Here is a 112,442-nt window from a genome sequence, read left to right on the forward strand (position 1 = left end):
TACATCAGGTACTACAACGAAGACCGGATCAAGTTGAAATTGAACGGCCTGAGCCCGGTAAAGTACCGGCAACAGGCCGAGCTAGCTGTCTGATCGCCCAACTGTCCAGCTTTTGGGGGTCACTTCACCATGGGGGCTCGGTGGCGGCATCCATGCCGCCAACGGTCCCGCAAGCGGCGAGGGCACCGCACCAGACAGTTGGCTGGTGGTTTATTGAAGAAAAGGGGGCGCCGCGCCAGACCGCTACTGGGCGCATGTTGAAAACGTTGCGCGCCGACCCACGTGACTGGTCCTTGCCCGCTCACCGTCGCGGGACCTTGAGCGGCATGGATGCCGCGCCAGAGCCTCCAGGGACGGATTCACGGCGTGTCCTGCGATGGTGGGCGGGCAAGGGCCCTGCAGCCAAGTCGCAGCTCAGCAGCTCTGCAATAGAACAACGTGAAGTAGTTTGGTCAGCCGCTCTTACTCGGCAGCAGGCGCGGCGTCGGTCTTGGTGTCCAGGTAATACGCGGCCACCTCGCCCTTGATCTTCATTGTCATCGGGTTGCCGCGACGGTCGCGCGCCTTGCCGACCTGCACCTTGATCCAGCCTTCGCTGACCGAGTATTCCTCGACGTTGTCGCGTTCGACACCGTTGAAACGCACGCCAACGCCGCGGCTGAGGGCATCTGCATTGTGGAACGGGCTGCGCGCGTCGATGGCCAGGTGATCGGGAGGGGTATCGCTCATGGGAAAGGCGTCATGGCGGCCAGGATGGCCGTCTTCGGCCGCACAGGATACGGGCCTGCGCCGGGAAGACCAGCCCCGGCGATGCAGGCGCAGGCGCCGAGCGGTTTGCTTGCGCGGCCGCAGGCCTCACACTTTCGCCCTGCAATCCTTGAAGTGAGACCGTGATGCCCGACAACAGTGCCGACTACGAAGACGACGAAGGCCTGCAGCCCGAAAGCGACGAGGACGATGTCGACGACCACCCGGCGCGGGTGTGGAATCTGCTGGTGCTGATCAATCCCGGCGACGAAGACACCGCGCTGGCCCAGTTCGACGCATGGCGCGAAGCGCAGGCCGATGCCGACGACGACGAAGGCGACGACACCTGGTTGTGGACGCTGAAGGACGTCATCGACTGGCGCTCGGGTTTCTTCGTGGACTGGAAGGACACCGATTCGTTCATCGCCGCCATCGACGAACTCAGCGCGCGCTGGAACCTGCGCATCGATTGGGGCGGCGACCTGGACGACGAAGACTTCGCCCGCAACCTCGACGTGCCCGATCTGATGGCAGTGGCGTTCGACCGCCTGCGCGAACACGGCTACTCGCTGTGGAACTGGAACACCGGCGGCGATGCCTATGCCGGCTGGATTGCGCTCAGCCGCGACGATGACGCCCTGCTGGCGCTGACCTCGTTGCTGGGCGTGGAAGTCCGGCTGGGGAACGAGGCGTTCTGAGGGCGGGAAGTGGGGAATCGGGAATCGCAAGAGCCGGTTTCCGAGCCTTGGAGCCTCTGCCTGTCGTCATCGGTCTTTCTCGGGGCGGCGCATCGCAAGCAAGTTCGCTCCCGAACAGGCCGCAGCTCACGACAACCCCACTTTTCCGATTCCCGATTCCCCATTCACGGCGACTGACCCCGCGCTTGCGCGCGCGCATTGGCGATCAGCGCCTTGAGCAAGGCCCGATCGGTATGGCGGGAGATCGCGATGGCACCGAGCGCGATCGCCTCGATGCGCAGCGGTGCGGGCACGTCGTAGTGCGCGCCGCTGAGTTTGTTCTGGAAGGCGCGGCGGGGAATGCCCAGCCGCGCCGCCATTGCATGCAGCTCGTCCAGCGTATCGCCGAGCAGGTGCGCCCAGCGCTGATCGCGCCACAGATGCACCGCATCGTCGACGTAGACGGCCACCCGCAGGCCTCAGGCCTTCTTGGACTTCTTCGGCTTCTTGCCGGTGCTATCGCCGTCGGCGTCGTCCGCGACCGCGTCGGAGGCGTCGTCGCTGGCTTTTGCGGCACTGTCCTCGTCGCTGGCGGTGTCGTCCTCGGCAGCAGCGTCTTCAGCGGCAGCTTCGGTGCCGGCGTCTTCTGCTGCGTCTTCTGCGTCGGCGTCGCCGTCTTCATCCGCATCGGCGTTCTGGAACTCGGACACCAGCGTGGTCAGGTATTCCTCGGCGGTCTGGCCTTCGTCGGCGGCCAGGTCGTCGATCATCTGCTGCAGCTGGGTCGAATATTCCAGCGAGATGGTCTTGCCTTCGGCTTCCTGCAGGTTGGCCAGGTGCTTGAGCATGGCCAGCATCGGCACCGGGTTGTCGGCGCTGCCCATGGTCTGGCCGCCGATGGACAGCATCCACTCGCTGCCACCTTGCAGGCCGATCGCGGCCACGACGCGGCCGTCGGCATCCTGCAGTACGGCATGGTTGGTGACCTGGGGCGCCTGGCCCAGACGGACGATGGGGCGCTTGGGTTGCTGCTTCTTGCGCTTGTCGCGCTTGGCCTTGGAATTACGGGACACGGTCTTCTCGACGCTGGGAATGGCCGGCCATTCTAGAGCGTGCGCTGCACGATGCGATGAGCAGCGGGAATTGATGGGAGTTTCGGGCCAGGTAACACCAACACCGCAAGCGCGCGCACCTGGCGACTGCGGATCGCAACGCCCCGGCTGCCTAGCGAATCCCTAATCCCGAATCGCCAATCATTGCTCCTCCACCGCCACCCGCGGCACAGCCACCGCCGCTTCGGCTGCTTTGGCAAGTGCGGTGGCCGAAGCCACCTGTGCGCTGGACGACACCCGCGGTGCGGCCGGGCGTGCAGCAGCCGAGCCGGCCGGCGGCGGGGTCGCCCCCGCGGCGCCTGTCCCGGCCGCGGGCGGCATCGCAGCCGCTGCACGCCCAGCACCGGTCACCGGCGCGCCCACGCTGGCCGTGCCGGTGGCAGCGGCGCTCAGGTCCGGCACCTGGGTGTCGGCATCGCGCAGCGATTTGCCCAGCGCCACGCCCTGGCCGGCGCCGGCCAGCGCGGTCTGCTCGGCATCCTGGGTCATCACCACGATGCTGATGCGGCGGTTGATCGGGTTCTGTGGGTTGGTCTTGTCGAACAGTACCGACGAGGACAGCCCCACCACACGCGTCACCTTGGTATCGGCCATGCCGCCGCCGACCAGCGCACGGCGTGCGGCATTGGCACGGTCGGCGCTGAGTTCCCAGTTGGTGTAGCCGGTATCGTTGCTGTAGGCGGTGGTGTCGGTATGGCCGGTGATGCTGATGTGGTTGGGCACTTGCGTGATGAACGACGCCAGCTCGCGCAGGATATCCACGGTGTAGGGCTTGAGCTGGTCGCGGCCGATGTCGAACATCGGGCGGTTCTGCTTGTCCACGATCTGGATGCGCAGACCGTCGGGCGTCAGGTCCAGCAGCAACTGGTCCTTGAACGGCTCCAGCGCCTGGCTCTTGTCCATGGCTTCCTTGAGGTCCTGCATCAGCGCTTCCAGGCGCTTCTTGTCCTTGGCACGGCTGTCTTCGGTGGTATCTGCCGCGTTGTCGCGCTTGCGGCCCATTTCGTCCTTCTGCCCCTTGGCCATGTCGGCGGTGCCGCCGAGCTTGATCATCGAGGTACTGGCGCCGCCAGGGCCATTCATGCCCGGCGAGGGGGCAGGCGACTTGCCCGACAACGGGCTGGGATTGCGGAAATATTCGGAGATCGCCGCCCGCTGTTCCTTGGTGGTGGCGGCCATCAGCCACAGCACCAGGAAGAAGGCCATCATCGCGGTCACGAAGTCGGCAAACGCCACTTTCCAGGCGCCGCCATGATGGCCGCCGCCCTGCACCTTCTTGACCCGTCGGATGACGACGGTGGATTTGCCCTCGGCCATGACCGCGGCCCTACTTGATCGTCTTCAGGTGCGTTTCGAAATCGCCGAAGCTCGGACGCACGTTGGACGGCAGCGTCTTGCGCGCAAATTCCAGCGCAATCTTCGGGTTGTAGCCACGCAGGCATGCCAGCAGCGCGGTCTTGACCGCTTCGTACATGCGTCCGTCCTGATCGGCACGCGCTTCCATCGCCGCCGACAGCGGCGCCACGAAGCCATAGGCCAGCAAAATGCCCAGGAAGGTGCCCACCAGCGCGGCACCGACGTGATGGCCGATCTCTTCGATCGGCCCGCCGATCGAGCCCATGGTGATCACGATGCCGAGCACCGCCGCCACGATGCCGAAGCCGGGAAGCCCGTCGGACACCTTGCTCAAGGCATGCGAGGGCGCCATTGCCTCGTGGTGATGCTTTTCCAGCTCCAGTTCGAGCAGCGGTTCCAGTTCGTGCGGTTCGATATTGCTGCCGATCATCAGACGCAGGCAGTCGGTGATGAAGTCCAGCAGGTGATGGTCGGCCACCACCTTGGGGTAGGTGCCGAAGATGGTGCTGTCCTGCGGTTTTTCGACATGGTCTTCCAGTGCCATGAAGCCGTCGCGACGCGCCTTGTTCAGCAGCTCGTAGATCAGGCTCAAGGTGTCCTTGTAGTCGTCGGACTTGTACCGCGGACCCTTGAACACGCCCAGCACGTCGGCGATCGTCTCCTTGACGATCTTGGCCGGCGTACTGACCAGAAACGCGCCCAATGCGGCGCCACCGATGATCATCAGCTCATACGGCTGCCACAACGCGCCCAGCTTTCCGTGCGACAGCACATAGCCGCCGAGGACGCTGACGATGACGACGATGAAGCCAACGATGATGAGCATGGCGAAGCCGGAAGCAAGCTGGGAGTGCTAGTTGTTTCGGCTTGCGCGGCGGATTCTTGAAGCGGGCGGCGTGAAGATGTGCGCTGTAACTGAACGATCAGCCGATTGTCGTTGCGGCCTCATGCACGCATTTGACCGCATCGCCGCCTGCCAGCGACAACGTCGCCTCGCCGGCATGTTCCCGGAACTGGTTGCCGTGGGCGTCGGCCAAGCGCGTACCGGAGGCGGCCTGGGTACCGAGCAAGGTCAGCGTGCGGCCGTCGAGGGTCAGGTGCACGGCATCGGTGGCCGGGTCGAGGCGGGTGGTGACGACGCGTTCGCCGCAGTGCCAGGCCACGGCATCCGGGGGCATTGCAGGGGCGGCGTCTGGCGACGCCGGGTTGGGGGCACGGGGCAGCGGTCCGGTCACGCTGGCGTCCGTCGCGATGTGCGGGGGTCTATCGCGTCCGCTCGCGGTTGTGGCGGGCTGGGGACTTGTCGTGGGCGCTGGTGCGGCAGGCGGGCTGTCGCCTGCGTCACACCCGGCCAGGGTGGCGGCCAGCAGGCCGACGAGCATCAGGGTCGAGGACGTGTGCATCTGCGGACTCCTGCCTGGATCGGGCCGTCGCCGGCGCGGCGACGGTTGGGACATGGTGTGGCCGACGATGAAGGTCTGGCGCCGCACAGGGTGCCTTGCGGCGTCCGTCGGTGCCAGATCGGCGGCGCGCGTGAGCACCACCGCCGCCGGCCGGGATGCTGTCTGGCCTCAGGCCGGCTGCGCCTCGGCGCCATCGCGGTGCAACGGGTTGGGCAGTGCCTGGCCGTTTTCGGCAAAGCCCAGCGAGACCGAGTTGAGGCAGTGGCGCTCGCCGGTCGGCGGCGGGCCATCCGGGAACACATGGCCCAGGTGGCTGTCGCAGCGTGCGCAGACGATTTCGGTGCGGATCATGCCGTAGCTGATATCGCGGATCTCGCGCACGTGGGCAGGGTCGTACGGCGCGAAGAAGCTTGGCCAACCGGTGCCGGACTCGAACTTGGCGCTGGAACGGAACAGTGGCAGACCGCACAGCCGGCAGGTGTAGACCCCGTCCAGCTTGTTGTCCAGAAACACCCCGCAGAACGGCGCCTCGGTACCGTGGTGCAGCAGTACGCGCTGTTCCTCTTCGCTGAGCCCGGCGATCAGGGCATCGCGCTGGGCGGGGGAGGGAGGGGTCAGATCGAACTGGCTCATAGGGCTCTCGCATACGCGCGCTGGCGGCGTGCCGGCGTCTGCTCCAGTGATGTGGGCACTGCGCGGGTGGTTCAACCGGCTGACGTGTTCACGAAGTCACGCGTGCGCTGGGCAGCCCGAGGCTTCGCACGTACCCTCATCCGGCGCTGCGCGCCACCTTCTCCCCCATGAAGGAGGACAATGTCCCGGCGGGAGAAGGGAATCCAGCCTGCGGGGAGATTGGCGTCTTCGCACTGCAACGACGTAACGAAAGCGTTCATCCCCTGGCGGGTGGCACGCATTGCCGCAACGTATCTGCGCCCCCATCGACTAACCACTCCCGATCAATCACGGTGACTGTCATGGCGATCCATTCTTCAATGCGCGGCGTGCTGTTCTGCGGTCTGCTGGCGATGGCCGGCGCGGCGGTGGCGCAGTCGGCCACCACTACGCGCTCGTCCAATACGCTGCAGCCCATCACCACGCCGACACCGGTTCAGCCCACTGTGACGCCGCCGCGCGCGGTGCAGCCGGCTCCCGCCGCTGCGCCAGTGCCTTCGCAATTGGGTCAACGTCCGGTTGCCCCGACCATTCCTACCCGGGGGCCGGCACAGACACCGGTGGCGCCTGCCGGCAGCCAGGTGTCGCCGATCACGCCGATGGTCTACGACCGCAATGGCCGCTTGCTGCAGGGCATGCAACCGGCCGGCGCCAACCGGGTGCTGGATACCAAGACCGGCCGCTATTACGACGCGGTGCCGGCGGGCGATGGCATGCGCGTGGTGCGCTGACGATAGCGTGCGTGTTGTAGATCACCTGCACATATCGCCCATCACAACCGGCTTGCCACCCAGCTCCCGTGCTTTTGAAAATTGCCTGCCACGCAGCAGGCGATATTTTTGCAGCCCGCACACCCGCACACCCGCACACCCGCACACCCGCACACCCGCACATTCCCAATCCCCAATCCCCAATCCCCAATCCCCGATTCAATCGGCAATCGGCAACGCCAGCGTCTCCTTGACCTCTTCCATCACGATGTAGCTCTTGGATTCGCGCACATGCGGCATGGTCAGCAAGGTGCTGCCGAGCAGCTTGCGGTAGGAGGCCATCTCGCTGATGCGCGCCTTGAGCAGGTAGTCGAAATCGCCGGACACCAGATGGCACTCCAGCACGTTGGGCAGCTTCAGCGCGGCGCGGCGGAATTCTTCGAAGATGTCGCCGGATTTGTAGGCCAGGCTGATCTCCACGAACACCAGCAGGCTGGCCTTGAGGTAGTGCGGGTCCAGCCGCGCGTAGTAGCCGGTGATGGCGCCGTCGCGCTCCAGCCGGCGCACGCGCTCGGTGCACGGTGTGGTGGACAGGCCCACTCGCTCGCCCAGTTCAGTGAACGAAATCCGCCCCTCCTGCTGCAGGATGCGCAGGATCTTGCGGTCGATCTTGTCCAGCTCGCGGGCGCGGGTGGTCATGGGGTCTGTCTCGGCGAGGTTTGGCAGGAAGTTTCACTGCAAAGGCGTGCCGATTCCAGAAATGGCACTGCCTGGCTCGCAATATACTGCGGCTAACTATCCCCCTCAGCGTCTTGTTGTGGGGGAATGCCCTTTTCAGGAGAACGACATGCGGGTGCTCATTCTCGGTAGCGGCGTCATCGGCACGACCACTGCGTGGTATCTGGCGCAGGCCGGTTGCGACGTGACCGTGGTCGACCGCCAGCCGGCGGCGGCGCTGGAGACCAGCTACGCCAACGCCGGCCAGCTGTCGTTCGGCTACACCTCGCCGTGGGCCGCGCCCGGCGTACCAGGCAAGGCAATGAAGTGGCTGTTCGAGCAGCATGCGCCGCTGTCGATCCGCCCCACCCGCGACCTGCGCCAGCTGGCCTGGCTGAGCCAGATGCTGCGCAATTGCACCGCCGAGCGCTATGCGGTGAACAAGGCGCGCATGGTGCGCATGTCCGACTACAGCCGCGATTGCCTCAACGCATTGCGCGCCGAGACGGGGATCGAATACGAAGGCCGCCAGCTCGGCACCACGCAGCTGTTCCGCACCCAGCAGCAACTGGATGCCGCCGCCCAGGACATCGAAGTGCTGGCCCAGTATGGGGTGCCGTACGAGTTGCTGAGCCCGGCCCAGGTTGCGCAATTCGAACCCGGTCTGGCCGGTGGCGGGGCGCAGATGGCCGGCGCGTTGCATCTGCCCGAAGACCAGACCGGCGATTGCCGCCTGTTCACCCAGCGCCTGGCCGAACTGGCTGCGCAGGCGGGCGTGACGTTCCGCTACGGGCAGCAGATCGAGCACCTGGAGCATGCTGGCGGCCAGGTCACCGGCGTGCAGATCGACGGCCGCATCGAAACCGCCGACCGCTACGTGCTGGCGCTGGGCAGCTATTCGGCCGATCTGCTGCTCTCGCTCGGCCTGCATCTGCCGGTGTACCCGCTCAAGGGCTATTCGCTGACCATCCCGATCGTCGATGCGCAGCGCGCGCCGACCTCCACGGTGCTGGACGAAAGCTACAAGATCGCGCTCACCCGCTTCGACGACCGCATCCGCGTCGGCGGCATGGCCGAGGTGGCCGGCTTCGATCTGTCATTGAACCCGCGCCGTCGCGCCACGCTGGAAATGGTGGTCAACGACCTGTTCCCCGGCAGCGGCGATCTGGCCCAGGCCGAGTTCTGGACCGGCCTGCGCCCGGCCACCCCGGACGGCACCCCGGTGGTGGGTGCCACGCCGTACGCCAACCTGTTCCTCAACACCGGCCACGGCACCCTGGGCTGGACCATGGCCTGCGGCTCCGGGCGCTACCTGGCCGACCTGATGCAGGGCCGCACGCCGGAGATCGATACCGAAGGCCTGGACGTGTTCCGGTACCTGTCGCCGCGCAGCGCACGCCCGCAGCGGGAGGCCGCGTAGTGCGTCCTGCGCGAGCGTTGATCGATCTGGATGCACTGCGCCACAACTACCGCCTGGCCAAACAGCTGGGCGCCAGCAAGGCGCTGGCGGTGGTCAAGGCCGATGCCTACGGGCACGGCGCGGTACGTTGCGCGCAGGCGCTGGAACCGGAAGCGGACGGCTTTGCGGTGGCGTGCATCGAAGAAGCGCTGGAACTGCGCCAGGCCGGTATCCGCGCACCGATCCTGTTGCTGGAAGGCTTCTTCGAACACGACGAGTTGCGCCTGATCGCCGAGCACGACCTGTGGACGGTGGTGGCTACCCCGCAGCAGGTCGGCGCGCTGGCCGAGTTCCAGAGCCCGCGGCCGTTGCGGGTGTGGTTGAAGCTGGACAGCGGCATGCACCGGCTGGGCCTGTCGCCGGAGGATTTCCGCGCCGCGTGGCTGCGTTTGCGCGGGCTGCCGCAGATTGCCTCGCTGGTATTGATGACGCATCTGGCGCGCGCCGACGAACTGGACTGCAGCCGCACCGACGAACAGGCGGTGGCCTTCGCGCTCACCGCCGGCGGCATGCGCGCGGAAACCAGCCTGCGCAACTCGCCCGGCCTGCTCGGCTGGCCGGCGCTGCGCAACGACTGGTCGCGCCCGGGCCTGATGTTGTACGGCGCCAACCCGTTCGCGCAGGACACCGCCAGCACCGCGCAACTGCGCCCGGTGATGACGCTGCGCTCGCGCATCATTTCGGTGCGCGAGCTGCCCGCTGGCGAACCGGTAGGGTATGGCGCGCGCTTCGTCGCCGAACGGCCGACACGCGTGGGCGTGGTCGCGATGGGCTATGCCGACGGCTACCCGCAATTCGCGCCCAACGGCACCCCGGTGCTGGTCGACGGCCAGGTCTGCCCGTTGATCGGTCGCGTCTCGATGGACATGTTGACGGTGGACCTCACCGACCATCCGCAGGCCGGGATCGGCGCGCCGGTGCAGCTATGGGGCGATGCGCCGCAGGTGAGCCCGCTTGCCACCCAGTGCAATGTCAGCGCGTATCAGCTGCTGTGTGGACTCAAGCGCGTGCCAAGGACGTATGTGGGTGAGGCGGCAGTGGGTGATGAAGTGGCCCGGTAAGTTGCATCCCTTCTCCCATCGGGAGAAGGTGGCGCGCAGCGCCGGATGAGGGTGCGCCTCAGGCACCTGCAAGTGCCTGGAGTGGCAAACGCGTCGCCACGCGCCTTCAGAAGTGACACTCCGCTTGCCCATGGCTCACCCCAACCCCCGCTCCGCGCCCCGGCCTGCGCCAGCGGCGCAGGCGCACCAAGGCGCGCGCGCCAGTGGCGCGCAAGCCGTGCCTTCTCGCCGCAGCGGGAGAGGGGCTTGATCGGTAGCTCACAACCCAGCGGTACTGCGATCGCCGCGGAATTGCTTGCGCACCCAGTCGTCGATCATGGCTTTCTCGAAGCGCAGCGGGTCGCTGTCGGTCAGCCGCGGGCCGCTCATCAGGAAGGCCGAATCCACCAGCTTGCGTTCGCCCTGGTCGATCACCCGGCCATCGGCACCGGTCAACGTGTAGGTAAAGCTCAGGCGGGGCGGGTAGATGTCCTTGACCACGCGCACGTCCTGCATGCGCGGCCCGTGCCAGGGCTCGTACTGGCCGGCGCGGCGAATGTCGGTGATGGTCACGCTCAGGTGCTGGCCGTCGGGCAGTTGGCGCGCTGCGCTCTGCTGAAAGTGGGTTGCCAGCTGGGTCACCCAATCGCCGCGCTGCGCTTCCCAGCGGTTGCCGCTGAAGCGCACTTCCGAAAACTGCGCCGGGTCGGTCCAGCGCACGTCCACCTTGCCATCGTTGCTGAGCGCGCGCGGTGCTTCGGGATCGGTGACGTTGCGGACCCGGGCCTGCACACCGGTTGCCGCGAGCAGGCCGGCCAGCAACAGGCTGGCGCCGGAAAGACTGGAAAGTTTCATCGAAAGCCTCCAAGCGGAAGGGACGTTGCGTCCCGGGCGTTCCAGCGATGTGGGGGTGCGTCCAGACGCCCGCAACGCAGTGCGCGTCCGGGCTCGCAACCACGTTGCCGCGCGGTTAATCCGCCGCCCTTGGGCCATGACGGCGGGTTCACCACGCCTGCGCCCGCGCTTCACGGCACAGCCGGGAAGATCGCCAACATGGACACCCACTCTTTCCGCACAAAATCAGCGTCTTCGGCGCCGGCACACATGCCGTCGGACGTGCGCCTGCAGTTTATCGACTGGGCCAAGCAGCACGGTCACAACCCCGCAACCGGCGCGGCTGCCTTCGTCGCTCTGCAAGGCGAAGTGGATCTGGATCTGGCCACGCGCACGTTGCGCCTGGAGCCGGGCACCAACCCGCGCGACGCGTTGCGCGAGCATCTGGCTGCGCTGGCGCGCCAGGTGGATGTGGCGGTGCAGTTCCCGCCGGTCTACACCTACACCGCGGTCAATGGGCTGGACTACCGTTATTCGTTGATGCTGGTCATTGCCGAAGACTGCGTCGAATGGACCGGGCGGGTCTGGCAGGACCTGGATTACCAGGGAATGCTCACCGGCCGGGGCCAGGGTCCGCGCGCCAACTACACCCAACTGGCGCGCATGGCGCTGGAACACGAGCTTGATCAGGAGCGCCCCCGTTATGTCCAGGCATGAACTCGAATTGCAGTTGCCGCTGGGTGCACAGATCGCCAGTGGCGAAGACGGTTTCAGCCAGTGCTGCCGTGACGAATGCGTCGAACTCGGCTTGTCGCGGGTACGCCTGTTGCTGCTGGATGCCGATGACGCGCGTTCCACCGTCTGGCGCGAGGAAGCGCAGCGCTGGATGGACGAACAGCTGCGCTGCGAAGGTGAATGGGTGTTACGTGGCGTCATCGCCGGCATCGTCGTGCTGGCAGCCTGCATTGGCCTGGCTGCCGCCACCTTGTGGTGAGCCTGGTGGTTGGCAATGGAAGCGTGCACTCCGGCGGCCTGCCGTGCACCCGCTGACGACATCGGGCATGGTTTCATCTGCCCGTCATCCGCTCCGGCAGCATCCGTGGTCTCCGATTTGAGCACTCCCACTCCCAGCCCGTCATTGGCCGCCCCCCTGCTGGCCGCGATCGCCGAGCCGTTTCTCGATCCGGCGATGTATCACGAGATCTTCCACAACATCGATGCGGGCTTCTGCGTCATCGACATGGTGTTCGAGGGCGATCAGGCAGTCGACTATATGATCCGCGCCACCAATGGCGCGTTCGAGCGCTATACCGGTCTGTCCAACGCGCTGAACGTGTCCATCCGCAGCATGCTCCCCGAGCACGAGCAGGAATGGTTCGACCGCTATGGGCAGGTTGCCCGCACCGGCAATCGCATCCATTTCGAGATGCAGTCCAAAGCGCTCAAACGCTGGTATTCGGTGGATGCGTTTCGGGTCGGGCAGCCGGAGCAGGCGCGGGTCGCAGTGCTGTTCATGGACATCACCGAGCGCAAACGCGTCGAGCGCGAACTGGCAGAGAGCGAGGCGCGTTTCAGCGCGCTGGCCGACGGGCTACCGATGCCGGTGTGGGTGCTGGACGCGCAGGGCGTGGTGCGCTTCGTCAACAGCGCCTATGGCGAGTTCTTCGGCCTGGATATTTCCAGTGGCACGGTGTCGGCATGGAGCGAGCTGCTGCATCCGGACGACTTGTCGATCTTCCAGTTCGAACTGGCGGCATCGCTGGAAGAACAGCGCGGCCTGCACGCGCTGGTGCGTGCCCGCCGCCACGATGGGCAGTGGCGCTGGATCGAAATGACCGCCACACCGCGCTATTCGGCCGATGGCCGCTTCATCGGCCTGGCCGGCAGCAGCCCCGACGTGACCGAGCAGCGCGAGATCGAACTGGCGCGCGAACAGCTGCTTGAATCCGAGCGCAGCGCGCGCAACGAAGCCGAAAGCATGGCGCGGCTGAAGGACGAGTTCCTGGCCACGCTCTCGCACGAGCTGCGCACACCGCTGACCACCATCCTGGGCTGGAGCGAATTGCTGCTGCAGCGGGTGGAAGAAAGTCACCCCAATTACAAGGGCCTGTCGGTGATTGCCAGCAGCGCACGTGCGCAGAAGCGGCTGATTTCCGACATGCTCGATCTGAGCAGCATGTTGCTGGGCAAGGTGCAGCTGGAGGTCGAATCGCTGGATCTGGTCGAGCAGGTACGCGAAGCCCTGAACACCCAGGAACTGGCCGCCCAGGGCAAGGACCAGGTGCTGGAGCTGCACGTGCCGGCCACACCGTGCCTGGTGCTTGGCGATGCCACGCGCTTGCAGCAGGTGTTGTGGAATTTGCTGTCCAACGCGATCAAGTTCACCCCGGCGCATGGCCGCATCGACGTCACTGTCGAGCGCGACGACGGGCATCTGCTGGTGTCGGTCTGCGATTCCGGCGACGGCATCGCAGCCGAATTCCTGCCGCATCTGTTCGGCCGTTTCCGTCAGGCCGATGGCACCACCACGCGTCAGCATGGTGGCCTGGGGCTGGGCCTTGCCATCGTGCAGCAGCTGGTGGAAATGCATGGCGGCCAGGTTGGTGCGACCAGCGGCGGCCGCGGCAAGGGGGCGACCTTTACCGTACGCCTGCCGGAACATGTGCCCGACCAGGCCAAGCGCCCGCGCCGCGAATTGCGGCGGCGGCTGATGTCCGAGCAGATCGTCGAAGCGCGCGCGCTCAACGGTCTGCGTCTGCTTGCGGTCGAAGACCAACCGGACATGCTCGATTATCTGCGGCGCTTGCTCGAAGAACAGGGCGCCGAAGTGGTTACCGCCGGCAGCGCCACCGATGCATTGGCGTTGATCGATCATCGCGGTCACGCACGCTTCGACCTGATGCTGACCGATATCGGCATGCCGGGCATGGACGGCTACGGGTTGATCCGCACCGTGCGCGAAAACCTCGGGCTGGATGCAAGCGCGCTGCCGGCCGTGGCGGTGACCGCACTGGCGCGCGACGACGACCGCAAGCGCGCGTTGGACTCCGGGTTTCAGGAGCATCTGGCCAAGCCGTACAGCGTGGCGCAATTGGTCACCGCCGTGCGTGCCGCGCGCGAAGCGGTGGAGTGACACGCGCGCGGCGTCACCGCCGTGCGTAGATGGATTGGTCAATGGCGAGCGCAGTTGCCTACGCTGCGGTGGCGTGCAGAAGGTCGTCCAGATCGAGCGTGTTGAGGCGCCACAGCCACAGCCAACGTTGCGCTGAAAGAATCGGCCGTCCTGCGACGGCCGTTTTTAATGCTTTTTCGCTGCAACTGCCGGTTCAACGGATGTGCTGCGAGCAAGAACGCTTGCAGCCGCAAGCGCAATGCTGTGCAAGTACAGGTCACTGGAAAACGCCGTATTTTCTGCCTTTTTCACGCGTGCTGGCCTAGCGTGATGCGCTCTGCTCATGGAGATCGCGCAATGCCCAAATACGCCCCGCATGTGTATTCCGAACAGGTCCAGATCGCCACACTCGAACATTGGGTGTCCCTGCTCGATGGTCAGGAGCGCGTGCGGATCGAACTCGACGATGGCAGCATGCTCAGCGGCACGGTTGCCGTGCGCCCCAGTCTTCAGACCTATCTCGACGAACACGACAACGAAGGCGTGAACGGGCAGCTGCGGCTGGATCAGCTGGATGCCTCGCAAGAGCCGCAATGGATCTGGATGGACCGGATCGTGGCGGTCCACCCGCTGCCGCTGGGCGCCGACCCGCAAGTCCTGCCGTAATGGCCGCGTGTTGACGGTCTGTTTACTTCTCACTGTCGTGTTGACGGCATCATGACCGACTGTCGCAACCGTTCAGGATTCTTCCGCAATGAATGCACCCCTGTTGAAGTTCGCTCGCTGGCCGCTGTCGTTGATGGCGGTTGCCGTTCTCGCTGCGTGCGGTGACACCGCCACGCTGGCCATCGAACAGGGAACCGGGCCGAATCCACAATTGCCCGAGCCGGTGAAGCGTCTGATTCCCACCGTCAAGGTGGCGCCGGTCAAGCGTTGGGCAGCCAACGCCAAACCCGTGGCTGCCGACGACCTGCAGGTGGCTGCGTTTGCGCGCGATCTGGATCACCCGCGCTGGCTCTACGTACTGCCTAACGGCGATGTGCTGGTGGCCGAAACGGCCGAGCCGCCCAAGCCCGAAGACGCCGAAACCGGCGGTGGGCTGCGCAAGAAGGTGCAGGGCGCGATGATGAAGAAGGCCGGCGCCGCGGTGCCCAGCGCCAATCGCATCACGTTGCTGCGCGATGCCGATGGCGACGGCGTGGCGGAAGTGCGCACGCAGTTCGTCAGCGGCCTGTTTTCGCCCTTCGGCATGGCCCTGGTGGGCGACCGTTTCTATGTCGCCAATGCCGATGCGCTGGTGAGTTTTCCGTACAAACCAGGCGACACGCATATCACCGCCAAGCCGACCTTCGTCGCCAATCTGCCCGGCGGCATCAACCACCACTGGACCAAGTCGCTGCTGGCCAGCCCGGACGGCAGCAAGCTGTACGTGGGCGTCGGTTCCAACAGCAACGTGGCCGAAAACGGCATGGAGGCCGAGCTGAACCGTGCGGCGATCCTGGAGATCGACCCGGCTACCGGCAGCAGCCGCGTGTTCGCCAGCGGCCTGCGCAACCCGGTGGGCACGGCCTGGGAGCCGCAGAGCAAATCGCTGTGGGTGGTGGTCAACGAGCGCGATGAAATCGGCAGCGACCTGGTGCCGGATTACCTGACCTCGGTGCGCGACGGCGGCTTCTACGGTTGGCCGTACAGCTACTACGGCCAGCATGTGGACGAGCGGGTCAAACCGCAGAACGCCGAGCTGGTGGCCAAGGCCATCAAGCCCGATTACGCACTCGGGCCGCACACTGCCTCGCTCGGCCTGACCTTCGCCAGCGGCAACCTGCTGCCCGAGCGTTTCCGCCAGGGCGCCTTCATCGGCCAGCACGGCTCATGGAATCGCGACCCGCCCAGCGGCTACAAGGTGCTGTTCGTCCCATTCGCCGACGGCAAGCCCAGCGGCACGCCGATCACGGTGCTGGACGGGTTCCTGGACGCCGAAGGCAATGCGCAGGGCCGCCCGGTCGGTGTGGCGCCCGACAACAGCGGCGCGCTGCTGGTGGCCGACGATGTGGGCAATGTGATCTGGCGGGTGACGCCGAAGGCGCGGTAAGCGCGCCGGCGGCTTCGCGCGCGTAGTTTCAGGCGCGCCACTAAAGCTGCAGTGATACAACTCCTTCTCCCGTCGGGAGAAGGTGCCCGCAGGGGCGGATGAGGGTACGTGCGCAGTGGACAATTGATGGCAGGTAATACGCCACCCATTGCTTAACCTTGCGACGCACGCCCTATTTCGAACGACACCCCCCCGCCACCTCGAACGACGCATTCGATCGTCATTTCTGCGAATCGAGTCTGTGGAAATCGAGCAAGGCACTCTGTGTTCGCCCAAGACTTATCGCGCGATACAAGACTTCTCGCGCGATAAATGCAAACAGCCGAGCCAAGGCCCGGTTCGCGTCTGCGCAGCGTGCCGGCAATCGGCAGGACACGCTGCAGTGGAATTCGCTCGATGGATGTTGCCGCAACATGCTTTAACTGAAGACGGTCAACCGCCTCTCACCACGCAGTGACTTTATTTATCGCGGCGCTTCCGGCGACGCGCTGAAGCGTCGTGCATAACCGCGCTCTTCAGTGATGCGGCTGATGTCGTCGTCGGCCATTTCCGGGGCGCCGTATACCGCATAGGCCACCGTGCCATCGTCGCGCTCGCCTACCTGGTGAAGGCGGTAGCGGGGCCGGCCGGCGCCGGTATTTTCGGGGTAATGCATGGGTGGCGGGGTGTCATCCAGATCCATTTCGCTGTTGTCGACAACGCCTCCTACAAACAGGGCTCGCATCGCGTTTCTCCGGTGTGGGCTTGGATTCCAGCCTAGGCGGGCGGATGTTGCGTGCGCATCAATAGTCCGTATAGACATTGGAAGGCGCGCGGCGGGCAATCGGCACAGGTCCCTTACAATGGCGGCCTGTTCCCGACCCGATGATCCGATGGCTGGCCCGCACGATGCCCCGCTTCAAGCCCTGTTCCTGCCCTTCGCCCAAGGCGTGCTGCCGTGGCCGGAAGGGCCGGTGTTGTTCCTGCGCGCGCGCGATGGCTTCCCGCTGCGCGAGCAGGCGGCGGCCGAGACGCTGACCTGCGAGCAGAGCTTCCGCCCCTTCGCCGAAGCGCTGGAGCGCAACGGGTGGAAGGTGCGCGAAGAAGGCGAGATCGAGGCCGACAGCACGCGCTATGCGTTGGTGCTGGTGCTGCCGCCGCGGCAGCGCGACGAAGCGCGTGCGCTGTTCGCGCGTGCGGTGGCGTTGGCCGCGCCGGGTGGCCGCGTGGTTGCCTGTCAGTCCAACAACGAGGGCGCACGCTCGGGCGAAGCCGATTTGCGCCAGCTCACCGGGCTGGCCGGCAGCCTGACCAAGCATCACTGCCGCACCTACTGGAGCGCGCCGCTGCCGGCCGACACCGATGCCGCGCTGCAGGCGCGCTGGGCGGCGCTGGATGCGCCACGCAAGATTTTGGACGGCCGCTTCGTCAGCCGCCCCGGCGTGTTCGCCTGGGATCGCATCGACCCGGCGTCCGCGCTGCTGGTCGCGCATCTGCCCACCACGCTGGCCGGACATGGCGCCGATCTGGGTGCGGGCTTTGGCTATCTGTCGGCCGAAGTGCTGGCCCGTTGCCCCAAGGTCACCGCGCTGGACCTGTACGAAGCCGAAGCGCGCGCGCTCACCCTGGCGCAGCGCAATCTGCAGGACATCACGCATCCGGCGCAACTGCACTACCACTGGCGCGATGTCACCGCCGGGCTGGTGGCGCAATACGATTTCATCGTCAGCAACCCGCCGTTCCACACGCCCTCGCGCGCCGATCGCCCGGATATCGGGCAGCGCTTCATTGCGGTCGCTGCGCAGGCGCTGCGACCGGGCGGGCAACTGTTGCTGGTAGCCAACCGACATCTGCCTTACGAACAGGTGCTCAACGACAGTTTCGGGCAGGTGCACGTGGCTGCAGAGCGCGATGGCTTCAAGCTGATCTCGGCCATCCGCGGCCGTGGAGCGCGTGCATGAAGCTGGTCAAACACATCGCCAATCTCGGTTATGGCAGCCGCAAGCAGGTGACCCAGTTGTTCCGGCAGGGCGCGGTCACCGATGCGCAGGGCGAGGTGCTGTATGCCGACGACCAGGTGGAACACGACGCCATTCGCATCGATGGCGAGCCGCTCGATCCGCCCCCGGGTTTCAGCCTGTTGCTGCATAAACCCAGCGGTTACACCTGCTCGACCAAGGACACCGGCCGGCTGATCTACGAGCTGTTGCCGCCACGCTTCCGCTCGCGTGCGCCGGTGCTGGCGCCGGTGGGGCGGCTGGATCGCGAGACCAGTGGCCTGTTGCTGATGACCGACGACGGCGCGCTGCTGCACCGGATCATTTCGCCCAAATCCGCACTCGACAAGGTGTACGACATCACCCTGGCCGAGGACCTGCGAGGCGACGAAGCCGCCCTGTTTGCCAGTGGCACCTTGCTGCTGGAAGGCGAAACCAAGCCATTGCTGCCGGCCGAACTGGAGGTGTTTGGCCCACGCCAGGCGCGGCTGACCCTGCACGAAGGCCGCTATCACCAGGTGCGGCGCATGTTCGCTGCCGCCGGCAACCACGTGGTCGCCCTGCATCGCAGCCGCATCGGCGGCCTGTCGCTGGAGGCATTGCAGCCCGGGCAATGGCGCGCGCTGGAAGCGAGCGATCTCGAGGTGTTGTTCGGCCGCGGCGCTGCAGCATGACGCAGATCGCGGCGCTGCCGTTTCGCCCGCAGGCGGTGATCTTCGACATGGATGGCTTGATGCTCGACAGCGAGCGCGCCATCACCGCCTGCCTGGCGCAGGCCGCCGACGAACAGGGCCTGCACATCGAGCCGGCGTTCTGGCTGCGCATGGTGGGCACCGGCGATGCGGCCTGCCGCCGGTTGCTGGGCGAACGCATCGGCGACGCCGCTGCCGACAGCATGCTGGCGCATGCGCAACAGCTATACGCCGCTGCGGTCGAACGCGGCATCCCGCATCGGCCCGGCATCATCACGTTGCTGGACTACCTGGCCGCGCAAGGCATGCCGCGTGCGGTGGCCACCTCCACCCAGCGCCCGCTGGCGCTGCGCAAGCTGGAAGCGGCCGACCTGCTGTGGCGCTTCGGTGCGGTGTGCACGGCCAGCGATGTGGTCCACCCCAAGCCGGCGCCGGACATCTACCTGCTGGCCGCACGCACGCTGGCCGTGGACCCCGCGCACTGCCTGGTACTGGAAGACTCGCCCACCGGCGTGCGCGCGGCATTGGCGGCCGGCATGACCCCGATCCAGATTCCAGACCTGCTCGAACTCGATGCCGCCGTGCGTGCGCTCGGCCATCGCATCCTGCCCTCGCTAGGCGATGCGCAGCAGTTGCTGGAAGCCCGTTTGGCGCGTTGATGGGTTGGGGTGGCGCTGCGCATCGGGGCCACGCCGCATCGCCAGCCAGCCTCTGATCGCCAGGTGCGATAGCCAGGTTCGATGCATGCGATCAACCAGAGCCCGCTTGTCGCGTGACATCACTGAACGACGGTGTGCGCCAACGTGCGCGCGCGTTGAAGCATGTGCTTCTGAAAAACCTGCGTATTCCACTCGCACCTGCGCAAGGCAAAGCTCATGCTGACAGCGACGTGGATGGGTGGCATGCACGCGTTCGCAGCATCGTCCACTCGTGTCGTGCATCCGCACTCCAACCCGGACTTACAGGTATTGCATCTTGCGCGACATGCCACCGTCGACGATGAAATCCTGCCCGGTGACGAAGCCGGACAGCTGCGGCGCAAGCAGATACACCGCCAGCTGCGCGATGTCTTCCGGCGTGCCCACGCGTCCGGCCGGATGCTGCGCATGATCGCGACGCGCTAGTTTTGGCGCACGTCGACGCTGCGGCGCACGCCACGCATCGGTGCTGATCCAGCCCGGGCTGATGCTGTTGACGCGCACCTGCGGCCCTTCGCTCAGTGCCAGCGCATGGGTAAACGCCACCAATCCTCCCTTGGCAGCCGCATAGGCTTCGCTATGCGGCTCCGATTGCCAGGCGCGGGTGGAGGCGATGTTGACGATCGCACCGCCACCGGGCGCCTGCGTCAGCGCGGGCAGCGCGTGCTTGCTGCACAGGAAGGCGCCATGCAGGCTGGACAGGCGGCGGTTCCAGTCGTCCCAGTCCAGGTGCGGCAGCGCAGCGATATGCGGGTCGGGCACGCCGGCGTTGTTGACCAGGCCGTCGATGCGACCGAAACGCCTGAGCGCGGTGGCAATCAATCGCGTGGCCTGCACTTCACGCGCCGCATCGCAACGGACGAAGGCACTCCGGCGCGGGAGCGCCCATTCCTGCAGGCAGGCCTTGCCGGCCACCGCGTCCAGGTCGCCGATGACCACGCTGCCGCCGGCACCCAGCACCGCCTGCGCAATGCCGCGGCCGATGCCTTGCGCACCACCCGTGATGACCACGACGCGGTCCTGCAGTGGAGCGGGGTTCCATGCGGAAATTGCCGGAATCAGGGCCATGGTGTGCGATGCATCGGTAGAGGTGGCCGCACTGTAGCGTGCGGGCTGTCGTCGTCGCAGCAACACCGTGCACGCAGGCAAGGGCAGCGACTGCGCGCATCGCACACGATGCCGCGCCGCTCGCTCATCCCTATCCAAGTTGGGTCGGTGGGAGTCCGCGCTCGCCCTTCCGAAGACCTAGTTGCGGTCGCCCGCAATCGCGCGCGGCCGGCGCATCACTCAGTGCTCGGCCCCGTTCAACACGCGCTCCCAGCCATCGCGGCCCAGGCGTTGGAGCGTTTCGATATTGCGTTCGACGATCACGTCCGGATCCGGGAACGCCGCCACCGCGCGCTCCACGCTGTCTTCGCGCAGCAGGTGCAGGGTGGGGAAGGGCGAGCGGTTGGTGAAGTTGGCGACATCGTCCGGCGCGGCGCCTGCGAACTGGTAATCCGGATGGAAACTGGCCACCTGCAGCACGCCTTGCAGATCCAGCGCTTCCACCGCCGCATCGGCGTTGTCGAGGAAGTCGTTGTAGTCCAGGAAATCGGTCAGCACGTCGGGGTGCACGATCAGCGTGGTGTCGATCTGTTCGGCCGGCGTATCGCGCAACAGCACCAGTTCTTCGGCCAGTTGTTCCAGCAGTGCTTCGGGCGTGCTGGCATCGCTGAGCACCAAGCGCACCTGCTCCTTGACGTACACCGCCTTGGCGAACGGGCACAGGTTCAACCCGATGACCGCGCGCTCGATCCATTTGCGGGTGGCGGCGATCGGATCGGGCGTGGCAGGCGTGGTGGTCATCGTGGCGGCAGCGGGATGGTGCGCCAGTGTATGCGATCGCTGCGCAGCGGGGCCGCGTGCGCAGGTGCGTGCTGCAGCAACACGCGCTAGCGGCGCGCGTTCGCCACGCTGCGAGCGCTGCGGTTGGCTGCTGCGCTCACGCGTTGCCGCCGGGCAGTGCAGCGCCGAGCTGCGCCTGCAAGAACGCGATGGAGGCCTGCGCAACGGCGCCCGCCAGCGGTGTCTTGTGCGGCGAGCCGATCGCATGCGCGCCACTGTCGAAGGCGACCGCACGCGTGTGTGCAGGCGCAGTGCCCAGTGCGGCGAACATGTGCAGCATCGCCGGCACCGATGCGGTCGGATCCTCGCGGCCATCGTCGGCGCGGTAATAGCCCAGAAACACCGGGCAGCGCACGCGCGGCCATGGCGGGTCGTCGGCAATGGCTTGAAACAGGCTGCGCAATGCGCGAAATCCGTCCGGGTGGATGGTCTCCGACCAGAAGGCGCGCGTAGCTGGCGTGCGCGGGCGTGGGTCGGTCAGCGGCGCCTGCGCGGCGCACACCTGGTCGAGCAATGCCGGGTCGGCGGGCTGGATGCCGGGCGACCAGGCGACCACCGCTGCCACCGCGTCCGGGTGCTGTGCGGCCAGCCACAAGCCCAGCGTGGCACCCATCGACGAACCGACAATTGCCACCCGCTGTCCCATGCGTTGCGCCTGGGCCAGCGCCTCCAGCGCCGAGGCTTGCAACACCGCCGGGGTCAGTGCCTGCATTGCATCGGCGGCGCCGAGCCCGTGCCCGGGCCAGCGATGCACATAACCATTGGCGGCCAGCGCATCGGCCATCTGCTCGGGCAGCGCGCCAGCTTCGCCTGGGCTGGCACTGAAGCCGTGCAGGTACAGCAAAGCCAGCGGCGTGCGGATTTCCGCCGCATGTTGCCAGTGGCAGCGCGCGGCATTGCCGGGTTTGAGCTCAGGGGCGTGCATGCGTGGCGTGCCGGGCAAGCAATGCCAGCAACTCGTGCGCGTTGATCGGTTTGGACAGATAGCCGGCAACACCGGCCGCGCTGGCATCGCGCATTGAATCGGTACGCGTGTCGGCGGTCAGCACGATGATCGGCGGCAGCGCCGACATCGCATCGCGCGCGTCGCGCAGTGCGTCCCAGCCGGAGGTGCCGGGCATGTGCAGATCCAGAAACACCAGATCCGGCGCTGCTTCGCGGATGCGCCGTACCGCATCGGTACCATCGATCTGGAAGCTCACCCGATGCCCGGCGCGGGTCAGCAGATTACCGATCACCAGCCGGTTGGTGTCCAGGTCCTCGAATACCAGGCAATGCAGCGAGGGCACCTGTTGTGCGTGCTGCGCCAGCGCATCGCGCAACGCCAGCGTGCTGCTGCCGGCTGCGGCGCCGGGCAGTTCGAAGATCCAGCGGAAGATGCTGCCGCCGGCGGGGTTGTCGCTCACGGTCAGGCTGCTGCCCATTGCATCGTAGACCGATAGCGCGATGTACAGGCCCAGGCCCACGCCGCCTTCGACGCGACTGAAGCCGGTGCTGAGCTGGGTGAACGGGGTGAAGATGTAGGCCTTCTGGTCGTCGGGCACACCGATGCCGGTGTCGGTGACGGTGACCTCGATGCTCCAGCGCTCGTGCACCTGGGTCGCTTCGATCAGCAGATCCACCGTGCCACCGGCCGGGGTGAACTTGATCGCGTTGATCACCAGGTTGCTGATCACCTGTTCGATGCGGCCTTCGTCACCCATCACGTGCGGTGTTTGCGGGCTATCCACACGCACGTCGAGGGTGACGCCCTTGCTGGACGCTGCGGTGGCGCAGACCGCTTTCACTGTGGTGACCACGTCCAGCAGGTTCAGCGGTTTGCTGTGCAGCTGCAGGCGTCCGCCGTCGATGCTGGCCACGTCCAGCACCTCGTTGACGCGATGGCGTAGCGCAGTTGCATTGACCGTTACCGCCTGCAGCAGCTCGCGCTGTTGCGCCGGCATCTGCTCGGTGTCGATCAATTGCGCGCAGTTGATCACCGCATTCAACGGCGTGCGCAATTCGTGATTCATGGTGCTGATGAAGCGGCTCCGCGCATCGCGCGAGGCCAGCGCCTGCAGCGCCACTTCCTGCATCGCAAGCACGATGCGCGCCACCAGCAACGGCAACACCATGCTGAGCGCCACCGCATAGACGAAATACGCCGGCCGCGACAGCCAGTAGCCTGACGGCGCGGTCAACAGCATCAACACGAAGGTGCTGAGCAACACCGGGAATGTCGCGCGTTGCCCGTAGCGTGCTACCGCCGCGATGGTAATGAACGGCAAAAACGCGTTCAACGACATCAGCAGGATGAAGGCCAGGGTGGTCTGGATGCCGATGAACAGCAGGTTCATTGCAAAGCCCATCGCGTCCAGCCATTCGCTGGGCGGAATGAGGCGACGGCGCACCAGCAGCATCCACACCACCGACAGCACCCACAGGCTCACCGCAGTGGGAAAGACGTGGTGCGCGTCCTTGACCAGCACCGGCTGCGGACCGTACAGCCAGCCCAGGCACCACGCGGTCACCATGGTCTGCACGATCACGCGGCCGACGCAGGCGCGGTATTCCAGGAACGACTCGAACAGCCGCACCAGTCTGTCGTTGCGCAACTGCCTGGCGGCCAGGATCAGGCCGGGCGCTGCGCGGTTGGGAGTGCTACGCATGAGGGTCCGCGTCGTCGGAGGGGAGGCTACGCCGGTAATGCTTGACCAGTAGACCAGCAGCGTTCGCCACCGCAATGAAGCGCTGCGCAAGCGTGTCGCCCAGCGCGTCGCAGCTCGCCGCGTCGCGCAATTGGTCGCAGGCTTTCAGCAGCTGCTGCGAGCCGGTCAGTGAAATGGTGTTCTTCAGCGCATGGATCTGCTGCAGCGCCTGCGCCGGGGGCGTGCCGGCATCGCCGAGCGTGCAGGTGGCGATGGCATGGTCGATCTCCACCACGAAGGCGTCGGCAAATGCCGCAGCTGCCACCGGGTCGAGGCCGGCCATGGTGTGCAACGTCGAGCCGACTTCGATCCGCGGTTGCGCGTAGGCGGCACTGTTGCCGGCGGCAGTGCCCGACGCGTTTGCCGGACGCTGCATGCGCAGGGGTTGCAACAGGCTGGCGAACAGGCTGCGCATGGTCGCAGGCTATGGGTGCACAGCGATGCGACCGCCGCGCACGTAGTGCACAGGCCACCTGGGCTGGCACCGTTCACCCCATTGCAGCGCCGGCAGACACACGCCCGCGCCGATGGTTGCAATCACACAGCCGCGCTCAGTCGCGGAAGTTGTCGAACTGCAGCGGCAGTTCGAAGTCGGCCTTTTTCAGCAACGCGATCGCGTCCTGCAGGTCGTCGCGCTTCTTGCCGGTGATGCGCAGCTTGTCGCCATTGATCTGCGCTTCGACCTTGAGCTTGGCTTCCTTCAACTTGGCCACCAGCTGCTTGGCCTGCTTCTGCTCGATGCCCTGCTTGACGGTCACCTTCTGCCGCGCGCCGGCCAGGTTGGTTTCCACATCGCCGAACTCCAGGCAGCGCACGTCGATGCCGCGCGCCAGCAGCCGCGCACGCAGGATGTCGGTCATCTGCTTGACCTGGAAATCGCTGGGGGCGGACTGGTTGATCACCTTGCCATCTTCCAGTTCGAACTTGGCCTCGACGCCCTTGAAGTCGAACCGCGTGTCCAGCTCGCGGTTGGCCTGGTCCACAGCGTTGGTGAGTTCGTGCTTGTCCACTTCGGAGATGACGTCGAACGACGGCATGGCAATTCCCTGATCAAAATTCGTCCGCCAGTCTAAAGCGCCGGCTGTGTGCGATGACAGGGGCACGGTCACGGAAGCCACGCAGCGGGCCCGGCGCCACGGCGCTCGGCGATAATGCGTGCATGCGAAACCCCCGTTCTCCGCTTCCCGCCATCGCCTGGATGGTGGCCGCCGTGGCCTGTTTCTCGCTGATGGATGCGGGAATGAAGCTGCTCTCGGCGCATTACACGCCGCTGCAGGTCACCTTGCTGCGCGGCGCCGCCTCGCTGCCGTTCGTGCTGGTGTGGGTGTTCGCCACCGCCGGGCCGCGCGCGATCGTGCCGGTGCGCTGGGGCCTGCATCTGCTGCGCGGGGTGCTGGGCATGGTGATGATCGGCTGCTTCGTGTACGGCTTGAAGCGCATGCCGCTGTCGACGGCCTACACGCTGTATTTCGTCGCCCCATTGCTGGTGGCCGCGCTATCGGTACCGCTGCTGGGCGAACACGTCGGCCCGCGCCGCTGGACCGCCATTGGCATTGGCCTGCTCGGGGTGATCGTGGTGCTGCGCCCGGGCGTGGACGGGCTGATCTCGTTGCCCGGCCTGATGGTGCTGCTGGCAGCCACGGCCTACGCGGTCGCGGCGATCACCGTGAGCCTGCTGACCCGCACCGACACCCCGCAGGCGATGGTGGTGTGGTTTCTGCTGTTCATGGCGATCGGCGCCGGGCTGCTGGCCATCCCCGGCTGGGTACCGCTGCAGGCCGGGCACGTCGGGTTGATCGCCGGCATGGGCCTGGCCGGTGCGCTGGGTCAGGTCGCGCTGACCCAGGCCTTCATGCGCGGCGAGGCCTCGATGATCGCGCCGCTGGAATACACCGGCCTGGTCTGGGTGATCGGCTGGGACTGGCTGCTGTGGCAGACCCTGCCCGACAGCTGGACCTGGACCGGCGCCGGCATCATCGTGGCCAGCGGGCTGTATTTGTTGCGGCGGGAGCGGATTCGCAAGGCTGACAGGCCGTTGCCGCTCGAGCGGCCGTGATTCGGGATTCGGGATTGGGATTGGGATTGGGGATTGGGGATTCGGCAAAGCAGGGCGCGCGCGCTCCGATGCGTCACAGAGCTAGCGCTTGGCAGCGCGAGATAGCGGGCGCTTGGGATTCGCAACGGCGAGGGCCGCCGCCTTTGCGACTCCCCAATCCCGACTCCCGAATCCCCGCCCGTTAGAACCGAATGGAATGACGGCCCTAAACATTGACTGTTAGGCTTCACGACCCCCCAATCGGCCACGCGCGGTGATCCAGTTTCAGCGCCTGCACAAGTCCTATTCCGTTGACGGTCGCCAGATCGTGGCGCTGCACCCGCTCGATCTGCGGATCGGCCCCGGCGAGGTGTTCGGCATCATCGGCCATTCCGGTGCCGGCAAATCGACCCTGATCCGGCTGATCAACCGGCTCGAAGAGCCCAGCGGCGGCCGCCTGCTGATCGGCGACGAGGACGTCACCGCGCTGGACAGCCAGGGCCTGCGCGCCTTGCGTCGCCGGATCGGCATGATCTTCCAGCACTTCAACCTGCTGTCCTCGCGCACCGTGGCCGGCAACGTGGCCTTCCCGCTGGAACTGGCCGGCACCCCGCGCGCCGAAATCGATGCGCGTGTGGCCGAGCTGCTGGCCCGGGTCGGGCTGGAGCAGCATGCCAGCAAGTATCCGGCGCAGCTGTCCGGCGGGCAGAAGCAGCGCGTGGGCATTGCGCGCGCGCTGGCCACCCGGCCACAGATCCTGCTGTGCGACGAGGCCACCAGCGCGCTGGACCCGCAGACCACCGCCTCGGTGCTGCAGCTGCTGGCGCAGATCAACCGCGAGCTCGGCCTGACCATCGTGTTGATCACCCACGAAATGGACGTGATCCGCCGCGTCTGCGACCGCGTCGCGGTGCTGGACGCCGGCAAGCTGGTGGAAACCGGCCCGGTCACCGAGGTGTTCCTGCATCCCAAACACGCCACCACGCGGCGCTTCGTGTCCGAAGCCGAGCACGTGGACGAGGCCGAACTGCACCGCGATTTCGCCGCCGTCGGCGGGCGCATCGTGCGGCTGACCTTCCTGGGCAACGGCACCTACGAACCGGTGCTGGGGCGCATCGCGCGCGAGACCGGGGTGGACTACAACATCCTGTCCGGGCGCGTGGACCGCATCAAGGACACGCCATATGGCCAGCTCATCGTCGCGCTGACCGGCGGCGACCATAATGCTGCGCGCGCAGGCTTTGTCGCCGCCGGCGTGCATCTGGAGGATCTGCGCGTATGAACCCGATCATTGCCGCCGCCGGCGGTTTCTTCCGCAATCTCGATGCCGCCAAGTGGGGCGACATCGGCCAGGCGACCCTGGACACCTTGCTGATGCTGGCCGGCGCGCTGCCGTTGACGCTGCTGATCGGCCTGCCGCTGGGTGTTGCCCTGTTCCTGTGCGGTGCTCCGCAATTGCGCCGCCGGCCGGTGCTGTACGGCGCGCTGGCGGCGCTGATCAACCTGCTGCGCTCGGTGCCTTTCATCATTTTGATGATCGCGATGATTCCGCTCACGCTGATGCTGATGGGTACCTCGCTCGGCGTGCGCGGCGCGATCCTGCCGCTGGTGGTCGGCGCCGCGCCGTTCTACGCGCGCCTGGTGGAAACCGCGCTGCGCGAGGTCGACCGCGGGATCATCGAAGCCAGCCAGGCGATGGGCGCCACCACCCGGCAACTGGTGCTGCGGGTGCTGTTGCCCGAAGCGCGCCCCGGCCTGATCGCCGGCGCCACCGTCACCACCATCGCGCTGATCGGTTTCACCGCGATGGGCGGTGCGATCGGCTCCGGCGGCCTGGGCGATGTGGCCTACCGCGAAGGCTACCTGCGCTCGCATTCGGACGTGGCGCTGATCACCGTCATCGCCTTGTTGGTGCTGGTGCAGCTGCTGCAGATGCTGGGCGACCGCCTGGTGGCGCATTACAGCCGGCGGTGAGCGGGGCGCACTGGATGCATCGCTGCCACACGCCGCGTCTGCTAGGTTGACTGCCTGCGGCAGCGCCGCATTCCTCCTCCCACGGATCCCTACATGAGCACATTCGCGTTTCGTTCCCTCCTGGCCGCGGCCACGCTGGCATTGGCGTCCTGTGGCGGCGGTGGCAGCAGCGGCGGCGACACCCTGACCGTGGCCGCCACGGCCGTGCCGCATGCCGAGATCCTGGAAGTGGTCGAACCGTTGCTGGCCAAGCAGGGCGTCAAGCTCGATGTGCGCGTGTTCAACGACTACGTGCAGCCCAACGACCAGGTCGTGCAGAAGCAGATCGACGTCAACTATTTCCAGACCGAGCCTTATCTGGACGCCTACAACCGCGACCGCAAGAGCCAGCTGGTGACCGTGGTCGGCGTGCATATCGAGCCATTCGGTGCCTATTCGCGCCGCTTCAAGACGCTGGCCGAGCTGCCCACCGGCGCCGATGTGGTGATTCCCAACGACCCCAGCAACAACAGCCGCGCGCTGATCCTGCTCGACAAGGCCGGGGTGATCAAACTCAAGGACCCGAGCAATGCGCTGTCCAGCCAGCGCGACATCGTCGACAACCCCAAGCAGCTGAAATTCCGCGAGCTCGATTCGGCGATGTTGCCGCGCGTACTGGACCAGGTCGACCTGGCGTTGATCAACACCAACTACGCGCTCGATGCCGGGCTCAACCCCACCCGCGATGCACTGGCGATCGAAAGCAAGGATTCGCCCTACGTCAACTTCCTGGTGGCGCGCGCCGACAACAAGGACGATGCGCGCGTGCAGAAACTGGCCAAGGCCCTGACCAGCCCGGAAGTGAAGGCCTTTATCGAACAGAAGTACAAAGGCGCAGTGCTGCCCGCTTTTTAAGAGCGGCTGACACAAGGCGTACGCAGTCGCAAGGTAAGCGCGGTTGCGATGCCGGAACTGCGGCGTCGACAGCGCCGAACACGCGCAGCTGCGTGCTTGCGTAGTAGCGTTGTCGGCCATCTTTTCCCGGCCACGTCCCGATGCCCTTGCTGCTCGCCATTCCGCTGGCCGTGATCATTGCCCTGGCAGTGTTCGCGGTGCTGTTCCCGTTGTCGCTGCTGCAGCGGTTTCGCGTGGGCACTGCGCGTCGGCAGGCACGTGGCTGGCTGCTGCTGATCAACCTGGTCTCGGCCGGCATCTCCAGCGTGCTGTTTGTGATCTTCACCTTGATCGCGGCGGCGTTCTGGCCCGGTGCGATCAGCCATGCGGCGGTCGGCTGGGCCTGCGGGTTGGTGCTGGGAGTGCTGGCGCTGCAGTTGACCCGTTTCGAACGCACCACCCAGGGCCTGTTTTACCGGCCGAACCTGTGGCTGGTGCTGGCCTTGACCGCGCTGGTGGTGGTGCGGGTGATCGCCGGGATGGTGCAGGGCTGGCGCAGCGCCTGGCAGGGCGTGGCCTGGCCAACCGATGGCTGGCTCAGTCACGCCAGTCTGCTCGGCGCTGCCGGCGTGCTGCTCGGTTATGCGCTGGCGTATGCCAGCTTGCTGTGGTGGCGCTGGCGCAGCGCGCGTCTGCGCGGCAGTGTTTATTGGCGTTGAATGCGGGTAGGCATGGCGGCGGAGTGGCGATGCGTCACTCACGTGCATATGTACGCATTGACATTCGCGCGCGTACGCAGCTGAAAGATGGATCGACAGGCTGACTGATAAACAGGATGTCGGGAAGACGCACTGCTTGCCGCAATCAGATGCGCTCGGGCGGTCCCGCATCCCAGAGCTTCCCTCCTAGCAGCGTTGCAATCTCGACACCGCACAATCCACGCACAAAAAAACGGGCCTCGCGGCCCGTTTTTGTTCAACTCAAACCCTGGCTGGCAGGTGCGTGCTTAGAAGCGCGCACCGACGCCGAAGCCGACGGTCCACGGATCCAGTTCCAGCTCGCTGCCGGTGCCCTGGCCGCCCACGCGCAGTTCCGGACGCGAACGCATGTAGCGGGCGTCGGCGCGTGCGAACCAGGTGGAGTTGATGTTCATGTCAACACCAACGGTGCCGATCACGCCCTTGGCGGTATCCACGCCGACGTGCTGGCCGGTGGCCGATGCCGCATCGATCTTCTCGTTGCTGAAGTTCGACTCGTAGTAGCCCACGCCCACGAACGGACGGAACACATTGTCGGCCTGGCCGAAGTGGTACTGGCCGCTGATGGCGATCGGCTGCTGCTCGACGGTGCCCAGCTTGCCCACGCCATCGGCGTTGACGCGGTGGTTGAACTTGTCGGCTGCGCCCCAGATTTCAACGGCCCAGTTGTCGTTGATGTAGTAGCTGGCGCTCAGCGTCGGCGCCGGGCCACCATCGACGTCCAGGCCCGGGGCCGGGTCATTCTTCGGCTTGATCAGGGCGACACCGCCGACCACTGCCCAACGCTTGCCGGAAGCGCTATCGGCGCTGGTGGAAGTCGAGGAGGTATCGCTGGTGTAGGTCGTGTCCTGCGCGAACGCGGACGGTGCAATCGCAAGAGCGGATACAGCAGCCAGGCTCAGGATGGAAATGGCACGCATTGGAGGTCTCCTCGCATAATTTTTGTTAGGCCCGTGGAGTGGGCCGCGCCAAAGCTATTCCTGAAAATCTGAATACACGCCCACCCGTGGCTCGCTAAAATTTCGTTTGTTCAGCAAGTTTCCTAAGAAGGCCGTGGTTGCGACATGCAAGCTGAAAACGACATTCACGCAAATGCGATCGCCGTGACGAAAAACAGTGTGTTGCAAGGCCTGCCAGCGCACGTTCGCAGCGATTGCCGGGTGTTGCTGCTTGGTTCGATGCCCGGTGTGGCGTCGTTGGAGGCGGCCCGCTACTACGCACATCCGCGCAATCGTTTCTGGCCCTTGATGCATGCCTTGTTGGGCATCGATACAGCCGCAAGTTATGCCTCGCGCTTGGACGCGTTGCTCGACCACCGTGTGGGCTTGTGGGATGTGATCGGCCAATGCGAGCGGCGCGGCAGCCTGGATACGGCGATCGTGGCGGACAGCATCGTCGTCAACCCGTTGCCCGCATTGCTGGTCACGTTGCCGCAGCTGCGCATGGTGGCCTGTAATGGCGCCGCGGCTGCGCAGGCCTGGCGCCGGCATGTGCAGCCGCTGCTGTCGTCCGAACTGCGCGCGGTGCCGGTCGTGGCCTTGCCGTCCACCAGCCCGGCCAATGCCGCCTGGTCGCTGCCGCGCCTGGCCGCGGCGTGGCAACCGCTGCGCGAGGCGGTGCGCCAGCGGGAGTGATCGGTGCTGACGCCATCGGCCAGAAGTCATGCCAGCGTCCGGCACGGGCCTGCATAGCGCAGCGGCGGGCATGCTGCCGATACCGCATCACGGAGTAGCGATATGTCGATCAAGCACGCAATCACGATGGCAACAGCTGTGCTGTTCGGTCTGCTGGGCGCTGCAGGGGCTGCTGCTGCCGAGGACCTGCACTGCGAGGTCAGCAGTGATTACGACCTTACGCTCAACGCACGCAGCCTGATCCTGATCCGTGAATCGGGCACGCCGCAGCGGCTGGTGATGCGCCAGGGCGCCTTGTTCGTCGACGACCGCTGGGTGGCGTTGAACGCAGACGATCGCGCTCGCCTGATCCAGTTCGAGCGCCAGGCCCGCGATGTGGTGCCGCTGGCGCAGGCCGTTGGGCGTGAAGCGGCCGATATCGCCGTCACGGCACTGGGAGAGGTGGCGGCCGGCTTCAGCCGTAGCCCGGCCGCCACGCGCGCCCAGCTGGCAAACGTGCGCGAAAAGATCGACGTGCGCTTGAGGCAGAGTTTCAGCAAGAGCCAGCTGACCCCGATCAACATCGACGACGACATCGGCGCGCTGGTCGCCGAGCTGCTGCCGCAGCTGATCGGCGATGTGGTGGCCGGTGCGGTGCAGTCCGCGCTCACCGGAAATGACGCGCAGCTGCGTTCGCTCGATGGCGTGGAAGCGCGCATCGAGCGCCTGATCGAGCCGCAGGCGCGTGCCCTGCGGCCGCGCGCGCAGCAGCTGTGCGCACGCCTGGAAGCCCTCGATGGGCTGGACAATGCGCTGGCGTATCGTTTGCCGTCGGGCGAGCCACTGCAACTGTTGCGGGTCGATCGACGCGCGACGAAATGATCTGTGCACGCACATATGCGGACGCTGCATCCCGCCGGGCGTGCGATTTTTTCCACGGCAATGGTTGGCGCTGCGGCCCGCAGCCGGCCACAATAGGGGTTTCCCCATTCTGTTGCCGGAGTTCCCCGTATGGCCGAAATCAAGGAAGCACTTGTCCCCGATATCGGTGACTACAGCGACGTCCCGGTAATCGAGGTGCTGGTGTCGGTCGGCGATACGGTCAGCAAGGACCAGAGCCTGGTCACGCTGGAATCGGACAAGGCCACCATGGAAGTGCCTTCGTCGGTGTCCGGCGTGGTCAAGGAGATCAAGGTCAAGGTTGGCGATTCGCTCTCGCAGGGCGCGTTGGTGGCGTTGATCGAAGTGGCCGATGCCGGCGCCGATTCCGCCAAGCCCTCACCTGCTGCCGCGCCTGCCGCACCGGCCAAGGCCGCTCCGGCGGCTGCCCCGGCACCCGCTGCCAAGGCCGACGCTGCTGCGCCTGCCGCCGCCTCGGAAGGCGGCCTGATCGAAGCGCGCGTGCCCGACATCGGCGACTACACCGACATCCCGGTGATCGAAGTGCTGGTGGCCGTGGGCGACACCGTTGCCAAGGACCAGAGCCTGGTCACGCTGGAATCGGACAAGGCCACGATGGAAGTACCGTCCTCGGCCGCTGGCGTCGTCAAGGAGCTCAAGGTCAAGGTCGGCGACACCCTGTCGCAGGGCAATGTAGTGGCGATCATCGCCGCCAGCGATGGCGGCGCCGGTGCGGCGCAGTCCCCGGCCAAGCCCACCACCGACGCCGCCGAGACCGCGGGCAAGGTCGAGCCGGTCGCTGTGTCGGCCGAGCCGGACAAGCTGGCCCAGCGCGAGATTGCGCAGGTGCAGGGTGCGCGCTCCGGTGCGGGTGCGCAGGCAGCGCAGGGTGGCCAGCCGTCGGCCGGCAACCCGAGCAGCCCGCCGGTAACCTTCGACGCCGACAGCGTGCTGCCGTCCAAGGTGCCGTATGCCAGCCCGGTGGTGCGCGTATTTGCGCGCGAACTCGGCGTGGACCTGGGCCAGATCAAGGGCAGCGAAAAGGGCGGCCGCATCACCCGTGAGGACGTGCAGCGCTTCGTCAAGGCCGCACTCAGCGGCGGCGCACCTGCTGCAGCCGGCGCTGCACCGGCCGGTGGCGGCAACGGCCTGAACCTGCTGGCCTGGCCGAAGGTGGACTTCAGCAAGTTCGGCGACACCGAAACCCAGCCGCTGTCGCGCATCAAGAAGATTTCCGGCGCCAACCTGGCGCGCAACTGGGCCATGATTCCGCACGTCACCCAGTTCGAATCGGCCGACATCACCGACCTGGAAGCGCTGCGCGTGGCGCTGAACAAGGAAAACGAGAAGGCCGGCATCAAGCTCACCATGCTTGCCTTCCTGGTCAAGGCCAGCGCCGCGGCGCTGAAGAAATTCCCCGAGTTCAACGCCTCGCTCGATGCGGCCGGTGAAAACCTCACGCTGAAGAAGTACATCAACATCGGTTTTGCCGCCGATACGCCGAACGGCCTGGTGGTGCCGGTGATCCGCGACGTGGACAAGAAGGGCGTGCTGCAGATCGCCCAGGAAAGCGGCGAGCTGGCCAAGAAGGCGCGCGACGGCAAGCTGGGCCCGGCCGACATGAGCGGCGGCTGCTTCTCGATCAGCTCGCTCGGCGGCATCGGCGGCACCGCGTTCACGCCCATCATCAATGCACCGGAAGTGGCGATCCTGGGCGTGTCCAAGTCGGCGATGCAGCCGGTCTGGAACGGCAAGGATTTCTCGCCCAAGCTGATGCTGCCGTTGTCGCTGAGCTACGACCACCGCGTCATCGACGGCGCGCTGGCGGCCCGCTTCACCACCTACCTCAGCCAGGTGCTGGCCGACATGCGACGCGTCCTGCTGTGAAGCCTGCGCTGCTGACGATCGCCCTGCTGGGTGTGCTGCCGTGGACATCCGCGGCGGCACGCCAGTGCGAGAGCACGCTTGGGCGCGGCTGGCCGCCGGCAGTGGGAAACTACGGCACCGCGGTGACCACGCTGCTCGATGGCGCCGGCAAGCCGGCCTTGTCGTTGCTGACCCTGCCCACACGTGGGGTGGAGAGCGGCGTGTCGCTGGTGCCGGGCAAGGATGGCGCCGACTGGACCCTGCGGCATAGCCGCGCCGACGAGCGCGTCTACAGCTGGGTCAGCCAGGCCGATCGCGGCAGTGTGCAGTTCCGTACCGAACAGACCCCGGAAGCGGTGGAAATTCCGATTCCGGCGGCGTTGGCACAACGCCTGGTCAGCAACTGGACCACCGCATTGACCCAGCTTGCACCGACCGGTCGCACCGCGCCGGTGAGCGAAGGCGAGGTGCTGTCGTTCCAGGTCGAGGGCGTGCGCTACAGCGGCACGCGCCCGAGCTGCGGTGCCGGCGAACTGCTGCTGCAACAGGCCGCGCTGCTGATCGAAGCCAGCGAAGGCAAGCAAAAGAAGCGCGACAAGCGCTGGACCCAAATCGAATCGTCGCTGGATGAACTCCAGCAGACGCTTGCCGGCACGGCCGGTTGAGCCATCAGGAGAAGCAAATGGCGGTCATTGAAATCAAGGTTCCCGACATCGGCGATTACAGCGATGTCCCCGTCATCGAAGTGCTGGTCGCCGTGGGCGACAGCGTGGCCAAGGACCAGGGCCTGGTAACGCTGGAGTCGGACAAGGCCACGCTGGAAGTGCCGTCCTCGGCTGCCGGTGTGGTCAAGGAACTCAAGGTCAAGGTGGGCGACACACTTTCCGAAGGCGCATTGGTGTTGCTGCTCGAGACCGAAGGCGAGGCCGCTGCGCCGGCGGCGCCTGCCAAGGCTGATACCAAGGCGACCCCGGCCGCTGCAGCGCCTGCCGCCGCCCCCGGCAGCAAGCCGCCGGTGACGCCGTCGCATCGCGCCCCGGCCGAACCGGCGCCGTCCAAGCCGGCACTGGCCAGCGGCAAGCCGGCCGACATCGAATGCAAGATGGTGGTACTCGGCGCCGGCCCCGGTGGCTACACGGCCGCGTTCCGCGCCGCCGACCTGGGCCTGGACACGGTGCTGATCGAGCGCTATGCCAGCCTCGGCGGCGTCTGCCTCAACGTGGGCTGCATCCCGTCCAAGGCATTGCTGCATGCGGCCGCGGTAATTGATGAAGTGGCGCATGCCGGCGATTTCGGCGTGGACTTCGGCCAGCCCAGGATCACCCTGGACAAGCTGCGCGAGTACAAGGAAAAAGTGGTCGGCAAGCTCACCGGCGGTCTGGCCAGCATGGCCAAGCAGCGCAAGGTGCGCACCGTCACCGGTGTGGCCAGCTTCGTCTCGCCCAACGAGCTGGAGATCGTCGGCGACGACGGCACCACCCAGCTGCTGCGTTTCGAGCACTGCATCATCGCGGCCGGCTCGCAGGCGGTGAAGCTGCCCAACTTCCCCTGGGACGACAAGCGCGTGATGGACTCCACCGACGCGCTGGAGCTGCACGACATTCCCAAGACCCTGCTGGTGGTCGGTGGCGGCATCATCGGCCTGGAAATGGCCACGGTGTACAGCGCGCTCGGCAGCAAGGTCACCGTGGTCGAGTTCATGGACCAGCTGATGCCCGGCGCCGACAAGGACCTGGTCAAGCCGCTGGCCGATCGCCTGAAGAAGCAGGGCGTGGAGGTCCATCTCAAGACCAAGGCCACCGACGTCACCGCCGACGCCAGCGGCATCACGGTGTCGTTTGAAGCCGCGAACGAAGGCGAAAAGCCGGGTCTGCAGGCCACCGCCTACGATCGCGTGCTGGTCGCTGTAGGCCGCACGCCCAACGGCAAGAAGATCGGCGCCGACAAGGCCGGCGTCACCGTCACCGAGCGCGGCTTCATCCCGGCCGATCGGCAGATGCGTACCAACGTGCCGCATATCTTCGCCATCGGCGACATCGTCGGTAACCCGATGCTGGCGCATAAGGCCACCCACGAAGGCAAGCTGGCCGCCGAAGTGGCTGCCGGCGAGGGCGTTCCTGGCAAAGGCCGGGAATGGGTGGCGCGGGTGATTCCGTCGGTCGCCTACACCAACCCGGAAATCGCCTGGGTCGGCGTCACCGAAACCGAAGCCAAGGCCAAGGGCCTGAAGGTTGGCGTGGCCAAGTTCCCGTGGGCTGCCAGTGGCCGCGCAATCGGCATTGGCCGCACCGAAGGCTTCACCAAGCTGATCTTCGACGAAGAAACGCATCGCGTGATCGGTGGCGCCATCGTCGGCGTGCATGCCGGTGATCTGCTGGCCGAGATCGGCCTGGCCATCGAGATGGGCGCCGAAGCCGAAGACATCGGCCACACCATCCACGCGCATCCGACCCTGAGCGAATCGGTCGGCATGGCGGCCGAGGTCTACGACGGCACCATCACCGACCTGTATATCCCGAAGAAGAAGTAAGCGCCGTTCCGCACGGCCGTGCCGCTACGTGTGGTGCGGTCGCCGCGGTGGCGAGTCGACGCATGGAGCTCGTCATGGGGCTGGGCAATCTGTGTCCTGAACTGCAGGCGCTGCTGCAGCGCGAACTGGCCTGTGACAACCGTATCGCCGAGCCGCCGCAGCGAACCGACTGGCCACATCCGGGCTCGGTGTTCGTCTCGCTGAAGCGCGACTTGCGCAGCGACGTGGCGTCGCTGCCGGCAACGGTGCAGCATGCAATCTGCACCGATCCGCACTACGGTTGGCACGACGAGTGCTACTGCAACACGCACCAGCATCTGTTGGTCGCGGGTGCGACCAAGCCGCCCTGAGCTGTGTCCGCTGCTGCCATGGGCTGCAGCCGCGTCGGCTACTTGCCATGCATCCGTAAAACGACAGAACCCCGCATCGCTGCGGGGTTCTGCATAAGGCTGCTTTTTCGGGTCACGGGTCCCGGAAGAATCAGAACGCTAACGTCACGCCTGCCACCGGGCCCTTGAACTCCTGCTTCAGGCCGATCAGGCCATCGCTGCCGCGCTGGTCGACGTCGAGCTTGAACCAGTCGTAGCCGGCGAACAAGCCGAAGTTCTTGGTCAAGCGGTATTCGGCAATTGCGTTGGCACGGCTCAGGTCGCCGTCGTAATCGTCGAAGTTGCCCCAGCTGGTATTGAGGTACTGGCCCTGCACGTTGAACAGCCAATGCTCACTCGGACGTGCGGTGAAGCGGATACCGACCACCGGCGCCACGCCGTCGGCCTTCTCGTCCAGCACGTCGCCACTGAACACACTGCCCAGGTCGGCATACGCATTGGCTTCGACCTTGGCGTACTCGGCACCGATCTGCAGGCCCAGGCTGAATTCCGGCGAATCGATCACCGAGTAGTCGTACACCAGGGTGGCAACCTGGTACTTCAGCTCACCCTTGATGAAGCTGCCGGTCGGCACGGTCACGCCGCCGCCGCTCAGATCCTGGGTCAGGGTCTCACGGCGATCCTTGTCGTACTTGAAGTAATCGAAGATCAGGCGCTGACGGGTGCTGATGCGAAACACGCCATCGATACGCGGCTCCCATTCCTTGCCGCCGAGCTTGAAGTCTTCATTGACCGAAACGTTGTTGCCGGCCACCAGCGTGTTGCCACGGATGGTGTTGTCGTTGTCGACGTTCATCGCGCCGAGACGGAGCTGGAAACGGTCATCGGTATCTTCGGCATGCGCGGGCGCGGCGTAGGCGGCAGCCAGGACGCACGGAATGGCCAGTGCGAGAAGGTGTTTCATGGGGAGCTCCGAATTCTCAAGAATGGTCAGGCAGTTCGGCCTGTGCGGCTCATGATCGATAAGATAGCGTCGTTCAAAAGTGAAGGAGCTGTCGAATGCCTGTGAAGGCCGGCATAGCAATCGGACAAAACGGTCCACTTTGCTGCTGCTCTAGTCCTTTGGTCGAATCATGCGCATTCAGGGCGCGCCAGACGAAGTGGCGAAACCTCCCGCAAGTCGCGAGGGCGGCGATTGGACCGCCGATGGGAAGGTCGCAGGGTGCGACAAAGTGCTTAAAAAGCAGGAGCCCCGGTCTCCCAGGGCTCCCAGACGCAGCCTGCGGCGGTACCTTTCGACGAGGATTTGCAGGCCTCGTACGCTATGACCGCCGGTTTGTGGCAAAGTTCCCTTCGCTGCGACAGCAGCGACGTGGTGCATTGCAACAAGTGATGGTCTCTGCCGGTTGTCTCGCAATTTGTCCCATTGCTATAATTCCGCGGCTCGACGAGGCGCAACTGCGCTTCCCACTCATTCACACGTAAGGTAACCGTAGTGCTGAACTCCGTTGACGCGGGTCGGCGGTTGATGCTGCGCGCTGCGGTATATCCGCTTGCCGCTGTAGCTATAACCAGTCTGGGGTTGCTGTTGGTCGGGCCCCGTTACTCTGCCGGTCTGGCACTGACCGGGTTTGCGACGGTGCTGGGTGGTTGGGTCGCGGCACGTACCGCCCTGGGGGGCGGTATCCAGGCAGCGGGCATCGCCATGGTGCGGCTGATCCTGGCGATGGTGTTGAAGTGGGTGTTGGTATTTGCGGCGTTGTCGTTGGGCTTTGCCCTGTGGCGGCTGCCTCCTCTGGCTCTGTTGGCGGGTATCGCCATCGGGTTGATTTTTCAGGTTCTGGCTCTGGCCAGGCGTTGATTCGAACTTAAAGGGCTCCAGACACATGGCGGGCGAGGCAGCAACCCCTACCTCCTACATCCAGCATCACTTGCAGAACCTGGTCGTTCCGGTTCGCGATGGTGGCGGTACGTTTTGGACCATTCACGTCGACACCCTGGTCATGGCCGTGTTGATGGGCCTGGTCATGGTGCTGGCGTTCTGGACCGCGACCCGCAATGCCACGGCCGGCGTGCCGGGCAAGTGGCAGGCATTCGTGGAAATCTGCCTGGAGTTCGTCGACCGCCAGGCCAAGGACACCTATCACGGCAGCAGCAAGCTGGTGACGCCGATCGCGATCACCATCTTCTTCTGGATCCTGTTGATGAACCTCATCAAGATGATCCCGGCCGACTTCATCGCCATTCCGCTGGGCTGGGCCGGTATCCACGCCTGGAAGCCGGTGCCGACCGCCGACGTCAACGCCACCTTGGGCATGTCGATCAGCGTGTTCTTCCTGATGATCGTGTTCTCGCTGCGCTCCAAGGGCGTGGGCGGCATGACCAAGGAATTCCTCACGGCGCCGTTCGGCAAGTGGATGATGCCGTTCAACCTGCTTCTGAACATCGTCGAGTGGCTGAGCAAGCCGATTTCGTTGGCGATGCGACTGTTCGGCAACATGTTCGGCGGCGAGATCGTCTTTCTGCTGATCTGGGTGCTGGGCGGTGCGGGCATCGCCGGCATGGTCGCTGGCGGCGTATTCGGCCTCGGCTGGATGCTGTTCCACCTGCTGGTGATTCCGCTGCAGGCCTTCATCTTCATGATGCTGTCGATCGTGTATCTGAGCCTGGCCGAAGACAGTCACTGAGTTTGCGTCACCCTTCATCTGCTTCATTCCGCTTCATCCATCACCCTTAGAAACTTTCGTTCGGAGATCACCATGTACCTCGCCGTCCTGACCAACCTCGCTCAAGTCCAGAGCTCCACCGTCCTCGCCGTCGGCATCATGATCGGCCTGGCCGCGCTGGGTGCCGGCCTCGGTCTGGCCATCATGGCTGGCAAGTTCCTGGAATCGGCCGCGCGCCAGCCGGAACTGATCCCGGTGCTGCAGGTCCGCATGTTCATCACCGCCGGCCTGATCGACGCCGCGTTCATCATCAGCGTCGCGGTCGGCCTGCTGTTCGCCTTCGCCAACCCGCTGGCCCAGGTGTTCATCGAGCGTCTGTCGCAGGCTGCCGGCTGATCCAGCGGTAGCAGGATGTGGATGCAGCCCCTGGCGGTTGCATCCGCGGATGAAGGCCGGAAAGCGTCGCCACTGCGGCGGCGCTTTCACCCCTAAACAGCGATTGAGCGACCCATGGATATCACTCTTACCATCTTTGCCCAGGCGTTGGCCTTCGCCGGTCTGATCTGGATCGTCGCGACCAAAATCTGGCCGCCGCTGCTGCAGGCGATCGAAGAGCGTCAGCAAAAGATCGCTGAAGGTCTGGCTGCCGCCGATCGCAGTCAGAAGGATCTGGCGCAGGCGCAGGAAAAGGTCAACGAAGCATTGAAAGACGCACGCACCAAGGCCAACGAGATCATCGACCAGGCCCATGCGCGCGCCAACCAGATCATCGAAGCGGCCAAGCACGAGGCGATTGCCGAAGCCAACCGTCAGAAGGATCTGGCCCAGACCGAAATCGACGCATCTGCCACCCGTGCACGTGAAGAACTGCGCAAGCAGGTCTCGGTGCTGGCGGTCAGTGGCGCCGAAAAGCTGCTCAAGCGCGAAATCGATGCCAACGCCCACAAGGCGCTGCTCGACGAGCTGGCGGCGGAGATTTAAGCGATGAGCCAGGCCCTCACACTTGCCCGTCCGTACGGCCGCGCCGCGTTTGCGATCGCGCGTGAGGGCGGTAGCTTCGCGCCCTGGTCCGATGCGCTGGCGTTTTCGGCGCAGGTGGCCGGCGACCCGCGCGTGGCCGCATTGCTGCTCAACCCGGCCTTGCGCCAGGAACAGGCGGTGACGTTGCTGGCGCCGCCGCAGGCAGGCGAGGACTACCTGCGTTTCCTCGGCGTGCTTGCCGGTGCGCAGCGGCTGTCGCTGCTGCCGGAAGTTGCAGGCCTGTACGAACAACTGCGCGCCGATGCCGAACACGTCGTCAAGGCGACGGTGACCTCGGCCGCTGCAATGAGCCAGACCGAACTGGACACGATCGCTGCTGCGCTGAAGAAGCGCTTCGGCCGCGAAGTGGACATCACCACGGCAGTCGATGCGTCGCTGATCGGCGGCGCGGTGATCGACACCGGCGACGTGGTCATCGACGGCTCGCTGAAGGGCAAGCTCGCGCGTCTGCAAAGCTCGCTCGCCCACTGAATTCACATAAACGCATGGCCCTCGCGGCCGGCACCTAGGACTGAACGATGGCAACCACGCTCAACCCCTCCGAAATCAGCGACCTGATCAAGACCCGCATCGAAGCGGTCAAGCTGTCCGCAGAGTCGCGCAACGAAGGCTCCGTGACCAGCGTGTCCGACGGCATCGTGCGCATCTTCGGCCTGGCCGACGTGATGCAGGGCGAAATGATCGAACTGCCGAACAACACGTTCGCGCTTGCACTGAACCTGGAGCGCGATTCGGTCGGCGCCGTGGTGCTGGGCGATTACGAAAACCTGCGCGAAGGCGACGTGGCCAAGACCACCGGCCGCATCCTGGAAGTGCCGGTGGGTCCGGAGCTGCTGGGTCGCGTGGTCAACGCACTGGGCGAGCCGATCGACGGCAAGGGCCCGCTGGGCGCCACCCAGACCGCACCCGTGGAGCGCGTTGCGCCCGGCGTGATCTGGCGCAAGTCGGTCGACCAGCCGGTGCAGACCGGTTACAAGTCGGTCGATGCGATGATCCCGATCGGCCGTGGCCAGCGCGAGCTGGTCATCGGCGACCGTCAGACCGGCAAGACCGCGCTGGCGATCGATGCGGTGATCAACCAGAAGGGCACCGGCATCAAGTGCGTGTACGTGGCGATCGGCCAGAAGGCCTCGACCGTTGCCAACATCGTGCGCAAGCTCGAAGAAAACGGCGCGCTGGCGCACACCGTGGTGGTGGCTGCGACCGCGTCCGAATCGGCCGCGATGCAGTACATCAGCCCGTATGCCGGCTGCACCATGGGCGAGTACTTCATGGACCGCGGCGAAGACGCCCTGATCGTGTACGACGATCTGTCCAAGCAGGCCGTGGCCTATCGCCAGATCTCGCTGCTGCTCAAGCGCCCGCCGGGCCGCGAGGCCTATCCGGGCGACGTGTTCTATCTGCACTCCCGCCTGCTCGAGCGCGCTGCACGCGTGTCCGAGGAATACGTGGAAAAGTTCACCAACGGTGCGGTGACCGGCAAGACCGGCTCGCTGACCGCGCTGCCGATCATCGAAACGCAGGCCGGCGACGTCTCTGCCTTCGTGCCGACCAATGTGATCTCGATCACCGACGGCCAGATCTTCCTGGAAACCGACCTGTTCAATGCCGGTATCCGTCCGGCCGTGAACGCCGGTATCTCGGTGTCGCGCGTCGGTGGTGCAGCCCAGACCAAGATCATCAAGAAGCTGTCCGGCGGCATCCGTATCTCGCTGGCGCAGTACCGTGAGCTGGCCGCGTTCGCGCAGTTCGCCTCGGACCTGGACGAAGCCACCCGCAAGCAGCTCGAGCGCGGCCAGCGCGTCACCGAGCTGATGAAGCAGAAGCAGTACGCGCCGATGTCCATCGCCAACCAGGCGCTGTCGATCTACGCCGTCAACGAGGGTTACCTCGATGACGTGCCGGTCAACAAGCTGCTGGCGTTCGAAGAAGGCCTGCACGCCCACTTCGCCAACACCCAGGGTGAGTTGGTCAGCAAGATCAACAGCACCGGCAGTTGGGACAACGACATCGAAGCCAGCTTCAAGAAGGGCATCGAAGAGTTCAAGACCACGGGTAGCTGGTAAGAGCCGGGACCCGGGACCGGGGACCGGGGACCCGCGCAAGCGGAGTCCTCAGGTCCACCGACCCAGGTGCCAGGAAACAACAACGACGCGTGATTGCGGTGCCCTTCCGGGTCCCGGGTCCCGGGTCCCGAGTCCCGAGAAGAGATAATGGCAGGCGGACGCGAAATCAAAACCAAGATCAAGAGCGTGCAGAACACCCGCAAGGTGACGCGCGCGCTCGAAATGGTCTCGGCCTCCAAGATCCGCAAGGCGCAAGAGCGCATGAAGACCTCGCGTCCGTATGCGCAGGCCATGAAGCAGGTGATCGGGCATCTGGCACAGGCCAGCACCGATTTCCAGCATCCGTTCCTGGTCGAGCGTGAGCAGGTCAAGCGGGTCGGTTACATCGTGATCTCTTCCGACCGCGGCCTGGCCGGCGGCCTGAACAACAACCTGTTCCGCAAGATGCTGGGCGAAGTGCGCCCGTGGCAGGACACCGGCGCCGAGATCGACGTGGTGACCATCGGGCAGAAGGCCTCGGCGTTCTTCCGTCGCATCAAGGTCAACATGGTCGGCAGCGTGACCCACCTGGGCGACAGCCCGCAGGTGGAACAGCTGATCGGCGTGATCAAGGTGATGATCGATGCCTTCATCGAGGGCAAGGTGGACCGTGTGTATCTGGTCTACAACCGCTTCGTGAACACGATGACGCAGAAGGCCAGCTTCGACCAACTGCTGCCGCTGCCGGCCGCCGAGCACAAGGTGGCCCACCACGATTGGGACTACCTGTACGAACCCGATGCCGCGACCGTGCTGGAGCATGTGATGACGCGTTACATCGAGTCGCTGGTGTACCAGGCCGTGCTGGAAAACGTGGCCTCCGAACATGCCGCGCGCATGGTGGCGATGAAGGCCGCCAGCGACAACGCCAACAAGATGATCGGCACCCTGCAACTGGTCTATAACAAGGCACGTCAGGCGGCGATCACCCAGGAAATTTCGGAAATCGTCAGCGGCGCGGCCGCCGTCTAAGTACCGCCGGGATTGGGGATTCGGGATTGGTTGGAGCGCAGCGAATCGCGCCCTTGCGAATCCCCAATCACGAATCCCAAATCACAAAATTCCACGAGATGGCATCGGCCACTCGGACAGAACAAAGCTAACCGGAGCAGCAAAATGAGTCAGGGCAAGATCGTTCAGATCATCGGCGCGGTCGTCGACGTCGAATTCCAGCGCCATGAAGTGCCGAAGGTCTATCACGCGTTGAAGGTCGAAGGCACCGAAATCACCCTGGAAGTGCAGCAGCAGCTCGGCGATGGCGTGGTGCGCACGATTGCGCTCGGCTCCACCGACGGCCTGAAGCGCAACCTGCTGGCCACCAACACCGAGCGCGCGATTTCGGTGCCGGTCGGCGCCGGGACGCTGGGCCGCATCATGGACGTGCTGGGTCGCCCGATCGACGAAGCCGGCGACGTGCAGGCATCGGACCATTGGGAAATCCACCGCGCCGCGCCGTCGTATGAAGACCAGTCCTCCAGCACCGAACTGCTGGAAACCGGCATCAAGGTCATCGACCTGATGTGCCCGTTCGCCAAGGGCGGCAAGGTGGGCCTGTTCGGCGGCGCCGGCGTCGGCAAGACCGTCAACATGATGGAACTGATCAACAACATCGCCAAGGCGCACAGCGGCTTGTCCGTGTTTGCCGGCGTGGGCGAGCGTACCCGTGAGGGCAACGACTTCTACCACGAGATGAAAGACTCCAACGTGCTGGACAAGGTCGCGATGGTGTACGGCCAGATGAACGAGCCGCCGGGCAACCGTCTGCGCGTCGCCCTGACCGGTCTGACCATGGCCGAGTATTTCCGCGACGAGAAGGACGAAAACGGCAAGGGCAAGGACGTGCTGCTGTTCGTGGACAACATCTACCGCTACACGCTGGCCGGTACCGAAGTGTCCGCGCTGCTCGGCCGTATGCCGTCGGCCGTGGGTTACCAGCCGACCCTGGCCGAAGAAATGGGCGTGCTGCAGGAGCGCATCACCTCGACCAAGAGCGGTTCGATCACCTCGATCCAGGCCGTGTACGTGCCTGCGGACGACCTGACCGACCCGTCGCCGGCGACCACCTTCGCCCACCTGGATTCGACCGTCACGCTGAGCCGTAACATCGCCTCGCTGGGTATCTACCCGGCCGTGGATCCGCTGGATTCCACCAGCCGCCAGATGGACCCGCTGGTGATCGGCCACGAGCATTACGACACCGCCCAGCGCGTGCAGCAGACCTTGCAGAAGTACAAGGAACTGAAGGACATCATCGCGATCCTGGGCATGGACGAGCTGAGCGAAGAAGACAAGCAGTCGGTGTCGCGCGCACGCAAGATCGAGCGCTTCTTCAGCCAGCCCTTCCACGTGGCCGAAGTGTTCACCGGCTCGCCGGGCAAGTACGTCTCGCTGAAGGACACCATCCGCGGCTTCAAGGCGATCTGCGACGGCGAATACGACCACCTGCCGGAGCAGGCGTTCTACATGGTCGGCAGCATCGAAGAAGCGGTCGAAAAAGCCAACAAGATGAGCGCCAAGGCGTAACAGCCGGGATTTGGCATTCGGGATTAGGTACGGCGGGTGAGCTGGGTGCGGGAACGAGGTGAGTGGTCACAGCGAAAGCTGCGGTTGCTAATCCCGAATCCCGAATCCCCAATCCCCGCCTCACAACGTGAGGCAGCATGAGCACTATCCGTTGCGACATCGTCAGCGCCGAGAAGGAAATCTTCCACGGTGAGGCGACGCTGGTCGTGGCCACCGGCGAGTTGGGCGAGCTGGGCATTGCGCCCAAGCACGCGCCGCTGATCACGCGCCTGAAGCCGGGCAAGGTGGTGGTGACCACCGCCAGCGGCGAACAGCTGGACTTCGCCATTTCCGGGGGCATCCTGGAAGTGCAGCCGCAGGTGGTGACCATCCTGGTCGACACCGCGGTGCGTGCGCAGGACATCGACGAGGCGGCCGTGCGCAAGGTCAAGGAAGAAGCCGAGCGGCTGCTGGCCAACCGTGGCGACACGGTGGACGTGGCCCAGGCACAGCGTCAGCTGGCCGAGGCGACGGTTCAGCTGCAGGCGCTGGAGCGCTTGCGTCGTAACCTCAAGCACTGAGCGATTGCCTGTCGATTGCGCAGCCTGTTGATGGGGCGCGCACCGCAAGCAGCTGCAAGATCACTTGCAGATAAAGAACGTCGAAACGCCGACCCTGTGTCGGCGTTTTCGTTTTTGGAGATTCGCCGGCGGCTCCGCGAATTGGCCGCAGCGCGCGGCAGGCACACTGCGTGGCTTGGCGCACATGCCCGGCGGTGGGGCGTGGCAAGCTTGCCCAGGCACGTTGAGGAACACGGTATGACCCGTTCGATCGATGGCATTCGCGCTTACATGGTGACCGGCCTGCTGGCCGCCGCGCTGCTGGGCTGTGCACTTCCGGCACGTAGCCAGCCGCCGCTGGAGCGGTTACTGGATCGCATCGTGCAGCGCAACGCCATTGGCGATGCGGTTGCGTTGAGCAAGTGGGACAGCGGCAAGCCGGTGCTGGATCAGGCGCGCGAGGCGGCGGTGCTGCAAAGCGTGCGCGACCAGGCGCCGGCGCGTGGGCTGGATGCCGACGATGCGGCGCGTTTTTTTGGTGCGCAGATCGAAGCCAACAAATCGGTGCAGTACGCGTTGCTGCACCACTGGCACGAACGCGGGCGCGCGCCAGACACCGCCCGTCCGGATCTCACCGCGCTGCGCACACGCCTGGATCAACTGCAGGGCGAACTGCTCGATGCGCTGGCCGAGGTTGCGTCAGCGCGCAGCGCGCCCGACTGCCCGGCCAGTACCGCGCGTGCAGCGGCGCATTACGCCACGCAATGGCAGCTGGACGCGTTGCATCGCGCGGCGCTGCTACGCAGCCTGGGCGACTTTTGCCACTGATCTGCTGCAGTGGGTGTGGTCTGCGATGCCCCGCTCGCTGTCGTGAGCTAGAGCGCGGCTGACCAACCGTAGCGAGCGCTTGCCTGGTGGTGAGTGCGGCGGTGCTGTCGGCCGCGTCTTGGTGGACGTCGTCAGGCGTCCAGGTCGAACACTGAGTGTGTGAGGGATCGCGGCCTGCGCATGCCTTGCTCAGCGATACACCACATGCCGGCCGAGGAAGAACGACACCAACGCCAGCCCGCCTTCGACCAGTGGTTTCGCCAGCCAGGCCTGACGCAGGCCGAGCAGATCCACCGTGGTCGACAGCAGCCAGGTGCTGATCAGCGTGAGCGCCAGCCACATCAGCGCAAAGCGGCGGAAGCGTTGCCAGCCCAGCCGCGCATCGCCTTGCTGGGCGAAGGTGTAGCGGCCATTGAGCCAGAAGCCGAGCATGGCGCCGCTGATGCGTCCAAGCAGATTGGCGGGCACCGCAGGCATGCCTGCGGCAGTGGCGGCAATGAAGATGCCGCAATCCACGGCCAGCTGCAGGGCGCCAATCATCATGAACTGGCTGCCTTGGCGGAACAGACTCATGGGTGTGTGAGCGAAGAAGGGGCGCCCATCCTAGCCGCACTGAGCGCAGCCAACCAAACAACCGCGTTCGCTGCCAGGCAGGTGCGGCCGGTGATCGGTGCGGCATGTACCACGCGCACACGCCGGTGATGAGCACGCCGTCCACGCCCGCCTGAACACTGCTCGCCAGGTGTTGTCAGCCGCAGTGACGCGCAAACGCTGCCGTCGCAGACGAACGCTGCATCAGGGCAACGACGCGACGGAGGCGCAGCGACTAGAATTTAGCCATCTATCCGTCTGGAATCTCTTGATGACCCTGCCCCTGCACGTTGTGATCCTGGCCGCGGGCGAGGGCAAGCGCATGCGCTCGTCCCTGCCCAAGGTGCTGCAACCGCTGGCGGGCCAGCCGATGCTGGCGCATGTGATCGCCACGGCGCGTCAGCTGCAGCCGGCAGCGATCCATATCGTGTACGGGCATGGCGGCGATCAGGTGCAGGCAGCATTCGCCGGTCAAGGCGATCTGCAGTGGGCCGAGCAGCGCGACCAGCTGGGCACCGGGCATGCGGTGCAGCAGGCGATGCCTGCGATTCCCGACGCGGCGACGGTGCTGGTGTTGTATGGCGATGTTCCGCTGATCCGCAGCGAGAGCTTGCTGCAGTTGCTGCATGCACCGGGCCGGATGGCGGTGCTGGTGGCCGAACTGGCCAACCCCAGCGGCTACGGGCGGATCCTGCGCGATGCCGAAGGCAAGGTTGCCGCCATCGTCGAACAGAAGGACGCCAACGACGAACAGCGCCGTGTTCGCACCATCAATACCGGCATCCTCACCGCCGAATCGACCGCGCTGCGCCGCTGGCTGGCTGGCCTGTCCAACAACAATGCGCAGGGCGAGTTCTATCTGACCGATGTATTTGCCAGCGCCGCCGCCGATTTCACTCCGGCCGACATGGTGCACGTGGCCGACCCGCAGGACGTGGAAGGTGCCAACGACCCGTGGCAACTCGCCCAGCTCGAACGTGCTTGGCAGCTGCGCGCTGCGCGTGCGCTGTGCCTGCAGGGCGTGCGCATGGCTGACCCGGCGCGGGTGGAGCAGCGCGGCAGCGTGCAGGTGGGACGCGATGTGCAGCTGGATATCGATGTGATTCTGGAAGGCGATGTGACGCTGGGCGACGGCGTGGTGATCGGCCCGTTCGTACGGCTGCGCGATGTGACCCTGGGTGCCGGCACGCAGGTGCGCGCGCACTGCGATCTGGAAGGCGTGATCACCGAAGGCGCGGTGCAGATCGGCCCGTTCGCGCGCTTGCGCCCCGGCACCGTGTTGGCCGATGGCGTGCATATCGGCAACTTCGTGGAGACCAAGAAGGTCACGATGGGCGTGGGCAGCAAGGCCAACCACCTCACCTACCTGGGCGATGCGGTGATCGGCAGCAAGGTGAACATCGGCGCCGGCACCATCACCTGCAACTACGACGGGGTGAACAAGTCGCAGACCACCATTGGCGACGGCGCGTTCGTCGGCTCCAACAGCGCACTGGTGGCGCCGATCGCCGTCGGTGCCAAGGCCACCATCGGTGCGGGCTCGGTGATCACCCGCGATGCGCCGGCGGGCCAGCTCAGTGTGACGCGTGCGCGGCAGACGGTGATCGAAGGCTGGGAGCGGCCGACCAAAAAATAGGCCGCATCGCCGGCGGTGTGACCCGTCGGACGCGTGCGCTAGCCCGGCCGTTCTCAGCTGAGGCGTTGAGGCTGCTGGCCACCTCGACGCGGCTCAGCAGCGGCGATGCCACCCCGCATTGAATGTGTAGGAGCGCCTCTGGGCGCGACAGGGATTTACGGGGATTCACTGGTAATGTCGCTCGCGCCTGGGGGGCGCTCCTGCGACGTGCGTGAGGCTGGTAGTCGGATGCAACACACGCTGCGTTGATCCCAAGCCTGAGCGCGACGCTGTCTTTACTAGGCCAACGGCAGCAACACGGTCACGCACAACCCGCCGTGTTCGCGGTTATGCAGCGAGATGCGCCCGCTATGCGCTTCGGCGATTTCGCGGGTCAGTGCGAGGCCAAGACCTGTGCCATTGCGCTTGGTCGAATAGAACGGCATCAGCGCGTTGTGCAGCACAGCCTCGTTCATGCCATTGCCGCGGTCGAGCACTTCGATGCGCAGCCACTGCGGCAGGCGCGTGACCCGTACGGCCACGTCGCTGTTGGGCGGCTGTGCTTCGCTGCAGGCTTCGTGCGCATTTTTCAGCAGATTGAGCAGCGCCTGCTCGATCTGCGCTGCATCGATCCGGCCGGAGACATCGGTGAGCGTGCCATGCACCTGAAACGGAATCTGTTGCTGCAGGCGCTGCAGAAACGGCGCCCACTCGATGGTCTGCAGCTGCGGCTGCGGCAACTTTGCGAAGCGCGCATAGCCGCGGATGAAGCCTTCCAGATGGCGCGCACGTTCTTCGATGGTTTCGAACACGGTACCCAGCCGATCGGTGCGTTCGCGGCGCAGCAGCTCGGCGCCGGAATGCGCCAGCGAGGTGATCGGAGCCAGCGAGTTGTTCAATTCGTGGCTGATCACGCGGATGACCTTTTTCCACGTCTGCACTTCCTGGCGGCGCAGTTCGGCCGTCAACGTGCGGATCAACACTAGTTCGTGGCCGCGCCCATTGAGATGAAAACTGCGCCGCGACAGGTGGTAGATCTGCTCGTCCTCCTCGTCATCGCCGTCTTCGCGCACCGCGAACAGACAGTCCCCGCCGCGTGCCATGGCGTCGCGCAATTCGTTGGGCATGCGGCTGAGCACATCGTCCAGATGCTGGCCTTCGAGCTTGCGTCCGTCGTACAGCAGTTTGCGTGCGGCGTAGTTGGAAAACCCGATCCGCCGCACGCCATCGCCGCCGGCGACCACCAGCAGCATCGCGACCGGCGTGTTTTGCAGCATGGTGTCCAGCATCAGTTCGCGCTGCACCAGATTGCTGCGCTGCGCACGCAGGACATCGCCAAGTTCGGCATGCGCCTGCACCAGTTGCGCCAGTTCGTCGTTGCCGCGCCAGTACACACCGAAGTTGTACTCACCATCGCGGTAGCTGCTGGTGGTGCCGGCCAGCGCACGAAACAGCGAGCGCATCGGCGCGGTGGCGCGGCTGAGGCTGAACCACATCGCTGCCAGCAGAACCACGGCCGAAATCGCGGCCACCTGCCAGCCGCGGTCCAGCCAATAAGCCATGAACCACGGCAAGGCCGCAGCCAGCGCGAGCACCGGCAACAAGCGGAGAAACAGCGAAAAGGTGAAGGAGCGGTTCCACATACGCAGGCTCATTCCGACGTGATGCCGTAGCGGTCCATGCGCCGATACAGCGCTTGGCGGCTCAGCCCCAGCTCGGCGGCCGCTTGTGCAATCACGCCTTGCGCGCGTGCCAGCGCCTGTTCGATGCGCGCGCGATCCGGCTCGCCCGCGGCCGGGGCGACCGGCCGTGGCGCGGCAGCACGCGGCAGATTCAGATCGCTCGCTTCGATGCGCGCACCCTGTGCGAGCAGCGCGGCGCGTTGCAGCACATTGCGCAGCTCGCGCACGTTGCCGGGCCAGGCATGCCGTTGCAATGCGTCGCGCGCTTGCGTGGACAGCGGCTTTTCACCGGCCAAAAAATATTCGGCCAGCGGGCCGATATCGCCGGGGCGCTCGGCCAGTGCAGGCAGCGCGATTTCTACCGTGTTGAGGCGGTAATACAGATCCTCGCGGAAACTGCCCTCGCGGATCATCGCTTGCAGATCGGCATTGGTGGCGCTGATCACGCGCACCTTGGCGTGGCGTTCGCGGTTGGAACCCAGCCGCTCGTAACGGCCGGTTTCCAGCACGCGCAGCAGTTTCATCTGCCCCGCCAGCGGCAGGTTGCCGATCTCATCGAGAAACAGCGTGCCGCCATCGGCGGCTTCGAACTTGCCTTCGCGCGCCTTGTTGGCGCCGGTGTAGGCGCCGGCTTCTGCACCGAACAATTCGGCTTCGATCAATTCGCCTGGCAAGGCGCCGCAGTTGAGTGCAATGAACGGCCCGTGTTGGGTTGCCGAATTGGCCTGGATGATCTCGGCGATCTTCTCCTTGCCGCTGCCGTTGGGGCCGGTGATCAGCACCGGCAAGTCCGAGCGTGCGACCTGGCAGGCCAGAGCAATCGCCCGTTCGCTGGCCGGATCGGCGAACACCGCGCCGCGCAGGTCGTAGCGCTGGGTCAGCTGCTCGCGACCACGCCGTTCGCGATCGCGGCGGCGCTCCAATTCGCGGCGTGCTTCGGACAATTCCAGCAGGTTGTTGACCGTGGTCAGCAGCTTGGTGTCGTCCCAGGGCTTGGCGATGTAATCGGCCGCACCGGCCTTGACCAGGCCCACCGCGCTGCCCAGATGGGTCCAGGCGGTGAGCAGGATCACCGGCAGGTCCGGGTGACGCTGGCGGAGTTGGCTAAACAGCGCCTTGCCTTCTTCGCCGGAGGTGGTATCGGCGGTGAAGTTCATGTCCTGGATCACCAGATCGAACGCCTGCTCATGCAGCAGCGCCAACCCGGCCTGCGGCGAATGCGCGTGCCGCGCCTCGATGTCGTGCAACGAAAACAGCACCTCCAACGCAGTGGCCACGGCGGTGTTGTCGTCGATGATCAGGATTTGCGGCATCGGGTGCTCAGTGGGAAACGCTGGAAGAAGGGCTATCAGAACAGGATTCTGTGCGTGGCGGAACTGCGCGAGCAACGGGGAGTGCGTGTGCCCGACAGGCCTCAGCCAGACGGGGCTGATCCCGGCAATGCAGCGATCGTCTGATCGGCGCGATGGCGTTGGCAACAGGACTGCGTCTCAAGCGCAGATCCTGACGCAGCGCAGACGTCAGGGCCCGGCAGGAGCTTTTGGCGCAGGCGCCGCGGGTGGAGGGGCGATCCTTGTGGGTGTTTGCAGGCGAACGATATTGCTGCGTGATGCCATCTGACTGGGATACCCAACGTTGCTGCTTACTACGCGTCAGCGGGCCGACACAGGAACCGCTGATGCGCCATCACGCCGTCACGCGCTCCGCGTCGCCACCGCCGGGGGCACCATCGTGGCGCGACGTGCTGGCCAGTACACCGCGATCTGGCCCAGCCCCCACAACAGAAGCGCACCGATTGGCAGGTAGATCAGCGGCAGGCGTGGCAACTCGTAGCGGGCCATCAACCAGACATTGATCGAGTAAGCCAGCAACATGCCAAGCACGATGCCGATCGAGGCGAGCAGGAAATTCTCGATCTGGAAATAGCGAAGGATCTGCCCGCGTGTGGCGCCCAGTGCGCGGCGGATGCCGATCTGCTTGGTACGTTGCTGTACCCAGAAGCTGGCAAGCCCAACGATGCCGAGTGCGGTGACGATCAGTAGCGCGATGCAGACTGCGCCCAGCAACCAGACCATTGCACGGTCGTTCTGAAAGAACTCCTTTCGGATATCGGAGTAGATTTCCTGCTTCAGCAAAAGCCTGCTGTTATCCAGCTTCATCAATGCCGCCACTGCGGATTTCAGCACTTCCTGCCGCCGCGCCGGGTCGGTGACGCGTACTACATACCTGCCCTCTGTGTATGGAACACGGATCGGCAAGATCATTGAGTAATTGATGCTGGCCAGGCCATTCACGGTGTTGGGCCGAACCAGTGTCTGCACGATGCCGACGATATGCAGCGGAACCTCACCCGAGTAAACGGTTTTGCCGAGTGCGCTCTGATTCGGAAACAACTTGTCTGCGGTCGCTTGCGCAAGAATGACCGACGAGCCTTGCTCGCGCACGCTTTTGTCGTTGTCAGCCTTCTCAACGCTGATGTATTGGTCTTTGGTGAAGTCTCGCCCGGCCACCAGTTGCAGCCCCAAGGTGTTCAATGCACCTTCGCTCACCAAGTATTGCGCAGCGTTGAGGTTCGGGCGCTCCTGCTCGCGCGTGACCGATACACTGCTGTTGGAAGAGGAGTCAATAAATGGAATCTGGTTTGTGATGGCCGCGTCGCGCACGCCGGGGATGGATTGCAGCGCTGCCAGATCCTCCAGGGTGCGCGCATCGGCATTGACTTGTGTGCCGATACCGCCCAGTTCGATGCTGAGCAATTCCGATTCGGCGATGCCGCTGACGCGATGCAGAGTTTCCATGCGGTTGCCGATCAGAAACAGCGCGTTGCAGATGATCGCGCATGCCAGTGCGATTTCGAGCACGATGAGTGCTGCGGCTGTCTTGTGGCGGCGCAGTGTGGAGACGATTGGACGGACGTCCATGAGCGGTACCTTCGAGAAGAGGGCAATGCCCGCCGTGTTGCGGCGGGCGACGTGGTCAGGACGCTTTGAGCTGCAGTGCCGGTGCGACCTGGATGGCACGCCAGGCGGGTAGCAGACCGGCCAACAAACTTGCCAACAGCGCCAGAACGAAGGTGAGCAGCAGCATCTTGGTATCGAGGTGTGCAAGCTCGGCATAGTCCACCGGCTGTTGGCGTACGGCCCACAGTCCCAGCCACGCCAATGCCAGCCCGGCCAGCCCGCCAGCCAAACCGACGGTTCCCGCTTCCACCAGGCATTGCGCGAAGATGGCGCGACGCGATGCGCCCAGTGCGCGGCGTACGCCGATGTCCCCACTGCGGCGCAAGAACTTGGCAAGCAGCAAACCCACTGTGTTGAGCAGGCACACCAACAAGAAGCCCATGGCCAACCAGAGCTGCAGGCGCACATCGTTCGGCACGACTTCCTTGAAGTTGAGCCACTCCAACACGTTGCGCAGGCGCGTATTGTTCGGGCGCTCGAAGCGCCCGGCGGCGCGCTGCTGAGTGGAGTAATTGTCCAGATAGGCCTTGTAGTCGCCAGCCTGCGCGGGGCTTTCCAGTTCCACCCAGTACTGCATCCAGGTGCAGGGCGCGTTGAGTGCATTGGTATCGCCGCTTTCAAGCTTGCCGAAGCAGTTCATGCTGCCGCTGTGGTCCATTTTCAGATCCATTGCCACGCTGAAGGGCAGATAGACCTGTTCGTTGGAGCCGTAGGTATTGGTCACGTCGTAGAAGCGCGGGTTTGCTTTCCAGCGATCCAGTACGCCAACGATACGGAACGTGTTTTTGTTCAAGCGCAGATCACGGCCCACGCTGTTGCTGCCGTCGAACAATTTGTCGTTGAGCGTCTTGGTGATCACCACCACGCGTTCGTGCCGTTCGTCGCTGCTGGACGACCAGGCCTGGCCGTACAGGAAGGGTGGCTGGAACATCGGGAAGAAATCGGCCGAGGTGTAGCGTGCTTCAGATTTGAAGGCGCTCAATCCGCTTTTTGCCGGTTCGATTGCCAGGCTTCCTCCTGTCATCAAGGCTTGGTGCTTGGCACGCTTCTCACGCAATAGCGCTTCGGCATCGAAGCGGGTCACTTGATCGCCGGGCTCTTCGCCTGGCTGGAAGCCTGCCTTCGGTTGTGGGTCGACGAGCACATTGAACAGCCGATCGCTCTTCTGCGGAATCGGATCGCCCGACAACACATAGAACACCGTCAACGTGGTCATGCTGGCGCCGATGCCGAGCGCGATGGCCAGCACCATCAGTGCGGTGAGCACCTTGTTGCGGCGGAAACTGCGGACCGCCAGAGTGAAGTAATAGCCGAACATGGGCGGGCTCCTTAGTCGGCCAGGGTTGCAGCGGCGCTGGGCGCGCGCATCAGGCTGGGGTTGCGTTCCAGATCGGTGGCCTGGCCGTCGACGATGTGCACGTTGCGCTGTGCGCGCGCGGCCAGTTCCGGGTCGTGGGTGACCATGACGATGGTGGTGCCCTGGCTGTTGATCTCTTCCAGCAGTTCCATCACTCCGCGCGCCATTTGCGAGTCGAGGTTGCCGGTGGGTTCGTCGGCCAGCAGCAGGCGTGGGCTGCCCGCCAGTGCGCGCGCGATCGCGGCGCGCTGCTGCTGGCCGCCGGACAGTTCGGTGGGGTAGTGCCTCAGGCGCGAGCCCAGGCCGACCTTGGTCAGTGCCTCTTCGATGCGCTGCTTGCGCTCGGCTGCGGGCATGCCGCGATAGCGCAGCGGCACATCGACATTGTCGAACAGGTTGAGGTCGGGGATCAGGTTGAAGCCCTGGAAGATGAAGCCGATCTTCTGGTTGCGCAGGCGCGAGCGCGCATCGTCGGAGAGGTGGCTGACGTCTTCGCCATCCAGCAGGTACTGCCCGCTGGTGAAGGTTTCCAGCAGCCCGGCCAGGTTGAGGAAGGTGGTCTTGCCCGAGCCGGAGGGGCCGGTGACCGCGACGAATTCGCCTTCGCGTACATGCAGGTGCAGCGACCGCAGCGCGTGCGTTTCCACCTGTTCGGTGCGGAAGACCTTGGAGACTGCTTGCATCTTGAGCATTGCCGATTCCTTTACGAAGAAGGTGTGTGCGAAAGAGGTCGAGCGTGGCTGACAAACCGTGGCGAGCAGCCTGACGGCTGCGCAGCAGGTGCTGGCCGCCTTAGTGGACGGTGACGCGCGGCGCATCGCCGAAGTTATCTGCGCCGGAGACCACCACGCGGTCGCCGGCCTGCAGCCCGGACAGCACCTGCACTTCGCCCAGGCTGCTGACGCCCATGCGCACGGGGCGGCGCACCGCGGTGTTGCCATCCATCACGTAGGCGTAGCTGCCGCCGGATTGTTCGACGAACGGGCCGCGCTCGACCTTGAGCACGTTGCGGCGCGTGTCCATGACCACGCGTGCGCTCATGCGCTGGCTCTGACGCAGGCCGGGCGGCTGCTTGTCGGCGAAGCGGATGCGTGCGGTGACTTCGCCGTTGACCACTTCCGGCGACACCGCCGAGATGGCGCCCGGGAACGGTTCGCCGCTGCCGCTGGTGAGCTGGGCCGGCATGCCGATGGCCAGATCGCGCGCGAAGCTCTCAGGCACCTTGATCTCGACTTCGAACTTGGACAGATCCACCACGCCCAGGATCGGTGCGTTTGCCGCGACCTGGGTGTGCTGCACGGCCTGCACCTGGCCGACCTGGCCATCGAACGGCGACAGCAGCGTGAGGGCGTCCACCTGGCGCTGCACCTCGGCCACCACCGCGCGTTGGCGGTCGGCCAGCAGGCGCTTGTTGCGCGAATCCAGATCTGCGCCCTGGCTCTTCAGCGCCGCATCGCGCTGGGCGTGCTGCAGGTCGATGTCGGTCTTCTTCAAGGTGTCTTGCGCCTTGGCCAGCTCCACCTGCGGCACCGCACCGCCATCGTAGCCGCGCTGGTAACGCTCCAGGTCGCGCGCAGCGGCCTGCTTGTCGATCTTGGCCTGGTCGGTGAGCTTGCTGGCCGTGGCGCGGGCCAGCGTGGCATCCAGGGCGGCGCGGCTGGATTCGGCCTCCAGGCCTGCCAGCGTGGCCTGCTCCTGCGCCAGCTTGCTGCGCAGCTCCGGGCTGTCGATGCGCGCCAGTTCCTGGCTCTGCTTGACCACGTCGCCGGCGACCACGCTCAGCGTTACCGTGCCGGCGGAGATGGCGTACAGCACAGGGCTGTTGGCGGCGATGACGCGGCCATCGGCGGCGATGTCGCGCACCAGGTCGCCCTGGCTGACGGTGGCGATGCGCACCCGGCTGGCGTCGAACGAGCGGCTGCCGGCGCTCCACGCAGTAACCGCCCAACCGATGCCGGCCAGCACAGCCGCCGCAGCGATGCCGGGCCACAGCCAACGGCGCCACGGCGCTCGTTGGGCGGGTGTACGGAGAACCTGGTCCTGGGCGGAGGTATCGCGAATCATGGTCGGCTGGCTCGGTGGCGTCACTGCGATAAAGCAGGACGTGTGCCAACCTTTAAGTAATTGAAGGAAATCATGTTTATGCGCTGGTAGGCAGTGTCCGCGGTGTCCGCGGACACTGCGGGCGGACACGCTGTCCGGGCGTGGTCATGCAGCGGACAAGAGCGGACACGCTAAAATGCCGGTCTTCTTTCCAAAGAGCTGTCCCTATGTGCGGCATTGTCGGAGCGATCGCCGGGCGCGATGTGGTCCCGGTCCTGATCGAAGGACTCAAGCGCCTGGAATACCGCGGCTACGATTCCTCCGGCGTCGCCGTGCTCGACGGCGCGCAGGTGCGCCGGGTGCGCCGTACCGGCCGCGTGGCCGAAATGGCACAGGCCGCGCAAGCCGAGCAGTTCGGCGCCACGCTGGGCATCGGCCACACGCGCTGGGCCACCCACGGCGGCGTCACCGAAGCCAACGCGCACCCGCACATCAGCGCCGGCGTGGCGCTGGTGCATAACGGCATCATCGAAAACCACGAACAGCAGCGCGAAAAACTGCGCGCGCTGGGCTACACCTTCGAGTCGCAGACCGACACCGAAGTCATCGCGCATCTGATCCATCACCATCTGGGCAGCGCGGGCGACCTGCTGACCGCGTTGCAGCGCACCGTCAAGGAACTCACCGGCGCCTACGCGCTGGCAGTGATGAGCCAGGCCGAGCCGGAACGGTTTGTCTGCGCGCGCATGGGCTGCCCGTTGCTGATCGGCGTGGGCGAGGGCGAGAACTTCGTCGCCTCCGATGTGTCGGCCATCGTGCAGGCCACCCGCCAGGTGATCTTCCTCGAAGAAGGCGACACTGCCGAACTGCGTCGCGATGGCGTGCGCATCTTCGATGGCAACGACGCGCCAGTCGAACGCCCGTTGCATCTATCGGATGTGTCGCTGGCGTCGCTGGAACTGGGCCCGTTCCGGCATTTCATGCAGAAGGAAATCCACGAGCAGCCGCGTGCGCTGGCCGACACCATCGAAGCGGCCATCGACGCCAAGGGTTTTCCGGCATCGCTGTTCGGGCCCAATGCCGAGGCGGTATTGCGCGAGATCGAAGGCGTGCAGATCCTGGCCTGCGGCACCAGTTACTACGCCGGCATGACCGCGCGTTACTGGATCGAAGCCATCGCCGGCCTGCCGTGCAGCGTGGAAATCGCCAGCGAATACCGCTACCGCACCGCCTACGCCAACCCAAAGCACCTGATCGTCACCATCTCGCAGTCCGGCGAAACGCTGGACACGATGGAAGCGCTGAAATACGCCAAATCGCTCGGGCATCTGCATACGTTGTCGATCTGCAACGTGCCCGAAAGCGCGATCCCGCGCGCCAGCGAACTGGTCTGCTACACGCGCGCCGGTGCCGAGATCGGCGTGGCCTCGACCAAGGCGTTCACCACGCAGCTGGCGGTGCTGTTCCAGCTCACCATGGTGCTGGGCAAGCTGCAGGGCCGCATCAGCGAGGCCGAAGAAGCCGATTATCTGGAACAGTTGCGTTTCCTGCCGGGCAGCGTGCAGCACGCACTGAATCTGGAACCGCAGATCATGGCCTGGGCCGAGCAGTTTTCGCCGAAGGAAAACGCCCTGTTCCTCGGTCGCGGCCTGCATTACCCAATTGCGCTGGAAGGCGCGCTCAAGCTCAAGGAAATCTCCTATATCCATGCCGAAGCGTATCCGGCCGGCGAGTTGAAGCACGGCCCCCTGGCATTGGTGGACGCGGCGATGCCGGTGGTGGTGATCGCACCGAATGACCGGCTGCTGGAGAAGGTCAAATCCAACATGCAGGAAGTGCGCGCACGTGGCGGGGAGCTGTTCGTGTTCGCCGACCAGGACAGCCACTTCAGTGAATCCGAGGGCGTGCATGTGATCCGCACGCCACGCCACGCCGGCGTGCTGTCGCCGGTGATCCACACCATCCCGGTGCAGCTGCTGGCGTATCACACCGCGCTGGCACGCGGCACCGATGTGGACAAGCCGCGCAATCTGGCCAAGTCGGTGACGGTGGAGTAAGCGCGCGAGCGGGACAACCGTGCCCGCCGTCAGGCAGGCGCGGCCAGTGCGTTGTTTGAGCTTGGCCTGTACCACGCGAATGGTGGTGCCTGCGTGCCGCCGGTGCCGGCCTCGGGCCGATGATTTGCGTGCCTTAGCCGCATCGCGCCACTGCACCGACGCGTGAGCCCGCAGCCCCTGTGCAACGGCGGTGCGCAGCCAGGCCGCGTGGCGACCTCGCTGCTGCTACGCAAGAGATGGCGGCGATCGTGATCCTCGGGCAGCCAAGCGGCAGGGCGTCGTCAAGGCAGCTGCGTGTTGCGCCGACTAGCAGCCGCGCTTCAAGGCTGCCAACGCTTTGGCCCAGGTTATGCATAAGCTTCTTGCGAGGGTCACACCACGCAGGAGGACGTATGCACGAGTCTTTCAAACAGGGGGCGCCGGCGGAATTGTGGCAGGCGTTGGTGCGCGAGGCGGGGCAGCGGATTGCGCGTCCGCTGGACGAATCGCGCGAACACTATCTGGTGTTCGTGTTGTTGCGCTTCCAGCGCGATGTGCATCTGCTGTCGCGCACGCAGGCACTGGCATGGTTGCATGCGCAGGATCAGGTCGGCAGCGTGCGGGCCGACGCATTGCGCGATGTGGGCGACGGATGTCTGTTGATTGCAGGCCTGTTCCCGGGCGTGGCGCAGCGCCGTCGGCTGAGTGTGGACTACTTCATCGACCTAGGGCGCGGCGCATATTCCGAAGTAGCCGACACCCGCTACAGCGATGCAGGGCTGTTCGCACAACTGGCCGGCAGCTATCGCGAGCTGGTGCGCACACTCGCTGCATTGCGCACGCCACACGATTGGCAACCGAGCGTTGGCGGGATCTTGCATGCGTAACCAGTGAACGTGCGCAGGGGCGGTCCCCACATCGGCGTCGGGACCGCCCCGACTGCGATGGCGGCCGTGTGCGGGCACACTATCCCTGCAGGTCGATCTGCGGGTGCGTTGTGCCATTACCTGTTGATCCGAACTCTGCATCGTTGGAAGCCATCGCGTGCAAGCGTTGGTGCATCGGTCGCGCTGCATGGGGGACATGCAGCGCGTCGCTCTTATCCAAAGGGACAGGGATTCATGAAGACGTGTATTGCAGCGGTGCTGTTGGCACTGCCTGGGCTTGCCGTTGCGCAAGATCTGCCGCTGGGCTATGCCGGTCAGGGTGGAATGACGCTGCAGGAGATCGACCCTGCCATCTATGCATATCACTACGACCACGGATTCGTGGGCGAAGATGCGCTGGGCTGGGATCCTGCGCTGCAGTTCGCCTGGTCGCGCATCGCTGCCGCCAAGGTCTGCGCACAGCAAACGCCCTCCGATGCATTGATCGGCAAGTTGGTGGAGCAGTACGGCAAGGATGCCGTGGTGCACCAGATCAACGGGATCGGCTTTCATGAAGCGCAGATGCGCGCGGCCGGGACGTTTTGTACGCCGGCGCGCGTGACCGAAGCCACAGCGGTGGGGCCTGCGTTTGCTGGCGGTGATTTCTCTGCGGCAACTGCCTATGCGGCGGCGGCTGAAGCGGGGGCGATTGCGGTTGCGGCGGCCGAAGGGCAGCCATCGCCACAAACGCAATCCGATGCAGATGTCGTCATTGCACCGTCGTCTGACTGGGCCTTGCAGCTGCCGTTACAGTCCAGCATGCGGGTGGGCCCGAACGGTCAGCCCAACGGCGATGAAATGTTGCGCGTGGTGCGTCGCGGGCATACCGGGGCGGTGGTGGGATTGCAGATCGCCACCAGCTTGTTTGCGCGTGGGGGCGTTGTCTCGGCCTTCAACAAGGGGCAGCTGAAAGGCGAGAAGATGGAAGGGGTGGGCAATCCGGGTTATCAATTGCAGCGCGATGCGGTCAACGCGCACTTGAAGACCTACTTCACCGGGCATCCTACGGCGCTGCCGGTGGATCGGTTCCCATTGCAGGTGCTGATGTCCGACTGGTTGCTGGTGTATCAAAGCCTGACCGATAGCGAATCGCACTATGAATTGCGCTATGCAGTGACGATCGGTGGCGAACGCACCGGCCTGCTCAAGCGCAAGGCGAGCCCGGTCAGCATGGACTGTACGCCGACACCGCGTACTGCTTCTCTGGAGCAGTGGGAAGCCAACGATTACGCATTAGTCAAAGAGGCCGCACAAGCCTACAGCGACGAATGCGCAGCGAAATTCGCCGAGCGGTTGCCGCAGTGGTTCCCCGATAGAGAGGCTGTTGCGACGTCCAATTGAATGGCCGGATCTGCCGACGCCGGACATATGGCACCCGATGTGATCTGACAAGAATCAAGGTAAACATATCGCTAAACCACAAGGGGCACTGATCCGTCGATCAGTGCCCCTTGTGTCTTTCCATTGCAGAGCGCTCAGCCTACGCTGCGCGCCTGGTTACGTTGCTGCTCGTGCTGATCTTGAGCCTGCGTCTGCGTTTGCGCTTCCTGCCGCACGGCATTGCTGCTTTGCTCCAGGGGACGTTCCGCAGCGGTTGCCTTGTCGGTGTAGATCCGCTGATGCGCCGGGTCGCTCGGCTGGCCCTGTACGGCAAACAGCCCGCTGCCATCCTTGCTTTGCGCCACCATGTCGATTCGCTGCAGGCCACTGACTTTTGCTTCGAAGGTCATGTGGCCGGCAGCGTTCACCAACTGCTGCCGGTTGGCGAATGCATTCGGACCCAGTTGTTCCAGCTTGCTGACAGCCTGGTTGAATAGTGGGTGGTCGGGGTTGGTTTTCTCCGAGAGCAGCGGCGTCTTTTCTGCCTGCTTCAATGCATTCAACGTATCGCGGCCAACCACGCCATCGTCCTGTAGCCCGTGTGCACGCTGGAATGCCTTGACTGCCTCGCCCGTCCGCTGGCCATAGGCGCTGTCGGCTTTGAGCTCATTGCCGTTGGCGTCCTTGTAGCCCAGCTGCTGCAAGGTTTGCTGCACTTTCTGAACATCGGCACCGTGCGCCTTTTCTCGCAGCACGTCGGATGTTTCGGCCGCAGCTTGTGCATGCGTGGGCTTGTGCGCGTTGCTGTCGTGCGACTGCTGCTTGGTCTGGCTACGGTCCTGCAGCAACTCGCGCGCCTCGGAGAGCGGGTCGCTGGCATAGAGCTTGACGCCCTTGGCGTGCTTACGCTCGAGGTAGGTATCCAGCGAGCTGAGCTCGACACCCTCGCCGCCACGCGACTGGCTGATCTTGAGCTCGCCATCCTTGGGGTCGCGCACCACCATCGTGATGTGATCGATGCCCTTATAACGCCCCTTGTCCCAACTCTGCGGGCCATTGTCCTCGCCGATGATCATGCCCTCTTTGAGATTCTTGGCAGTGACGTCTTTGCCTTGGATCAGAACTCCAGAGCGCTGCTCGGCCTTGCGCAGCAGTTCGGATGCACTGTCGAAACCAGGGCTGAACTTTTCGTCCTTGGTGAAGATGGCCTTGTCGGCACCCTTGTTGATTTCATCCATGGTCGCGTTTTGCATCTCGACAACCCAGCCAGAACAATCGACTTTGCCTTTGTCAGGATCTTTTGCGCCCAAGCCATACTTGACGTGGTCGTACTTGTTGGTGAGGTCGTAGGCGGCGTGGAGCGCAATGCCGTGCGCTGCAGCTTTCTCCGGCTGGGCCGGTGCGGACTGTGATGGCGCAGACTGCGACGGTGTCTGCTGTGTGGCCGAAATGGGCTCGATGCCTTTTTCAGGAATACGGATACGGTCCATCTTCGTATCCCAGTACTGCACAAACGTCTGCGCCATGTCCTTGTCGGACATGTTTCGGAATGTCGCAGAATCGACACCCGTTAAAGATTTCAGCTCTTTCTCGCCGACATTGTTGATGATGTTCGCGCGCGTGCTTTCGAGACCAAAAGACCCTGTGGCGATCGCGGTCTGAAGCGAACGGTAGCCACCGGCGCCCTGCTGATGGGCCAGGTACATGTCCAGACCATCGGGTTCCGGCTTGCCCGACAGATAGGGCCGCCCATCGCGTTCGTGTCGATTAACCAGGCTCGTGCGGTTATCCAGGTACAACCGCGCTGCTGCGTCGGTGTTGACCACGGCATCCAACTCTCGTCCAGCGATGCCGTATTGCTGGGCAGTCGGCGGAGTGAACTGAAACAGGCCTTTCGCACCAGCGGCTCCGCGGCTAGCCAGTTCGTCGAAGGCGCCGCCAGTCTCTACATGGGCAAAACGCAGGAAGTCGTCACGCGGAATATTCCGCTCGGTCGCTTCACGTTCGATGATGTCGAGCACTTGGGCTCGTGAGTAATTCGTCGGCATCGCTCAAGGTCCTTGATTGAGTGCTGCAGCCATGCGGATGCAGCGGTACGCCGCCCGAACCAATTCCTTTGGTCCTGTGTTAAGGGGTCGGCAAATACGATTTGTGGGCGGCATCGTAGCGATATTCAACCGTTTCGTCACCCCCGTTCGTCGGCGAGTCTGCAGAAACGCTCACCCGCAACGCGGGCAGCCCTGGCTGCTTAACGAACGCAAGCGTACTGCTGTTCTTGACGCAGGCGATCTTCCCGGGCGCGTCCTCGCCACAATTTGCACTATTGTCCTCACCGGCCGGGATATTGCCGATGTAGGTCCAATGTTTGTCGTTGACGTTATCGGTTTCCTTCGGGTTGAACACCAATACGTCGTAGGAAAGGATCCGTATGCCCGACTGCAGGCTCCACGTCGGCACGGCTAGGACCAAGCGGCCGTCGTCGGTGACAAAAGTCTCCGGCTTACGCGTCGTGTCGACGGTGTTGCCTTTTTCCATTCCGCCGAACTCGCCGATGTACGGCTCTGCGCCAAGAAGCTTCCATGGCGACTTACTGCCTGGTTCGCTGGTGACGAAGGTGGCGTGGGCCAAGGTCACCTTGGTACCAGGGGCAGCGTCGTGATTCTCGCGCTCCGCACCGTAGAGCTCGGGCGTTTCCCAGGCAAAGCCGGTGTAATAACGCGTACCTCCGAGTTCGAACTGGAAGCCGTACCAGTAATTGATCCAGCTGCCATTGGCGACCTCGTAAGAGGTTGCGCCGTCGCCGTCCACGTTGCTGATGAAATACAGCACACTATCGGGTCGCGGCGGCTGCACTTGCTGGGTCGATCCCTGGGTTGCGTCCTGCATGGGAGATGCATCCTTGTCTGCGGATTTAGAGGTGGTGGCGTTGGCCGTGTCGGCGGTGGCCGTCTTTGGAGCCGTGGCGTCTGGCGCCGCCGGCTTGCACGCGGCGATCGTTGCTAGCGCAAGGATCAGTGGAATCTTCCTGACGAGCATTGGGGTGCATCCATTGCGGAGGGCGGCGAAAGTCTACTCCAGCCCGCCGTTGTGTCCAGTCGTCGCGCCGCGCCTGGTGATGCCGGCTTTCCGCCGGGGCGTGCGACCTCTAGGTGGGATGGGAGGAGTTTTCACGTCCACTCCCATCCACTGAAACGTCAGGGCTGCCGCGCGTCGCGCTCTTAGGCCAGCGGCGTGTTGGAAATGATCTCTACCCAGTATCCGTCCGGGTCCTTGATGAAGGCCAGGTGCTTCATGCGGCCGTCTTCCAGGCGCTTTTGATACGGCACCTCGAGGCTGTCGAAGCGCGCGCAGGCGGCGTGGATGTCCGGCACCGAGATGCAGATGTGGCCGAAGCCGCGTGGGTCGCTGTTGCCGTCGTGGTAGACCGGGCCGTCCTGGGTTTCGGTGCCGTGGTTGTGGGTGAGTTCGAGCACGCCGGGGATGCCGGCCATCCACAGGCGACGTTGTGCGTCGTCATCGGGAATAGGGGTGCCTTCCGGCAGCAGCGCGAGAAAATACAGGCTGAATTTTGCATCGGCGAAGTCGCGCGCATCGAGCAGGCGAAAACCCAGTACGCGCGTGTAGAAGTCCAGCGCGCGCTGGGCATCCTTGACGCGCAGCATGGTGTGGTTGAACACGAAGCCGCTGGTGTCGGTAGGCGCGGCGCTGGCACCGGGAACATGTTGCAGATCGGTCAAAGGCATTGTGGTCTCCTCGATGACATGGGGTGCAGGTCTGGCTGCGTGGGCGCCGATGGTAGCGGGGCAAGGGTTGTCGGTATGTCTGCACTGCGCGAGATCGCTGATCTGGCGGCTGTGTTCCTCGGCCCACCGAAATCAGCAGCAGCTTTTTTACGCTTCAACACCGCGTGCATGGCCGATGAGCGGCTCAAAACATAGCGAGCAGCTGTCAGGCGGGTGCGGACGGCGGCTCAGAACCGCAGCGTGTGAAGTGGTACATGCGGATTCCGAGTACCGACCGCGCCCGCCTGGCGGTGAGCGCGGTCGTCTTGTTAGCCGCTCTAAAACGATCGGTCAATGCACCCGCCGCTGCTGTTTCAGAACCAGATGCGCAGGCCGGCAACGAACCGGCTGTTGTGCGCCGGTTCGCCTTCGGTCGTGGCGTTTCGCGCGGTATCGCCGAAGCTGCGGCTGTGCACCCAGCCGATGTAGGGCGCAAAGCGGCGAGTGATTTCGTAGCGCAGGCGCAGGCCAGCCTCGACCTCTTCCAGGCCGCTGCCAATGCCGCGGCTGGTGTCGTCGGTGAGCGCGATGTCCGCTTCCACGCGCGGTTGCAGGATCAGGCGGTTGGTCAGCAACACCTCGTACTCGCCTTCCAGCCGCAGCGCTGCGCGGCTGCCGTTGCCTACATAGAGCGTGGCCTCGGTTTCGAACTTGTAGGGCGCCAGTCCTTGCACGCCGAAGGCGGCCCAGCTGCGCTGTGCATTTGCGCCAAGGTCCTGACGCGCGCCCACGAGCAGGTCCCACCATGGCGAGATGGAGTGCCCGTAGAAGGCTTCCAGCGAGGAGGATTCGGTGCGGCCGTCGTGACGCTCGCCTTCGCTGCGCAGCCAGAGCCGGTCGATGTCGCCGCCAATCCATGCGCGGGATTCCCATGCCTGACCACTGCCGCGATCGGTGTTGAAGCCTTCCAGCCGGTCGAGCAGGACATAGTGGTTGATGCCCGCGGAGTGCATCGTATGCGCGTGCAAGGGTGCGAACGCGGCGGCGATATCGTCGTCGGTGGGCGTGGGGAGTGGTTCGCGTGGCAGGCCGGTGCTGCCGACGTCGGCATGGTGGTGGGTGAGTGTGGTGTTGGCGCGTGCTGCGGGAGGTTGCGCAGCGGAGGTGGGCTGCGCATGCCCCATTTTCGAGTGATCCATCGAGGCGTGATCCATTGGCTCTTGATCAAGTGCTCCGTGATCCATTGACGCATGCGTCATCGCCTCATGTTTCACTGCGGCATGCGCCATGTTGGCGTGGTCCATTTGGGCGGGTTGAGAGGGCGCGCGCTGCGCAGGCGGCATGTCGCCATGTTGCAGGTGGGAATAATGCGGTGTCGTTGCGTGCGATGTCGCGGGGGCGGCTTGCACAGACGGCGGTGCCGGGATGTCGCTGGCTGCGTTCGACGGCTTTACCGTTTTGGTAGAGCTCTTCATCGGCTCCCTATGTTGCATGTGCCCAGGATGCATCTGCATTACATGGTATTGCGTGTCCTGCGAGGAACTCTGCAGCGTTTCTTGCGGGTGTTCCTGCGCACTTGCAGAGGCGCTCGCCACTAGTGCGGCCGCCAACCAGGCCTGCGTGCGATAGCGGCTCATGCTTCCACCCGCACTTCGCGCATCATGCCCGCTTCCATGTGGTACAGCAGATGGCAGTGATACGCCCAGCGGCCCAGCGCATCGGCGCGCACGCGGTAGCTGCGGCGGGTGCCCGGCGGCATGTCGATGGTGTGCTTGCGCACCTGGAAGTTGCCGTCGGCATCTTCCAGATCGCTCCACATGCCGTGCAGGTGGATGGGGTGCTGCATCATGGTGTCGTTGACCAGCACGATGCGGAGCCGCTCGCCGTAGCGCAGCCGCAAGGGCTCGGCCGAGGCGAACGCCACGCCGTCGAACGACCAGGCAAATTTTTCCATATGGCCGGTCAAGTGCAGCTCGATCTCGCGCCCGGGTTCGCGCCCATCCGGGTCGTCGAACAGGCTGTGCAGATCGCCATAGCGCAGCACGCGGCGGCCGTTGTCGCGCAGGCCCACGCCGGGGTCGTCCAGCCGCGGTGCGGTGGCGTTGCTGCGCATGTCGATCAGCGGGTTGACGTCTTCGCTGGCGGGGTGGTGCGGCGTCTTGTCGTGTGTCTTTGCATCGTCATGCGAGTGCATGTCGTGCATCTCATGCGCCGCCTGCATCCCGGGTGTGCCATGCATTGCGGGCGTTGCGTGGTCTGCATGCGCCATCCCGTCGCCATGCCCCATGTCCTGCATGGTCAGGATCGCACGCGGGTCCAGCGCCGGAATCGGCGCCTGCAAGCCATGCCGCACCGCCAAGGTGCCGCAGGCGAAACCGGTGCGTCCCATGTCCTGTGCGAATAACGTAAATGCATCCTGGCCAAGCGGTTCGACAATCACGTCGAAGGTTTCGGCCGCGGCAATGCGCAGTTCGTCCACGCTGACCGGATGCACGTACTGGCCATCGGCGGCCACCACCGTCATGCGCAGGCCGGGGATGCGGATGTCGAAGTAGGTCATCGACGAGCCGTTGATGAAACGCAGCAACACTTTCTCGCCGGGGGTGAACAGCCCGGTCCAGTTGCCGGCCGGTGCCACCCCATTGAGCAGGTAGGTGTAAGTGTTGGCATTGACGTCGGACAGGTCGGTGGGCGTCATGCGCATGCGCCCCCACATGCCGCGGTCTGCCAGCGTTGCCCGCACACCGTCTTCGCGCGCATCGCGCAGGAAATCGCCCACGGTGCGCTGCGCGTAGTTGTCGTGGCTGGGCATCTGCTTGAGCCGGCGGAACAACGCGGCCGGGTCCAGATCGGTCCAGTCCGACAACAGCACCACATGCTCGCGGTCGTGGCGATACGGCGGTGGCGTCAGCGGGTCGATGACGATGGCGCCGTACAAGCCCGCCTGCTCCTGGAACATCGAATGGCTGTGGTACCAGTAGGTGCCGGATTGGCGCAGCGCGAAGCGGTAGTGATACTCCTGCCCCGGCGCGATGCCATCGAAGCTCATGCCCGGCACGCCATCCATGTTGGCCGGCAGCAACAACCCATGCCAATGCACGGAGGTGGGCTGGTCGGGCAGCGCGTTGCGCACGCGCACGCTGACCGTGTCGCCCTCGCGCCAGCGCAGCGTGGGCGCGGGCAGGCTCTGGTTGACGGTGATCGCCGGGCGGGTACGTCCGGTGACGTTGACCGGCAGGCGGCCGATCTGCAGCGACTGGCTGCTGCCGCGCAAGACGGGTGCAGCCATGGCGCGGGCTGCGCGCGCGTCGCTGCGCCACAGCCCGGTGGTAGCGGCAACCCCGCCCAGGGCCAGGCCCTGCACGAAGCGGCGCCGGCTCAGGCCCGGCGCGGAGGTTGGATCGACTACATGGGAATCGGAAGACATGACACCTCCGGTACGTCTGCGCCAACTGGCGGACGCAGCGCATCGTTGGGAACTCCCGCGTGCTGGCACGCAGGGCGAAGGACATAGGGCGTGGCTGACAGACGATGCGCAGCCAGCGTCAGGCCGCGACGAGGGCGCAATTGCGCGCGCCGCGCGCGCAAGACCTGACGACATCCGGTAGCGGGCATGCCCGCCTGCTGGTGGGCACAGGGTCCGTCGGCCGCTTAGCCGATGGGAGGTCGTACCGGTTGTTCGTGCGCCGGGCTGCTGCGACCCTCTTCCAGGGTGGCAGATACTGCGGAATGGCCGGGCATCCCCGCCGGCACCGCCGGCAGCGTCAGCAGGGCCAGCAGGGCCAGGCTGCAATGGTGCAGGCAGTCGCAACTGCCCAGCTTGCAGCAGTCGGCCGCATGCGGGTGATCGCCTTTGTCCGGCGGGGCCAGTGCGTCGGGCGCCGCCTTGTCCGGCGCCACCATGGCGTCGTGGCAGGACATCGCCTGTGCGGTCGACGGGTGCGTCGCCATCGCGTGTACCGCGGCCTGTGGCATCACCGTATCCGGCATCGCCATGCCCACCGACGCCCACGCACCGGTGGCCGTATTGGCGACCAGGCACAGGCACAGCAGCAGGCGGAGCAGGCAACGCAGCACGGGCAGTCAGGGCGGCGGACAGGAGCCATGAGCATACCACCGGCCCGGCAACTGTCCGCCGGATGACCGCCCGGCCCGGGCGCACGCCCGGCGGCGGTAGAATTGCGGCCTCCTTTGCATCACGCCCGTGCCCATGTCGCAGCGCCAGTGGGTGGCCGCCGCCATCCAGAAGATCGAAGCCGATTTCAACCGTTCGGCCGACACCCATCTGATCCCGATGGACCTGCCGGGCTATCCGGGCATCGATCTGTACTTCAAGGACGAGTCCAGCCACCCCACCGGCAGCCTCAAGCACCGGTTGGCGCGCTCGCTGTTCCTGTACGCGCTCACCAATGGCTGGCTGCGTGCCGGGCGCCCGGTGATCGAGGCCTCCAGCGGCTCCACCGCCATTTCCGAGGCCTATTTCGCGCGCCTGCTGGGGGTGCCCTTCATCGCGGTGATGCCGGCGTCGACCTCGCCGGAGAAGATCGCCGCGATCGAATTCCAGGGCGGCCGCTGCCATCTGGTGGAGCGCGCCTGCGATCTGGACAGCGCCTCGCATGCGCTTGCGCGCGAGACCGGCGGGCACTTCATGGACCAGTTCACCTATGCCGAGCGTGCCACCGACTGGCGCGCCAACAACAACATCGCCGAATCGATCTTCAAGCAGCTGTCCGAGGAGCCGCACCCGATTCCGGAATGGATCGTGTGCAGCCCCGGCACCGGCGGCACCAGCGCCACCTTGGGCCGCTATGTGCGCTATCGCCGGCATGCCACCCGCATCCTGTGCGCAGACCCGGAAGTGTCGGTGTTTTTCGACGGCTACTGCCGTGCGGTGGACGGGCAGTGCCCCAAAGAGCTGGCCATCACCGGCGGCTCGCGCATCGAAGGCATCGGCCGGCCACGGGTGGAATCGAGCTTCATCGCCAGCTGCGTGGATGTAATGATCAAGGTGCCCGATGCGCTGAGCCTGGCGGCGATGCGCCATGTCAGTGCCACCCTGGGCCGGCGCGTCGGCGGCTCCACCGGCACCAATTTCGTCGGCGTGCTGCAGGCGGCCCGGCGAATGCGCGAGGAAGGCCGGCAGGGCTCCATCGTCACCATCCTGTGCGATGCCGGCGAACGCTACGCGCACAGCTATTACGACCCGGCCTGGTACGTGGCGCGCGAGATCGATGTCAGCGACAGCGATGCAGCCATCGCCCTGGCCGTGAACGGCGGCGATCTGCCCGCCTTGCCTTGTGCGGCGCTGGAATGACCGCCATATCCACCACGCAGTGACACGCAGCTGTCGGTACGTGTCACCAGACAACTTCGTCATTCCTGATCCAGTCCCACCCGGAGCGCCCCATGACCAACCCGCTGCTCGATCTGTCCGGACTGCCGTCCTTCGATGCGATCCGCCCCGAACACGTGGGCCCGGCGATCGACCACTTGCTCGCCGATGCCGAGGCGGCAGTGAAGGCGGCCGAGCAGGTCAGCCCGGTGCGCTGGAATAGCTTTGTCACGCCGCTGGACGATGCCACCGAGCGCCTGTGGCGCGCCTGGGGGCAGGTTGGTCATCTGCAGGCGGTGATGAACACCCCGGAGTTGCGCGAGGCCTACAACAGCAACCTGCCCAAGGTGAGCCGCTTCGGCAGTGCGCTGGGCCAGAACCTGGCGCTGTATGCGCAGTACAAGGCGTTGGCGCAGTCGCCGGAGGCAGCGTCCTACGATGAAGCGCGTCGCAAGGTGCTGGACAACGCACTACGCGATTTCCGCCTGGGCGGTGCCGAACTCGATGACGAGGCCAAGGCGCGTTTTGCGCAGATCCAGGAAGAACTGTCGGCCTTGGCGGCCAAGTTTTCGCAGAACGTGCTCGACGCCACCGATGCCTGGTCGCATGTGACCGAGGACGAAACGCAGCTCTCCGGCTTGCCGGCCGAAGTGATCGCTGCCGCGCGCGCTGCCGCAGAGAAAGACGGCGTGCCGGGCTGGAAATTCACCTTGCAGATGCCGTGCTACCTGCCGGTGCAGAGCGATGCCGACAGCCGCGAACTGCGCGCGCTGCTGTACCGCGCCAACGCCGAGCGCGCTTCCGAATTCGGCGATGCCGCGCTGGACAACAGCGCCAATATCGATCGCATTCTGGGCTTGCGCGCCGAGCTGGCGCAGCTGCTCGGATTCGCCAGTTACGCCGACTATTCGGTGGCCACCAAGATGGCGCAGAGCCCGGACGAGGTGATGGGCTTCCTGCGCGATCTGGCCGTGCGCGCCAAGGCGCATGCGCAGCGCGACCGCGACGAGCTGGAAACCTTTGCGCGCGACGAACTGGGCCTGGACGAGCTGCAGGCCTGGGATCTGGCCTACGTCAGCGAAAAACTCAAGCAGGCGCGTTACAGCTTTTCCGAGCAGGAGGTGAAGCAGTACTTCACCGAGCCGAAAGTGCTGGCCGGCCTGTTCGATGTGATCCACAGCCTGTACGGGCTTACCGTCAAACCCGACAGCGCGCCGGTCTGGCACCCGGATGTGCGGTTTTACCGGCTGGAAGATGCGCAAGGCGCGCTGGTCGGCCAGTTCTATCTGGATCTGTATGCGCGCGAAGGCAAGCGCGGTGGCGCATGGATGGACGACTGCCGCAATCGCCGCGACACAGCCAACGGCGTGCAGACGCCGCTGGTGTATCTGGTGTGCAACTTCGGCCGCGGCAGCGGCGACGCACCGGCCACCTTCCGGCATGGCGAGGTCACCACGCTGTTCCATGAAATGGGCCACGGCCTGCATCAGCTGCTAACCCGCATCGGCGAGCTGGGCGTGGCCGGCATCAACGGCGTCGAATGGGATGCGGTGGAGTTGCCGAGCCAGTTCATGGAGAACTTCTGCTGGGAATGGGAGCGCGTGCAGGCGATGACCGCGCATGTGCAGACCGGCGAACCGTTGCCGCGCAACCTGTTCGATCGCTTGCTGGCTGCGCGCAATTTCCAGAGCGGCATGTTCACCGTGCGCCAGCTGGAATTTGCCTTGTTCGACATGCAGCTGCACAGCAGCTTCGACCCGACCCAGGACAGCGTGCTGCAATTGATCGAGCGCGTGCGCGACGAGGTGGCAGTCAATCGGCCGCCAGCGTGGAATCGCTTCCCGCACCAGTTCAGCCACATTTTCGCCGGGGGCTATGCGGCCGGCTATTACAGCTACAAATGGGCCGAAGTGCTCAGCGCCGATGCCTATGCCGCGTTCGAAGAGGCGCCCGAGCAGGTGGCCGAGACCGGTGCACGGTTCCGCCATGAGGTGTTGTCGCGCGGTGGCAGCCGCAGTGCGGCCGACAACTTCCGCGCTTTCCGTGGGCGTGCGCCGAGCATCGATGCGTTGCTGCGACACAACGACATGGCAGGCTGAAGATGCCGGCCTTGTCGGCCTTGCGCCTGCCAGTGTCGGCAGGCGCTGCGTTCGCAGCGCGGTGAGGCCGCCTGGCTGATACACGTGGCAGCGCGGTCACTGCAGTGGCCAATTGCGGCATGGATCGGCACATCAAGGAGCGTGCAATGCGGCGAGGTCTGTCATGGAGCGTGGCGATGTTGATCGCAGTGGCCACGCCGGTCGCGGCGCAGCACACAGCGCACGTCAACAGCCTGGTCCGTCTGCGTGCCGGCCCTGGCGAGGAATACCGGTTGGTGGGTGAGGCCCACGCTGGCAACCCGGTCACCGTGTATGGCTGTCTGGAAACTGGCAGGTGGTGCGATGTGCGTGGGCCCGATGCGCGCGGCTGGATGCCTGCGCAGGCAATCGTGTCCGGCCGTGGCGCGGTCGCAAAGGCGGTGCCAAAGCTTACGTTCGCGCTGGATGCGTACTGGGGCGCGCATTATCAAGGCCGCGAATGGACGGCCGAAAGCGAACGTGCGCTCTGGCGCGCGCATGTGCCCGGCGATTCCCCGAGTCTGGACATGATGGCGCCCAGTGATGCTCCGCAAGCTGGCGTGCCCACCATCGCAAAGCGCCTGAAGGCGCAGACACGTTCGGAAAACGAACGTGTGCAAGGAGAACGCGCCGAAATCGATCGAGCCGCGCGCAATCACTACGACGCCGACAGGCGGGACGACAAGATACAAGGCTGTGAGCGCTCGGGTGGCCAGGACAGCACCGTGCAAGGCTGCATCTCAAATGCACGCAGCGACTACGATCGATCGGTTCGGGAGCGGGAGACGCGTTGACCGGAACGCCCGCCAGCGAACCGGCACGCAAGCGTATTCAACGCGAAGTGGCAGGTGCTGCCGGTGCGGCGCCGCGCGGTATCAACCGCGCAGCGTCCGCATGCCCCACGTGGTGCCCGGTCTAAGCAGGCTGCACGCCAAGGCACTTCCGTCATTGCGTGACTGGTGGGATGCCACCACCGCCACCGCAGGGCCACCGCGGTGGAACGGCGGTGGCGGCGAGCATCACACCCGGCCGAACACCAGCGTACCGTTGGTGCCGCCAAAGCCGAAGCTGTTGGACATTACCGTGTTCAACCTGGCGTCCTGGGTCTGCCGCAGGATCGGGAAACCTTCCGCGCGCGGGTCCAGTTCTTCGATATGCGCCGAGCCGGCCATGAAGCCGTCGCGCAGCATCAGCAGGCTGTAGATCGCCTCGTGCACGCTGGCGGCGCCCAGCGAATGGCCGGACAGCGCCTTGGTCGAGGACAGCGGCGGCACGTTGTCACCGAACACCTCGCGCACCGCGCCCAGTTCGGTGACATCGCCCAGCGGTGTCGAGGTGCCGTGCGTGTTGAGGTAATCGATCGGGCGATCCAGCCCTTGCAGGGCCATATGCATGCAGCGCACCGCACCTTCGCCGCTGGGCGCCACCATGTCCGCGCCATCGGAGGTCACGCCATAGCCCAGCAGTTCGGCATGGATGCGTGCGCCGCGTGCGATGGCGTGGTCGTAGTCTTCCAGTACCAGCATGCCGCCGCCGCTGCCGATGACGAAGCCGTCGCGCTGCGCGTCGTACGGGCGCGATGCCACCGCCGGGCGATCGTTGAAGCCGGTGGACAGCGCGCCCATCGCATCGAACATCACGCTCATGGTCCAGTGCAGTTCTTCGCCGCCACCGGCAAACATCACATCCTGCGCGCCGTGGCGGATCAGATCCGCCGATGCGCCGATGCAATGCGCCGAGGTCGCGCAGGCGGCCGACAGCGAATAGCTCAGGCCGCGGATCTTGAACGCGGTGGCCAGCGATGCAGAGACCGCCGAACACATCGTGCGCGGCACCATATATGGGCCGACCTTGCGCACGCCACGGTTGCGCAGCAGGTCGGCGGTTTCCACCTGCCATTGGCTGGAGCCGCCGCCGGAGCCGGCGATCACGCCGGTGCGCACATCGCTGACCTGTTCGGCACTCAGGCCCGCATCGGCGATCGCATCGCGCATGGCCAGATAGGCGTACGCAGAGGCATCGCCCATGAAGCGTTTGAGCTTGCGGTCGATCAACGCTTCCAGATCCAGCGTGACTGCCCCGCCCACCTGGCTGCGCAGGCCGGCCTCTGCGTGATCAGGGAGCGCGGTGATGCCGGAGCGGCTTTCGCGCAGAGCGCTGGAGACGGTGTCCAGATCGTTGCCCAGGCACGAATTGATGCCCATTCCGGTGATGACGACGCGACGCATCAGAAGTTCTCCGTTGAAGTGAACATGCCCACGCGCAGATCCTTGGCGGTATAGATCTCGCGCCCGTCCACCAGCATGCGTGCGTCGGTCTGCGCCATCACCAGCTTGCGGTTGATCACGCGGCTGACATCGATCTCGTAGCTCACCAATTTGGCGCTCGGCAGCACCTGGCCGGTGAATTTGACCTCCCCGCAACCCAACGCGCGGCCGCGGCCGGGTGCGCCGATCCAGGTGAGGAAGAAGCCGGTGAGCTGCCACATTGCATCCAGGCCCAGGCAACCGGGCATCACCGGGTCGCCGATGAAGTGGCAGCCGAAGAACCACAGGTCCGGGCGGATATCCAGTTCGGCATGAATCACGCCCTTGCCATGCGCACCGCCGGTGTCGCTGATCTCGGTGATGCGGTCGAACATCAGCATCGGATCGTTGGGCAGACGGCCGCTGTCGGGTGCAAACAATTCCCCACGCGCACTGGCCAGCAATTGGTCGCGCGAGTACGTACTTTGACGAGTCATGACGAACGTTTCCTGCAAGGAGCGAAAGGCGAAGCCGGCAAGGGTGCATGAGCCGGCGCGGTTCAATCAAACGTTTTATCCGTACGCATGCGTGCTGTTTTCAGCCGGTTGCGCCGTGCAGCAGGGCCGCGTTGCATGTTGAGCGGCAGCATGCGGGCGTGCCGTCTTTGGGGGCGGGCGGGCCTGCATGGTTGGCTCTGCTGCTGTGGTCTACCACGCGAGATCGCTGGTGTTCGATGGCCGGTCGCGCCCGTTTACCACTTGCGTTGTGTGCGATCGCCGCTCAAGGCATGAGACGGCGCTGGCTTATCATGGATGCAGACCTGTAACAGAGAAACCAGCTTGATGCGCAAGATCGTGCACGTGGACATGGATGCGTTCTACGCATCCGTGGAGCAACGTGACGACCCGAGCCTGCGCGGCAAGCCGGTAGTGGTGGCCTGGCGCGGTGCGCGCTCGGTAGTGTGCGCGGCATCTTACGAAGCGCGCACCTTCGGCATTCGCTCGGCGATGCCGGCTGTGCGTGCCGAGCGCCTGTGCCCGGATGCGGTCTTCGTGCCACCGGACTTTGCCCGCTACAAGGCGGTGTCGCGGCAGGTGCGCGAGATCTTCCATCGGCATACCGATCTGGTCGAACCGTTGTCGCTGGACGAGGCCTATCTGGATGTCACCCAAGCCAAGACCGGCATGCGGCTGGCCACCGAAATCGCGCAACTGATCCGCACCCAGATCCGCGAAGAAACCCAGCTCACCGCGTCGGCCGGCATCGCCCCGAACAAGTTCCTGGCCAAGATCGCCTCCGACTGGCGCAAACCCGATGGCCAGTTCGTGATCGCACCCAGTCGCGTGGATGCATTCCTGCTCCCGCTCAAGGTCAATCGCATTCCCGGCGTGGGCAAGGTGATGGATGGCAAGCTGGCGGCCTTGGGCATCGTCACCGTGGCCGATCTGCGCCTGCGCCCGCTGGAAGAATTGCAGGCGCATTTCGGCAGTTTCGGGCATAGCCTGTATCGCCGCGCGCGCGGCATCGACGAGCGCCCGGTGGAGCCGGACCAGGAGGTGCAGTCGGTCTCTTCGGAAGACACCTTCAGCGAAGATCTTGCGCTTGATGCGCTGGACCCGCACATCCTGCGGCTGGCCGAAAAAACCTGGCTCGCCACGCGTCGCACCGAGCGCATCGGGCGCACGGTGGTGCTGAAGTTGAAGACATCGAATTTCCGCATTCTCACGCGTTCCTACACGCCCGAGCAGCCGCCTGCCTCGCAGGACGCACTGGCACAGATCGCGCTGGCCCTGACCCGCCGCGTGGAGTTGCCAGCGCAAACGCGTTACCGCCTGGTCGGTGTCGGCCTGAGCGGTTTCAGCGATGTCGAAGACGCCGCGGTGCAGGGCCAGTTGTTCGGTGAAATACCGCAGGCCGAGTGATGGCGGTTCTCTCGTAAGCAGTGCTGCGGGCTTCGCATGCGGCCTTCGTGGATGACTGTATCGATGCAGCCAGCGAGATATCCCCGGCGCTCCACAGTGACACGCCATGAATCCTGCACTGCGTACACTGCCGCTTGCTCCCCCACCCAAGGCAGTCCGCATGTTTCCGTATCCGCTGGTGATCTTCGATCTGGATGGCACGCTGGTGGACAGTGCCCCGGATATCGCCGAAGCACTCAATGCCACCTTGCAGGAATTGGGGCTGCAGCAGTTCAGCGAAGCCACGATCCGCAGCTGGATCGGCGAAGGTGTGCATGTGCTGCTCGCCACCGCATTGCGCGAAGCCGGCGGGACGCACGATGCCGAGACAGAAATGCCGGTGATGATGCGCCACTACCAAGCCTGCCTGCTGCACAACCCGCAGCTGTATCCCGGCGTTGCCGATGCGCTGGCAGGTTTGCGCGATGCCGGCGCCACGCTGGCGTTGTGCACCAACAAACCGTCGCGTTTCATTGCACCGCTGCTGGAGCATCTGGGGATCGGGGCGTATTTCAGCACGGTGCTCGGCGGCGATTCGCTGCCGCAGCGCAAGCCCGACCCGGCACCGCTGCTGCAGCTGGCCGAGCAGTTCCAGCACACACCACAGCAGTGCCTGATGGTCGGCGATTCGGCTACCGACGCCGCGGCCGCAAACGCCGCCAGCATGCCGCTGGCGATGGTGCGTTACGGCTATTTGCGCGGCTTCGATGTGCAGACCTCCGGTGCGGTGGCCATCATCGACGACATGCGCGAGCTGCTTGCGTTGAAGTAATCCGCAACGCGCTACCAGCGCGTTTTGCCAAATCGCTACATCCGCAGAGTGCCACTCATGCAGCCGCCATGTTGCTGCACGGGTGGCCCCGGAGTGACACCGTTCGTGCTGCTGCCGGGTCTGTACACAGCTAACGCAGACATCTCTGCACGCGACACCTGCTGTGCAACAGATGAGCTGCCGCAGTGGTGCGATTCCCGTACGCAACTGCGCCAACACACATGTTCGATTTGAGAATGAATCGTATCTGTGTAGAATGCGCGGACAATCTTGACTGCGCTGCACCGCCTCGCACGCACCGTGCGCCTGCTGCACGCGTGGCCCCCGCTTTGTCACCTCAAGCCGTCGCTAGAGGCCCATCTCCTGTCGAGAGGTTTAAAAATGTCCGCATCATGCCGGTCATGGATGTCTGTGCCTGCGCGCCGTCCTGTGGTGTCCCGCCGTCAGCTGGTGCTGGCAATCGCTATCGGTTGCGGCAGCTGCATGTGCAGCGCATCCGCCGAAGACGCGGTGGCCGACCCGCAATCGCTGGACACCGTGCACGTCACCGCCGCGCAGATTGCGCGCCAGGCGCTGGGCTCATCGGTCATCACCGCCGAAGATATCGAGCGGCGTCCACCGGTCAACGATCTGTCGCAGCTGCTGCGCACCATGCCGGGCGTCAATCTCACCGGCAATAGCGCATCCGGGCAATACGGCAACAACCGCCAGATCGATTTGCGCGGCATGGGCCCGGAAAACACGCTGATTCTGGTGGATGGCAAGCCGGTGGGGTCGCGCGATGCGGTGCGCATGGGCCGCAGCGGCGAACGCAACACGCGTGGCGATACCAACTGGGTACCGGCCGACGCGGTGGAGCGCATCGAGGTGCTGCGTGGCCCGGCGGCGGCGCGTTATGGCTCCGGTGCGTCCGGCGGTGTGGTCAACATCATCACCAAGAAACCGACCGGCGATCTTACCGGTGCGATGACGCTGTTCGGTCTTGTGCCGCAGCACAGCGCCGAAGGCGATGGGCAACGCATCGGATTCCAGCTCAGTGGCCCGCTGTCGGACACGTTTTCGTTCCGCCTCTACGGCAACATCAACAAGACCGATCCGGATTCGCTGGAGCTCAATCGCCGCTTTGCGAGTAACGCCAATGCAGTGCCGCCGGCCGGGCGCGAGGGCGTGCGCAACAAGGACATCAACGGCCTGTTGCGCTGGGACCCGACGGAAGGGCAGGTGATCGAACTCGATGCCGGCTTCAGCCGCCAGGGCAATCTGTATGCAGGCGATCGCGCGGTGAGCGCCGATGGCCTGGCAGGCGCCGATCTCGCTGCGTTGTTCGGCAGCGAAACCAACACCATGCTGCGCCGCACGTTCTCGCTGACGCACCGCGGCACCTGGGCGCTGGGCACTTCGCGGCTCACCGCCGCCTACGAAGGCACCGACAACACCCGTCTCAACGAAGGCCTGGCCGGCGGCCCGGAAGGTTCCATTGCGGCCAGCCTGCTCAACTCCACCGCCATGCTCGACAATCTCAATATCGACGGCGAGTTCAACCTGCCGTTGCAGGCCTGGGCCGAACAAGTGCTCACGTTCGGTTTCGAGCGTCGCCAGAGCCGCCTCAGCGATGCGTATTCGATGTCGCAGGCCGTCACCGCAGGTGGTGGCTTTCCTGGCCTTTCTGCGGATGCCCGTAGTCCACGCAGTGAGGCCACGCTCAGCGCGGTGTATGTGGAAGACAACATCTACGCCACCGAGCGGCTGACGCTTACCCCCGGCCTGCGCCTGGATCACCACAGCCAGTTCGGCAACAACCTCAGCCCCAGCCTCAATGTGCAATACAAACTCAGCGAAGACTGGTTGCTCAAGGGCGGCATCGCGCGTGCGTTCAAGGCGCCCAATCTGTATCAGTCCAACGATAACTATCTGTATTACACGCGCGGCAATGGCTGCCCGGTGCTGTTTCCCAATCTGGGGTCGGGCTGCTACATCCAGGGCAATGACAACCTCGATCCGGAAACCAGCATCAACAAGGAAATCGGCATCGAGTGGGCACCGCAGTCCGGCCACCACGCCTCGCTGACCTATTTCCACAATGCATACGACGGCAAGATCGTCGCCGGGATGGTGCCGGTGGGTACCACTGCCGATGGACGCGGGCAGGTGTTCCAGTGGACCAACGCATCGGAAGCGATCGTGCAGGGTGTGGAAGGCAATCTCACCCTGCCGTTGCTGGGCGAACAGGGCCGCGTAGTGAAGTGGAACACCAACGTCACCTACATGATCGAGAACAAGAACACCGCCACCGATCAGCCGCTGTCGGTAATCCCGGAATACACGGTCAACACCACGTTGGATTGGCAACCGACCCAGGCGTTGTCGCTGCTGCTTACCGGAACGTTTTACGGCAAGCAGGAGTCGGCCACGCAGTCGAGCACCAGCGGCGGTGCCATCGCCTCCGACACCCGCGACCCCTACGACCTGTGGGGTATCAGTGCCCGCTATCGCATCACCCGCACGGTCAGCGTCGGTGTGGGCGTGGACAACCTGTTCGACACCCGGCTGTTTCGCGAGGGCACCAACAACACCGGCGGTGCGGCAGGCGCGGCCACCTACAACGAACCGGGACGCGCGTACTGGGCGACGTTGCGTTTTGGTTTCTGAGATTGGTGATCAAGACGGCGTGCTTGCAATGCCAGCAGCACCCATGAGGAGATGTTCGATGCATCGCTATCGATGGGCCGTCTACATCTGAATGCTGGTGTGGCTTCGACGTCCCCCCGTCCTGAGTAGCGGCCGGGTTTAGAGTCCGGGCTGGGTTGCCCCCCCGATTCCAGAGCCATTAGCTAATAGAGATTTCGGCCTGAGTTGGCGCCTGGGAATTCGCTTGGGACCCGTAATTTCGGGCGAATTCTTCAGGGGTTTTCCATGCCAGTGCACTGTGGGGCCGCTCCTGGTTATAGACGCGTCGCCATTGTTCGATTTTGCTCCGCGCGTCAGCCAGTGACAAGAAACAAATGCGCGTTGAGACACTCCTGCCGCAGGCGTCCGTTGAAGCTTTCCACCAAGGTGTTATCGGTCGGGGGCGTGGATTCGCCGGCTGAAGTGCCATTTTTTCTGACAACTTCATGTTTTAACAAAAGAAATCGGATGCTATGAACCATTTTTACACGTATGTCGACTGAACCCCTTAATGTCCCGCGACGCGAGGCGTCGCCGCACGTCACGCGCTCACAGTCGCGAACAACCCATAGCGAGCAGTCGCCGGCCGGGTGTGGGCCGCGCACAGGAACCGCGGCGGACAAGTGATAGATGCCGATTCCGAGCGCTGGTTGCGCGCGTCTGGCGGTGAGCGCAATCGTGCTGGTCGCTGCCCTTAGTCGTCGTGCGCGCCGCTTGGCTGCGCGCCGTCATCGGCCGACTCGATCATGTCGCCGTGCGTATCGTCGTTGTCGGCGCGTGCGTAATGCACGGTTTCCACCGGCCCGCCGATGGCGCGGCCGCGCACCGGCAGCAGCGCGCTGGCTGCTTCGTATTCGGCCAGCAACGCATGGCGCCGCGCTTCCGGCACGTCCTGCCAGTGGCAATCGGAGAGCGCGCCTTCCAGCGAATACAGCAGGTTGAGGCTGGGCTTGAAGCCGGCACGGCGGACTTTCACGAATGCACCCACCGCGCCGACGGCTTGCAGGTCCTGCTGCGTGCGCAGGCCGACCTGGCGCAGCCACGCCGCGCTCTTGGGGCCGATGTTGCGCATCCGCTCGGTGGTCACGCCAGCGCGTCCACAAAGAGTTGCGCAATGGCTTCCAGGCCGCGTTGATCGTCCGCATCGAAGCGGTCCAGGTCCGGGCTGTCCAGATCCAGCACGCCGATCAGCGCATCGCCCTTGACCAGCGGAATCACCAGCTCCGAGCGCGATGCCGAATCGCAGGCGATATGCCCGGGGAACGCATCCACGTCGGCAATGCGCTGGCTCTGCCGGGTGCTGGCGGCCGCGCCGCACACGCCCTTGTCCAGCGGAATGCGCACGCATGCCGGCAGACCCTGGAACGGCCCCACCACCAGCTCGCGGCCGTCGTAGAAATAAAATCCGGCCCAGTTGAGCGAGGGCAGGGAGTTGAAGATCAGCGCGGCCAGATTGGCGGCGTTGGCGATCCGGTCCGGCTCGCCGTGTACCAGTGCCTGGGCCTGGGCGGTGAGCTGGGCATATTGTTCCGGCTTGCTGCCGGTCAGCGAAGAGGTGGCGAACATCGGCAAAGTTTAGCAGCGGCCGTCTGCAGCGTGCCTGCGACGGGGCAGGTCACGCACGAGCACGCGCTGCGCCGGGCGTGTGGGCAGGTCAGAGCACGCAGCAGGCCCATCACGGTGCGCACCGTTCTGCGCTCAATTGCCGCGCGCTGGCTGGCTGGCGTCGGTACGCTGCTCATCGATCACCGGCAGCGACGGGCAGCACGGCGCGCTATCAACGCAAATCAACCGTGCTCAGCCGTGCGGCCCGGTGCGCGCGTTATGCTGCGCGCCCTCACGGCAATGGCGGCGCGGCCGCAGGATCTGGCGTATGCAGCACCCGGCGTTTTATGTCACCGGCACCGATACCGGTATCGGCAAGACCATGGGCAGCACTGCGCTGCTGCATGCGTTGCGCGCACGCGGCCACAGCGCGGTCGGCATGAAGCCGGTGGCCAGCGGCTGCGAACACACGCCGCAGGGCTGGCGCAACGAAGACGCGCTGGCGCTGCAGGCGGCCAGCCACCCGCAACCGGACTATGCAAGCCTCAATCCCTATGCGTTGCCCGCACCGTTGGCACCGGAGCTGGCCGCAGCCGATGTCGGCGTGACGCTGACGCTGGCGCCGATCACGCAGGCGTTTGCGCAATTGCGCGCGCAGGCCGAAGTGGTGGTGGTGGAAGGCGTCGGTGGCTGGGCCGCGCCGCTGAGCGCGACCCTGGATCAAGCCGACCTGGTGCGCGCGTTGCGGCTGCCGGTGGTGCTGGTGGTCGGCGTGCGGCTGGGCTGCATCAACCATGCGCGCCTGACCGCCGCTGCCATCGCCGCCGACGGCCTGGACTGCATCGGCTGGATCGCCAACGAAATCGATCCGCAGATGGAGCGCGCCGAAGACAACATCCGCATGCTGCACGCGCGTCTGGCGATGCCGTGCTGGGGGCGGATCCCGTGGCGACCGGGTGCCGATGCCGCCAGCCAGGCGCACGGGCTGCAATTGCCGGCCTAGGTCAGACCCGGCAAGTACGCGAGCCTGCTGGCGCGCAGCGCGGTCGGCGTCTGGTCGGGTCCGCGCCCAGCGCGCGTGTTGTGGCTGAGCAGAGACTGCATGCACGCTCCACGCGCCGGTGGTGCGCACCGTCACTGCTCTGTAAGCAACACGCTTGCATGTCACCGCAGCAGCTGCGCACCTGCAGCGTCCCCGAGCCAAACCTGCGCAGCGAAAACCCCAGCGATCAGGCAATAAAAAAGCCCGACAGAGGGAGGGATCTGTCGGGCCGGATTGCACGGGGGGAGGGACCCATGCAAAGACGCTGAATTTTATTGGCGGTTACTTGCGCCGGGTCTTGCCTGTTGCGCCGGCCTGCTCGCTGCCGGTGTCGAACTGCTGCTTGGCCAATTGCCCAAGCTCGCTGGACATTTTCAACCCCATTCCCATCACTTCCTGATTGACCGAAGCCAGACGTTCCAGGTTGTCGCGGGCCAGTTGCAGTCCTTTCGACCAGAGCGTCTGGTAGGCGCCCAGATCGCGTGCCTGCGCAAACTCACCGAAGAAGCTGGTGGTCGCGTTGACGTTCTGTTCCAGCGTGTCCAATGCCAACTGGTTGGCACGCGCTGCAGCAGAGGCGAACTGACGGGTGAAGCTGTTTTCGAACTGCGCCGACATTGCGAACCCCTTGGGGAAGCGTGTGACCGTTTGTTGCGTTGCAACATACGCCGATATTGTTGCGATGCAACACGTTTGCTGAAAATTTACCAAATATCTGCAGAAGTCCTTCCGTATCAAACGGTTGGAACAGGTCTGAAACGACAAAAGCCGCCCAGCGGGCGGCTTCAGGACACCGGAATGCGCGGAAGAATCAGCCGCGGTAGCGGCAGCCGGAGGTGCAGGTTTCATGCACCACGATCTCGCTCAGCTGCGGCAGCGCCGGCTTGAGCTGCTGCCAGATCCAGATTGCCAGCCGTTCGCTGGTAGGGTTTTCCAGCCCCTCGATGTCGTTGAGGTAATGGTGGTCCAGGCGATCGTAGATCGGCTGGAAGGCGGCCTTGATGTCGCCGAAGTCCATGATCCAGCCGGTGTCGGCACCTGGCTCGCCGCTGACGTGCAGCTCGACCCGGAACGAATGCCCATGCAGCCGGGCGCACTTGTGGCCGGGCGGCACATTGGGAAGCCGATGCGCGGCTTCGAGCGTAAAGACTTTGAAGATATCCATGGCGGTGATCGGTAAGCAGTAGCAAAAGGAGGGGGGGCGCGCCGGCGTCGCCGGATGACGCAAGGGTCCGGCGACGCCGGCCCCGATACAACAAGGGCCGCATCGCGGCCCTTGTTCTCAGCAGACGCCGTGTATCAGGCGCCGCGGTTGGCCGGACGCTGGCCGCCACGGCCACCATCGCGACGGCCTGCGCCGGCACCGGCTGCCTGACGCGGCCCGCTGCTGCGCTGGCCACCGGGCTTCTTCGGGCCGGCATGCGCATGCGCCTGACGCGGCGCATCGCCATGCGGACGACGCGCGTGGCTCTTGCGCGGTGCGCGGTCGCCACCCGGCTGCTCGGCGCGGCCCGGCGCACTGTTGCCCCAGCGGATCGGGGTCTGCGGCTCGTAGCCCGGCACGTCGCGGATTTCCACGTCGCGGCCCAGCATGCGCACGATCTGGCGCAGCAGCTTGGCTTCGTCCTGCGCCACCAGCGAAATCGCCTCGCCGGTGGAGCCGTTACGGCCGGTGCGGCCGATCCGGTGCACGTAGTCTTCGGCCACCATCGGCAGGTCGTAGTTGATGACCTTGGGCAGCTGATCGATATCGATACCGCGCGCAGCGATATCGGTGGCCACCAGCACGGTGACGCGGCCGGCCTTGAAGTCGCTCAGTGCACGCATGCGCTGGCCCTGGCTCTTGTTGCCGTGGATCGCCGCGGTCTTGATGCCGGACTTCTCCAGGAACAGCGCCAGCTTGTCGCTGCCATGCTTGGTGCGCGCGAACACCAGGGTCTGCTCGCGGCTGTCCTGCGCCAGCAGGTGCAGCAGCAGATCGCGCTTGCGCGCGCCATCGACCGGGTGCACGCGATGGGTGATGCTCTCGGCCACGGTGTTGCTCGGGGTGACCTGGATCTGCATCGGGTTGCGCATGAATTCCAGCGCCAGCTGCTTGATGTTCTCTTCGAAAGTGGCCGAGAACAGCAGCGTCTGACGGTCCTGGCGCGGCAGCTTGGTCAGGATGCGCTTGATCGACGGCAAAAAGCCCATGTCGAGCATGCGGTCGGCTTCGTCCAGGATCAGCACTTCGATGCCGGACAGGTCCACGCTGCGACGCTCGATATGGTCGATCAGCCGCCCCGGGCAGGCGATCAGCAGGTCCACGCCGCGGCGCAGGGTGTCGAGCTGGTTGCCCATGCCCACGCCGCCGTAGATCACTGCGCTCGGAATGCGCAGGTACTTGCTGTAGCCGCGCAGGCTGTCGTGCACCTGGGTGGCCAGCTCGCGGGTCGGGGTCAGGATCAGCGCGCGCGGCTTGCGCGGGCCGTTGACCGGCTGCGGCGTGGTGCCCAGGTGCTGCAGCAGCGGCAGGCCGAACGCGGCAGTCTTGCCGGTACCGGTCTGCGCGCCGGCCAGCAGGTCGTGACCGGCCAGCACCAACGGGATCGCCTGCTGCTGGATCGCAGTGGGGGTTTCATAGCCCTGCTCGGCCAACGCGCGCAGCAGGAAGGGCGCAAGGCCCAGGGATTCAAAAGACATCAGGAAGCTCCAAGTAAAGCGCCGCCGCCAGGCACAGCCCGGAGCGCAGACGCATTGCAGATGCAAAAAGTGAGGCTCGGAGCGTTCCCGTGAACCGCGCTGCGAGATGGTGGAACAACCCGATCAAAGAGCGATGGGTTTGTCGGCACCACGAAAGGCGTCGGGTGGGGCGGGCGAGCGGATCGATCGATCCTGGCCTCGCCGGCTGTCCCTAAGGGAAACGGACGGCCGCATGCAGACCCGGCAAGTGTACTCGCCTTTGGCGCGCTGCACAAAATCCCGTCACTGCGGTTGTGGTACCGGTCAGTTGTTTCAACTGCAACCACTGCGGCGGCAGGCCGTACAATCGCCCCATCAGCCACAGCACAGGATGGTCATGAAGCTAGGTTCCCTGAAGGAAGGCGGCCGCGACGGCAGCCTGATCGTGGTCGCGCGCGACCTGCGCACTGCCGTGCGCGCCACCGGCATCGCGCCCACCCTGCAGCGCGCGCTGGAAGACTGGAGCAATGTGGCGCCGCGTCTGAACGCCTTGTCGGCCTCGCTCAACGACGGCAGCGCCGACGGCGTGTTCGATCTGGATATGCAGGCCTTGGCCGCACCGCTGCCGCGTGCCTACGAGTTCGTCGATGGCAGCGCTTACCTGCCGCACGTGGAGCGGGTACGCCGCGCGCGCAATGCCGAGGTGCCGGACAGCTTCTACACCGACCCGCTGATGTATCAGGCCACCAGCGCAGGGTTCTACGGCCCGCGCGATGCCATCAAGGTGATCAGCGAAGACCACGGCATCGATCTGGAAGCCGAACTGGTGGTGATCACCGACGACGTGCCGATGGGCGCCTCGCCCGAGCAGGCCGCCGCGCACATCCAGCTGGTCGGCCTGGTCAACGACGTGTCGCTGCGCAATCTGATCCCGGCCGAGCTCGCCAAGGGCTTCGGTTTCGTGCAATCCAAACCGCGCTCGGCGCTATCGCCGGTGTTTGTCACTCCCGACGAGCTGGACGCTGCCTGGCGCGAGAACAAGGTGCATCTGCCGCTGGTGACCCACGTCAATGGCGCCTGGTTCGGCGCGCCCGAAGCCGGCAACGACATGCAGTTCGACTTCGCCCAGCTGATCGCCCACGCCGCCAAAACGCGGCCGCTCTCGGCCGGCACGATCGTGGGTTCGGGCACCATCGCCAACCAGGACACCAGCCTGGGTGCCTCGTGTTTTGCCGAACAGCGCGTGGTCGAGACCCTGCGCGACGGCAAGCCCAGCACGCCCTTCATGGCGTTCGGTGACGTGGTGCGGATCGAGATGTTCGATGCCAGTGGCGCCAGCATCTTCGGTGCGATCGAGCAGCGCGTCGAACGGCAGCCGCTGCCATGACACCGGCGAAGGTGTTGGTCACCAAAAACGTGCGAGGCCGGGCATGAGCGCGCCACTGGAGCTGTTCTCGTACTGGCGCTCCAGTGCCGCGTATCGCGTCCGCATCGGCCTGAATCTGAAGGCGCTGGCGTACCTCACGCATCCGGTGCATCTGGTACGCGACGGCGGCGAGCAGCACGCCGCTGCCTATGCACAGCTCAACCCACAGCAGCTGGTTCCGACGCTGCGCCATGGCGCGGTGGTGATTCCGCAATCGCTGGCGATTCTGGAGTATCTGGAAGAAGCGTTCCCGGACAGCACATGCCTGCTGCCTGCAGCGCCGGCAGAGCGCGCCCGCGTGCGTGCGCTCGCCCAGGTCATCGCCTGCGATGTGCATCCGCTCAACAACCTGCGCGTCATGCAGGTGCTGGAGCGCGAGTTCGCGCTGGATGCGGCGCAACGCCAGCACTGGACGCGGCACTGGATGGAGCGCGGCTTTGCCGCACTGGAACAGCAGCTGGCACGCGACCCGCTCACTGGCCGCTTCTGTCATGGCGATGTGCCAGGCCTGGCCGATGGGGTATTGGTCCCCCAGCTCTACAACGCGCACCGGTTCGAGGTTGATCTGGCCCCGTATCCGACCCTGCAGCGCATCGAACAGGCCTGCCTGGCGTTACCGGCCTTCGATGCGGCACGGCCGGAGATGCAGGTTGATGCGGTGGCGTGAGGGCTGCGCATCGAGGCCCTCATCCGCCCTTCGGGCACCTTCTCCCGTGGACGGGAGAAGGGCAGGCGGGCGTCTGATTCGATCCCAGTCGTTGCGATGCTGGATGAAGTTGCGACGCAAAGCCGTACGGTTCAAAGCGCAAGCCCCAAGGCACCGCACGCTCACTTATGTCCCTTCTCCCGCATGCGGGAGAAGGTGGCGCGCAGCGCCGGATGAGGGTGCTTGTCGCATCGATATCGCGAATGAGGGGCTCGTCGCAGCGTCCGCCCTGACAGTGCAGGAGCCGGCAACCCGAGCGCCGCAATGACCGACCTTCGTCGCCAGACCGATCAGATGAACCCGTGGCTGATCTTCGGCGCAGCCGCCGTTTCGTAGTCCGCATACGGGTCGTGTTCGCCGGAGCCGCCTTCGGAAAGACGGAACTTCAGGGCAAGGCCATCGCGTGAATCGGCGGCGCGCAGCGCTTCCTCCTGCTCGATTTCGCCAGACTTCACCATCCGGAACAGGCATTGGTCGAAGGTCTGCATGCCTTCTTCCAGCGACTCTTCCATCGCCTGCTTGACCTCGTGCACCTGACCGCGACGCAGCAGGTCGCGGATCATCGGCGTGTTGAGCAGCACTTCGGTCGCCGGCCGGCGGCGTCCATCCACGCCCTTGACCAGGCGTTGCGACACCACCGCGCGCAGATTGAGCGCCAGATTCATCAGCACGTTCTTGTGCGCGCTCTCGGGGAAGAAATTGAGGATGCGCTCGATGGTCTGGTCGGCATTGTTGGAGTGCAACGTGGCCAGGCACAGGTGACCGGTTTCGGCAAACGCGATGGCGGCCTCCATGGTCTCGGCATCCAGGATTTCGCCGATCAGGATCACGTCCGGCGCTTCGCGCATCGCGTTCTTCAGCGCGCTCTGGAAGGCATGCGTGTCCAGGCCCACCTCGCGCTGGTTCACGATCGACATCTTGTGCTTGTGCAGATATTCGATCGGGTCCTCGATGGTGAGGATGTGCCCGGTGGTGGTGCTGTTGCGATGGTCGATCATCGATGCCAGCGAAGTTGACTTGCCGGAGCCGGTCGAGCCCACCACCAGCACCAGCCCGCGCGGGGTCATGATGACGTCCTTGAGCACCTGCGGCAGATTGAGCTCCTCGATGCTCGGGATCCGGCTGCGGATGGCGCGGATCACCATGCCCACTTCGCCGCGCTGCTTGAACACGTTGACGCGGAAGCGGCCGGCATCGGACAAGGCAATTGCCATGTTGAGCTCGAGCTCGCGCTCGAACTGCGGCACCTGGCCTTCGTCCATCAATGAGTAGGCGATTTTCTTGACCATCCCCGGCGGCAACCCCGTATTGCCGAGCGGGTAGAGCTTGCCTTCGATCTTGATGTACACCGGCGCGCCGGTGGTCAAGAACATGTCCGAGGCATTCTTTTCGGTCATCAGCTTCAGGAAGTAGCCGATATCCATGCGCAATGGTTCCCCAACAAACAGCAGCGTCTCGTTGCAAGTCCGCCGCAGGCTTCCGACAATGGCCGTGCTCGAGACTTCCTCGCTACGGCTCCCCTAATGACGGCTAGCTTCGCATACTTGCGGCGATCCCTGTATGGCATCGCCTGTTTCATGGTTCTTTCCTCTCCGGCCGCCGCCCAGGTGGCACCGGAGCTCACCGCCGCCGAACAGGCCGTGCAACGCGCCACCCAGGCCGATGCCGACCAATACGCCCCGGATCTGGTCAACCTGGCACGCCAGGAATTGATGCAGGCCCAGCATGCGCAACTGGACAAGCGCCAGCGCAAGCAGGTGCCGCAGATCGCCCTGCGCGCAGCGGCCGACGCCGATCTGGCCAAGGCCCGCAGCGAAGAGGCGGTGGTCACCGCCCAGCTGGCACAGCGCAAGAAGGAAGTGGCGCAGTTGCAGAACACGCTCAACACCGGGGAGGGCGGCCGATGAACCTGCGCCCACTGCTCTACATCGGTGTATTGAGCCTGGCCAGCGTGCCGCCGCTGGCGATGGCGGCCAAGGACGACCCACAGGCCGACGCGCTCAACCGGCGCCTGGCCACGCTGCAGAACGACCCGCAGACCAGTGACCTGGCCCGCTTCGAGCGGCTGCAGGCCCAGCAAAGCGTGGCCGCACTGGCCGAGGCCAAGCGCCGCGACCGCGACGAGCTGGTGTTCCTGGCCGACCGCCGGGTCGAAATTGCCGAACTCACCGCGCGTACCGCACTGGCGCGGCGTGAGCTGGATCGGCTGGAAGGCACCCGTAACGATCTGCTGATCGAAGCCAGCCGTCGCGACGCCTCGCGTGCGCGCCAGGAGGCCGAACGCTTGCGCGTGCAGGCGCAGATCCAGGCCGAAGAGGCCGAGCGCATGCGTCAGGCGGCCGAGCAGGAAACCCTGGCGCGGCAGGACGCCGAGCTGGCGCTGACCAGCGTGGCCGGCAAGCAGACCGCCAAGCTCAATGCGGCCCAGCAGAAGGCCGTGCAGCTGGCCCACGAAGAAGCCGAGCTGGTGTCCGGGGCCAAGTTGCCGGCTGCCAAGTTCGACGGCCGCGGCGAAGTGTTCTCGCTGGGCAGTGGTGCGTTCGGCGGCAAGGCCGCCCTGTCCGACGACGCCACGGCGCAGGCAAAGGCGCTGGCCGAATATCTGAACATCGGCAAGAAGGGCCGGGTCAGCATTGTCGGTTTCGACAACGATGCCGCCACCGCCAAGAAGCGGGCCGAAGCGGTGCGCGACGCGTTGGTTGCCGCCGGTGTCGCCAGTGCACGCTTGCAGGTCAGTGGCAGCAAGGGTGCGGCCAGCAAGACGCGCGCCGCCGAGGTGGTTGTCGCGCCCTGATGCAAGTAGTTGGAAGTTAAGGTCTTTTAACCCGGGCATGACGCCCGGTTGAACCGCGTTCACTGATTGACGCGAAGGACGGCAAAAGCAGCCGTTCTGGCCTTGAACCCCCCTCGCGACCGGCGTAGGGTCGTACTCCTGGGCAGCAACTCCGCTGCCCGGAAAGTACGGAGGGCCGGGTCAGTGACGCAAGGGCACGCAGCGATGCACGCAGTTGCAACAGGTAGTGTTCTTACCAGTGCGTTTACCGTGATGACCCTTGGCAACGTGACGCGCGGGTCTTCCATTCCCAAGCAGCGCCCTGCGCCGTCTGCGGCCGGGGCGTTCTTGTTTTAAGTGAAGGAGGTAACGCCATGTTCGAAGGGCAACCGCAGACCGAAATCGACGCATTGATCAAGTCCGATCCCGAGTTCAAGCAGCTGTACCAACGCCACAAGCTCTTGAACAAGAAATGCATGGATGCCGAACTTGGGGTACTCCCCATCGACGATGTGACCTTGGGCCAGATGAAACGCGAAAAGTTGCAGGCCAAAGAAAAGCTCACCCGGATGTACGACCAGCTCACGCACTGATCCTTCCCCACCGTTAGAACAAGTTCACCGTCGCGGGCGGTGGCAGCCTCCTCGTCGGCTCGCCACCGTCCGCGTCTTTATTTAGCCGCTGCGCTTTCGCGCAGATGGCGCCTCCCTGCAGCGGCTGAGCCTGCTCGTTCATGGGTCTGCGCAATGGTTTCACGCCTGAATGAGCATTCCCCAGCCGTTCGTCGGATAATGACCGGTCTAGCCCGTGCGGCGCAGCGACGATATTCCGATGGCGATCCACTCCTCCGTACTCGAACTGATCGGCAACACGCCCATCGTCAAGGCACAGCACCTGGACACCGGCGTCTGCGAGCTGTTCCTCAAGCTGGAGGCGGCCAACCCCGGTGGATCGATCAAGGACCGTATCGGCCTGTCGATGATTGAAGCGGCAGAACAGCGCGGCGACCTCAAGCCCGGTGCCACCCTGGTGGAAGGCACGGCCGGCAATACCGGCCTGGGTCTGGCCCTGGTCGCGCAGCAGAAGGGCTACCAGCTGATCCTGGTGGTGCCGGACAAGATGAGCCGCGAGAAGATCTTCAACCTCAAGGCCATGGGCGCCAACGTGGTGCTGACCCGCTCGGACGTGGCCAAGGGCCACCCGGAGTATTACCAGGACCTGGCGGCCAAGATCGCTTCCGAAACCCCCGGCGCCTACTTCATCAATCAGTTCGGCAACCCGGACAACCCGGCCGCGCACGAATTCGGCACCGGCCCGGAGATCCTGGCGCAGATGGATGGTGATCTGGACGCGATCGTCTTCGGCTGCGGCAGCTCCGGCACCATGACCGGCCTGTCGCGCGCGTTCGCTACCGCCTCGCCGCACACCGAGCTGGTGCTGGCCGACCCGGTCGGCTCGATCCTGACCCAGTACATCGAAGAAGGTACGGTCAGCGAGAAGTCCGGCAGCTGGCTGGTCGAAGGCATCGGCGAAGACTTCCTGCCGGATATCTCTGATTTTTCGCGCGTCAAGAAGGCCTATTCCATCAGCGATGCGGAAAGCTTCCACACCGCGCGCGAGCTGCTGGCCAAGGAGGGCATCCTCGGCGGCTCGTCCACCGGCACCTTGCTGGCCGCTGCGCTGAAATATTGCCGCGAGCAGACCACGCCCAAGCGTGTGCTGGTGTTCGTCTGCGATACCGGCAACAAGTATCTGTCGAAGATGTACAACGACTACTGGATGCTCGACAACGGCTTTTTGGAGCGCCCGCAGCACGGCGACCTGCGCGACCTGATCCTGCGCCCTTACAACAAGCGCGACACCGTAGTGGTGGGGCCGAAGGATCTGCTGACCACCGCCTATCAGCGCATGAAGCTGTACGACGTGTCGCAGTTGCCGGTGATCGACGACGGCGAGCTGGTGGGCATCGTCGACGAGAGCGACGTGCTGCTGCACGTGTATGGCGACGAGGCGCGCTTCCGCGACCCGATCTCCACCGCCATGGTCAGCAAGCTGGATCGTCTGGATGTCGCATCGCCGATCGAAGCGTTGCTGCCGGTGTTCGACCGCGGCCAGGTCGCCATCGTCATGGACGGCAAGCAGTTCCTGGGCCTGATCACCCGTATCGACCTGCTCAACTACCTGCGCCGCCGCGTGCAGTGATCGCATGCAGTGACTGGGTAGCGCGCGCGTCCGGATGAGACGCGCGGCACCGGGCATTCAGACCTGCTTGTTACAATCCGCCACTTTTTCCGGGAACCTCCATGTCCAATTGCACCACACCCAGCCACGAAGGCGAGCGCGAACTTTCGCTCGCAACGCTGGCGATCCATGGAGGGCAGTCGCCGGATCCCAGCACCGGGGCAGTGATGCCGCCGATCTATGCGACGTCCACCTATGCGCAGTCCAGCCCGGGCGAGCATCAGGGCTTCGAATACTCGCGCACCCACAACCCCACGCGCTTTGCCTATGAGCGCTGCGTTGCCGCGCTGGAAGGTGGCACGCGTGCATTCGCGTTCGCTTCCGGCATGGCCGCCACCTCCACGGTGATGGAATTGCTGGATGCCGGCAGCCACGTGGTGGCGATGGACGACCTGTATGGCGGCACCTTCCGCCTGTTCGAGCGCGTGCGTCGCCGCACTGCCGGCCTGGATTTCAGCTTCGTCGACCTGACCGATGCGGCCGCCTTCGAAGCGGCGATCCGCCCCGACACCAGGATGGTGTGGATCGAAACCCCGACCAACCCGATGCTCAAGCTGGTCGATATCGCCGCCATCGCCACGATCGCGCGCAAGCACGGCCTGCTGATCGTGGTCGACAACACCTTCGCCTCGCCGATGCTGCAACGCCCGCTCAGCCTGGGCGCCGACATCGTCGTGCATTCGGCCACCAAGTACCTCAACGGCCACTCCGACATGGTCGGCGGCATCGCCGTGGTTGGCGACAACGCCGAACTGGCCGAGCAACTGGCCTTCCTGCAGAACTCCATCGGCGGCGTGCAAGGTCCGTTCGACAGCTTCCTCGCCCTGCGCGGCCTCAAGACCCTGCCGCTGCGCATGCGCGCGCATTGCGAAAACGCCCTGGCGCTGGCGCAGTGGCTGGAAAACCACCCCGCGATCGAAAAGGTGATCTACCCCGGCCTGGCTTCGCACCCGCAGCACGCACTGGCCCAGCGCCAGATGTCCGGCTTCGGCGGCATCGTCTCGATCGTCCTCAAGGGCGGCTTCGATGCGGCCAAGCGCTTCTGCGAAAAGACCGAACTGTTCACCCTGGCCGAATCGCTCGGCGGCGTGGAAAGCCTGGTGAACCATCCCGCCGTCATGACGCATGCCTCGATTCCCGTGGCCCGCCGCGAACAGCTTGGTATCAGCGATGCGTTGGTCAGGCTGAGTGTGGGTGTTGAGGATGTGGAGGATTTGCGTGGGGATCTGGAACGTGCCCTCGATGCATCCCGTTCTCCATGACTGCGTCGCCGCACCGACGGGACTTCTTCGCTTACTGGCGGAGCGGGCTGGCCGGCCTTCGTCTGCAGTCGTGGGTACGCCAACAGGCCTGGTTGCAGCGTATCTATCGTGTTTTTCCGCAGAGTTGGCGTGACCGCGTTTCTTCCAAGCTATCCGCCCGCTCCTTGGTTCAAACGCGTTTCCAGCGCACGGATGCCTGGGAGCTGAACCCAAAAGGCGCTGACGCTTCCTTGCCGACGAACGCTGATTTCTCCTTCACCGAGACTCCATTGGTGGGGATCAACATTGTTGGCTATCTCCGTGGCGAATTCGGGTTGGCGGAAAGTGCAAGGATGTATGCGCGTGCGCTGATCAGCGCTGGCGTGCCTGTGTCGTTGTACGACCTGGACATGGGGCTTCCGCACTCCTGGGACGACCGGAGCCTGGATGGTCTCATCGACCAGCGCATGCTGCACCAGGTCACCGTCATCTTCGTCAATCCCGACTACCTCGAAGCCGCGTTCGACAAGATCGGCCGGGCCCGTATGGAAGGGCATTACGTCATTGCGTGCTGGTTTTGGGAACTTGAGGTGATTCCGCCAAGTTGGCTGAGCGCCATTGCGCTGGTGGACGAGATCATGGTGGCCTCACGATTCATTGAGGATGCGTTCCGCAGCGTGACCGACAAACCGATCATGCGAGTTCCGCTGCCGCTCTCTGACCAGCGTGATAGCGGCTTGCAGAGACAGGACTTCGGGCTGGATCCGGAAACCTTCGTCTTTCTTTTCACTTTTGATTTCCACTCCTTCGTGACCAGGAAAAATCCCCAGGCCGTCGTCAATGCATTCAGGCATGCGTTTCCGGACGGTCGTGACGACGTGCGTCTGGTCGTGAAGTCAAGCAATGGGCATATGTATCCCGAACACATGGCAGAACTCCTGAGTCTGGTCGCAGCGGACACGCGGATCCTGCTGCGGGACGAGGTGATCGACAAGATGCATGTGCGCGCGCTGCAGCGCTGCTGTGATGTGTATGTGTCGCTGCACCGGGCCGAAGGCTTCGGGCTGGGGCTTGCCGAGTGCATGTCACTCGGTAAGCCGGTCATCGCGACGGGCTGGTCGGGCAACATGGAATTCATGACATACAGCAACTCCTGCCTCGTGGACTACGATCTGGTGCCGGTTGCGGGACGATATCCGGAGTCAGATGGCGCGCGCTGGGCGGAGCCCAGCATCGCATCCGCCGCCGCTGCTATGCGCCGGCTCGCGGATGACCCGCTACAGGCGCGGCGGCTGGGCGAAACAGCCAGGGCCGATATCTGCAGCAGGCTTGCTCCGCAAAGCGTGGCCCAGCATCTGCTGGCGAGGGCAGAGAGGGTTGTCAAGTCAACGCACTGATGGTGGCCATTTGTTGGTCCTGTGATGTAGCAATTTAGGTTGCCCGTTCCACCAAGGTAGTGAACACTTTCAGAGGTAGCAACGTTGGACATGATCCGGTCCGTATGGGCCTTCCGATACTTCATCCTGTCGTCGATCAGGAATGACCTGCGTCTGCGCTTCCTGCGCAGCAAACTGGGCGCACTGTGGATGATCATCCATCCGCTCATGCAGGTGCTGATCTTTGCGACGATTCTCTCCGAGGTGCTGGCCGCGAAGCTGCCAGGCGTCAATAACAAGTTTGCTTACGCGCTTTACCTGATGGCCGGGACCCTTTGCTGGAGCATGTTCGCCGAATGTATTGGCAAATGTGCTTCGTTGTTCGTTGATAACGGCAATCTCATGAAGAAGCAGGCGTTTCCTCGCATCTGCCTTCCGCTCATTGCCGGCGGCACCGTCATGGTCAACAACCTGTTGCTGTTTTTGGCGATCATCGTCGTTTTTGCCGTACTGGGCCATACCCTGGGGCCGCAGGCAGCGTGGCTCCCGCTGCTGATGCTGCTGACGTTGGCATTTGCCATGTCGATCGGCCTGCTGCTTGGGGTGTTCAACGTGTTCGTGCGCGACATCGGGCAGGTCGTGCCGGTCGTCTTGCAGGCATTGTTCTGGGTGACGCCCATCGTTTACACCATTGACATACTCCCTGCGCAGACCCAGGAGCTGTTCAAGCTCAACCCGCTGTTCCCGCTTGTCAATGCATATCAGGGGGTCCTTCTTTACGGACGTTCCCCGGCATGGATCGAGCTTGTGCCTCTCATGCTGGCGACCCTCGTGTTGTGTGCCATGTCGTTGGTTATTTTCCGCCGCGCGAGTGCCGAAATGGTGGATGCCCTATGAGCCCGGTACTGATGGTTGAAGGGCTTGGGAAGTCCTACCGTGTCTGGGGTAGCGAGTGGCTGCGCGCTGCCAGCTGGTTTGGGTTGAAGGTCAAGCCGCGAGAGGAGCACTGGGTACTGCGGAATGTCGGGTTTTCGGTCGCTCCGGGTGAGTCGATCGGGATCATGGGGCGCAATGGCGCCGGAAAGAGCACATTGCTCAAGCTGATCACCGGTACATCGCAACCCACCGAAGGGCGAATCGTCCGGCATGGCCGTATCGCCGCGATTCTTGAGCTCGGGATGGGATTCAATCCGGATCTGAGTGGCCGGGAGAATGCAAAACATTCCGCCGGGCTCATGGGTTACACATTGGAACAAATCGACAAGGTGTTGCCCGAGATACAGGAGTTCGCCGAGATCGGAGAGTACTTCGATGAGCCGGTCCGCACCTACTCGAGCGGTATGCAGGTACGCGTCGCATTTGCGGTGGCCACCGCATTTCGCCCTGATCTACTCATCGTCGACGAAGCATTGTCGGTAGGCGATGCGTATTTTCAGGCGAAATGCTTCAAGCGCATCCAGTCTTACAAGGACGAGGGCATGACGCTCATCCTGGTCAGCCACGCGGTCGGAGATGTTGTCAAACACTGCGATCGTGCCATTTTGATCAAGGACGGTAGCGTGCATGCCGATGGTCCGTCGCGTGAGGTGTCGAACCTTTATCTGGACGAGTTGTTTGGAAAGAAGTCGGTCTCGCTTCACGCGGAGGCCAAGGATACCCCGAAGGAGTTCCGCACCGGCAGCGAAGACGTGTTTCATACCAGGCCATATTACAATGCATCCGAGCATCGCTGGGGACAGGGCGGTGCCCGAATTCTGGATTACGTGGTTGCCAGCGATGGTCAGGAATTTCCCGCGCGCGTGGAAAGTGGCTCGAGGACGACGTTTTACTTCAAGATTGCATTCGATCAGGATTTCGATAGCGTGGTGCCCGGTATCTTGGTGAAAACGCTTGAAGGACTGTTTCTTTACGGAACCAATTCCTTTCTTTCCAGCGAGGGTCGTACCGGGATTGCGGCTAAGGCAGGCGATGTGATTGTCTGCAAGTTCACCATGCCTCTTGACCTGAACGAAGCGAATTACCTGATTTCGCTGGGCATTTCCAGTGGGGATCCACTGGTGGAACTGACGCCACTGGATCGGCGCTACGATGCCATCGTGCTGAACGTGGCCAGAGGGATGCAGTTTTGGGGAATGATGGACCTGAAGGCCGACTTCGAGATCGTTGAGGCCTTGTCATGACGACGGCGGAATTTTACATCAATACAAAGAGCGAACAGTCATGACCGAGTCACTGAGTATGGGCGCCCTTGTGGCAGCCCTTCCTGAGAAGTATCAGCCGATTTTCGCGCATCCTGAACTAACCGATGGCAGCTCGCGTGGTTGCGAGGATAGGCTGCTGTTGATCCGCCAGTGTGCGCAGCGCCTTCAGGCTACGCTCGGGCGTCCGCTGCGCGTCCTGGATCTTGGCTGTGCGCAGGGCTTCTTCTCATTGAACCTGGCGGCCGACGGCCACACGGTGCACGGAGTGGACTTTCTCGATCTCAATATAAATGTGTGCAAAGCGCTGGCTGCCGAAAATCCTTCGTTTGCAGCGAGCTTTGAGCACGGTACTGTCGAGGACGTGATAGATCGGCTTGAACCGGGTCGGTACGATCTGGTCCTCGGGCTCAGCGTCTTCCATCATCTCGTACACGCCCGAGGCATCCTGAGCGTATCGGAACTGTGTCGCAAGCTTTCGGAAAAGACCGCTGCGGGAGTGTTTGAACTCGCCTTGCATGAGGAGCCGCTTTACTGGGCGCCATCGTTACCGCAGGATCCTGCTGAAATCCTATCCAGTTATGCGTTCCTGCGCTTGCTTTCGCGGCAGGAGACGCACCTTTCGGCAGTGTCAAGGCCGCTCTATTTCGCGAGCAGCCAGTTCTGGTATGTGGACGGAATCATCGGCGATTTCACGTCCTGGACAGCTGAATCGCATGCGCATGGGCGGGGCACGCACCTGCAATCGCGTCGCTATTATTTCGGGCCACAGGTTTTCGTAAAAAGAATGACGCTGGCCGTTGAAGATCGCGCAGAGATCAACTTGCGCGAATTCGTCAATGAAGTGGAGTTTCTAAGCAATCCGCCACTCGGCTATCCGGCGCCGCGCCTGATCGCGTCGCTGAACGACTCCAGGGATTTGTTTCTTGCCAGGTCGATGATGGATGGGCGACTTCTTTCCCAGGCGATCGACGATGGTTCGGCTTATGACGCCGATGAGATCATCGCGCAGATTCTCGAGCAACTTGTGTTGCTTGAACGTGCCGGTTTGTATCATAACGATGTGCGCTGCTGGAATATCCTCATCACGCCGGAAATGCGTGCTGTACTGATCGATTACGGCGCGATCTCGACCAACGCCGCCGATTGCTCCTGGCTTGAGGATCTGTTGTTTTCGTTTCTGATCACGGTCAAGGAGATTCTTGAACGTCGGGTTGTTCCCCCCAGCCCGAGCCGTGAGCCTGCGCTGGATTTCACGACATTACCTGCCCGGTACTGCAATGCGTTCGTAGCGCTGTTTGGGCAGAATCGTTCCCAGTTGACGTTCGCCCTGCTGCAACAGTGTCTCCAACAAGCCGATGCCGCACCGGCCCCGCTTCCTGAGTGGGCATCGATTTATCGGCGTCTGCATGACGCGCTACTCGTTTACAACGCGCGGCTGAGCGCGGTGCATATCGAGACGGAGCATCATCGAGTGGAGCTTGCCGCACGTGGCGCGGCGATCGAGCAGTTTCGTGAGAGCGCATCGAAGGAACAGGGGCGCTTCCAGTTGCTTGAACAGCAAATTGCTGCTTCCGAAAGCAGGTGCCAGCGACTCGAGGAGGACAGCGAGAAACTGGCAGCCTGGGCCAAAGGACTCGAAGCTCAAGCGATCGCATCTGCTGCCTTGCAGGCTCGGGTTGCCGCACAGCAGCAACAAATTTCCCAGCTCGAGAACTCGCGCGAGCAGGATAGAAACCGAGTGAAGGAGCTGCAGGCCGATCTTTCCAGAAGTATGCAGATCGCTACTGCAGCACGAGAGCACATTCGCGAGCTTGAGTTGGCGGTGGAGGTCCTGGAAGGACAGATCGACAGCCTTCATGCAAGCCGGTCCTGGCGGATTACGGCGCCGCTTCGTTTGTTCACCACGCGGGTACTCAAACGTGGCGACGGCAATGTTGCGATTATCCGTAACGCGCCAGTCCCACAGCTGGAGGACGTGGCCATCCTTGATGGTTCGGTGCCGACTCCGGCAGAAGCTGCAATGGACAAACGTGTTGCCGCAGTCGATCAGCTGGGTAGTCGTATCCGCAAGTCACGTAAATAATCCAGAGGAAGTCAACGTTGTGGTAAGGACATCATGTAGGGGGTTCGGGTCGTGAAAAGAGTCATCGTGCTCGGTGCGCAGGTGCCGTTTATCAGGGGAGGGGCAGAGTTTCTGAATGAGGAGCTGGTCCGTCAGATCAATCTGTGGGGTAAGCAACACCAGGTCGTCGCCGAACTGGTGCAGCTGCCGTATCGTTGGTATCCCGAAACGGAAATCCTTTCCTCCGCATTGGCGTGGCGGTTATTGGATCTGAATGAAAGTAACGGGCAGAAGATCGACCTGTGTATTTGTACCAAGTTTCCAACATACGCTGCCCAGCATGCGAACAAGACGCTCTGGCTGGTGCATCAGCATAGGGTACTTTACGATCTGGAGCGCACCCGTTTTGATTTCCCCCATCTGAACTCTCGCGATGTGGCGTTGCGCGACGCCTTGCGCGTTTCAGACACGCAGCTGTTGTCGGACATCGAATCGCGCTACACCATCTCGCAGACCGTGACCGAGAGGCTTCAACAGTTCAACGGTCTTTCTTCGCAGGTTCTATACCCCCCATCCAAACTGGCCCCGTTGATCACATCCGGTGACTACGGCGATTATATTTTGTGCATCGGCCGCCTCGAGTCGATGAAGCGGCCCGACTTGCTGATTCGCGCAGCGGCACATGTATCAAAGGCCAAAATCGTCATAGCAGGCACAGGAGCCAGTGATTACGCGCTGTCCCTGGCACCGCTGGTGCATGAGCTGGGGCTGCAGGACAGGGTGGAACTGACGGGTTTTGTCGAGGATGAGAAACTGCTCGCGTTGATCGCCGGTTGCAGGGCCGTTTTCTACTCACCCGTTGACGAAGACTACGGATTCGCAACGCTGGAGGCATTTGCGGCGCATAAACCTGTCATTACGGTTGACGACAGCGGCGAAGTCGGAAGGATCGTAAAAGCCACCGGAAGTGGGTGGGTCACCGGTCCCACGGCAGAGGAAATCGCGCAGAGTATCGGGGACTGCTACGCAAGAACCGGTGCGCAACTACGCGCGCTTGCCGATGAAGGATACCGACTCAGCACCTCGATTACATGGGATCGCGTGATACGCGAGCTCGTGGAGGAAAGGATTTGAACACGCGTTTCCGCATTGCCATGGTCGGGCCACTACCCCCCGAGCATTCCGGCATTGCCGAGTATTCGGCCGGGCTGGTGGAACTGTTGCGCGCGCGGGGCGTGCAGGTCGACACGGTGGTCCGCGGTGACGTGGAACGCATGGGAGCCCAGAAGGTTGTCGATGGGCTGCTTGAAGCGGATGCCGTTGTCTACCAGATGGGAAATCATCCCGCTTTTCATGGGTGGATGCTTCCACTGATGGCATGTGTTCCCGGCGTTGTTCACCTGCATGATCTGGTGCTGCACCACATGGTGGCGGGTGTCCTGAGTGACGAGTCGCTGCTCGGTGACGGGTATACGCGGGTGCTGGAACAATGGCATTCCGCTGCTGAAGTGAAGAACGCAACGCTTGCACTGCGTTATGGCTCTCCGATCTGGGGCCGTGACGACATCGTGCATTACCCGCTTCATCAAGTGGCGACGAAATTCGCACTGGAGGTGGTCGTGCATTCCCGATACGCGGCCGAAAGCGTTGCCAAGGAGTTTCCGTGGCTGCCTGTTACGGTCATCCCCCAACTCTATCCTGTCGCCGCGCGGCATCGGGTGCGTGATCGTCTCAGCACCATTGCGGTGATGGGCGGTGGGCAGGTGAATCGCAGGTTCGACTGGATCGTTGAGGCATTGTTGCAGGTCGAGCCCGAGTTGACTCACCCGCTTTCTCTTGAGATAGCCGGTGTGGTCGAACCTGCCGTGCAGCTACAGCTGGAGCGGCTTTCGGGTTTGCAGAACGTGCGATTGATCGATCATGGTCGCATCGACGACGAGCAATTTCGCAGTGTGTTCGAGCGTGCCGACCTGATGATCGCGCTTCGCCAGCCGACCATGGGCGAAGCCTCCGCGGTCGTGTCAAAGGCATTGCAAGCGGGCCTGCCTGTCGTGGTATCGGATCAGGGCTGGTACGCAGAACTGCCGTCCTGCGTCAGGAAAGTGCCCCCCACGTCCGACTGTCCAGAGGTTCTTGGCAGTCTGTTGCGGCACTTTGCACTGGATTCGGCAGCGTACTCGCGTTGGGCAGAAGAATGTGGAGATCAGGCGAGTCGCCCGGAGCTTGACCCATACGGTGCTACCGACCGCTATGTGAAGCTGTTGAAATCCAGCCGTGTCTTTTCCGATTTCAGGGATCGCGTCGCCGAGGCCTTGGTCGATCTCAAGATCGACCTTGAATCTCCGCTGTCGGGCGAAGTTCAGAGAATCGATGTCCGCAGTACGCTGCGTGGTGACCGGTGGGTCGATTCTGCGCTCAAGGCCTTATCCGAGCGCCAGGTCGACACGCACGGACAAATGGTCTTCGCCACGGTCGAGCCGTACCCTTATACTGAGGCCTTGCCGGTCGAAGCATGTCAGGGAGGGGCGGCACTGATCGAAACCGATCTTGGTGTGGCCGAGCCCTCCAGCGAGGTCACCGTAAGGCTGATGCTGAACAATACCAGCGGGTTCCCCTGGCTCAGTCCGCCCGGCCACTCGGTGATGCCGTTCGGCATTTACATCGGATGCTACTGGCGCTCCGTTGTGCCGCTGCAGGAAGTCGAGCAGCCGCGCCATTGGATTGACGAGCCAATCGAGCCAGCTTCGTGTCGCGAACAGGTCATCTCACTTCGTGTGCCTGATGCAGTTGGTGAGTACGAATTGGAAATCGATCTCGTCCAGGAATCTGTTGGCTGGTTCAAAACTCGGGGGTTTGTACCAGCCCGGCTGCTCGTACGTGTAGAAGCCACTCAATCATGAGGGCACATTCATCCAACCCAGGTCCTAACGCATGAAAGCTTTTGTGAAAACCCCCGTCTCTCTGGGCACTGTCGCCATCCTGGCGACTTTCATCACCCTTGTTGGTTGCTCCAAATCGCCTGAGGCAGACCAGCCGGTAACCGCCGCACCTCAACCGGCTGCTCCGGCCTCCGAAGCACCCGGTATGACGAGCCCCTTGACGCAGGAGCAAGTCGGGGCTCGCTATGCCATCGTTTCGGACCCTGTGGTCGCCAATAATGGCGAGGTGATACGCACCGTTGTGTCGGTCACCAACGCTGGCAAGGAAACGCTGAGTTCGAAGGGCACCTTGCCGGTCAACCTCGCAATCTCTCTGGTAGACAGTTCCGGCGCTTTATCGGCGAAGGATTTCGTACGCGCTTCGCTTCCCGCCGATGGAATTGCTGCGGGTGCCTCCGCCGAGGTGATCGCCGAGGTGCCAGCCCAGGCAGTGGTTGGAAAGAGCCTGCGAATCGGGCTGGTACAGGAAGGCGTCGCCTGGTTCAGCGATTTCAAGATCGAGCCGCTCGACTACGGCCCGTTCAGCAGCTGCGCAGATCAGGGCAAGCAGACGATATGCGGTGCGGGTGGGAAGCCGCTGTCAACGCGTTGAGCTGCACCGTGCGGCGGAAACAGCCCGATCCTGCATCGGCTCAAAGCCGGAACCAATACGTAAACAAGAGAATGTGTTAATGAAAACTGCGTTGATTACTGGAATCTCGGGTCAAGACGGTGCTTACCTTGCAGAACTGCTGTTGGACAAGGGCTACCGCGTATTTGGCACGTATCGCCGTACGAGTTCGGTCAATTTCTGGCGGATCGAAGAGCTTGGAATTGCAGCCCACCCGAACCTTAATCTAATCGAATACGATCTGACGGATCTAGGGTCGAGCATCCGTATGCTTGAAAGCACCGGAGCCACCGAGGTCTACAATCTGGCGGCTCAGAGCTTCGTGGGTGTGTCTTTCGATCAGCCGACCACGACGGCGCAGATCACCGGTATCGGTCCGGTCCACCTGCTGGAGGCGATCCGTCAGGTGAACCGGGATATCCGCTTCTACCAGGCCTCGACGTCGGAGATGTTCGGCAAGGTGCAGGCTGTTCCGCAGATCGAAAGCACGCCGTTCTATCCACGCAGCCCCTATGGTGTCGCCAAACTCTATGCACACTGGATGACGGTGAACTACCGCGAGAGTTACGACATCTTTGGTTGCAGTGGCATCCTGTTCAACCACGAAAGTCCATTGCGTGGACGTGAATTCGTGACGCGCAAGATCACCGACTCGGTAGCCAAGATCAAGCTCGGGCTGCTGGACTGCATGGAATTGGGTAACCTGGACGCCAAGCGTGACTGGGGCTTTGCGCGCGAGTATGTGGAAGGTATGTGGCGGATGCTGCAGGCCGAGGAGCCGGATACTTTCGTGCTCGCAACCAATCGCACCGAGACCGTACGCGATTTCGTCAGCATGGCGTTCAAGGGCGCGGGCATCGACGTCGAGTTCCGTGGGAAGGACGCTGAAGAGACTGCGGTGGATACTGCCACCGGCAAGGTGCTCATGCGCATCAACCCGAAGTTCCACCGCCCTGCAGAAGTGGAGCTGCTGATCGGCGATCCCGAAAAGGCGGCCCGCATCCTCGGCTGGAAGCCCGAGACCACGCTGGAGCAGCTGTGCCAGATGATGGTCGAGGCCGATCTGAAGAGGAACGAGCGTGGCTTCTCATTCTGACCTGATGGGCAAGCGGGTTCTGATCAGCGGAGCGTCCGGGTTCACCGGGCGCTACATGACCCAGCAGCTCCAGGAACAGGGCTGCACGGTCATTGGCGTCGGCACGCGTTCGGACACTGCCGGCATGGGCAGCACCGACGAGTTCTGGCCGATGGATCTGCGCGACGCTGCCGACGTCGCCCGCGCCGTTGCGCAGGCCCAAGCCGACTACGTTGTGCATCTGGCGGCAGTGGCCTTTGTCGGTCATGGGGATGCTGACGATTTTTACCGCGTCAATCTGCTAGGTACGCGTAACCTGCTGCAGGCGCTGGCCGCAAGCCGACACCGCCCGGAGAGGGTGCTGATCGCGAGCAGTGCCAATGTCTACGGCAATGCAACCGAAGGCGTGATCGACGAGTCGGTCACGCCCGCGCCCGCGAACGACTACGCGGTGAGCAAGCTCGCCATGGAATATGTCGCCAGCTTATGGCGCGAGCGCCTGCCCCTGGTGATTGCGCGCCCCTTCAACTATACCGGGGTCGGTCAGGCGACCAACTTCCTGATTCCCAAGATCGTTTCCCATTTCGCATCGCGTGCCTCTTCCATCGAGTTGGGCAACACCGAAGTGTGGCGCGATTTCGGCGATGTCAGGTCGGTCGTGCTGGCTTACCGCAAGCTCCTGCAGGCGCCAGCGGCCGAAGGGCAAATCGTCAATGTATGTTCGGGTGTCGCCAGTTCGCTAGGGGACATCATCAGGATCTGCTCGAAAATCACTGGCCACGACATCGACGTCCAGGTGAACCCCGCGTTCGTTCGGGAGAACGAGGTCAAGAAGTTGCTTGGCAGCAATGCCAGATTGCAGGAGCTGATCGGCGATTGGCAGAGTCTTGCGCTGGAGGACACGCTGCGCTGGATGCTTGAAGCTGCCAGCACTGAGCAGTGAGGGCAATCCAAGGACATTGAGAGCAATCGAGCTTCGGCTGGAAAATTCAGCCGAAGCTCGCTGCGAATGCTTGGTAGTGTTTTTGTTCAGCGTTATCTAACAGGCTGACGCACCCGCAGTTGCCAGGAACCGCGCCAGGTGAAAGGGGCGATTAACGCGCTGGCGATCGTGCTTCCCGGCCGGCTTATCTGCTGCAGTCGGACTTGCAAATTTCAAGACTGGTCAGCCCGAGGGCAAGCAGCCGCTGGTCCGCAGACATGCCGACCTGCGCGGGAGAGACCGGTGTTTCGTAGCTAAGAACCAGATGCACTACTTCACCAGGCTGGCGGGTCGTGACCGGAATCCGTAGTGCCAGCGGCACCGCTTGTGCTGCAGTGACGCGGGTGTCGAGCGCCTGGACGCCGTTGACCGTGGCACGGATGCGCAGGGCTTGCTGGGGGCCAGGCAGAAACGGGTTGCCGCGCAGAATCACCGTTGTCTTGCCGACGGTCGTTGAGTTGACACGGTAGCGCAGCGATGAGCTTGTGCCTTCCGACCAGACACCCCATGCCTCGTCGGACGACCAGCCTTGCGTGAGCAAGCTGCGGAGCGCGGGGAGCGTAATGCTGGTATCTGCCGCGGGCTCGGTGACCACGGTGTCCTTGGCAGCATCGGCGCTTGCAGGCTTGGCACCACCTGGCAGACGGAAAACCACAACAGCGCCATCTTCGCGTGTTATCGCCGGCGGCGCGCCAATGGCCTGGGTCCATTCAGCGATGACCTGCGCCCCCTGGTCGGCGTAGCCGCGCTTGTCGATGTAGACAGCGTCGAAGCCGAAGCGACCGATCGCCTTGAGCTGTGCGGCGGCGGGTTGGGTCTCCAGATTCCGGTAGAACAGGTCGCCCTCACGGCCCTTCATGCCTGCGTAGCTCCACTTCAGGTGCTGTGAGTGGACGAATCCCACCGCTAGGTCATAGGCGTGCAGGGCATTCTTGGGCGGCACTTCCGGAAACGGCATATAGGGCAACTGGTAAACGGCTGCACCGACAGGCAGGGCAGTTTCAATGCTGCGGATGAAACGCCTGTCCTGCTCGTACGCAGTGCGCGCGCTGGATTGACACGGGCCGCACACCGCCGAGGTCTGGTCCCAGATGCCGAAGACCAGCATGCCGGCGGCAGCGATCGAGGCGATGGTCATGCGGTGTCGACGCCCCACCTTGTCGGACAGCATCTGCACGCCGATGGCTACCGCAGCGAGGGTGCTGAACGTGATGAAGATGCTGGCCCGGTTCCAGCCGCGGATGGAGGGCGATACGACGTGCGCGAAGAGTGAGCCAAGCCCGCCGATGGTCATGAATGCCAGAAGGACGCCGGAAAGAATCGCCAACAGGGCAATGCGTTCTTCGTTGCGCCGCTCGGACAGGCGCGCGAACGCGACCAGCGCCAGGATGGCAAGACCGAAGGAACCGATCAGGCCCAGCGAGGCGGTCGTGTTCTCGTTGATCAACGGTGTGCTGGCCATGTAGCTGGCCGTCACATTGGCCAGCTTGGGTAGCCTGTGGTCGGGGCGCGGCAGGATCAACTGCATGAACTTCACGCCGTAGATCTCGGACTCTGCCGGCGCGCGGGCAGCGACTTCCGGATTGTGACCGTTGATCCGCTCGTTGATCACGTTGGGTGCGACATTTGCCAGCGTGCCAAGCGCGAGGAAGAAAATGACGGGTGCTGCGAGGCGGGTGATGGACGCCCAGTTCTTCTGGAACAACGCCATGAGGCAGGCCGTTCCAATCAGGATCAGGCCGAATGCCGTGTAGTAGACGCCAAAACAGCTCAGGACTAGGTACAGCGCAGCAAGCGCGATCTTGCGGGCGGGCCGGGCGCTCCAGAAATCCAGCGATACGTCGGCGCGTGCAATCCGGATCGCAAGCATGAAGTAGATCGGGATGCCGAAATACCAGGTGTAGAAGATGTGCTGCAGGCGCAGGAAATGGAACGGCGCCAGCGTGAAGAGCATGGCAGTGGTAAAGGACAGCGAACGACCCACGCGCAGCCAGCGCATCACCCAATATGCCGTCAGAAAGTTCGCGGCAAAGCCCAGCAGGAAGAACAGATTCAGTGCTGCGGCACTGCTGCCGGTCAGCATGCCGGCAAGTTTCAGGAACAGGAAGCTGCCGGAGTCTGCCCCGGGGTAATCCAGGAAGGAGGAGCCGAATGGGAAGCCGCTACGGGCGTTCTCGAAGATCCATCCTTCCATCGCTCGCTGCGTCAGCCAGAGGCTGCTCAAGGCGTCGCCGCTATACGAGAGTGGGTAGTCCAGCACGGGCAACAGGCCCGCCCGCCAGCCGACGAGCAGGACGCTGCCCGCCACGACGGACAGGACGGCGCCTAACAGCAGGGGCAGCCATTCGGCCTTGATGAGAGGGCGGGCCGGCGTCGTAGGAGGAAGTAGGGTGCTCATGTAATCCACAGGTCAAGAATGGATGCGCTGCGCCATCGGGGGCTGCAGGCAGGTGCGAGGTGGGGTGACGTTCTGCGCCGCGTCTGGCTCAGCCCTGAGAGGCGTCGGGCTTGGGAGCCTGCAACAACAACTTGCTCAGGATGAACGACACTGGCAGCGTGACAACGATGGAGATCAGCGGGCCGACCGCTGCCGGCACGCCCAGATGCCCTACGCTGAGTTTCAGCGCCAGGGCCCCAAGCGCGTAGGTCACCAGGTAGATGAGCGGAAACGCCGCAAACTTCAACCAACTGTGGTCGGCACGAAAGACATAACGGGTGTTGATCAGGTAACTGAGCAGGATGCCTGCACAGAAACTCGCAAGATACGCCCACTGATAATGCATGAAGCGAAGGAGCACCCAGTACAGCACCAGGGTCAGGCCCGTGTTGAGTGCTCCGCCAAGCAGGAAGCGCAGGGCTACGGAGACCAATGGCCGATGCCGCCGAAGCAGGGTATCGGCCTGTGGGGACTCATCCGCCCGCATTCGCCAGACTCTTGAAGTCCGCGTAGTCGCGGATGTATTCGTCAGAATCGTAGGGCTCGGACGCAAACACCAGCAGCACGGCGTCTTTGGAATACTTGTATTGCGTGCCCCAGATCATCGGCGGCAGATGGATGCCCTGGTTCGGCGAGTTGAGTTCGACATCGATGCGGCGCGTACCGTCGTCCGCCAGCACCCTGACCGAACCGGAGACGCAGACGAGAAACTGATGGCAGCGCTTGTGCGCGTGCTCGCCACGGGTCTCCTGTGTTGGTACGCCGTAGACAAGAAAGTACCGCCGCGCATTGAAGGGCAGGAAGCTGTCGAAGTCGCCGACCGACAGGGACCCGCGCATGTCGGCGAAGCTGGGCATCTGGTAAAGCTTGACGCCCGGAACGACGGTGTCGGTGATGCCCTGGCCGGCGGGCAGCGGAGCTGTCTTGCCCGCATCCTTGTCGGACACGTAACCCACGATGCGCGCAGGATTGCCAACCACGATGGCATTGGGCGGTACCGAGCGTGTGACCACCGCACCAGCGCCGATCATCGCGCCGCTGCCGATGGTGGTGCCGGCCAGGATTGTCGCATTGGCGCCAATGGAAGCACCTGATTCCACGACGGTGCCGAGGAATTTCTCGGGATACACCCGGCTGCGTGGAAACAGATCGTTGGTGAAGGTGGCATTTGGCCCGATGAAAACGTCGTCGCCCAGACGCACGCCATCCCACAACTGCACTCCGCATTTGACAGTCACCCGATCCCCGACGACAACATCAGATTCGATGAAGACGCCGTCGCAGATGTTGCAATCGCGGCCAAGGCGGGCGCCGGGCAGCACGTGGGCAAATGCCCAGACGCGGGTGCCTTCGCCGATGGTGTCGCTCTCGCAAAGAGCATTGGGGTGCACGAAATGGCTCACGGGTTATCCTTTTCGAAGTTTTCGACCGACTGCATGATCGACAGCGGACGTGCCTTGGTATTTTCGAACGCATGCCAGGCGTAGGTACCTACGATACCCAGGCCCAATGAATTGAGTGCGCCGAAGAAGAGAATGGTCAAGATGGTCAGTGTGTATCCCGGCACTGCGACGAGTCCGGAAAACTTCGCGGCCAGCACCAGCGCACCGAGCAGCGTGGTAAATGCCAGCGCGATCAGGCCCAGCGCCGTCAGCATGCGGACCGGCAGGTCGGTGAAAGCAAAGACGCTGTCGGACAGATACCGCAGTTTCTTGCTCAAGGTCCAGGCGCTCTTGCCGTGCTGCCGCTCGCGCCGTTGATAACTGACGAATTCGCGCTTGCCGCCCAGCCAGAACAGTTGCGCAAGCAGGCTGGAATGGGCTTCGTTCAACAGCAACAGCCGTTCGAGGAAACCACGGCTGACAGCGAAGATATCCACGCCACCCTTGGGAATGTCCTTGATGACCATGCGCCGGTAGGTCGCCCAGAACAAGGTCGACGCCAGCTTCGAGGCCGCCGGATCGCTGCGCGCTTCGCGCACGCCGAAGGCCACGTCGTAGCGTGCCTTGGCATAGCGCTGCCAGAAGTCGATCACCAGCGTGGGGGGTTCCTGCAGATCGGCGGCCATGACCGCCGTCAGCTCCCCGGAGCTGAGCTGTAGCCCGGTACGGATTGCCGGAAATGCACCGAAGTTGCGGGTCAGCGTTGCAAGTTGCGAACGGAATGCGCAGCCAGGCAACTTTTCGCGCAGCAAGGCGTAGCTACGGTCAGGGCTGCCGTCCACTACGAAAACCGCTTCGAAATCCCCATCCACGCTCCGTGCGATGAAGTCGACGGCCTGCAGCAGGTCGTCGATGGAACCCTCATTGCCATAGATCGGGACAACGAGGCTGAGGGAGGGCGGCTGCACGTCGCTCAGAACCGGTTGCATGCATCGATGACCTGGTCGACTTCTTCATCGGTCAGCTCGGGGAAGCAAGGCAGCGTGATCACGCACGCGGCATCGGCTTCCGTATTCGGCAGCACCACCGACTCGAAAGCACCCTCATGGCAGGGCTGGCGATGATCGCACAGCGGGTAGTGGACGTCGGTCTGCACGCCGGCCGCCTGCAGGTGCGCGCGCAGTCCCTCGCGTTGCTCGCAGCGCACGACGTACAAATGGGCCACGTTATCGCTACCTACCACGCCGGCGGATGCAATCTTTGGGTTGGACAGGCCTCGGGCGTAGCGGTTGGCGATGTCCCGGCGGCGTTGGTTCCAGCCATCCAGCAGCACGAGCATATGCCGCAGCATCGCGGCCTGTAGTTCGTCCAGGCGGCTGTTGCGACCGCCGCGCAGACTGTTGGTGTACTTGGCCGTCCAGCCATACTGGCGCAGCTGTGCCGCACGGGTGGCCAGGGCGTCATCGCTGGTCACGATGGCGCCGCCATCGCCCAGGGCGCCCAGATTCTTGGTCGGGTAGAAACTGAAGGACGAAATATCGCCGAAGCTGCCCGCGCGGCGGCCATTGCGTTCTGCGCCATGCGCCTGCGCGCAATCTTCCACCACCTTGATGCCGCGCGCCTGACACAGCGCGACGATGGCCTCGATATCGGCCAACTGTCCGTACAGATGGGTCACGATCACGGCCTTGGGGGCGCCACCCTCCAGCGCAGCCTCCAGCGCGGTCACCGACATCAGTCCCGTGCCTGCACCCGTATCGACGAAAACAGGCGTCGCGCCGCACGCCAGAACGGCGCTGGTGCCGTACATGGCAGCATTGGCCACCACCGCAACCTTGTCGTCCTGACCCACGCCCAGCGCCTTCAAGGAGAGCTCAAGGGCGTCGGTGCCATTGGCGACGCTGACGCAGTGAGTGGCGCCGCAATAGCCCGCAAACTCCTGCTCGAAGGCCTTCACGTTCGGGCCGAGGACGTAGTAGCCGCTGGCAATGATGCTGCCGGCGATCTGAGACAGCGTGTCCTGCAAGGGAGCGATATGGCGGGAAAGCGAGTTGACAGGAATCAGAGCGTCCATGGGATCCGCAGAGTTTGAGTAAGGTGTAAGTTGGAATGGCGTGCCGCCTGGTGGGAGGCACGGTTGTACTGATCTTCGAACCAGACGATAGCGTCTTCATCCAGGTAGCGACCGGATTGGACGTCGAACAGCTCTGGTGAAACGTTGTCCGGGGTCTTCAAACTGCGGGTGACACCGCAGTGCCCAGGTACCAGAGTACGCCGCTGTTCCAGAAGTGCCCTCAGAAGCGTTGCAGGCCCCAACGGTCGCCAGATCCGGCTTCTCCACGAAGCGGTTGACGGCGCGCGCGCCTGTTTCCGCAGCGATCTGGATGTAGCCGTACCCAACTTCAGCGGCGCCCGAAACGAGACCGGAGATCGCCCGCCTCCCGCTATCGCACGTCACGGACCCTGAGGCCCAGGGAGAGAATCAAGGGGGTCATTGTAGATTGGCACGGAATTATAGCGACACGTTCTGCCAAGACGGATTATTTGTGTGCAGAGCAGCTGGACCGCATCCGGATCCTCCAAGCACACCGCGTCATCCGGAAGGGCGCGCGGCGTGCCTGCCCCGGGCTCAGCCCAGCGCCTGTTCCAGCTCCGGAAGCAGTGAGAACAAATCCCCCACCAACCCGATATCGGCAATCTCGAAAATCGGCGACTCCGGATCCTTGTTGATCGCCACGATGGTGCCGGCGTCCTTGATGCCGGTCAGGTGCTGGATCGCGCCGCTGATGCCGATGGCCACGTAGAGTTCGGGGGCGATGATCTTGCCGGTCTGGCCGACCTGCAGCTCGTTGGGCACGTAGCCGGCGTCTACGGCGGCGCGCGAGGCGCCCACGGCGGCGCCGAGTTTGTCGGCCAAGCTGTAGATGTGCTGGAAATTCTCGGCCGAGCCGACGCCGCGGCCGCCGGAGACCACGCGCTTGGCGCTTTGCAGGTCGGGGCGGTCGGAGCTGCCTGCAGCCAGACCGATGAAGCGGCTGTGGGTTGGCAGGGTGGCATCAACCGTGATGGGCTCGACTGTCGCGTTCCCGCCATTGGCCGCCTCCGGCCAGGAGGCACTGCGCACGGTCGCCACCACGATCTGCTCGGCAGGTGCCTTGACGGTGATGATCGCGTTGCCGGCGTAGATCGGGCGCTTGAAGGTATAGGCGTCTTCGACCGTCATCAGATCGGAGATCTGGTTGACACCCAGCAAGGCCGCAACGACCGGCATCAGGTCCTTGCCGAACGTGGTGGACGGGCCGAACACGTGCGTGTAGCCCTCGCGGGCCAGCTGGGCGATCTGCGGTCCCAGCACCTGCGCGATGGCGTGCTCGTTTGCTGCGTTGGCCACGGTCAGCACGCGCGCGACGCCGGCCAGCTGCGCGGTCTGTGCTGCGACGGCGGCCGGGTCGGCGGCCAGCACGACCACATCGATGGATTCGGCCGAGATCGCCAGCGCGGCGCTCAGGGTCTTGGCGGTGGCCGCGTTGAGCTGGCCGTTGAGATGTTCGGCAACGATGAGAACCTTGGCCATTACAGCAACCCCTTCTGCTTGAGTGCGGCCACCAGTTCGGCGGCGTCCTTGACCATCACACCACGGCTGCGCTTGGACGGCGCCGCATAGTGGGAGGTGACCTGGCTGTCATGTGCATCGACACCCAGATCGGTAAACGCCAGCGTTTCCAATGGCTTGCTCTTGGCCTTCATGATGTCCGGCAGCTTGATGAAGCGCGGCTCGTTCAGGCGCAGATCGGTGGTGATCACCGCAGGCAGGTCCACTTCCAGCGTTTCCAGGCCGGCATCCACTTCGCGGGTGACCGTGGCCTTTCCGTCGGCCACCACCAGCTTGCCAGCAAAGGTTGCCTGCGGCCGGCCCCACAATGTGGCCAGCATCTGGCCGGTCTG

The 112,442-nt window shown here is 64.3% G+C and carries 107 protein-coding genes, 2 other RNA genes and 2 pseudogenes (1 of these 111 running past the window's edge); 62 read left to right on the forward strand and 49 right to left on the reverse strand.

Features of this window, described 5'->3' with window-relative positions; translation table 11 throughout:
- A partial coding sequence (locus A7D16_RS22225) for an IS3 family transposase (RefSeq protein ID WP_147308587.1) occupies nucleotides 1–93 on the forward strand: 93 nt, incomplete at its 5' end.
- A 31-nt stretch (nucleotides 94–124) separates the two neighbouring features.
- On the opposite strand, the pseudogene A7D16_RS24510 reads toward A7D16_RS22225, so the two are convergent.
- Together A7D16_RS24510 and A7D16_RS20215 are read right to left on the reverse strand one after the other, a co-directional pair.
- Nucleotides 125–359: pseudogene (locus A7D16_RS24510) on the reverse strand (hypothetical protein).
- Between the two features lie 103 nt (nucleotides 360–462).
- Complete coding sequence (locus tag A7D16_RS20215) at nucleotides 463–729, reverse strand: DUF3297 family protein (protein WP_064635012.1); 267 nt, start codon at nucleotides 727–729, stop codon at nucleotides 463–465.
- 164 nt (nucleotides 730–893) lie between these two features.
- On the opposite strand from A7D16_RS20215, the gene A7D16_RS20220 reads away from it, so the two are divergent.
- Nucleotides 894–1,445, forward strand: a complete 552-nt coding sequence (locus tag A7D16_RS20220; protein WP_064635013.1) for a DUF6630 family protein — start codon at nucleotides 894–896, stop codon at nucleotides 1,443–1,445.
- A gap of 164 nt (nucleotides 1,446–1,609) precedes the next feature.
- On the opposite strand, the gene A7D16_RS20225 is transcribed toward A7D16_RS20220, so the two are convergent.
- The 6 genes from A7D16_RS20225 to msrB form a co-directional block, all read right to left on the reverse strand.
- Complete coding sequence (locus tag A7D16_RS20225; RefSeq protein ID WP_064635014.1) at nucleotides 1,610–1,894, reverse strand: DUF4031 domain-containing protein; 285 nt, start codon at nucleotides 1,892–1,894, stop codon at nucleotides 1,610–1,612.
- 9 nt (nucleotides 1,895–1,903) lie between these two features.
- Nucleotides 1,904–2,497 (reverse strand): hypothetical protein, encoded by a 594-nt coding sequence (locus A7D16_RS20230; RefSeq protein ID WP_064635015.1) that lies wholly within the window; start codon nucleotides 2,495–2,497, stop codon nucleotides 1,904–1,906.
- A 180-nt stretch (nucleotides 2,498–2,677) separates the two neighbouring features.
- On the reverse strand, nucleotides 2,678–3,853 hold the full coding sequence (gene motB, locus A7D16_RS20235; protein WP_064635016.1) for a flagellar motor protein MotB: 1,176 nt from the start codon (nucleotides 3,851–3,853) through the stop codon (nucleotides 2,678–2,680).
- Nucleotides 3,854–3,863: 10 nt separating this feature from the next.
- Nucleotides 3,864–4,718, reverse strand: coding sequence for a flagellar motor stator protein MotA (gene motA, locus A7D16_RS20240; protein ID WP_064635017.1), 855 nt, complete (start codon nucleotides 4,716–4,718; stop codon nucleotides 3,864–3,866).
- Nucleotides 4,719–4,815: 97 nt separating this feature from the next.
- Nucleotides 4,816–5,274, reverse strand: a complete 459-nt coding sequence (locus tag A7D16_RS20245) for an MliC family protein (RefSeq protein WP_082925907.1) — start codon at nucleotides 5,272–5,274, stop codon at nucleotides 4,816–4,818.
- A 189-nt stretch (nucleotides 5,275–5,463) separates the two neighbouring features.
- The gene (msrB, locus tag A7D16_RS20250; RefSeq protein WP_064635018.1) at nucleotides 5,464–5,928 is read right to left on the reverse strand and encodes a peptide-methionine (R)-S-oxide reductase MsrB; all 465 of its coding nucleotides are present in this window, start codon (nucleotides 5,926–5,928) and stop codon (nucleotides 5,464–5,466) included.
- Nucleotides 5,929–6,269: 341 nt separating this feature from the next.
- Between msrB and A7D16_RS20260 the strand changes: the two genes are divergently transcribed.
- Nucleotides 6,270–6,698: a hypothetical protein gene (locus tag A7D16_RS20260; protein WP_064635020.1), complete on the forward strand. Its 429-nt coding sequence runs from the start codon at nucleotides 6,270–6,272 to the stop codon at nucleotides 6,696–6,698.
- Between the two features lie 198 nt (nucleotides 6,699–6,896).
- Here A7D16_RS20260 and A7D16_RS20265 read toward each other — a convergent pair whose 3' ends face one another.
- Entirely contained in the window at nucleotides 6,897–7,376 is a 480-nt protein-coding gene (locus tag A7D16_RS20265) for an Lrp/AsnC ligand binding domain-containing protein (protein ID WP_010372124.1), read from the reverse strand.
- A 148-nt stretch (nucleotides 7,377–7,524) separates the two neighbouring features.
- Between A7D16_RS20265 and A7D16_RS20270 the strand changes: the two genes are divergently transcribed.
- A complete protein-coding gene (locus tag A7D16_RS20270) occupies nucleotides 7,525–8,814 on the forward strand; it encodes a D-amino acid dehydrogenase (RefSeq protein ID WP_064635021.1) in 1,290 nt (429 codons plus the stop codon).
- Nucleotides 8,814–9,914, forward strand: a complete 1,101-nt coding sequence (gene alr / locus A7D16_RS20275; protein WP_064635022.1) for an alanine racemase — start codon at nucleotides 8,814–8,816, stop codon at nucleotides 9,912–9,914. The genes A7D16_RS20270 and alr overlap by 1 nt, the downstream gene beginning before the upstream one ends.
- A 258-nt stretch (nucleotides 9,915–10,172) precedes the next feature.
- On the opposite strand, the gene A7D16_RS20280 is transcribed toward alr, so the two are convergent.
- On the reverse strand, nucleotides 10,173–10,748 hold the full coding sequence (locus A7D16_RS20280) for a DUF3016 domain-containing protein (protein WP_064635023.1): 576 nt from the start codon (nucleotides 10,746–10,748) through the stop codon (nucleotides 10,173–10,175).
- A gap of 249 nt (nucleotides 10,749–10,997) precedes the next feature.
- On the opposite strand from A7D16_RS20280, the gene A7D16_RS20285 reads away from it, so the two are divergent.
- The 5 genes from A7D16_RS20285 to A7D16_RS20305 all read left to right on the forward strand — a co-directional run bounded on the left by A7D16_RS20285 (nucleotide 10,998) and on the right by A7D16_RS20305 (nucleotide 15,931).
- The gene (locus A7D16_RS20285; RefSeq protein ID WP_064635024.1) at nucleotides 10,998–11,444 is read left to right on the forward strand and encodes a hypothetical protein; all 447 of its coding nucleotides are present in this window, start codon (nucleotides 10,998–11,000) and stop codon (nucleotides 11,442–11,444) included.
- Nucleotides 11,431–11,721 carry a hypothetical protein gene (locus A7D16_RS20290; RefSeq protein ID WP_064635025.1) on the forward strand — a complete coding sequence of 97 codons (291 nt, stop codon included), beginning with the start codon at nucleotides 11,431–11,433 and terminating at the stop codon, nucleotides 11,719–11,721. The genes A7D16_RS20285 and A7D16_RS20290 overlap by 14 nt, the downstream gene beginning before the upstream one ends.
- A 105-nt stretch (nucleotides 11,722–11,826) precedes the next feature.
- Nucleotides 11,827–13,860, forward strand: coding sequence for a PAS domain-containing hybrid sensor histidine kinase/response regulator (locus tag A7D16_RS20295; RefSeq protein WP_064635026.1), 2,034 nt, complete (start codon nucleotides 11,827–11,829; stop codon nucleotides 13,858–13,860).
- Nucleotides 13,861–14,196: 336 nt separating this feature from the next.
- Nucleotides 14,197–14,505, forward strand: a complete 309-nt coding sequence (locus A7D16_RS20300; protein WP_064635027.1) for a DUF3247 family protein — start codon at nucleotides 14,197–14,199, stop codon at nucleotides 14,503–14,505.
- An 88-nt stretch (nucleotides 14,506–14,593) separates the two neighbouring features.
- Complete coding sequence (locus tag A7D16_RS20305) at nucleotides 14,594–15,931, forward strand: PQQ-dependent sugar dehydrogenase (RefSeq protein ID WP_064635028.1); 1,338 nt, start codon at nucleotides 14,594–14,596, stop codon at nucleotides 15,929–15,931.
- A gap of 463 nt (nucleotides 15,932–16,394) precedes the next feature.
- On the opposite strand, the gene A7D16_RS20310 is transcribed toward A7D16_RS20305, so the two are convergent.
- On the reverse strand, nucleotides 16,395–16,655 hold the full coding sequence (locus A7D16_RS20310; RefSeq protein WP_095522479.1) for a hypothetical protein: 261 nt from the start codon (nucleotides 16,653–16,655) through the stop codon (nucleotides 16,395–16,397).
- A 148-nt stretch (nucleotides 16,656–16,803) separates the two neighbouring features.
- Between A7D16_RS20310 and A7D16_RS20315 the strand changes: the two genes are divergently transcribed.
- Genes A7D16_RS20315 through A7D16_RS20325 form a run of 3 tightly spaced genes read left to right on the forward strand, consistent with a single transcriptional unit; the run spans nucleotide 16,804 to nucleotide 19,258 of the window.
- Nucleotides 16,804–17,871: a class I SAM-dependent methyltransferase gene (locus A7D16_RS20315; RefSeq protein ID WP_064635030.1), complete on the forward strand. Its 1,068-nt coding sequence runs from the start codon at nucleotides 16,804–16,806 to the stop codon at nucleotides 17,869–17,871.
- Complete coding sequence (locus tag A7D16_RS20320; protein ID WP_064635031.1) at nucleotides 17,868–18,581, forward strand: pseudouridine synthase; 714 nt, start codon at nucleotides 17,868–17,870, stop codon at nucleotides 18,579–18,581. Before A7D16_RS20315 ends, A7D16_RS20320 begins: the two co-directional genes overlap by 4 nt.
- Nucleotides 18,578–19,258 carry an HAD family hydrolase gene (locus A7D16_RS20325; RefSeq protein ID WP_064635033.1) on the forward strand — a complete coding sequence of 227 codons (681 nt, stop codon included), beginning with the start codon at nucleotides 18,578–18,580 and terminating at the stop codon, nucleotides 19,256–19,258. The genes A7D16_RS20320 and A7D16_RS20325 overlap by 4 nt, the downstream gene beginning before the upstream one ends.
- Nucleotides 19,259–19,558: 300 nt before the next feature.
- Here the strand turns inward: A7D16_RS20325 and A7D16_RS20330 are convergent, their stop codons facing one another.
- The 6 genes from A7D16_RS20330 to A7D16_RS20355 form a co-directional block, all read right to left on the reverse strand.
- Nucleotides 19,559–20,365 carry an SDR family oxidoreductase gene (locus tag A7D16_RS20330; protein ID WP_064635035.1) on the reverse strand — a complete coding sequence of 269 codons (807 nt, stop codon included), beginning with the start codon at nucleotides 20,363–20,365 and terminating at the stop codon, nucleotides 19,559–19,561.
- 219 nt (nucleotides 20,366–20,584) lie between these two features.
- Entirely contained in the window at nucleotides 20,585–21,145 is a 561-nt protein-coding gene (locus tag A7D16_RS20335) for a DUF1415 domain-containing protein (RefSeq protein ID WP_064635037.1), read from the reverse strand.
- 136 nt (nucleotides 21,146–21,281) lie between these two features.
- Entirely contained in the window at nucleotides 21,282–22,109 is an 828-nt protein-coding gene (locus A7D16_RS20340) for an alpha/beta hydrolase (RefSeq protein ID WP_064635039.1), read from the reverse strand.
- Nucleotides 22,096–23,832, reverse strand: coding sequence for an ATP-binding response regulator (locus tag A7D16_RS20345; protein ID WP_064635040.1), 1,737 nt, complete (start codon nucleotides 23,830–23,832; stop codon nucleotides 22,096–22,098). The genes A7D16_RS20340 and A7D16_RS20345 overlap by 14 nt, the downstream gene beginning before the upstream one ends.
- Entirely contained in the window at nucleotides 23,825–24,286 is a 462-nt protein-coding gene (locus tag A7D16_RS20350) for a hypothetical protein (RefSeq protein ID WP_064635042.1), read from the reverse strand. Before A7D16_RS20350 ends, A7D16_RS20345 begins: the two co-directional genes overlap by 8 nt.
- Before the next feature lie 136 nt (nucleotides 24,287–24,422).
- Complete coding sequence (locus tag A7D16_RS20355; RefSeq protein ID WP_064635044.1) at nucleotides 24,423–24,908, reverse strand: YajQ family cyclic di-GMP-binding protein; 486 nt, start codon at nucleotides 24,906–24,908, stop codon at nucleotides 24,423–24,425.
- A gap of 122 nt (nucleotides 24,909–25,030) precedes the next feature.
- Between A7D16_RS20355 and A7D16_RS20360 the strand changes: the two genes are divergently transcribed.
- From A7D16_RS20360 to A7D16_RS20380, 5 genes are all read left to right on the forward strand, one after another.
- Nucleotides 25,031–25,927 (forward strand): DMT family transporter, encoded by an 897-nt coding sequence (locus tag A7D16_RS20360; RefSeq protein ID WP_064635047.1) that lies wholly within the window; start codon nucleotides 25,031–25,033, stop codon nucleotides 25,925–25,927.
- A 253-nt stretch (nucleotides 25,928–26,180) separates the two neighbouring features.
- Nucleotides 26,181–27,188: a methionine ABC transporter ATP-binding protein gene (locus A7D16_RS20365; RefSeq protein ID WP_064635048.1), complete on the forward strand. Its 1,008-nt coding sequence runs from the start codon at nucleotides 26,181–26,183 to the stop codon at nucleotides 27,186–27,188.
- Complete coding sequence (locus A7D16_RS20370) at nucleotides 27,185–27,880, forward strand: methionine ABC transporter permease (protein WP_064635051.1); 696 nt, start codon at nucleotides 27,185–27,187, stop codon at nucleotides 27,878–27,880. The genes A7D16_RS20365 and A7D16_RS20370 overlap by 4 nt, the downstream gene beginning before the upstream one ends.
- A gap of 93 nt (nucleotides 27,881–27,973) precedes the next feature.
- Nucleotides 27,974–28,774 carry a MetQ/NlpA family ABC transporter substrate-binding protein gene (locus A7D16_RS20375; protein ID WP_064635053.1) on the forward strand — a complete coding sequence of 267 codons (801 nt, stop codon included), beginning with the start codon at nucleotides 27,974–27,976 and terminating at the stop codon, nucleotides 28,772–28,774.
- Nucleotides 28,775–28,914: 140 nt separating this feature from the next.
- Nucleotides 28,915–29,472, forward strand: a complete 558-nt coding sequence (locus tag A7D16_RS20380; protein ID WP_064635055.1) for a DUF1453 family protein — start codon at nucleotides 28,915–28,917, stop codon at nucleotides 29,470–29,472.
- A gap of 287 nt (nucleotides 29,473–29,759) precedes the next feature.
- Here A7D16_RS20380 and A7D16_RS20385 read toward each other — a convergent pair whose 3' ends face one another.
- Nucleotides 29,760–30,431 carry an OmpW/AlkL family protein gene (locus tag A7D16_RS20385; RefSeq protein ID WP_064635057.1) on the reverse strand — a complete coding sequence of 224 codons (672 nt, stop codon included), beginning with the start codon at nucleotides 30,429–30,431 and terminating at the stop codon, nucleotides 29,760–29,762.
- A gap of 144 nt (nucleotides 30,432–30,575) precedes the next feature.
- Between A7D16_RS20385 and A7D16_RS20390 the strand changes: the two genes are divergently transcribed.
- From A7D16_RS20390 to A7D16_RS20415, 6 genes are all read left to right on the forward strand, one after another.
- Nucleotides 30,576–31,145, forward strand: a complete 570-nt coding sequence (locus A7D16_RS20390; RefSeq protein ID WP_064635059.1) for a DNA-deoxyinosine glycosylase — start codon at nucleotides 30,576–30,578, stop codon at nucleotides 31,143–31,145.
- A 102-nt stretch (nucleotides 31,146–31,247) separates the two neighbouring features.
- Nucleotides 31,248–32,006: a DUF2884 family protein gene (locus A7D16_RS20395; RefSeq protein WP_064635061.1), complete on the forward strand. Its 759-nt coding sequence runs from the start codon at nucleotides 31,248–31,250 to the stop codon at nucleotides 32,004–32,006.
- A 129-nt stretch (nucleotides 32,007–32,135) separates the two neighbouring features.
- Entirely contained in the window at nucleotides 32,136–33,911 is a 1,776-nt protein-coding gene (locus A7D16_RS20400; protein ID WP_064635064.1) for a dihydrolipoyllysine-residue acetyltransferase, read from the forward strand.
- Nucleotides 33,908–34,555, forward strand: coding sequence for a hypothetical protein (locus A7D16_RS20405; protein WP_064635066.1), 648 nt, complete (start codon nucleotides 33,908–33,910; stop codon nucleotides 34,553–34,555). Before A7D16_RS20400 ends, A7D16_RS20405 begins: the two co-directional genes overlap by 4 nt.
- A gap of 17 nt (nucleotides 34,556–34,572) precedes the next feature.
- Nucleotides 34,573–36,420, forward strand: a complete 1,848-nt coding sequence (gene lpdA, locus A7D16_RS20410; RefSeq protein ID WP_064635068.1) for a dihydrolipoyl dehydrogenase — start codon at nucleotides 34,573–34,575, stop codon at nucleotides 36,418–36,420.
- 62 nt (nucleotides 36,421–36,482) lie between these two features.
- On the forward strand, nucleotides 36,483–36,770 hold the full coding sequence (locus A7D16_RS20415; protein WP_064635070.1) for a hypothetical protein: 288 nt from the start codon (nucleotides 36,483–36,485) through the stop codon (nucleotides 36,768–36,770).
- A 130-nt stretch (nucleotides 36,771–36,900) separates the two neighbouring features.
- Here the strand turns inward: A7D16_RS20415 and A7D16_RS20420 are convergent, their stop codons facing one another.
- Nucleotides 36,901–37,713 carry a hypothetical protein gene (locus A7D16_RS20420; protein ID WP_064635071.1) on the reverse strand — a complete coding sequence of 271 codons (813 nt, stop codon included), beginning with the start codon at nucleotides 37,711–37,713 and terminating at the stop codon, nucleotides 36,901–36,903.
- A gap of 531 nt (nucleotides 37,714–38,244) precedes the next feature.
- On the opposite strand from A7D16_RS20420, the gene A7D16_RS20425 reads away from it, so the two are divergent.
- The 10 genes from A7D16_RS20425 to A7D16_RS20470 all read left to right on the forward strand — a co-directional run bounded on the left by A7D16_RS20425 (nucleotide 38,245) and on the right by A7D16_RS20470 (nucleotide 46,451).
- The gene (locus A7D16_RS20425) at nucleotides 38,245–38,610 is read left to right on the forward strand and encodes a hypothetical protein (protein WP_095522480.1); all 366 of its coding nucleotides are present in this window, start codon (nucleotides 38,245–38,247) and stop codon (nucleotides 38,608–38,610) included.
- Between the two features lie 25 nt (nucleotides 38,611–38,635).
- Nucleotides 38,636–39,436, forward strand: a complete 801-nt coding sequence (atpB, locus tag A7D16_RS20430) for a F0F1 ATP synthase subunit A (RefSeq protein ID WP_064635073.1) — start codon at nucleotides 38,636–38,638, stop codon at nucleotides 39,434–39,436.
- A 72-nt stretch (nucleotides 39,437–39,508) separates the two neighbouring features.
- Entirely contained in the window at nucleotides 39,509–39,811 is a 303-nt protein-coding gene (atpE, locus tag A7D16_RS20435) for a F0F1 ATP synthase subunit C (RefSeq protein ID WP_002814105.1), read from the forward strand.
- Nucleotides 39,812–39,925: 114 nt separating this feature from the next.
- A complete protein-coding gene (locus A7D16_RS20440; protein ID WP_016901014.1) occupies nucleotides 39,926–40,396 on the forward strand; it encodes a F0F1 ATP synthase subunit B in 471 nt (156 codons plus the stop codon).
- A gap of 3 nt (nucleotides 40,397–40,399) precedes the next feature.
- The gene (locus A7D16_RS20445; RefSeq protein ID WP_064635075.1) at nucleotides 40,400–40,927 is read left to right on the forward strand and encodes a F0F1 ATP synthase subunit delta; all 528 of its coding nucleotides are present in this window, start codon (nucleotides 40,400–40,402) and stop codon (nucleotides 40,925–40,927) included.
- Nucleotides 40,928–40,974: 47 nt separating this feature from the next.
- Complete coding sequence (gene atpA, locus A7D16_RS20450; RefSeq protein ID WP_064635077.1) at nucleotides 40,975–42,522, forward strand: F0F1 ATP synthase subunit alpha; 1,548 nt, start codon at nucleotides 40,975–40,977, stop codon at nucleotides 42,520–42,522.
- 147 nt (nucleotides 42,523–42,669) lie between these two features.
- The gene (gene atpG / locus A7D16_RS20455; RefSeq protein ID WP_008571039.1) at nucleotides 42,670–43,533 is read left to right on the forward strand and encodes a F0F1 ATP synthase subunit gamma; all 864 of its coding nucleotides are present in this window, start codon (nucleotides 42,670–42,672) and stop codon (nucleotides 43,531–43,533) included.
- A gap of 144 nt (nucleotides 43,534–43,677) precedes the next feature.
- A complete protein-coding gene (atpD, locus tag A7D16_RS20460; RefSeq protein WP_006450427.1) occupies nucleotides 43,678–45,084 on the forward strand; it encodes a F0F1 ATP synthase subunit beta in 1,407 nt (468 codons plus the stop codon).
- A gap of 137 nt (nucleotides 45,085–45,221) precedes the next feature.
- Complete coding sequence (locus A7D16_RS20465; RefSeq protein WP_064635079.1) at nucleotides 45,222–45,644, forward strand: F0F1 ATP synthase subunit epsilon; 423 nt, start codon at nucleotides 45,222–45,224, stop codon at nucleotides 45,642–45,644.
- 237 nt (nucleotides 45,645–45,881) lie between these two features.
- Complete coding sequence (locus A7D16_RS20470; protein ID WP_064635081.1) at nucleotides 45,882–46,451, forward strand: chorismate mutase; 570 nt, start codon at nucleotides 45,882–45,884, stop codon at nucleotides 46,449–46,451.
- 189 nt (nucleotides 46,452–46,640) lie between these two features.
- On the opposite strand, the gene A7D16_RS20475 is transcribed toward A7D16_RS20470, so the two are convergent.
- The gene (locus A7D16_RS20475; protein ID WP_064635083.1) at nucleotides 46,641–47,024 is read right to left on the reverse strand and encodes a GtrA family protein; all 384 of its coding nucleotides are present in this window, start codon (nucleotides 47,022–47,024) and stop codon (nucleotides 46,641–46,643) included.
- Between the two features lie 104 nt (nucleotides 47,025–47,128).
- Here A7D16_RS20475 and A7D16_RS20480 point away from each other — a divergent pair.
- A non-coding RNA gene (locus tag A7D16_RS20480) (sX9 sRNA) lies at nucleotides 47,129–47,205 on the forward strand.
- 108 nt (nucleotides 47,206–47,313) lie between these two features.
- A complete protein-coding gene (gene glmU / locus A7D16_RS20485) occupies nucleotides 47,314–48,678 on the forward strand; it encodes a bifunctional UDP-N-acetylglucosamine diphosphorylase/glucosamine-1-phosphate N-acetyltransferase GlmU (protein WP_064635085.1) in 1,365 nt (454 codons plus the stop codon).
- A 278-nt stretch (nucleotides 48,679–48,956) separates the two neighbouring features.
- Here the strand turns inward: glmU and A7D16_RS20490 are convergent, their stop codons facing one another.
- The 6 genes from A7D16_RS20490 to A7D16_RS20515 form a co-directional block, all read right to left on the reverse strand.
- Complete coding sequence (locus tag A7D16_RS20490; protein WP_064635241.1) at nucleotides 48,957–50,300, reverse strand: sensor histidine kinase; 1,344 nt, start codon at nucleotides 50,298–50,300, stop codon at nucleotides 48,957–48,959.
- A gap of 8 nt (nucleotides 50,301–50,308) precedes the next feature.
- Entirely contained in the window at nucleotides 50,309–51,652 is a 1,344-nt protein-coding gene (locus A7D16_RS20495; RefSeq protein WP_064635087.1) for a sigma-54-dependent transcriptional regulator, read from the reverse strand.
- A gap of 381 nt (nucleotides 51,653–52,033) precedes the next feature.
- On the reverse strand, nucleotides 52,034–53,260 hold the full coding sequence (locus tag A7D16_RS20500; RefSeq protein WP_064635090.1) for an ABC transporter permease: 1,227 nt from the start codon (nucleotides 53,258–53,260) through the stop codon (nucleotides 52,034–52,036).
- Nucleotides 53,261–53,315: 55 nt separating this feature from the next.
- Entirely contained in the window at nucleotides 53,316–54,617 is a 1,302-nt protein-coding gene (locus tag A7D16_RS20505) for an ABC transporter permease (RefSeq protein WP_064635092.1), read from the reverse strand.
- 11 nt (nucleotides 54,618–54,628) lie between these two features.
- A complete protein-coding gene (locus A7D16_RS20510; protein ID WP_064635095.1) occupies nucleotides 54,629–55,348 on the reverse strand; it encodes an ABC transporter ATP-binding protein in 720 nt (239 codons plus the stop codon).
- Nucleotides 55,349–55,448: 100 nt separating this feature from the next.
- Nucleotides 55,449–56,720 (reverse strand): efflux RND transporter periplasmic adaptor subunit, encoded by a 1,272-nt coding sequence (locus tag A7D16_RS20515; protein ID WP_064635097.1) that lies wholly within the window; start codon nucleotides 56,718–56,720, stop codon nucleotides 55,449–55,451.
- A 206-nt stretch (nucleotides 56,721–56,926) separates the two neighbouring features.
- On the opposite strand from A7D16_RS20515, the gene glmS reads away from it, so the two are divergent.
- From glmS to A7D16_RS20530, 3 genes are all read left to right on the forward strand, one after another.
- The gene (gene glmS, locus A7D16_RS20520) at nucleotides 56,927–58,756 is read left to right on the forward strand and encodes a glutamine--fructose-6-phosphate transaminase (isomerizing) (RefSeq protein WP_064635098.1); all 1,830 of its coding nucleotides are present in this window, start codon (nucleotides 56,927–56,929) and stop codon (nucleotides 58,754–58,756) included.
- Between the two features lie 392 nt (nucleotides 58,757–59,148).
- Nucleotides 59,149–59,622 (forward strand): hypothetical protein, encoded by a 474-nt coding sequence (locus A7D16_RS20525; RefSeq protein WP_064635100.1) that lies wholly within the window; start codon nucleotides 59,149–59,151, stop codon nucleotides 59,620–59,622.
- Between the two features lie 234 nt (nucleotides 59,623–59,856).
- Entirely contained in the window at nucleotides 59,857–61,002 is a 1,146-nt protein-coding gene (locus tag A7D16_RS20530; protein ID WP_064635102.1) for a hypothetical protein, read from the forward strand.
- 134 nt (nucleotides 61,003–61,136) lie between these two features.
- Here A7D16_RS20530 and A7D16_RS20535 read toward each other — a convergent pair whose 3' ends face one another.
- From A7D16_RS20535 to A7D16_RS20565, 7 genes are all read right to left on the reverse strand, one after another.
- Nucleotides 61,137–63,002, reverse strand: a complete 1,866-nt coding sequence (locus A7D16_RS20535; protein WP_064635104.1) for a peptidoglycan-binding protein — start codon at nucleotides 63,000–63,002, stop codon at nucleotides 61,137–61,139.
- A gap of 106 nt (nucleotides 63,003–63,108) precedes the next feature.
- A complete protein-coding gene (locus A7D16_RS20540) occupies nucleotides 63,109–63,867 on the reverse strand; it encodes a hypothetical protein (RefSeq protein ID WP_064635243.1) in 759 nt (252 codons plus the stop codon).
- Between the two features lie 332 nt (nucleotides 63,868–64,199).
- Nucleotides 64,200–64,724: a lactoylglutathione lyase gene (gloA, locus tag A7D16_RS20545; RefSeq protein ID WP_064635106.1), complete on the reverse strand. Its 525-nt coding sequence runs from the start codon at nucleotides 64,722–64,724 to the stop codon at nucleotides 64,200–64,202.
- Nucleotides 64,725–64,905: 181 nt separating this feature from the next.
- Nucleotides 64,906–64,980: non-coding RNA, sX9 sRNA (locus A7D16_RS20550), on the reverse strand.
- A gap of 97 nt (nucleotides 64,981–65,077) precedes the next feature.
- On the reverse strand, nucleotides 65,078–66,340 hold the full coding sequence (locus A7D16_RS20555) for a copper resistance protein B (RefSeq protein WP_064635108.1): 1,263 nt from the start codon (nucleotides 66,338–66,340) through the stop codon (nucleotides 65,078–65,080).
- Nucleotides 66,337–68,130: a copper resistance system multicopper oxidase gene (locus A7D16_RS20560; RefSeq protein WP_064635110.1), complete on the reverse strand. Its 1,794-nt coding sequence runs from the start codon at nucleotides 68,128–68,130 to the stop codon at nucleotides 66,337–66,339. Before A7D16_RS20560 ends, A7D16_RS20555 begins: the two co-directional genes overlap by 4 nt.
- Nucleotides 68,131–68,354: 224 nt before the next feature.
- Nucleotides 68,355–68,780, reverse strand: a complete 426-nt coding sequence (locus tag A7D16_RS20565; RefSeq protein WP_064635112.1) for a CopL family metal-binding regulatory protein — start codon at nucleotides 68,778–68,780, stop codon at nucleotides 68,355–68,357.
- A gap of 133 nt (nucleotides 68,781–68,913) precedes the next feature.
- Here A7D16_RS20565 and A7D16_RS20570 point away from each other — a divergent pair, with 133 nt between their 5' ends.
- From A7D16_RS20570 to A7D16_RS20580, 3 genes are all read left to right on the forward strand, one after another.
- Nucleotides 68,914–70,017 (forward strand): PLP-dependent cysteine synthase family protein, encoded by a 1,104-nt coding sequence (locus A7D16_RS20570; RefSeq protein ID WP_064635113.1) that lies wholly within the window; start codon nucleotides 68,914–68,916, stop codon nucleotides 70,015–70,017.
- 92 nt (nucleotides 70,018–70,109) lie between these two features.
- Nucleotides 70,110–72,134, forward strand: coding sequence for a M3 family metallopeptidase (locus A7D16_RS20575; protein WP_064635115.1), 2,025 nt, complete (start codon nucleotides 70,110–70,112; stop codon nucleotides 72,132–72,134).
- 146 nt (nucleotides 72,135–72,280) lie between these two features.
- On the forward strand, nucleotides 72,281–72,946 hold the full coding sequence (locus A7D16_RS20580) for an SH3 domain-containing protein (protein ID WP_064635245.1): 666 nt from the start codon (nucleotides 72,281–72,283) through the stop codon (nucleotides 72,944–72,946).
- A gap of 225 nt (nucleotides 72,947–73,171) precedes the next feature.
- On the opposite strand, the gene fabB is transcribed toward A7D16_RS20580, so the two are convergent.
- Nucleotides 73,172–74,380 (reverse strand): beta-ketoacyl-ACP synthase I, encoded by a 1,209-nt coding sequence (gene fabB, locus A7D16_RS20585; protein ID WP_064635117.1) that lies wholly within the window; start codon nucleotides 74,378–74,380, stop codon nucleotides 73,172–73,174.
- Nucleotides 74,380–74,895 (reverse strand): 3-hydroxyacyl-[acyl-carrier-protein] dehydratase FabA, encoded by a 516-nt coding sequence (gene fabA / locus A7D16_RS20590; protein WP_064635247.1) that lies wholly within the window; start codon nucleotides 74,893–74,895, stop codon nucleotides 74,380–74,382. The genes fabB and fabA overlap by 1 nt, the downstream gene beginning before the upstream one ends.
- Before the next feature lie 345 nt (nucleotides 74,896–75,240).
- Here fabA and dinB point away from each other — a divergent pair, with 345 nt between their 5' ends.
- From dinB to A7D16_RS20605, 3 genes are all read left to right on the forward strand, one after another.
- Complete coding sequence (gene dinB, locus A7D16_RS20595) at nucleotides 75,241–76,320, forward strand: DNA polymerase IV (RefSeq protein ID WP_064635119.1); 1,080 nt, start codon at nucleotides 75,241–75,243, stop codon at nucleotides 76,318–76,320.
- A 160-nt stretch (nucleotides 76,321–76,480) separates the two neighbouring features.
- Nucleotides 76,481–77,131 (forward strand): phosphoglycolate phosphatase, encoded by a 651-nt coding sequence (locus A7D16_RS20600; protein WP_064635122.1) that lies wholly within the window; start codon nucleotides 76,481–76,483, stop codon nucleotides 77,129–77,131.
- Nucleotides 77,132–77,536: 405 nt separating this feature from the next.
- Complete coding sequence (locus A7D16_RS20605; protein WP_064635124.1) at nucleotides 77,537–79,780, forward strand: TonB-dependent siderophore receptor; 2,244 nt, start codon at nucleotides 77,537–77,539, stop codon at nucleotides 79,778–79,780.
- Between the two features lie 178 nt (nucleotides 79,781–79,958).
- Here A7D16_RS20605 and A7D16_RS22235 read toward each other — a convergent pair.
- The 3 genes and pseudogenes from A7D16_RS22235 to A7D16_RS20615 form a co-directional block, all read right to left on the reverse strand.
- Nucleotides 79,959–80,199: pseudogene (locus A7D16_RS22235) on the reverse strand (integrase core domain-containing protein); the annotation flags it as partial.
- Between the two features lie 293 nt (nucleotides 80,200–80,492).
- Nucleotides 80,493–80,885 carry a TfoX/Sxy family protein gene (locus tag A7D16_RS20610; protein ID WP_064635126.1) on the reverse strand — a complete coding sequence of 131 codons (393 nt, stop codon included), beginning with the start codon at nucleotides 80,883–80,885 and terminating at the stop codon, nucleotides 80,493–80,495.
- Nucleotides 80,882–81,364: a GAF domain-containing protein gene (locus A7D16_RS20615; protein WP_064635128.1), complete on the reverse strand. Its 483-nt coding sequence runs from the start codon at nucleotides 81,362–81,364 to the stop codon at nucleotides 80,882–80,884. Before A7D16_RS20615 ends, A7D16_RS20610 begins: the two co-directional genes overlap by 4 nt.
- A gap of 307 nt (nucleotides 81,365–81,671) precedes the next feature.
- Between A7D16_RS20615 and bioD the strand changes: the two genes are divergently transcribed.
- Nucleotides 81,672–82,346, forward strand: a complete 675-nt coding sequence (gene bioD, locus A7D16_RS20620) for a dethiobiotin synthase (RefSeq protein WP_064635130.1) — start codon at nucleotides 81,672–81,674, stop codon at nucleotides 82,344–82,346.
- Nucleotides 82,347–82,667: 321 nt separating this feature from the next.
- Here bioD and A7D16_RS20625 read toward each other — a convergent pair whose 3' ends face one another.
- The 3 genes from A7D16_RS20625 to A7D16_RS20635 all read right to left on the reverse strand — a co-directional run bounded on the left by A7D16_RS20625 (nucleotide 82,668) and on the right by A7D16_RS20635 (nucleotide 85,067).
- A complete protein-coding gene (locus tag A7D16_RS20625; RefSeq protein WP_064635132.1) occupies nucleotides 82,668–83,003 on the reverse strand; it encodes a phasin family protein in 336 nt (111 codons plus the stop codon).
- 193 nt (nucleotides 83,004–83,196) lie between these two features.
- Nucleotides 83,197–83,550 carry a 6-carboxytetrahydropterin synthase QueD gene (queD, locus tag A7D16_RS20630; RefSeq protein WP_055850251.1) on the reverse strand — a complete coding sequence of 118 codons (354 nt, stop codon included), beginning with the start codon at nucleotides 83,548–83,550 and terminating at the stop codon, nucleotides 83,197–83,199.
- Nucleotides 83,551–83,684: 134 nt separating this feature from the next.
- Complete coding sequence (locus tag A7D16_RS20635) at nucleotides 83,685–85,067, reverse strand: DEAD/DEAH box helicase (RefSeq protein WP_064635133.1); 1,383 nt, start codon at nucleotides 85,065–85,067, stop codon at nucleotides 83,685–83,687.
- A gap of 376 nt (nucleotides 85,068–85,443) precedes the next feature.
- Here A7D16_RS20635 and A7D16_RS20640 point away from each other — a divergent pair, with 376 nt between their 5' ends.
- The gene (locus A7D16_RS20640; protein ID WP_064635135.1) at nucleotides 85,444–86,433 is read left to right on the forward strand and encodes a fumarylacetoacetate hydrolase family protein; all 990 of its coding nucleotides are present in this window, start codon (nucleotides 85,444–85,446) and stop codon (nucleotides 86,431–86,433) included.
- Between the two features lie 43 nt (nucleotides 86,434–86,476).
- Complete coding sequence (maiA, locus tag A7D16_RS20645) at nucleotides 86,477–87,139, forward strand: maleylacetoacetate isomerase (RefSeq protein ID WP_064635137.1); 663 nt, start codon at nucleotides 86,477–86,479, stop codon at nucleotides 87,137–87,139.
- A gap of 329 nt (nucleotides 87,140–87,468) precedes the next feature.
- Here maiA and A7D16_RS20650 read toward each other — a convergent pair whose 3' ends face one another.
- Nucleotides 87,469–88,602 carry a PilT/PilU family type 4a pilus ATPase gene (locus A7D16_RS20650; RefSeq protein WP_064635139.1) on the reverse strand — a complete coding sequence of 378 codons (1,134 nt, stop codon included), beginning with the start codon at nucleotides 88,600–88,602 and terminating at the stop codon, nucleotides 87,469–87,471.
- 99 nt (nucleotides 88,603–88,701) lie between these two features.
- On the opposite strand from A7D16_RS20650, the gene A7D16_RS20655 reads away from it, so the two are divergent.
- From A7D16_RS20655 to A7D16_RS20720, 14 genes are all read left to right on the forward strand, one after another.
- Entirely contained in the window at nucleotides 88,702–89,085 is a 384-nt protein-coding gene (locus A7D16_RS20655; protein WP_064635142.1) for a DUF4398 domain-containing protein, read from the forward strand.
- Nucleotides 89,082–89,972: a hypothetical protein gene (locus tag A7D16_RS20660; RefSeq protein WP_064635144.1), complete on the forward strand. Its 891-nt coding sequence runs from the start codon at nucleotides 89,082–89,084 to the stop codon at nucleotides 89,970–89,972. Before A7D16_RS20655 ends, A7D16_RS20660 begins: the two co-directional genes overlap by 4 nt.
- A 353-nt stretch (nucleotides 89,973–90,325) precedes the next feature.
- A complete protein-coding gene (locus A7D16_RS20665; protein WP_005991804.1) occupies nucleotides 90,326–90,544 on the forward strand; it encodes a YdcH family protein in 219 nt (72 codons plus the stop codon).
- 238 nt (nucleotides 90,545–90,782) lie between these two features.
- A complete protein-coding gene (locus A7D16_RS20670; protein WP_064635249.1) occupies nucleotides 90,783–92,153 on the forward strand; it encodes a pyridoxal-phosphate dependent enzyme in 1,371 nt (456 codons plus the stop codon).
- 101 nt (nucleotides 92,154–92,254) lie between these two features.
- Nucleotides 92,255–93,454, forward strand: a complete 1,200-nt coding sequence (locus A7D16_RS20675) for a cystathionine gamma-synthase (RefSeq protein WP_064635146.1) — start codon at nucleotides 92,255–92,257, stop codon at nucleotides 93,452–93,454.
- Nucleotides 93,451–94,830, forward strand: coding sequence for a glycosyltransferase family 4 protein (locus A7D16_RS20680; RefSeq protein WP_064635148.1), 1,380 nt, complete (start codon nucleotides 93,451–93,453; stop codon nucleotides 94,828–94,830). The genes A7D16_RS20675 and A7D16_RS20680 overlap by 4 nt, the downstream gene beginning before the upstream one ends.
- Before the next feature lie 90 nt (nucleotides 94,831–94,920).
- A complete protein-coding gene (locus A7D16_RS20685) occupies nucleotides 94,921–95,706 on the forward strand; it encodes an ABC transporter permease (RefSeq protein ID WP_064635150.1) in 786 nt (261 codons plus the stop codon).
- Nucleotides 95,703–96,989, forward strand: a complete 1,287-nt coding sequence (locus A7D16_RS20690) for an ABC transporter ATP-binding protein (protein ID WP_064635152.1) — start codon at nucleotides 95,703–95,705, stop codon at nucleotides 96,987–96,989. Before A7D16_RS20685 ends, A7D16_RS20690 begins: the two co-directional genes overlap by 4 nt.
- Nucleotides 96,990–97,029: 40 nt before the next feature.
- On the forward strand, nucleotides 97,030–99,093 hold the full coding sequence (locus tag A7D16_RS20695) for a methyltransferase domain-containing protein (protein WP_064635154.1): 2,064 nt from the start codon (nucleotides 97,030–97,032) through the stop codon (nucleotides 99,091–99,093).
- 51 nt (nucleotides 99,094–99,144) lie between these two features.
- Nucleotides 99,145–100,206, forward strand: a complete 1,062-nt coding sequence (locus A7D16_RS20700; RefSeq protein WP_064635156.1) for a glycosyltransferase family 4 protein — start codon at nucleotides 99,145–99,147, stop codon at nucleotides 100,204–100,206.
- Between the two features lie 20 nt (nucleotides 100,207–100,226).
- Nucleotides 100,227–101,972, forward strand: coding sequence for a glycosyltransferase (locus A7D16_RS20705; protein WP_064635158.1), 1,746 nt, complete (start codon nucleotides 100,227–100,229; stop codon nucleotides 101,970–101,972).
- A gap of 31 nt (nucleotides 101,973–102,003) precedes the next feature.
- Nucleotides 102,004–102,603: a hypothetical protein gene (locus A7D16_RS20710; protein WP_064635160.1), complete on the forward strand. Its 600-nt coding sequence runs from the start codon at nucleotides 102,004–102,006 to the stop codon at nucleotides 102,601–102,603.
- A 79-nt stretch (nucleotides 102,604–102,682) separates the two neighbouring features.
- Nucleotides 102,683–103,717, forward strand: a complete 1,035-nt coding sequence (gmd, locus tag A7D16_RS20715; protein WP_064635161.1) for a GDP-mannose 4,6-dehydratase — start codon at nucleotides 102,683–102,685, stop codon at nucleotides 103,715–103,717.
- On the forward strand, nucleotides 103,701–104,639 hold the full coding sequence (locus tag A7D16_RS20720) for an NAD-dependent epimerase/dehydratase family protein (protein WP_082925909.1): 939 nt from the start codon (nucleotides 103,701–103,703) through the stop codon (nucleotides 104,637–104,639). The genes gmd and A7D16_RS20720 overlap by 17 nt, the downstream gene beginning before the upstream one ends.
- Nucleotides 104,640–104,823: 184 nt before the next feature.
- Here A7D16_RS20720 and A7D16_RS20725 read toward each other — a convergent pair whose 3' ends face one another.
- The 7 genes from A7D16_RS20725 to A7D16_RS20755 form a co-directional block, all read right to left on the reverse strand.
- On the reverse strand, nucleotides 104,824–107,076 hold the full coding sequence (locus A7D16_RS20725) for a hypothetical protein (protein ID WP_064635165.1): 2,253 nt from the start codon (nucleotides 107,074–107,076) through the stop codon (nucleotides 104,824–104,826).
- An 88-nt stretch (nucleotides 107,077–107,164) separates the two neighbouring features.
- On the reverse strand, nucleotides 107,165–107,602 hold the full coding sequence (locus A7D16_RS20730) for a GtrA family protein (RefSeq protein ID WP_064635167.1): 438 nt from the start codon (nucleotides 107,600–107,602) through the stop codon (nucleotides 107,165–107,167).
- The gene (locus A7D16_RS20735; protein WP_064635169.1) at nucleotides 107,589–108,518 is read right to left on the reverse strand and encodes a WxcM-like domain-containing protein; all 930 of its coding nucleotides are present in this window, start codon (nucleotides 108,516–108,518) and stop codon (nucleotides 107,589–107,591) included. The genes A7D16_RS20730 and A7D16_RS20735 overlap by 14 nt, the downstream gene beginning before the upstream one ends.
- Entirely contained in the window at nucleotides 108,515–109,486 is a 972-nt protein-coding gene (locus A7D16_RS20740) for a glycosyltransferase family 2 protein (RefSeq protein ID WP_064635171.1), read from the reverse strand. Before A7D16_RS20740 ends, A7D16_RS20735 begins: the two co-directional genes overlap by 4 nt.
- On the reverse strand, nucleotides 109,471–110,571 hold the full coding sequence (locus tag A7D16_RS20745) for a DegT/DnrJ/EryC1/StrS family aminotransferase (RefSeq protein ID WP_064635173.1): 1,101 nt from the start codon (nucleotides 110,569–110,571) through the stop codon (nucleotides 109,471–109,473). The genes A7D16_RS20740 and A7D16_RS20745 overlap by 16 nt, the downstream gene beginning before the upstream one ends.
- Nucleotides 110,572–111,126: 555 nt before the next feature.
- The gene (locus A7D16_RS20750; RefSeq protein ID WP_064635175.1) at nucleotides 111,127–112,071 is read right to left on the reverse strand and encodes an electron transfer flavoprotein subunit alpha/FixB family protein; all 945 of its coding nucleotides are present in this window, start codon (nucleotides 112,069–112,071) and stop codon (nucleotides 111,127–111,129) included.
- Nucleotides 112,071–112,442, reverse strand: the end of a protein-coding gene (locus tag A7D16_RS20755) for an electron transfer flavoprotein subunit beta/FixA family protein (RefSeq protein WP_064635178.1). The gene runs 375 nt beyond the window's last position; 372 of the gene's 747 nt are visible here — the last part of the coding sequence; the start codon falls outside the window, past its right edge; its stop codon occupies nucleotides 112,071–112,073. The genes A7D16_RS20750 and A7D16_RS20755 overlap by 1 nt, the downstream gene beginning before the upstream one ends.

Origin of the sequence: Xanthomonas nasturtii (genome assembly GCF_001660815.1) — a bacterium.
Classification (GTDB): domain Bacteria; phylum Pseudomonadota; class Gammaproteobacteria; order Xanthomonadales; family Xanthomonadaceae; genus Xanthomonas; species Xanthomonas nasturtii.

Bases quoted from the DNA above. Each gene is read 5' to 3' on its own strand.
- A7D16_RS20215 (WP_064635012.1), bottom strand. From the start codon at position 729: ATGAGCGATACCCCTCCCGATCACCTGGCCATCGACGCGCGCAGCCCG.
- A7D16_RS20220 (WP_064635013.1), top strand. From the start codon at position 894: ATGCCCGACAACAGTGCCGACTACGAAGACGACGAAGGCCTGCAGCCC.
- motB (WP_064635016.1), bottom strand. From the start codon at position 3,853: ATGGCCGAGGGCAAATCCACCGTCGTCATCCGACGGGTCAAGAAGGTG.
- motA (WP_064635017.1), bottom strand. From the start codon at position 4,718: ATGCTCATCATCGTTGGCTTCATCGTCGTCATCGTCAGCGTCCTCGGC.
- A7D16_RS20245 (WP_082925907.1), bottom strand. From the start codon at position 5,274: ATGCTCGTCGGCCTGCTGGCCGCCACCCTGGCCGGGTGTGACGCAGGC.
- msrB (WP_064635018.1), bottom strand. From the start codon at position 5,928: ATGAGCCAGTTCGATCTGACCCCTCCCTCCCCCGCCCAGCGCGATGCC.
- A7D16_RS20260 (WP_064635020.1), top strand. From the start codon at position 6,270: ATGGCGATCCATTCTTCAATGCGCGGCGTGCTGTTCTGCGGTCTGCTG.
- A7D16_RS20265 (WP_010372124.1), bottom strand. From the start codon at position 7,376: ATGACCACCCGCGCCCGCGAGCTGGACAAGATCGACCGCAAGATCCTG.
- A7D16_RS20270 (WP_064635021.1), top strand. From the start codon at position 7,525: ATGCGGGTGCTCATTCTCGGTAGCGGCGTCATCGGCACGACCACTGCG.
- A7D16_RS20280 (WP_064635023.1), bottom strand. From the start codon at position 10,748: ATGAAACTTTCCAGTCTTTCCGGCGCCAGCCTGTTGCTGGCCGGCCTG.
- A7D16_RS20285 (WP_064635024.1), top strand. From the start codon at position 10,998: ATGCCGTCGGACGTGCGCCTGCAGTTTATCGACTGGGCCAAGCAGCAC.
- A7D16_RS20290 (WP_064635025.1), top strand. From the start codon at position 11,431: ATGTCCAGGCATGAACTCGAATTGCAGTTGCCGCTGGGTGCACAGATC.
- A7D16_RS20300 (WP_064635027.1), top strand. From the start codon at position 14,197: ATGCCCAAATACGCCCCGCATGTGTATTCCGAACAGGTCCAGATCGCC.
- A7D16_RS20305 (WP_064635028.1), top strand. From the start codon at position 14,594: ATGAATGCACCCCTGTTGAAGTTCGCTCGCTGGCCGCTGTCGTTGATG.
- A7D16_RS20310 (WP_095522479.1), bottom strand. From the start codon at position 16,655: ATGCGAGCCCTGTTTGTAGGAGGCGTTGTCGACAACAGCGAAATGGAT.
- A7D16_RS20315 (WP_064635030.1), top strand. From the start codon at position 16,804: ATGGCTGGCCCGCACGATGCCCCGCTTCAAGCCCTGTTCCTGCCCTTC.
- A7D16_RS20320 (WP_064635031.1), top strand. From the start codon at position 17,868: ATGAAGCTGGTCAAACACATCGCCAATCTCGGTTATGGCAGCCGCAAG.
- A7D16_RS20325 (WP_064635033.1), top strand. From the start codon at position 18,578: ATGACGCAGATCGCGGCGCTGCCGTTTCGCCCGCAGGCGGTGATCTTC.
- A7D16_RS20330 (WP_064635035.1), bottom strand. From the start codon at position 20,365: ATGGCCCTGATTCCGGCAATTTCCGCATGGAACCCCGCTCCACTGCAG.
- A7D16_RS20335 (WP_064635037.1), bottom strand. From the start codon at position 21,145: ATGACCACCACGCCTGCCACGCCCGATCCGATCGCCGCCACCCGCAAA.
- A7D16_RS20340 (WP_064635039.1), bottom strand. From the start codon at position 22,109: ATGCACGCCCCTGAGCTCAAACCCGGCAATGCCGCGCGCTGCCACTGG.
- A7D16_RS20345 (WP_064635040.1), bottom strand. From the start codon at position 23,832: ATGCGTAGCACTCCCAACCGCGCAGCGCCCGGCCTGATCCTGGCCGCC.
- A7D16_RS20350 (WP_064635042.1), bottom strand. From the start codon at position 24,286: ATGCGCAGCCTGTTCGCCAGCCTGTTGCAACCCCTGCGCATGCAGCGT.
- A7D16_RS20355 (WP_064635044.1), bottom strand. From the start codon at position 24,908: ATGCCGTCGTTCGACGTCATCTCCGAAGTGGACAAGCACGAACTCACC.
- A7D16_RS20360 (WP_064635047.1), top strand. From the start codon at position 25,031: ATGCGAAACCCCCGTTCTCCGCTTCCCGCCATCGCCTGGATGGTGGCC.
- A7D16_RS20370 (WP_064635051.1), top strand. From the start codon at position 27,185: ATGAACCCGATCATTGCCGCCGCCGGCGGTTTCTTCCGCAATCTCGAT.
- A7D16_RS20375 (WP_064635053.1), top strand. From the start codon at position 27,974: ATGAGCACATTCGCGTTTCGTTCCCTCCTGGCCGCGGCCACGCTGGCA.
- A7D16_RS20380 (WP_064635055.1), top strand. From the start codon at position 28,915: ATGCCCTTGCTGCTCGCCATTCCGCTGGCCGTGATCATTGCCCTGGCA.
- A7D16_RS20385 (WP_064635057.1), bottom strand. From the start codon at position 30,431: ATGCGTGCCATTTCCATCCTGAGCCTGGCTGCTGTATCCGCTCTTGCG.
- A7D16_RS20390 (WP_064635059.1), top strand. From the start codon at position 30,576: ATGCAAGCTGAAAACGACATTCACGCAAATGCGATCGCCGTGACGAAA.
- A7D16_RS20395 (WP_064635061.1), top strand. From the start codon at position 31,248: ATGTCGATCAAGCACGCAATCACGATGGCAACAGCTGTGCTGTTCGGT.
- A7D16_RS20400 (WP_064635064.1), top strand. From the start codon at position 32,136: ATGGCCGAAATCAAGGAAGCACTTGTCCCCGATATCGGTGACTACAGC.
- lpdA (WP_064635068.1), top strand. From the start codon at position 34,573: ATGGCGGTCATTGAAATCAAGGTTCCCGACATCGGCGATTACAGCGAT.
- A7D16_RS20415 (WP_064635070.1), top strand. From the start codon at position 36,483: ATGGAGCTCGTCATGGGGCTGGGCAATCTGTGTCCTGAACTGCAGGCG.
- A7D16_RS20420 (WP_064635071.1), bottom strand. From the start codon at position 37,713: ATGAAACACCTTCTCGCACTGGCCATTCCGTGCGTCCTGGCTGCCGCC.
- atpB (WP_064635073.1), top strand. From the start codon at position 38,636: ATGGCGGGCGAGGCAGCAACCCCTACCTCCTACATCCAGCATCACTTG.
- atpE (WP_002814105.1), top strand. From the start codon at position 39,509: ATGTACCTCGCCGTCCTGACCAACCTCGCTCAAGTCCAGAGCTCCACC.
- A7D16_RS20440 (WP_016901014.1), top strand. From the start codon at position 39,926: ATGGATATCACTCTTACCATCTTTGCCCAGGCGTTGGCCTTCGCCGGT.
- A7D16_RS20445 (WP_064635075.1), top strand. From the start codon at position 40,400: ATGAGCCAGGCCCTCACACTTGCCCGTCCGTACGGCCGCGCCGCGTTT.
- atpA (WP_064635077.1), top strand. From the start codon at position 40,975: ATGGCAACCACGCTCAACCCCTCCGAAATCAGCGACCTGATCAAGACC.
- atpG (WP_008571039.1), top strand. From the start codon at position 42,670: ATGGCAGGCGGACGCGAAATCAAAACCAAGATCAAGAGCGTGCAGAAC.
- atpD (WP_006450427.1), top strand. From the start codon at position 43,678: ATGAGTCAGGGCAAGATCGTTCAGATCATCGGCGCGGTCGTCGACGTC.
- A7D16_RS20465 (WP_064635079.1), top strand. From the start codon at position 45,222: ATGAGCACTATCCGTTGCGACATCGTCAGCGCCGAGAAGGAAATCTTC.
- A7D16_RS20470 (WP_064635081.1), top strand. From the start codon at position 45,882: ATGACCCGTTCGATCGATGGCATTCGCGCTTACATGGTGACCGGCCTG.
- A7D16_RS20475 (WP_064635083.1), bottom strand. From the start codon at position 47,024: ATGAGTCTGTTCCGCCAAGGCAGCCAGTTCATGATGATTGGCGCCCTG.
- glmU (WP_064635085.1), top strand. From the start codon at position 47,314: ATGACCCTGCCCCTGCACGTTGTGATCCTGGCCGCGGGCGAGGGCAAG.
- A7D16_RS20490 (WP_064635241.1), bottom strand. From the start codon at position 50,300: ATGTGGAACCGCTCCTTCACCTTTTCGCTGTTTCTCCGCTTGTTGCCG.
- A7D16_RS20495 (WP_064635087.1), bottom strand. From the start codon at position 51,652: ATGCCGCAAATCCTGATCATCGACGACAACACCGCCGTGGCCACTGCG.
- A7D16_RS20500 (WP_064635090.1), bottom strand. From the start codon at position 53,260: ATGGACGTCCGTCCAATCGTCTCCACACTGCGCCGCCACAAGACAGCC.
- A7D16_RS20505 (WP_064635092.1), bottom strand. From the start codon at position 54,617: ATGTTCGGCTATTACTTCACTCTGGCGGTCCGCAGTTTCCGCCGCAAC.
- A7D16_RS20510 (WP_064635095.1), bottom strand. From the start codon at position 55,348: ATGCTCAAGATGCAAGCAGTCTCCAAGGTCTTCCGCACCGAACAGGTG.
- A7D16_RS20515 (WP_064635097.1), bottom strand. From the start codon at position 56,720: ATGATTCGCGATACCTCCGCCCAGGACCAGGTTCTCCGTACACCCGCC.
- glmS (WP_064635098.1), top strand. From the start codon at position 56,927: ATGTGCGGCATTGTCGGAGCGATCGCCGGGCGCGATGTGGTCCCGGTC.
- A7D16_RS20525 (WP_064635100.1), top strand. From the start codon at position 59,149: ATGCACGAGTCTTTCAAACAGGGGGCGCCGGCGGAATTGTGGCAGGCG.
- A7D16_RS20530 (WP_064635102.1), top strand. From the start codon at position 59,857: ATGAAGACGTGTATTGCAGCGGTGCTGTTGGCACTGCCTGGGCTTGCC.
- A7D16_RS20540 (WP_064635243.1), bottom strand. From the start codon at position 63,867: ATGCAGGACGCAACCCAGGGATCGACCCAGCAAGTGCAGCCGCCGCGA.
- gloA (WP_064635106.1), bottom strand. From the start codon at position 64,724: ATGCCTTTGACCGATCTGCAACATGTTCCCGGTGCCAGCGCCGCGCCT.
- A7D16_RS20555 (WP_064635108.1), bottom strand. From the start codon at position 66,340: ATGAGCCGCTATCGCACGCAGGCCTGGTTGGCGGCCGCACTAGTGGCG.
- A7D16_RS20560 (WP_064635110.1), bottom strand. From the start codon at position 68,130: ATGTCTTCCGATTCCCATGTAGTCGATCCAACCTCCGCGCCGGGCCTG.
- A7D16_RS20570 (WP_064635113.1), top strand. From the start codon at position 68,914: ATGTCGCAGCGCCAGTGGGTGGCCGCCGCCATCCAGAAGATCGAAGCC.
- A7D16_RS20575 (WP_064635115.1), top strand. From the start codon at position 70,110: ATGACCAACCCGCTGCTCGATCTGTCCGGACTGCCGTCCTTCGATGCG.
- A7D16_RS20580 (WP_064635245.1), top strand. From the start codon at position 72,281: ATGCGGCGAGGTCTGTCATGGAGCGTGGCGATGTTGATCGCAGTGGCC.
- fabB (WP_064635117.1), bottom strand. From the start codon at position 74,380: ATGCGTCGCGTCGTCATCACCGGAATGGGCATCAATTCGTGCCTGGGC.
- fabA (WP_064635247.1), bottom strand. From the start codon at position 74,895: ATGACTCGTCAAAGTACGTACTCGCGCGACCAATTGCTGGCCAGTGCG.
- dinB (WP_064635119.1), top strand. From the start codon at position 75,241: ATGCGCAAGATCGTGCACGTGGACATGGATGCGTTCTACGCATCCGTG.
- A7D16_RS20600 (WP_064635122.1), top strand. From the start codon at position 76,481: ATGTTTCCGTATCCGCTGGTGATCTTCGATCTGGATGGCACGCTGGTG.
- A7D16_RS20605 (WP_064635124.1), top strand. From the start codon at position 77,537: ATGTCTGTGCCTGCGCGCCGTCCTGTGGTGTCCCGCCGTCAGCTGGTG.
- A7D16_RS20615 (WP_064635128.1), bottom strand. From the start codon at position 81,364: ATGTTCGCCACCTCTTCGCTGACCGGCAGCAAGCCGGAACAATATGCC.
- bioD (WP_064635130.1), top strand. From the start codon at position 81,672: ATGCAGCACCCGGCGTTTTATGTCACCGGCACCGATACCGGTATCGGC.
- A7D16_RS20625 (WP_064635132.1), bottom strand. From the start codon at position 83,003: ATGTCGGCGCAGTTCGAAAACAGCTTCACCCGTCAGTTCGCCTCTGCT.
- queD (WP_055850251.1), bottom strand. From the start codon at position 83,550: ATGGATATCTTCAAAGTCTTTACGCTCGAAGCCGCGCATCGGCTTCCC.
- A7D16_RS20635 (WP_064635133.1), bottom strand. From the start codon at position 85,067: ATGTCTTTTGAATCCCTGGGCCTTGCGCCCTTCCTGCTGCGCGCGTTG.
- A7D16_RS20640 (WP_064635135.1), top strand. From the start codon at position 85,444: ATGAAGCTAGGTTCCCTGAAGGAAGGCGGCCGCGACGGCAGCCTGATC.
- maiA (WP_064635137.1), top strand. From the start codon at position 86,477: ATGAGCGCGCCACTGGAGCTGTTCTCGTACTGGCGCTCCAGTGCCGCG.
- A7D16_RS20650 (WP_064635139.1), bottom strand. From the start codon at position 88,602: ATGGATATCGGCTACTTCCTGAAGCTGATGACCGAAAAGAATGCCTCG.
- A7D16_RS20655 (WP_064635142.1), top strand. From the start codon at position 88,702: ATGACGGCTAGCTTCGCATACTTGCGGCGATCCCTGTATGGCATCGCC.
- A7D16_RS20660 (WP_064635144.1), top strand. From the start codon at position 89,082: ATGAACCTGCGCCCACTGCTCTACATCGGTGTATTGAGCCTGGCCAGC.
- A7D16_RS20665 (WP_005991804.1), top strand. From the start codon at position 90,326: ATGTTCGAAGGGCAACCGCAGACCGAAATCGACGCATTGATCAAGTCC.
- A7D16_RS20670 (WP_064635249.1), top strand. From the start codon at position 90,783: ATGGCGATCCACTCCTCCGTACTCGAACTGATCGGCAACACGCCCATC.
- A7D16_RS20675 (WP_064635146.1), top strand. From the start codon at position 92,255: ATGTCCAATTGCACCACACCCAGCCACGAAGGCGAGCGCGAACTTTCG.
- A7D16_RS20680 (WP_064635148.1), top strand. From the start codon at position 93,451: ATGACTGCGTCGCCGCACCGACGGGACTTCTTCGCTTACTGGCGGAGC.
- A7D16_RS20685 (WP_064635150.1), top strand. From the start codon at position 94,921: ATGATCCGGTCCGTATGGGCCTTCCGATACTTCATCCTGTCGTCGATC.
- A7D16_RS20690 (WP_064635152.1), top strand. From the start codon at position 95,703: ATGAGCCCGGTACTGATGGTTGAAGGGCTTGGGAAGTCCTACCGTGTC.
- A7D16_RS20695 (WP_064635154.1), top strand. From the start codon at position 97,030: ATGACCGAGTCACTGAGTATGGGCGCCCTTGTGGCAGCCCTTCCTGAG.
- A7D16_RS20705 (WP_064635158.1), top strand. From the start codon at position 100,227: ATGGTCGGGCCACTACCCCCCGAGCATTCCGGCATTGCCGAGTATTCG.
- A7D16_RS20710 (WP_064635160.1), top strand. From the start codon at position 102,004: ATGAAAGCTTTTGTGAAAACCCCCGTCTCTCTGGGCACTGTCGCCATC.
- gmd (WP_064635161.1), top strand. From the start codon at position 102,683: ATGAAAACTGCGTTGATTACTGGAATCTCGGGTCAAGACGGTGCTTAC.
- A7D16_RS20725 (WP_064635165.1), bottom strand. From the start codon at position 107,076: ATGAGCACCCTACTTCCTCCTACGACGCCGGCCCGCCCTCTCATCAAG.
- A7D16_RS20730 (WP_064635167.1), bottom strand. From the start codon at position 107,602: ATGCGGGCGGATGAGTCCCCACAGGCCGATACCCTGCTTCGGCGGCAT.
- A7D16_RS20740 (WP_064635171.1), bottom strand. From the start codon at position 109,486: ATGCAACCGGTTCTGAGCGACGTGCAGCCGCCCTCCCTCAGCCTCGTT.
- A7D16_RS20745 (WP_064635173.1), bottom strand. From the start codon at position 110,571: ATGGACGCTCTGATTCCTGTCAACTCGCTTTCCCGCCATATCGCTCCC.
- A7D16_RS20750 (WP_064635175.1), bottom strand. From the start codon at position 112,071: ATGGCCAAGGTTCTCATCGTTGCCGAACATCTCAACGGCCAGCTCAAC.